Genomic DNA, 83,770 nt, shown 5'->3' on the forward strand with positions numbered 1-83,770 from the left:
GCTTTTTCCATTGCCATACCCACTTGCCGGATACCCCAAAGCCTCCGCGGCTGGCAATCGCGTGGCCGTCGCCAGTGCCAATGAGTGCCAACACCCGTTTGGGTGGCTGCCAGGGGAGCAATGGTTCGCCGTGGCAGGCGCGGCGAAGATTATCCGCTAAGTGTGGCCCCATGCGCACCGCATAAACCCCTGCGTTGGGCAGCGCTGGGGTAAACGCTGCACAGTCGCCAGCGGCAAACATATTCGGCTGGTCGCTAACCTTCAGTGAATGGTCAACGCGGATAAAACCGTGTTGATCCAACGGCAGCCCAGTCCCTGCCAGCCATGGGTGGCCGACAGCCCCCGTTGCCCACAGGACGATGTCCGCATCGATGCGTTTACCGTTCTGGGTGGTTACTCCGCCTTCAATCAGCGTTTCGCCGCGTTGTTCAACGTGAACGGTAATCCCTGCCTGTGACAGCGCGCGTCGCATTAGCCAGCGTGGCACGTGCCCGGCATCGGGCAATAGAGCGTTAGAGGCGCTGAGCAAATGCCCCTGCCAATCAATATCCGGGCGCTGTTTGCGCAACTGAGCCAGTACGCTCATCAATGTTTCACAGCCCGCAGCGCCACCGCCAACGCCCACCACCCGTTGGGCGCCGCCGCTGGGTAAATGGCTAATATCATTTTGCAGTGCCTGCCAGCGCTGGTGCAGACTACTCAATGGGCGCATGGCGAGTAGCTTGGGGAGGTTCTCCCCAAGCTGGTGAGGAGACGTTAGAGTCGAACCAATGTTGACGGAGGCCACGTCAAAGTTAACGCGCTTGCCATTTGCCAGCGCTACGTAATGCTTCTGGGTGTTGATCGTGTTTGCTGGGGAAAGAATTAGCCGAGCATTGGCTCTTTGGCACAATGCTTCCACGTCGATCTGTGTCTTGCGCAGCGTACACTCCCCCGCTAGCCATGCGGGTACGCTGCCGGAGTAAGCTGCTAAAGGACTATCACTCACCACGGTAATCGCGATGCTTGGTTCAGGCTGTTTGGCAAAGGCTTCGAGTACAAAGGCGTGGGCATGGCCCGCACCCATGAGTAATAATTGCTGCATGGACATCGCCTATAGAAGAAGCAAGGTGCTGTTGGGGATTAACAGACAAAGACTTGGTTTTTACCCGCCAATTTAGCCAGATACATGCCTTGATCCGCCCGCTCAAATAGCTGGCGAGGCCGGTCGCCGGGCTGGGCGAGGGTCAGGCCGATACTGATTGTTAATTGGCCAGCGATGTCGAAGATGTGTTGCTCCACGTTGCGGCAGAGCCGGTTAGCCAGCTTTAGACTGGCGTCTTGGTCAAGCCCCTTGGATATAATGACGAACTCTTCACCTCCCCAACGCCCAAAGTGATCCTCATGTCTCAACGTTTCCTGCACTAACTGAGCCATATTACGCAAGATATCATCGCCGGTTGCATGCCCATAGGTATCGTTAATATTTTTAAAATCATCAATATCAAACATCAACATGGCAAAACTGACTGACGAATTGATCAAATCCTCAATCACCAGCTCTGTATAGTAGCGGTTCCAGCATTTTGTTAAGGGGTCGGTGTGGGCCAAGCCCTCAAGGCGTTGATTGGTTTTGGTTAACTGGCGGTTGAGATGAACGACCTCCTGGGCCGTTATGGCCACGGCTAAATCGTCGGCCAGCTCAATCATCATGGAGGCTTCCTGCGGCATCCAATAACTCAAGACGTCTTGAAGCGTCGTATCAGCAACCAGAGCGGGGAGTAGCGGCTGTTGGCGAAATAGTAGTAACCAACCCAAGGAAGCATTGGCGACGCTTAGCGGGGCCGCTAAACCTCCTTGGCAGCTGCCATTCAGCTCGGCGATTTCGTCATGGGGATTGTGTTGATTCAACTGCTGTAAATGATGAAATAACTGGTGCTTCGAGGGACACTCGCCAAAGCAGTGAAGATCGCCCTGATAAGCCAGCGCAATGCCTTCGGCCTGAAAAATATCGCACCAGCTAGCGCCATGATGCTGCAAAATATCATCAATGGAAGTCAGTTTTTTAATATCTCTGGACAGCAATCTGCGGCGAGACTTTAAACCTGATTGGCGAGTGACCATACGCTCTGCTTTTAACAAGCGTAAGCGTTGGGATGCAAGATCGACGAGTAGCTGGATCCACTTGCCAGGCCCAGCGTGAACCGCAGGTGGATGCCCAATATACCCCCACACTTCATGCTCGCCCTTTAGTTCATACAGTTGCAGCTCTGAGGCGGCTAGATCGTCGTAACAATGAATAGCGAGCAGCGCGTGGTGAGAGGCGAGGGTACTTTCCAACGGATAGTAGTACGCCAAACGAAGGTTTCCTGTGCTTAAGCGGCGATAAAGTGCCACTGGTTGACCCTGGGTAAGCGCATGCAGCGTTTTGGTCAGCAGTTCAAAAAGCTCGAGAGGGGTTGCCGAGCGGCATAGTAGCGCCAGCTTATGACACAGGTCGTCGAGATTTTGCACCGATGGAGATAGTGTGCCACTCATTCTGAATGACTCCTCAAGCGCCGCATTTCAGCGCTTAGCATAGCAACTCGCCTAATACTGCTAAGCGAAAACTCGAAATTGAATTAATGATTCAATCAAAAGGTGAACCGTTATTCAACTGTTATTGAACAATCGCTTCACATTGGCGGCATGAATGAAAAAATCATGTTCGCAGAGCGTCTAAAAGCGGCACTGGAAGCAGCGGGTTACGAAGCGCGGCCGTCAGTGCTTGAGCGGGAATTTAATCTGCGCTATTGGGGAAAGCCGATCACGTTTCAGGCCGTTAGGCGCTGGCTGCGTGGTGATTCGATCCCCAGTCAGGATAAGCTCCAGGTTTTGGCTCGCTGGCTGTTAGTCGACCCGCACCACTTGCGCTACGGCGCCAGCACCGCTTATACGGTCAGTGAACCTTCCGCAAGTTGGGACGTTTCATCCACCAGTGAAGAGCGCCAATTGCTGGCACTCTACCGGGAGCTTCCCGCTGCCCAGCGTAAAGTAGTGCGCGAAATTATTGAAACATTCGCTAAAGTGCACCCGCCTGCTAACGGGCGTAACGATTAGGTCGACTTATTTTTTCTAATTATCTTTCAATTCGATGTGCTAGGTGTCAATTTTCTTAGCTGAACTGTCACCGCGTCGCCAATTGAAGTAGTGCTTCAATAGTGCCAGCACTCGTTCGGGCTTGTGGGCGTTTTTCCACACCCCGGCAGTGGCCTTTGCCGCCTCGCCCAGCGTGGGGTAGGGGTGGATGGTACCCAGTAGTTTGTTGAGGCCCAGACCGTGCTTCATGGCGAGGGTAAATTCACCCAGCCATTCACCGGCGTTTTCCGCCACGATGGTTGCACCGAGAATCTTGTCTCTGCCGGGCACGGTAAGCACTTTGATAAAGCCTTGAGTGGCACCTTCGGCGATGGCGCGGTCGCTTTCGCCCATGGCGTAGCGGGTAACTTCAAAGGCAATGCTCTGTGCGTTAGCCTCTTTTTCGTTTAATCCCACCCTTGCCACTTCCGGCTGTACATAGGTGACGGCGGGCATATAGCGGTAATCCACCGCAAAGCTTTTCAGCTCGCCGAACAGCGCATTGACGGCCGCATGCCACGCCTGGTGAGCAGCAGCGTGGGTAAGCTGATAAGGCCCTGCCAAATCACCGCAGGCCCAGATATTGGGTAGGCGGGTTTGCAGGCGCTCGTTCAGTTCAAGGGGGCCCGCTTGGGTGGTCGTGATGCCCAGCGCTTCGAGCCCTAAGCCTTCCACATTGGCCTGGCGACCGGCACTCACCAAAAGGTAGTCCAACGGTAGTATTTTGCGGTCGCCATCATGCTCCACCACTAGCTGATAGCCTGTCTCCCCGTTGAGAACTTCCAACGCCCTGGCATCGGTCATCACCGACACGCCTTCGCCTTCCAGGGTGCTTTCGACTAGCTCACCGACCTCTGGATCTTCACGGCCCAGCAGTTGGGAAACGCCTTCCACCAGGGTGACCTGGCTACCCAGGCGAGCGAAGCTCTGACTTAGCTCACAACCAATGGCACCGCCGCCCAGCACCACTAAACGCTTGGGCAATTCAGTAAGCGACCAGAGGTTCTCGGAAGTTAAAACGGGGGCGCTCTTAATACCCGGTAGCGACGGCACCCGGGGACGTGCGCCGGTGGCCAGCACGATATGCCGGGCGGTGAGGATTTTATCGCCGACCTGTATTTCCCAGGGCGAGATCAGCCTGGCGTGCTCTTGGTACACCTCAACGCCCAAGCCGTTATAGCGCTCTATACTGTCGTGGGGTTCGATATCGCTAATCGACTGATGCACATGGCCCATCACCTTGGCAAAGTCGACCTGCGGCTCGCTGGCAGTCACTCCGAACCGGTGTGCGGTGCGAACCTCATGGGCGGCGCGGGCGGCACGAATTAACGCTTTAGACGGAACGCAGCCGGTATTCAGGCAATCGCCGCCCATCTTGTGTTTTTCCACCAACGCCACTTTGGCGTTCACGGCGCTGGCGATATAGCTGGTAACCAGCCCGGCTGAGCCGCCGCCGATCACCACAATGTCGTAGTCAAAGCCCGCTGGCCGGGTAAAACCTTTATAAGCTTTGCGCTTCTGCACCAGTTGTACAATGCGTCGAGCTATCCAGGGGAAGATGGCCAGCAGTAAAAACGAGGCGATAAGCGTCGGTGAAAGAATACCCCCCAGGCTCTCTAGCTCGCCCAACTGCCCACCCGCATTCACATAGATGGCGGTGCCGGGCAGCATCGCGAGCTGGCTTACCCCGTAAAAAGTGACGGTTTTTATGCGCGTTAGACCCATGACCAGGTTGATCATAAAGAACGGAAATACCGGCACTAAACGCAGGGTAAATAGATAAAGAGCGCCATCGCGCTCCACGCCGCGATTCACCGAGGCAAACTGGCGCGGAAAGCGCTTTTCGATAGGGCCACGGAAAAGAAACCGTGAAAGTAGAAAGGCCAGCGTGGCCCCCATGGTGCTAGCGAAGGAGACAATCAGTAGCCCCCAGCCGAGCCCAAATAGCGCACCGCCAAGTAAGGTCATCAGCGTGGCGCCCGGCAGTGAGAGCGCCGTTATCACCACATAAACAGCAAAAAAGATCCCCGCTACCTGCCAAGGATTTTGAGTAAATGCCGTTTGGAAGTCGCTTTGGTATGCTTTGATGGTTTCCAGGGTGAACCATTGATGGGCACCGCTAATGAAAAACACACCAATGGCTGTGATCAGTAGCGCTGCAATAATCAAACGTTGTCGGGTCACAATAAAAGCTCCAGCGCTAATAAGGGAAGTATCGGTTGTCACTGAGTGAGGAGAGCGCCCGTTTCCTTACACTGAAACGGCTAATTAGAGATTCTCTAGCTCCTTCCAGCGCTGCCAGTCTTCAGGGCGATCCACGTCCCAAATAATCGCGGGGTAGGCGACCTGGAGGCCTAATGCTTCAATGCGCTGCTGCGTGGTGGTCAGCACGCGTTGGGTACCCCAGGGGATATCTTTAAACAACGCAGGGTAGTCTTGTCGGGTACCCACAAAGCCGTAGCCGCCATCTTCGGCGGGTAACATCACCACCTCAAAGCTGGCTAGCTGCTGTGCGCAGGTGGTGATTAGCGCGCTGGTGATGCTTGGGCAATCACTGCCCATTAGCATGGCGGGCCCTGGAGTACTGTTCAGGGCATGGCGAACCCTTGCGCCTAAGTCACCCTCTGGCTGGGCGCTTAGCGTCACACCAAATGCCTCGCGAAGCTCGATAAACAGCGGGTGGGCGTGATCAAGCGCTGTCCATAGTGTGACATTGGCGGCAGGCAGCGCTTTGCAGGCATTTGCGACGCAGTGGCGTACCAGCTCCGCGTGGGCGTTGGCAGCACCTTCCAAACCGAGTAGGGGCGACAGGCGCGTTTTAGCTTGCCCCGCCAGCGGCGCTTTGGCTAGCAGGTGCAGGTGGGGCGTTTCAGCGGGCATCGCGATACTCCTTGGCGAGTTGGGTTGCGCTAACGCCGCGCCAGTAGCGGTAGCGCAGCCGCCACATCAGGCGGATCGTTTTCCAAGCGCCGACCTCATCCCAGCGCCTGCCCGAGCTTACCACTTTCGCCTGCAAACAGGCGGGCTGAGACACCCGTTTGAGTCGTTTAGAAAGCTCAATGTCTTCCATCAGTAGCTGTTCGGGAAAACCACCGGCTGCTTTGAAAGTGCTCGCGCGCATAAACATGCCCTGGTCGCCGGTGGCGATGCCGGTGAGCCGTGAGCGTTGGTTCATCATCCAGCTCACCACGGGCAGCCAGCCGCTGCGGCCTGCAAGCTCAATATCAAAGCGCCCCCAGGAGTGGCCGTTAAGCGCTTGGGTTATCTGCTCAACGGCGTTCTTGGGCAATTGAGTATCCGCGTGCAGGAACAGCAGTGCGGGCGCAGTGGCATGCTGAGCGCCCAGGTTCATTTGCAATGCTCGTCCGGCTGGGCTACTGAGCACTCGATCTGCTAGTGGTTTGGCAATGTGAGCGCTGGCATCACTGCTCCCGCCATCCACGACAATTATCTCAACGGGTATCGCAATGCGCTGGTCGCGGAGTGCTTGCAGCGGCGTCAGTGACGCCTCAATTCCCGTGGCCTCGTTAAGCACCGGTATCACGATGCTCAGCCGAGGTGGTTGGTCAGCCGAGCTCAATAACCGGCCCTCCTGCTGCATTGGCGTCCTCGTGGTCATGGGTGACCAGGAGCGTAGGCAGGCCTGCTTCGCGTAGTTGGCTAAACACCAGTGTGCGCATCTCCTGGCGCAGCGCCGTATCCAGCTTGGAAAACGGCTCGTCCAGCAGCACCGTTCGCGGCTTGGAGAGTAGCAGGCGCATCAACGCCACGCGTGATTGCTGGCCGCCGGAAAGGGTGGCGGGGTCGCGGGACTCAAAGCCTGCTAGCCCAACCTGTTCAAGTGCCTGAGTAACCTGCTGGCGCTTGTCTTTTAGATGGCGAGGCAGTCCGAAGCGCAAGTTGCCGCCCACGCTTAAGTGCGGAAATAGCAGCGGATCCTGAAACAGAAGCCCGATGTTGCGCTGTTCGGCGGGAAGGCTGAGCAAATTGCGCTCGCCCAGCCATACGCCGCCGCTAGCGGTGAATTCGCGATCAAGAAAGCCTGCAATATACGCCAATAAGGTGGATTTTCCCGACCCCGAAGGTCCCATGACCGTGAGTACTTCACCGGAGCTAATAGTGGCATCCACTACCAGTAACTCACGGCCTGCCAGGGCGATGCTAACTTGCTCAAGGCGTAGCGGCGCGCAAAAAGAAGCTGTCACATTGTCCCTCTTAAGTAGCTAAATCACGGCGGTGGGTACCCAATAAACGGGGCAGCCCTAGCGCAAGCATAAAGCCAATCAACGGTAACCCAGCCTGCACTAATGCCCAGACGCCGATTAAACGTCGATTACTGCCAGAGGCAAGCGCGACTGCCTCGGTCGTCACGGTGGTCACGCGGCCCGCACCGAGTAACTGGGTGGGTAAGTATTGGCCAATACTCACTGCCAAGCCTACGGCAAACGCTGTTAACAGCGGCGCGAGCAACAGCGGCAGGCGAACCCGCCAAAAAGCGGAGCTGCGTGACACCCCCAGTGAACGCGCTACCTTTAACCAGCGTGGATCCAATTGGCGATAGGTCTCGGCCAAGGAGAGGTATACATAAGGCAGTACAAACAGCAGGTGACCAGCGATAACCAGACCAAGTTGAGGGCGAATGCCCAGGCTTTCAGCGGCCACGATTAGCCCAAATAGAAACGCAATTTGCGGCACTAGTAGGGGTAAATAGAGTAACCATAACGCGCGCTTGGGTTGAATGTGCTGACGGTGTTCATTTTCCAGCGTTGCTAGCACTAGCGCCGTAGCCAAGGCGGTAGAAACAAGTCCAATCAATGCCGTATTAATGAGCGGTGTAGCCAGCATAGGGCCGCTGCGTTGCCAGTGATCCAGCGTTAGCATCTGTGGCAACACTTCTGGAAAGCGCCAAAAACCGGCCAGTGAAAATAGCCCCAACCCAACTAAGGCTGCCAGCGCTGTGATACTCGAAAACAGTAATGCCGAGCGGCCAACGAGGCGCAGGATGATTTCGCCACGCTGGCGGCTGCCATTGATCAGCCAGTACCGCGTCAGGCTGCGGATCAGCTGTTCTAACAACCACCAACACAGCAGTGCAGCGACAGTGACGCCCAGTTGCAGTACCGCCGCCGCCGAGGCCATAAAACGCTGGCTGATATCCGGGTCGTTGAACCAACCCAAGATAGATACGCTCAGTGTGGGGGGCAGCTTCGGGCCAAGAATCAGTGCCATATCGACGACCGAAGTGGCATAGGCGATCACTGCATAAACCGGCAGGCGAATCAGTGGGTAGAGCGAGGGAAGCACCGTTTTTAACCAGCCGATGGTAGGCGAGTAACCTAGCGACCTTGCCAGCATCAAGCGCTTCTCCGGCGCTAACTGCGGCAGTGCCGCCAGGCTCATCAGTAGCAAAAACGGTACCTCTTTTAGCACCAACCCCGCCATTAGGGAGAATCCCCAGGGATCGTTGATGATCAGCATGTCCAGGGGGCGCTCCCATCCTGTTAGCGACGGCGATATCAGCCGCGCCACCAAACCCGAAGGGGCAATCAAAAAGGCAAACCCAAAGGCGATAGCGGCGTGAGGGATGGCGAGCAGCGGTGATACCAACCGTCGTATGCCGCGATCTAACCAAGTGCCCCGACTGGCGGCCAAAAACAGCACCACAATTACCAGCGCTACGGCTGTGCTGACTAACCCGCTGGCAAAGCTAACCATCACTGAACGTCCTAGCCCCGGCTGGTCGAACAGCATTTGCCAGGGGGCTAAACTAGCGCCATGGCCGCCTAGCGTTGGTAAGTAGCCAAACGCAGGCAGCAGCACCATCATCAGACCCGCCCCAACGGGGAGTACTAGCAGGGCAATGATGAGTGCTGGGGCCAGTCGCAGCATCGTTAGTTAACGCCGTAACGCTCAAGCCAGGCATTTTGCAGGGCGGTCATCCAACTGGGGTGTGGTTCGGGTAGGGTGTTGGACAGCGCGTCCGCCGGTAGCTCGGAAGGATGGCGATCACCCTGCTCGAACAGCGCCTGATTCTCGGCGTCTAGCTGATCGATATCCAGTACGCTGCGGTCTCCCCACATCGCTAGCGACTGCTTTTGCGCCTGAGCTTCCGGTGAAAGCAGGAAATTGGCGAGCACCATGGCCCCGGCTTTATGCGGCGAGTTATAGGGGATCGCCACAAAGTGAACGTTACCCAAAGTGCCGCCTTCCAGCACGTAGCTGCGCACGCTTTCGGGCAGCTCATACTCCATGACTGCCACGGCGGCATCGGTGGGGTAGAACGAAAAAGCCAAACTTAGCTCGCCGTCGCTCATCAACGTGCGCAGGTTGGGGCCGGAGTCGGGAAAGGTACGACCACTGCGCCACAGGTGCGGGTGCAGCGCATCTAAATAGGCCCACAGAGGTTTGGTGACAGCCTCAAAATCGCTTTCTGAAACTGGCTGGTAAAGCGCCTCCTCCTGATCGGTGAGCTCGATCAGCGCCTGCTTTAAAAAGGTGCTGCCGGTGAAGTCGGGAATACGCGGATAGCTGAACTGGCCGGGATTGGCTTTGGCCCAGGCGAGTAGTGCCTGCATATTCTGGGGTGGTGTCTCGGTTTGAGCGCTATCGTAAAAAAAGGTGATCTGCGCTTTACCCCAGGGCGATTCATAGCCTTCTGTAGGTAACGTGAAGTCGGTCACCACCTCAGGGTTATCGGCGGCATTGGTGAGCGCAAAATGGGGCAGCGACTCAGCGAAGGGGCCAAACAGCAGGTCGCTTTCGCGCATCGCAGCGAAGTTCTCGCCGTTGATCCAAATCAGGTCGATACTGCCCTCGGTGTGGTTGCCCGCCTGCTTTTCTGCCAGTATCCGAGCTACCGCGCTGCCGGTATCGTCCAGCTTTACGTGTTCCACATCGACGCCGTACTGTGCCTGCATTTGCTCCGCCACCCAGTCGATGTAGCGATTGGTGCGCGTATCACCGCCCCAGGCATTCCAGTAAACGGTTTGGCCTTCGGCTTCTGCGACAACGCTTTGCCAATCGCTGGGATCAGGGGTTGCCATGACCGGTAAAGAGACAGCCAGCATCGCCATGGCAATCGTAGCACCCAGGGAGTTGCGTTTATTCGACATCGCACACCTCATATCAGTAGGAGAAAAACGTTATAGGGTGGCTTGCAAGCACTGAAGCTCGCTATGAACGTGATCAATCGTCGGCAGCGAGAGGTAGTGTTCAACGCGGTCACGTACGTGATCGATTACTGCCGGGTCGGTGAGTTCAGCGGACCAGTCTTCCCCGCGCTGCTGGGCATCTACGGCGTTTAAGTGCTGGGCGCGCCACTTGGCACACCAGGTTAACGACCAGAGCCAGGTAGCGCGGCGACAGGCAATGAGGGTGTCGATGTCCGGCGTTTCACCCATGGTGGCTTGCCAGCGGCGATAAAAGCTAATCACGTCACTTAGCGATAGCACCGCTTGGCTGCTGACGTCCCAGGTGGTCGAGGTGTAGAGGCTGGTGTGGGCGAGGTCGATACCCGGCAGGCCGTAGCGGCACTTCTCTAAATCCACCAACACCGCGCGGCCATCGTCGTGGATTAAGAAGTTGCCAGGGTGGGTGTCAAAGCTAATCAGTGTCGGCGCGGCATCGCTTAAGTGAGGTGGCAGTAAGTCCAGCTCCTGCTTAATGCGCTGGGTGACCTTGCTCGAAAGTTGCGCGTCGCTCAACCAGTTAGCCTGCTGACGCACTTCATCTATCATCGCTTGCCACGGGTCTTCGGGGGCAAGCAGTGGTGCCTGCTCTGCGACACTGGGCAGCGGTTGGCTATGCAAGCTGGCTAGAGCATCCGCGATGGCAGGCAGGTCTTCCGGCAACTTGGCCAAGCGGCCACGGATAGCCTCAACCAGTAACCCACCCCGGGGCAGTGCCTCGCTCGGCGGCAGAGTGCCGTAAAGTGCTGGCGTGTGTCCGCCAGGACTAGAGCGCTGGTAGCAGGCAGTCTGATAGGCAAGGTTCTCTTCAGGCGGCAGATTCATCTGACTCTGCTTCGGCAGTCGCGCCACCCAGTCATCGCCCACGCTGCGATGGATCCACACATGATCATGGGCCAGCCCGGTATCCGCCATCGTCGTAAGCTCATGGTATGCAATCCCGGCCCGCTTTAATTCGCTTGCCAGCGCCTGTAAACGCGCTTCGGTTGGTGTCGGCATAGAGCAGTCCGTGTCGTTGCTGAATCAGCGATGCCACTTAGTGGCCGTTCTTGTACCAACCTTACACGTTTCGTAAGAAAATGTGGTTAAAGTGAGTGGTAAGGGGACCAATATGTCATGCGCTAGCGCTGCATAGATATTATGAGTCATAACTAATAAGTTAATTATCTTCGGAGTATTTTCTGCTAGCGTTGTGGTTAAGTAGATTTTGTGGGATTAGAGCGGGCGTTGTCGGGATTGCTTACCGTTAACAGCCATCGCCATTTACGCGCGAGCAATAGCTGGTGCCTGGTTCATTATTATTGAGACGGCAGTTTTTGTATCGGGGGAATTATGATTCGCACCACCGAAGAGCTATACCAGCTATATCCTGAGCCAAAGGAGAGAGCGCTGAAGAAGCAGCTATCGCGACTTGACCGGCACTGCCAGCGATTTATCGAGCTTGCTCCCTTTGTGGTCATCGCCACTGGAAACGCATCGGGCTTTGATGCGTCGCCACGCGGGGGAGAGCCAGGTTTCATCAAGGTGGTTGATGATCTTACTTTGGTGATTCCAGATTCTCCAGGTAATAACCGATTGGATTCACTTAAAAATATTGTCGAGAGCGGTCGGGCTGGATTGCTGTTTTTAATCCCCGGGGTCGATGAGACGCTACGCATAAATGGCGCGGCGCATGTCTCGGTGGATGAGGAAAAGCGGCAGCTTTTTGCATCAGAGAAGCGAGCACCAAAGGTGGTTATTGAGGTGACGGTTGAGGAGGCTTACCTTCACTGCGCTAAAGCCTTTATGCGCTCCAAACTATGGGCAGATGAGAGCCGTCGCGAGCGTTCCGTATTGCCGACGATGGGGCAGATGATTCACGAGCAAATAGGTCGTAGCGGCTCCCCCGAGTCACAGGAAGAGATGCTTGCGCGTTACGCACAAGATATTTAGCACCTCAGGGGCCCTCATCATCATGCAGGAAGATCTCGATCATGAGTGACGTAAAGAGCAGAGTATTAACCCCGCAAGATTGGCAGCTTTATAAGTTGGCGCGGTTGAACTCTCTTGAGGATGCGCCTGACTCTTTTGGCTCAACTTACGAGCAGGAAGTAACGCTCTCAGACACTGAATGGCAGACACGCTTGGATCTGAAATGGCGAGGCCTGGACGCTCTGCCCTTAATTGCTGAGTTGGAGGGCCAAGCGGTTGGCCTAGCCTGGGGGGTAATACATGAGCCCGATACGAAAATGGCGCATATCTACCAAATGTGGGTTTCACCTGCGCTGCGAGGGAAGGGGATCGCCAAGTCTCTTCTATATGAAATTAGTACCTGGGCTGTAAATAAAGGGTGTGAGTGTATAAAGCTCGCAGTAACAACAAGCAACGAAGCTGCAGTTGGTTTTTATACCTCGTCTGGATATCTTCCAACGGGGCCGCTTGAAGCGCTGAGGGTTGGTTCCGCGCTTATGGTGCAGCCAATGGTTAAACGGTTGGGTAATACGCAATAACACTCAGTCTGAGTGAACCGACATAGTAGCCGACAGCTTCAAATTCAAAAATATCGAATTTAATTTAAAAGAGCATTTCTGTTAGCCCAATGCTCTCAGTACAGCCTTTGGTTCCTTGGCAACGATATGCAGTAATGCCAGCGCTGGACCATGGGAAGTGCGATCACCTCGTTCCCAATGTCGTAGTACGGTTATCAGCATTGCCACGTTAACTGTAACCGCCCATTTTTTGAAACCGCACTGCGCATTCATTCTTGTGTCGTCAGGGCTTCACGAAACAGGGTCTCGCGAAAGAGGGCCTCAATGCGTTCCTGGGTACGGGCATACCAAGTCTCGTCCTTGGTCACCGCACCCTGGGCGTTGATGGGGTGGGTGGGAATATGCAGGCGCATGTCCAGGCCACTGTCGCGGTGGGTGGTAACCTGCATAGCAGCAGAGCGTCGCGTTGGGCCATAGGGGATATGCCGGGCCAACTCCACTTGGCGCTCGCTGGTGGTGGCGAAGCGGATAAATGTTTGGGCCGCCTCGGGGTTCGGGGCACCGCGGGGGATCGCCCAGGTCTCATGTTCCTGGAGCTGGCCGTCCCAGAGGATCTCGATGGGCAGGTCGCGCTCCACCATGGCGGCGAAGAAGCGGCCATTGTAGCCGGAAGCCATGACCACCTGGCCCTCCTCCAGCAGGCGCACCGGGGTTTCACCGGCCTCCCACCAGTGGATATTGTCGATGCTTTGCAGCCGGGCGAAGGCCAAGTCCAGGCCGCGGCGGGTACTGAGCAGACGGTAGAGTTCTTCCCGGGGAACCCGGTAGGCGAGTAGCGCCCACTCCAGATTAGCCGCGGGGGTGCGCTGTAAGGCCCGGGGGCCAGGGAAACGCTGTTGATCGAAGAGATCGGCGATGCGAGTGGGGCGCTCCCCGGGGAAAGCATCACGGCGATAGGCCACGACGGTGGCAAAGATCGAATGGCTGATAAAACAGCGACCCAGGGCGCCAGGAAGGAAATCTTGGGATGCCGGAGTGCCGTCCGGCGCTGAGGCGGTTAGCTCGGGGGGGAGTGGCTCCAGTAGGCCCTCTTCGCAGGCTGCCATGGCCTCGCTGCGGGTCATATCGAGTACGTCCCAGGGGACATCGTTCTCCGCCACGGCCTGGCGCAGTTCCGTCAGGCCGCCGTTATAGCTGTCCACTGCCACCGGTACATCATGGGCCTCGGTGAAGGGTGTGAAGAGGGCACTGCGCTGGGCGTGCTCGTAGGCACCGCCCCAGCTCAATACCGTCAGAGAGTCGGCAGTGTCGGGCACTTCCGCCCTGATGGGGGTTGCCAGGACGAGCAGCCCGGCCAGAAGTCCTGGGATCAATCGTCTAGCCAGCACCGTGTTCCTCCCGTCGTAGGGCGTCGCTGTGATGCAAGAAGGCTCGAGCAATGCTCGACTCATAGGCCACCCCCAAGAAGCGCCGTTCGTCATCCACGACGGCGATGGCCTCGCCGGTGACCTTTTGTAGCTGCTGCATTGCCTCCCAAAGTGAGGCGTGCGGATCTAGCACTGGGCGGGGCGTTTCGGGACAGTCGGCCAGGGTTGTGGCCTCGCTGCCTTCGCGGAAGGTCTCCAGGCTCGCCAGGGTCACGCAGCCTTGGTAGCGCCCTCGGCCGTCCACCAGATAAGCTTCGCCATGGCCCGCTTGACAAAGGCGCGAGATGGCCGCTTTCAGTGGGGTCGCGGGGGCCAGGGTGACGGCATCATGACTAATCAACTCGGTCAACCGCGCCTCCTGGAGCACGGCGCGGCTGCGGCCAGCGGAGAGATCCAAACCACGGCGGGCTAATTGAATATCGAATAGCGAGCGGCCGAACAGTTGGGCGGCCAGAGGATTGGCTAGCGTGACGCTGGCCAGGGCGGCGGTGGTCAACGCATAGCTGCCGGTAAGTTCGAAGACGATCAGCAGGGTGGTAAGAGGCGCGCCGAGAACCGGTGCGGTGACCGCGACCATGCCGCACACCGCATAGAAGATAAACGTCTCCTGGCCACCGCCCAGCTCCGCTACCAGGGTGCCGGCTAGGGCGCCGAAGAGGGTGCCGATCACCAGCGCTGGGCTGAAGACACCACCAGCGAAACCCAGCCCCAGGCACAAAGCGGTCGCGGCCAGCTTTAGTAGCAGTACCATCAGCAGCTCGCCGCCGCCGTAGGCCCCGGGCAAGGTGGCGAAGCGCAGGGTTTCTTGGCCCATGCCGAGAATATCGGGTACCCAAAGAGCCGTTAGGCCGAGCAAAGCCCCGGCTAGTGCGGGATGAAGGCTGGTGGGTAGCGGTAGCCGCTTGGCCAGCTGGCCCATGGCAAGAATGGCATGCATATAGCCTCCAGCCACCAAGGCGCCTAGGCCACCCAAGGCTAGGAAAAGGGCGAATTCCCAAGGTTGAGGCACGCCAGGCTCAGTGATATGGAACAGCGTCCCCTGAGCAAGCAACTGAGTGGCCAGCACATAGCCGACGATGGCGGCGGCAGCCACTGGCGCGAAGGCGCGCAGGGCATAGTGGCGTAGCACGACTTCGTGGGCGAAGACAATGCCCGCCAGTGGCGCATTGAAGGCCGCAGCGATGGCTGCCGCTACCCCGCAAGCGATAGTGATATTGTCCTCTGAGCGCCCCAGGCGCAGCAAGCGTGTGATTAGGGAGCCGAGAGTCGCGCCGAGATGTACCAGGGGGCCGTACTGACCCACCGAGGCGCCTGCGCCTAACGACACCAAACCGCTTAACGCTGAGAGAGCACCAGCCTTGGCGGGTAGGCGACCTCGGCGGGTCTGGACGGCAGCGATGGCGTCGGCAGGGGTATGGGAGCGGCCCCCAGGCAGGCCGCGGTGCAGTTGACCAACGAGCAGCCCCCCAAGGGTTGGCACCAGCAGGGTAGCCAGTATCACCAGAGAGGTGTCTGCAGCCATCATCTGGCCTCGGGGGGAGATCAACAGCAGGTCGTTGAGCCATACCACCGCATTGACGAAGCCAACGGCTACAAGAGCCGCCACTCCGCCGACGACACTGCCCAAGAGTACCAAGCCAAGGAAACGCAAGACTGCCAGGGGGTGTCGGGGCGAAACGCTGTCTGTGCTGGGGGAGTCCATTTACCCGTTATAGGCGCTATCCGATCAGCGGGCAAGCGGCGCGCCGGCGCCATGCCGTCAGAGCTGCCTGGCGCCGGGGGAGGACTTACAGCGCTGAGATTTTAGCGCGCTGTTCTTCCAGCAACTGCTTGGTGGCTTGGAATTCGGCCAGCTTGCCGCGCTCTTTATCCACCACCGCTACCGGGGCTTTGGCGATAAAGCCGTCGTTGCTAAGCTTCTTCTCGATGCCGCCGATCAGCTTGTCCTGCTTCTCAATCTCTTTGCTTAAGCGGGCGATTTCGGCGTCTTTGTCGATCAGATCCGCCATCGGTACCAGCACTTCCATATCGCCCACCAATTGCGTGGCTGAGAGCGGGGCATCGTCTGGGTTTTCAAGCCAGGTAACGCTTTCCAGCTTGGCGAGTTTGGAAAGGAAGCGACGGTTGCTCTCCAGGCGCTCGGCGTCTTCGGGCTTGCCTTTGGTGAGCAGCACGTCAAGCGGTTTGCCGGGGGCGATGTTCATTTCGGCGCGGATGTTACGCACGGCGATGATGACGCCTTTCAACCACTCGATATCCAGGCTGGCCTGGTCGTCGATTTTGCTTTCGTCGGCTTCTGGCCAGGCTTGCAGCATGATCGACGCATCGTCACCCATATACACACCTGCCAGCGGCGACACGCGCTGCCAGATCTCTTCGGTAATATAAGGCATCATCGGGTGAGCAAGGCGCAGAATCGCTTCGAGTACGCGTACCAGCGTGCGGCGGGTACCGCGCTTGGCTTCTGCCGTGGCATTTTCATCCCACAAAACAGGCTTGGAAAGCTCCAGGTACCAGTCGCAGTACTCGTTCCAGACGAACTCATACAGCGCCTGGGAGGCGTGGTCGAAACGGTACTCGTCCATCGCCTTGGTGACCTGGGCTTCGGTTTTCTGCAGCTGCGAGATAATCCAGCGGTCGGCCAGTGAAAGCTCAACCTCTTCACCACCAGTGCCGCAATCTTCGCCTTCGGCGTTCATCAGCACGTAGCGCGAGGCGTTCCACAGCTTGTTGCAGAAGTTGCGGTAGCCGTCCAGGCGGCTCATATCAAACTTGATATCACGCCCGGTGGTGGCTTGGGAGAGGAACGTAAAGCGCAGCGCATCGGTGCCGTGGGCTTCAATACCATCTTTAAACTCGTCCTTGGTCGCTTTGGCAATCGCCTTGGCCTGTTTCGGCTGCATCATATTGCCGGTGCGCTTTTCGAGCAGCTCATCCAGCGTGATGCCGTCGATCAGGTCGATGGGGTCGAGTACGTTGCCCTTGGATTTGGACATCTTCTGCCCCTGGCCGTCGCGCACCAGACCATGCACGTAAACCGTTTTGAACGGTACCTGCTTGGTGAACTTCAGGGTCATCATGATCATCCGGGCAACCCAGAAGAAGATGATGTCAAAGCCGGTGACCAGCACGCTGCTGGGGTGGAAAGTCTCCAGCTCCGGCGTCTCTTCCGGCCAGCCGAGGGTGCCGAACGTCCACAGGCCCGAGCTGAACCAGGTATCGAGTACGTCTTCATCTTGCGTCAAGGTGACATCGGGGCCGAGTTTATGCTTCTCGCGAGCCTCGGCTTCGCTGCGGGCAACATAGACATTGCCTTCCTCGTCGTACCAGGCCGGGATGCGGTGGCCCCACCACAGCTGGCGGGAGATACACCAATCCTGCAGGTCGCGCATCCAGGCGAAGTACATGTTCTCGTAGTTTTTGGGCACGAACTGGATATCGCCATTTTCCACCGCTTCGATGGCGGGCTTGGCGAGGGACTCCACGGCCACAAACCATTGGTCGGTGAGCAGCGGCTCGATGACATCGCCCGAACGGTCACCATAAGGCAGGGTGTTGTTAACGGCTTCGACTTGCTCTAGCAGGCCCAGGGCATCCATGTCGGCAACGATCTGCTTGCGCGCTTCAAAGCGGTCGAGACCTGCGTACTTGGCAGGCAGAGTGGCGTCTACATCGGGCTGGGGTTGACCTTTCAGGTCGAAGATCTCGGCCTGCTCAAGGATTGCCGCGTCTTTGGAGAAGACGTTGATCAGCAGGTGGTTCTGGCGCTTGCCGACCTCGTAGTCGTTGAAGTCGTGGGCGGGGGTGATCTTGACGCAGCCCGAACCTTTCTCCATATCGGCGTGCTCGTCAGCAACCACCGGAATTCGGCGACCGACCAACGGCAGCTCGATAAATTTGCCGACCAGGGAGGCGTAGCGCTCATCGTCTGGATTCACTGCCACGCCGGTATCGCCCAGCAGGGTCTCCGGGCGGGTGGTGGCGACTACAAGGTAATCCTTGCCATCGTCGGTTTTGACGCCGTCCGCCAGCGGGTAGCGGAAATGCCAGAAGCTACCCTGCTGCTCTTTGTTCTCCACTTCCAGGTCAGAAATGGCGGTGTGTAGTGTCGGATCCCAGTTGACCAGGCGCTTGCCACGATAGATCAACTTCTCTTCGTGCAGGCGCACAAACACTTCTTGCACCGCCTTATAGAAGCCGTCGTCCATGGTGAAGCGTTCGCGAGACCAGTCGACGCTAGCGCCCATGCGGCGCAGCTGGCGGGTAATATGGCCGCCGGATTCGTGTTTCCACTCCCACACCTTGTCGATAAACGCATCGCGGCCAAGGTCGTGGCGGGTCTTGCCCTCTTCAGCTGCAATCTTGCGCTCCACCAGCATCTGCGTGGCGATACCGGCGTGGTCGGTGCCTACCTGCCACAGAGTGTTGTTCCCCTGCATCCGCTTCCAGCGCGTCAGGGTATCCATAATGGTGTCCTGGAACGCATGGCCCATGTGCAGGCTGCCAGTCACATTGGGCGGTGGAATCATGATCGAAAAAGGCGTGCCCTGGCCGGAGGGAGCAAAACGGTTGTCAGCTTCCCAGCGCTCGTACCAGCGGGTTTCGATCTGTTCGGGTTGGTAGGTCTTTTCCATGGAGAGTTGGCTCACGGCTGGCGAGAAATGTGTATAAGTGCATAGATGAATGGGCGTGAGTATACCGCGTAAGGGCCGTGGTCGTCAGGGGCTACTCACGCTCTATTGTGGGTGCACAGTACGTATGTGATGTGTTTATGAGAGCTGTTTATGGGCAGAAAATCCGCGCATGGCGATTAGCCCGAGGATGGGGCCCGGCAATAGCCACCAAATGACAGCCAGCGACTGGCTCGACCACAGCGCTGTGACCAGTGCAATGGAAGGAATGGTCAGCCCAAAGCCGATAGCGTTCATCATCGCCAGCGCTGCGCCTAGCCGCTCGGGTGGAGCCGTGGCGCTGGCCAGCGCAGAGAACTGCGCGGAGTCGGCAATAACGCTAACGCCCCATACGCCGAGTAGCATCAGCAGCAGCCAGGGCGAGGCGCCGCCCAACAGGGGATAAACTAAACAGAGCGTACCGGAGGTTGCCAATGCCACGCAGGCCACTCGATCACTGCCAATCTGGCGGCTCCATTTGCCTGCAAGCACGCAGCCCGGTAAGCCCAACGCGATCACAGCAAAACTTAGCCACGGTTGAGCGCTGTTTGAAGCGCCCCAGCGTTCCAGCTCCCGGGCGACCAGAAACGGCACCAGCGCCCAAAGGGCGTAAAGCTCCCAGCAGTGGCCGAAATAACCCAGTGCGGCGGCACGAAAGCGGGGCTGTTTGAAAGCGGCCAGGCCTGCCCAGGGGCGGCCGCTTTTGGCGGTGGCTGGCAGGTGGGGGCCAACGCCCAGCTTGAAAATCATAAGCGCAGCGGCCAGCGCCAGCAGTGACGCCAGCAGCAGCGGCCACTGCCAGGGTAAATGCAGCGTTAAACCGCGCAGCAGGTGCGGCGAGGCAATGCCCAGGGTCAGCATGCCCACCAGCCAACCCAGCGCGGCGCCGGCGTGGCTGGGTGTCCAGCTCACTACCAGCTTCATGCCTAGCGGATAAATCCCCGCCAGGCAAAGCCCGGTCGCAAAGCGCGCAACAGCGGCGAGCGTTACGCTCTCGGCCACGCCAATAAAGGCGGCGTTGATCAGTGCGCCGAGAACGGCAGAAATCGCAAACAGGTGGCTGGCGCGAATGCGGTCGGCAAGGCCGGTGGTGGCAATCAATAGCGTGCCGCTAATAAACCCGGCCTGAACGGCGATGGTGAGCAGACCCAAATCGCTTTCGCTAAGGCCTACCGCATCCTGAAGCGCCAAGCCAACGCCATTGACGCTAAACCACAGTGAGGTGCCAAACAGTTGGGCGATGACAATCGTAACAAGCGGGTAGCGCGTGAACACGTTTACGTCTCCATGAGGGCAAAGGGCGCAGCCAGAGCCCGCTAATGGTAATCAACAATTTACCGTTACGACGAATTTTTTAAAAACAGCAGTGTCGGACCACGAGGCCCGTCAGGATTCGTCGGGCAGGAAGTACAAATTTGTTCGCAATTGGAGTTTTTATGCACGTAGCCAAGCTTTTCCTTCCAGCAGTTGCAGCACTGGCATTCAGTGTTCCCGCCATGGCCCAGCAAATGGCTGGTGGCACCCCCAGTGTCGATGACCAAGTTGATCAACTTGACGAAATGGTCGATCTGGATGAAGGCCAGAAAGAAGAGATGAGCAACCTCTTGACCCAGATGCAAGATAAAATCAGTGGCAAGGAGCAGGAAGCCCGGCAGTTGCAACAGCAACTCGGCGAGCAGGTTCAGCCCGATTACGATGAAGCTGCCATTCGTGCGGACGCGGAGCGCCTTGGTGACCTAACGGCCGAGATGACCGCTGATAGCATCATCTTACAGTCTCAGATCGAAGGCGTATTCACTCAAGAACAGCGCGAACAACTTGACGAGGCCATGGCTCAACGGCAGGAGCAAATGCAACAACAGATGCAGGAGCAGATGCAGCAACAGGGTGGCTAAGGCAAAGACGCCTGGGACGCACTGACAACGATTGCCCAACTCTGTTGACGGCCCCGCCAAGTGCGGGGTCACGTGTTTAGGGTGTAGGGTCTCCTCGGCCATTTACCCCAATTTATGCGGCACGACCTCATGGCCCAGTTCTTTATAGCGCTGCCAGCAGGCGCGTTTGGCGATCAGCACTTGTTGGTGCTGATTGATGATCTCGGCAATTCGTGCGTAGCGCTCTACGCCTTCGGGTATTTCCGGGTGCAGATTAAGCAGCGCGGTTTCTTCTGTCGGAACCGGCAACTGCTGCCAGCCTAGCGTGATTGGTACGCTGGCGGCCATCTCGCTATCTTCCAGGGCATGGGGTAAATAGGCGTCTGGGCGGAAATTCCACAGCGCGCTATCGGCCTGCTCGGCGAGGGCCTTGTCTTCGCAGTGCAGGTGCAGGCGGTAGCCTTTACGCCAGATGGTCTCGGCCAGTTTGCAGGCAAACTGCAAGCGCGCCTCCAGGGTGGTATCGGGCAGGATATAGAAATCAATGCGCGCCATAGCGGTTCCAGGTAAGCGGTTTCAGTTACGTCGATGACAAACAGCACCGCCGCAAGAATGCGGCGGTGCTGGAAGGATAAGCGTTGGTTTTAAACCCGCTTAAACCAGCTGGGTGAGCCAGCCGTACTTATCTTCACTGCGGCCGTACTGCAGGTCGAGCAGCTTGGTACGCAGTCGCATGGCGATCTCGTTGTTGCCACCCGCTGTGAGCTTGATACGCTCGTTTTCAGTGACCAGTTCACCTACCGGAGTGATGACCGCGGCGGTGCCGCAGGCAAAGACTTCGGTGATCTCGCCAGACGCCGCACCTTCACGCCACTCATCGATGCTGATGGCGCGCTCTTCCGGCGTCAGGCCTTCGTCCTTGGCCAGCGTCAGTATGGAGTTGCGGGTCACGCCCTCCAGAATGGTGTCGGTCAGGCGTGGAGTAACGACGCGGCCATCTTTGAAAACAAAGAACAGGTTCATGCCGCCCAGCTCTTCAATCCACTTGTTTTCTGCAGCATCGAGGAAGGCGACCTGGCCACACTTGTGAGCCTCGGCCTCTTTCTGTGCAGCCAATGAAGCGGCGTAGTTGCCGCCACACTTGGCAAAGCCGGTGCCGCCTGCGGCCGCGCGCTTGTAATTCGAGGAGAGCCAGATCGAGACCGGTGAAACGCCGCCTTTAAAGTAGGCCGCTGCCGGGGAGGCGATCACATAGTAGTCGACTTCCTGTGATGGGCGTACGCCCAGGAAGGCTTCAGAGGCGATCATGAATGGACGCAGATAGAGGCTGCACTCGTCAGCGGCACTGGCAGGCGTAGGTACCCACGCTTGATCCTGAGCGAGCAGCGCTTTCAGCGAGCCGATAAAGTCTTCGTCGGACAGCTCCGGCAGCGCCAAACGACGGGCACTGCGGCGAAAACGTTCGGCGTTTTTCTCTGGGCGGAATGTCCAGATAGAGCCGTCGGCGTGGCGATAAGCTTTGATGCCCTCAAAAATCTCCTGGCCGTAATGCAGCACAGAGGCAGCGGGATCCAGCGTTAGCGGGCCGTAAGGGCGCACTTGGTGGCCGTGCCAGTCGGCGTCAACCGTCCAGCGCACATGGGCCATGTGATCGGTAAAGTGTTTGCCAAAGCCGGGGTTTTTGAGAATGTTGTCACGGATCTCATCGGCTATCGGCTGGTTGGATGGCAGAATCTCAAAGTTAGTGGGCACGGCATGTTCTCTCTACTTGATCCAAGCCCTGAAGGGCAAATATAGGCGTCATAATGGGTGTAGCGTGTGCCTTGAGATAAGGCACACGCTAATGGGTTTAGGTGTAACGGTTGCGTCAAATAAAGGCAACCGTTGATTGCCTGATTGTGTTGTTAGACGTCGCTATTTTCTACTTGGGCATCTGCTTCACGGTCAAGCAGGTACTGGGTTAACAGCCCAACGGGGCGACCGGTGGCGCCTTTTTGCTTGCCGGAGTGCCAGGCGGTGCCGGCGATATCCAGGTGCGCCCAGGGGAAGTGGTCGGCAAAGCGTGACAAGAAGCACGCAGCGGTAATCGTGCCCGCGGGGCGGCCACCAATATTGGCCAGGTCGGCAAAGTTGGACTCAAGCTGCTCTTGGTACTCATCCCAAAGCGGCAGGTGCCAAGCGCGATCCCAAGCCCCTTCACCTGCGTCTAATAGATCCAGCGCTAGGTCATCGTCGTTGGAGAGCAGCCCGGTGGCGTGGTGGCCCAGACCGACAATGACTGCGCCGGTCAAGGTGGCAATATCCACGACGCTGGCCGGGGTAAAGCGCTCGGCGTAGGTCAACGCATCGCACAGCACCAGACGGCCTTCCGCGTCGGTGTTAAGCACTTCGACGGTCAGGCCTTTAAGGGTTTTGATGATATCGCCGGGCTTGGTGGCGTGGCCGTCGGGCATGTTTTCCGCCGCGGCGATGATAAATACCAGGTTGAGCTTGGGCTTGATCGCCAATACCGCTTTGACGGTGCCGAACACGCTGGCGGCGCCGCACATGTCGAACTTCATTTCGTCCATGCCTTCGCCCGGCTTGAGCGAAATACCGCCGGTGTCAAAGGTAATGCCTTTGCCGATCAGCACGTGGGGTGCTTCTTCGCTTTCTTCGGCGCCCTGGTACTTCATAACGATCAGGCGTGTCGGCTCTTTGCTGCCGCGGCCTACGGATAGTAGCGAGCCTGCACCCAGGGCTTCCAGCGCTTCTTCATCGAGAATATCGACCTCGAGCGCGCCTTGTGAGTCGCGACCCAACTGCTCTGCCTGCTCGGCTAAATAGCTGGGCGTACAGACGTTACCGGGCAGGTTGCCCAGCGTGCGGGTGTAGTTGATGCCTTGGCCAATAGCGTTGCCCACTAACGCACCCTGCTTAACCTGCGGGACAGCGTCAGCATCGGTGATAATTAACGTCAGCTTGGCAAGGCTGGGGGCTGGCGCGGGCGAGGATTTGAACTGGTCAAAGCGATAGATAGCCCGCTCCGCAGCTTCCATTACCTTGCGCGCTTTCCAGGCCGCATCGCGGTCAGTCAACGGAACATCGCCAAATACTACGCTGGCTTCGTCAATAGGCAGTTTCACTAGCGCTGTCATGGCCGCATCCAGCGCCTTGATGAAGGCCGCTTCCTGGCATTTTTCGCGCTCTCCCAAGCCCACCAGCAAAATGCGTTCGGCCCCCAGGCCTGGCGCAAAGGGTATCAGTTGCACGTTGCCCAGTGCTGCGTCAAAGTCGCCGCGTTCGAGCAATTGGCCAATCAAGCGCTCGCTGGCGTCGTCCAGTTTGGCAACGGTGGGCAGGAAGTCGCCCCCTTTATAAACCGGCACCAAAAGGCAGGGTGTTTCAGCTTTGGCTGGGTTCGCGGTCTGAACGGAAAATTCCATGACGGCTCCAACAAGACAAGCATCGAGGGATTCGGGATAATGCCCCGTTGCTTTTGATTTTGAAAAGGGACTGAAAATAGTTTGATTAGTGTACCCAAGCCATACGCTTATTGCATGGCATCCTGCACGACTAGCCGGAGAGCGCGTTGATTTTATTTCGATATCTAACTCGCGAAGTGTTACTCACCATGTCGGCAGTCGCTGGCATTCTACTGCTGGTGATTATGGGCAGCCGCTTTATCCGCTATTTTTCGGACGCGGCGGAGGGCGATATTCCCGTCACCATGCTAGGCAGTCTGATGATGTTTCACCTGCCTGGCTTTATGGAACTGATTCTACCGCTGTCGTTTTTTCTAGGCATCCTGCTCGCCTACGGGCAGCTCTATATGAACAGCGAAATCACTGTAATGGTCGCCTGTGGGATGAGCCCCACGCGATTGTTGAAAGTGACTTTGCTGCCCGCCAGCGTCGTCGCGGTACTGGTCGGTGTCTGCAGCCTGTGGCTAACGCCTTTTGGGGCGCTGCAAACCGAGACCGCGCTGGAAGAACAGCGCAGTCGCCTGGATGTTTCCGTGTTGGCGCCGGGGCGCTTTCAAGAGTTCGGCGGTGGCCGTACCGCTTACATCGGCAGCTTCTCAAGCGACGGAACGGAAATGCAGGATGTGCTGGTGCACGAGCAGAACCAGCAGGGCGATGAAGGTACTCACGATTACGTTACCCGGGCGGCATCGGGCTATCAGGAAACCCGCCTCGAAACGGGTAGCCGTTTTCTGGTGTTGGATGACGGTGAGCGCTACGGGGTGACGCCGGGCGATAAGAGCGCCGAGCGGCTAACGTTTGAGCGTTATACATTGCGACTAGGGCTGAATCGCGACCGGCAGGAACTGGATTCACTGGAGTACGCCACTACGCCTGCGCTATGGAGTAATCCAAGCCCCCGTGCCCAAGCCCAGTGGCAGTGGCGGGCAGGGCTCCCGCTTATGGTGTTTGTGCTGGCCTTGATGGCGCAGCCGCTTTCCCGGGTTAATCCCCGCCAGGGTCGCTTTGGCAAACTGCTGCCCGCGGTATTTTTATACGTCGCCTATCTTAGTCTGCTGCTCGCGGTTGTCGATGCGATTGGCAGTGGCACTTGGTCCACCACGCTGGGCGTGTGGCCCGTGCATGGGCTGTTTTTAGGGCTGGGCCTATTATTGCTATGGCGCTCGCAACGCAAGGGGATGCGCTAATGGTGCTTGACCGTCTTGATCGTTATATCGCCCGCAACGTGCTGGCGGCCATTATCGTCGTTCAGTTCGTGCTGCTGGGGTTGGATATTACCATCGCTTATATCGATGATTTAGGCGATGTGCAGGCGGGCTATACCGCCTTCGATGCGCTGCTTTACCTGCTAATGCGCACGCCTTGGCGATTCTATCAGTACGCCCCGGTAGCCGTATTAATTGGCGCGCTGATTGGTTTAGGCAGCATGGCTTCCAGCAATGAGCTTACCGTTATGCGCGCCGCTGGGCGTTCTCTGGCGCGCATTGTGTGGGGGGTGATGAAACCCGTGCTGGTGGTCGTGGTCGTGGTGCTGTTAGTTGCCGAATACGTTAGCCCACGCACCGAGCAGTATGCCGAGGCGTGGCGGCTGGAAAAACTCCAGGGTGAAGGCGCCGTGTTGACCAGTCGCAGCGGCTGGCAGATAGAGGGCGACAGCGTCTACCGTTTTGGGGCAATTCGCGCGGATAACGTCGTGCTCGATTTAACCCGCTATCGCTTTGATGATCGCCAGCTGGTCGAAGCCACATATGCTCAGCGCGCACACTGGGAAAACGATGCCTGGCGTTTGGAAAACGTCGCTACCACGCGTATTTTTGACGATCACACTGAGTCTGAGCAGACGGCAAGCATGGGCTGGGACACCTCTTTCACCCCCACCCAGCTAGAGAGGCTGCTGCGCGATATTGAGAGTCAGGCGCCCAGCGAGCTTTGGGCCTATGCCCAGTTCCTTGAAGAGCAGAACCTGCAGAATGATCAGGCACTGCTGTATTTTTGGCAGAAGATGCTGATGCCGCTCACCATGGGGTCGCTGGTGCTGATTGCCGCCTCCTTTGTATTTGGCCCGCTGCGCACCGTGGCCGCTGGTACTCGGGTGTTTTATGGCGTTGTCACTGGGCTGAGCTTTAAGTACGTTCAGGATCTACTGGCGCCCGCCTCGACGATATTTGGCTTTTCTCCCGTCTGGGCCGTACTGGTGCCGACTCTGGCGTGCGCCGGGGTCGGGATCTATTTTCTACGTCGCAATGGTTAATGCCGCAATAGTTAGCCATCACAGCCTCGTATCGTCCAGAAACAGCCAGCAACCACGAAGAGAACTATGCAAACACGACGCTTTACTCAGTTGGACAGCGTATGGCCAGCCGGCCTTGGCCGACGACTGGGCGCCATGCTGTATGACGGCTTTTTGGTCACCGCGATTTGGATTGCGGTGACCGTCGTGCATATGCTGTTTTTCCGCTATGTGCTTGGTCAGCAGCCCGAGGAGATTGGCACCACGGCCAGCGATGTTTTGAGTTTGCAGCTCTTGCTGGTGTTTTTTGTCACACTGTTTTTTGTTTTCTCCTGGTCGCGCGGTGGTATGACCTTGGGTATGCAGGCATGGCGATTACGTGTGCAAACGGTAGACGGGTATTCACTGAACTTGAAGCAGTGCCTCATCCGCTGCGCGGTGGCGTGGTTCTCGCTGCTGGCGTTTGGTTTGGGCTACTTATGGGTGCTGTTCGATAAACAGCGGCGTAGCTGGCCGGATATTGCTTCCAACACGCAAACGGTGGTTTTGCCGAAAAAATAATTTCAGCTGGCATGGGGCAAAAAGTGCTTTTACGCCAGTATGTTATTTTGCGGCTCTTGCTTACTAAGACGAATGGCTAGCAAAGAGCAGTAATTTCTACTTGATAAGATGTATGCGAATCATTTACATTCATCTCATGATTTCTATGAGGTGTCGCCATGTACGTTTGCGTGTGCAAGGGAGTAACCGACCATCAGATTCGCCAGCACGTTAGCGACGGAGCGCGCAGCTGGCGAGAAGTACGCGAAGCAACCGGCTGCGCAACGCAGTGCGGTAAGTGCGCGTGCTACGCTAAATCAATTACCCGCGATGCCGTTCAGGAAGCACGTCAAGAAGCCGATATGGGCCTTGCCTACGCCGTGTGACGCGAATCACTATTGTTAGGGTTATCTTTAGCAAATAACTGATTTGCTTGAACTTTTAGTCATCTTATCTATACTCTCAGAAACGCTGGGGGTATAGCTATTTGCGCCTATACTCTTCTCCAAACGTAACTGCTTGATCGTATTGTCTAAACTAGATTAAACATCAGCATTACAGTAGAAAGGTGACGTCATGAAAGGTGATACGAAAGTTATTGAGCATCTCAATAAGGCGCTCGGCAACGAACTGGTTGCGATCAATCAGTACTTTTTGCACGCCAAAATGTATAAAGATTGGGGTCTGAAAGCCCTCGCCAAATGGGAATACGATGAGTCCATCGAAGAGATGCAGCACGCTGACAAGATCATCGAGCGTATCCTGTTCCTCGAAGGTATCCCCAACCTGCAAGACCTGGGCAAGCTGCACATCGGCGAAAACGTCAAAGAGATGCTCGAAAGCGATCTAAAAATTGAGCACGACGGCCGCAACGACTACATCGAAGCGATCACCTATTGCGAAAGCGTTAAAGATTACGTGACTCGCGATATGCTGCGTGACCTGCTCGCCGACGAAGAAGACCATATCGACCACATCGAAACGGAACTTGGTTTGATCGACAAGGTGGGTATTCAGAATTATATGCAGCGTCAAATGCAGATGGCAGGCGACGAGTAAAACGCTATCGCGCGTATGTCGCGTATGTATAGAAGTAAGCTAGCAACCAAAACTAGCTAAAAAGCAGCCAGTCAGGGCTAACTGACTGGCTGCTTTCGTTCTAAAGTCTCCTTTTATCTATCGATTTTCCTGCTTCCCTTTTCCCCTATGCGTTCCTTCACTACTTACCCATCTTCGCGGCAGCCTGGGTTTAGCGTTGAGGTGTGCCGATAGCCAACGGCGCTAACTTAGCCTGTGAGTGTCATAAGCCTGACATCGCCATGGTGTTGGATAGTTAATCGGGTATAGCAAGTTTAATAACTTAATCAGTCGTTTCTTAAGCTTAAGCAAGGGATTAACTCCATCATGATACTCAAACGCAGACCAATCCTGTTGGCGCTGGCTGCTGTGCTGGCCGCCACGCAAGCGGCAGGCGCGGCAGATAAGCATTTCAACCGCATCGCCAGCTTCGCGGTTCCCGATAACATGGCCGAGGGCGAGGATCGTACACGCGAGACCGCGCCTGAAATCATTGCTGCCTCCGGTGATGGCATGACGCTGGTGTATACCGATAGCCCGCTGGGCGTGATCGGGCGCATCAATATCAGCGACCCGGCTAATCCGCAACCGCTGGGTAATATCGTTATGGACGGTGAGCCTACGGCCGTATCGGTGCTCGGCAATATGGCCTATGTCGGAGTGAATACATCGGCTTCCTACAGCGAACCTTCCGGGGAACTGCGTACGGTCGATTTAGCCAGTGGCGAGATACTCGCCTCCTGCCCGCTGGACGGACAGCCCGATAGTGTGGCTTCCGCTGCGGCCCCCGATGGGCGCTTTGTCGCTGTCGCCATTGAGAACGAACGCGACGAAGAGGCGGGTGATGGACGTGTACCGCAGATGCCCGGCGGTTCCGTGGCACTGGTGGAGATCAATGCGGAAGGGCTGGTTAACTGCGACAGCCTGCTCTACGCCGACGTAACCGGGCTCGCCGAGATCGCCCCCGAGGATCCCGAGCCGGAGTTTGTCGATATCAATACCCTGGGTGAGACCGTCGTCACCGTGCAGGAGAACAACCACCTGGTGGTGCTCGACTACGCCGGAAAGGTGGTGGCGGATTTCAGTGCCGGGACTGTCGACCTGGACGGCATTGACGCCAGCGATGACGGTGCGCTGATTTTCAACGAGCAGCAAGCCGAGCGCCTGCGTGAGCCGGACGCTTTGCAGTGGATCGACAACGACCACTTCGCTATTGCCAACGAAGGCGATATGGATGGCGGCGCGCGCGGCTGGACGATCTTCAACAAGCGTGGCGAGGTGGTATACGAGTCAGGTACTTCATTCGAGCGCGCGGTGATTGAAGCGGGTCACTACCCCGATAAGCGTTCGGATGCCAAAGGCAGCGAGCCGGAGGGGATGGAGTTTGCGGTGTTCGAAGGTACGCCCTATGTCTTCCTGCTTTCCGAGCGCGGCTCGCTGGTGGGCGTTTATGACGTTAGCAACCTGGCCGAACCGCAGCTCACCCAGCTACTGCCCTCGGGCCTGTCTCCCGAAGGCGCCGTGGCGATTCCCAGCCGTGGCCTGTTAGCCACCGCCAATGAAGGGGATCTGGGCGAAGACGGCGGCCCCCGCGCCCATGTCATGATTTATCAATACCAGGATGCGCCAGCGGTCTATCCCACCCTGACCTCGGCGGGCGCTGATGAACTGATCGGCTGGGGCGCACTTTCCGGTTTGGTCGCCGCTGATGACATGCTCTACGCGGTCAACGACAGCTTCTACAGCGCCCAGCCGCGCATCTTTACCATCGACCCTTCTGCGTCCCCTGCGCGGATTACTGCAGCGCTTGATGTAACCCGCAACGGTGAGTCAGCCCTGGGGCTCGATATGGAGGGTATTACCACCGATGGTGAAGGCGGTTTCTGGATCGCTTCCGAAGGGAATGCTAAAGACCTTGCCAATACCCTCTATCATGTCGATGCAGATGGCGCGATTACCGATGAGATTGCGTTACCCGATGTGCTCGCCCAGCAGGCGCTGAAGTGGGGGCTGGAAGGCGTTACGCGGATTGATAATCAGCTCTGGCTGGCGGTACAGCGCCCCTGGCAGGATGACCCCAAAGGCATGGCCAAGCTGCTGCGTTTTGATATCGACAGTGGCGAGTGGGGCGCTGTTCATTACCCGCTGGATAACGTGGAACAGGGCTGGATTGGCCTCTCCGAAATCACCGCCCATGGCGATTGGCTGTATTTGATCGAGCGCGACAACCAGATCGGCGCCGAGGCGAAGGTCAAGCAAGTGACCCGCATTGCACTGGACGGCCTGGAACCCGTCCCGCTGGGCGGTGAGCTGCCGGTGGTCGAGAAACAGCTAGTACGCGACCTGATTCCCGACCTAGCCAGCTACAACGGCTTTGTGGTGGACAAGATTGAAGGAATGGCGGTCAACGATAATGGCAACGCCTGGCTGGTCAGCGACAACGACGGTGTGGACGATAGTTCCGGCGAGACCTACTTCTGGTCGATACCGCTGGAGTAGTTCCCTGCCTGTATTCGTCTATACCGCAGCAGCATGGAAGCGATAAACATGAGGAGTAGGGGAGAAAAGGTAGGATAAAAGAGATAGGAGAAAAAGCGAGGGCGCGCATCAAACACGGTTATGTGGCTGATGTGTGCCCTTTTTTGTGGCGTGGCTCTTGTGTGGAGAGTGTCTTGTGAAGAGCGTCCTGTGAAGAGAGTGTGGCGGTAACGTTATGGAGCGCCTAACTATTTAGCTGCAATTTTAGCTGCAATCGCCTCACCGCTGTCCACAAACTGGCTCGGTACCGCCGGTTCATCAACGGCAAAAGTTGCCCGGCTTAGGCGACGGACACGCTTCATAAACAGCGCAATGCAAAGGAGCGTACCTAACGCGGCCACCACATAGCTTAGCTGCAGCGGTAGACCAAAACCGATCGGCGCGTAGGCTAAGTAGGTAAACGTGGCCATGGTCATAAAGGTGGCTGGGATTGAGGTAATCCAGTGAGGCTTACGCGACAGCACCAGGTACATAGTACCCACCCACAGCGCGATCACGGCGGTGGTTTGGTTCGCCCAGGAGAAGTAGCGCCACAGCAGTGTGAAGTCCATGTGCGTTAACGCGTAAGACACCACAAATAGCGGTAGAGCGACCATGACGCGCTTCATAATCGGCTTTTGATCGATCTTAATGTAGTCGGCGATGATCATCCGCGCGCTGCGGAAAGCGGTATCGCCAGAGGTGATCGGCAGCACAATAACGCCGAGTACCGCCAGGGTGCCGCCTATAGCGCCGAGCATGGTGGTAGAAACTTCGCTTACCACCGCAGCAGGGCCACCGGCCGCCAGCACATCGGAAAGCGACTGGTCGCCGTAGAACAGGCTCATGGCGGCGGCCGCCCAGACCATCGCGATAATGCCTTCGGTGATCATCATGCCGTAGAAAATTTTGCGACCATTGGTTTCGTTTTGGGTGGTGCGCGAAATAATCGGCGTTTGGGTGGCATGAAAACCTGAAAGCGCGCCGCAGGAGATGGTTAAAAACAGCAGCGGGAAAATCGGTGCGGCGTCAGGGTGCATGTTCTGGAACGAGAGCTCAGGAATTGGAGCGCCCGTGATGATCAAGCCGATACCGATACCCGCCGCGCTGAACAGCAGCAGGGCGCCAAAATAGGGGTAGATACGGCCAATGACCTTATCAATCGGCAGCAGGGTGGCGATCAAGTAATAAATAAAGATAGCGACGATGATCAGCGTTAACGACAGCGAGGTCATATTGGCCAGCAGCGCCGCAGGCGAGGTGACGAATACCGTACCGACTAAAAGCAGCAGCAGAATCGCGAAACCATTGACCACATGCTTCATCGCTTTACCCAGGAACTTGCCGGCCAGTTGCGGCAGGTGAGCGCCGTGGTTGCGGATCGAGATCATGCCGGTCAGGTAATCGTGAACAGCACCGGCAAAGATACAGCCAATCACAATCCACACAAACGCCACTGGCCCATACAGAGCGCCGAGAATCGGGCCAAAAATAGGGCCGACACCGGCAATGTTTAATAACTGAATGAGTGAATTGCGCGTAGTGTTCATCGGGACATAGTCGATGTTGTCGCGCATGCTGAAAGCGGGCGTCTGACGCTTGCGGTCAGTTACAAACACACGCTCAACGAATTTCCCATAGGTAAAGTAGCCCGCTATCAGCAGCAGGATCGATACGATAAAGGTGATCATCTAAGGTACCTAGAGCAGTGAGGGGGGTGGGCGAGCATGCCGGAGAGCATGCAAGCAGGCACTTCTTTAGCAGAGCTGAATGTACAGATAACCACTATAAAATCACAGTTAGACTTTAGTGGGCCGTAAGCAAAAAAAATGGACAGCCGAGTGGCTGCCCATTTTGTCGATTAACAACAACGGTAAAGCTTAAGACTCAACGACGCCACAGGCCATCCGGGTGCCGCCGCCGCCCAGGTGGGGTTCATCTTTGTAGGTGTCGCCACCTTCATGAATCATCAGGCTGCGCCCCGGCATATCTTCCATGCTTAGGCGAGGGGCTAGAACGGGTAGACTGGCTTCTCCCTCTTCATTAACGGTTAGCACCGGCAGATCGCCTAAATGACCTTCGCCATAGGGGCCTTGGTGCGTGCCGGTTTCTTCGGGGTCATAGTGACCACCTGCTGACAGCGCAGCGGTCATTTCGCCGCTGTCATTCTCGGCAGGGTCGCAGCTGGCGTTCTGGTGGACGTGAAAACCGTAAACACCGGGCTCAAGATCCATCAGCGAAGGTGTCAGCAGTAAGCCGTGATCCGTATGCTCAAGGGATACGGTACCGATTGACTCTTCATTACCCTCGGTGCTGACTTTATGCATCTCGACATCAAGCGTTTCATTGGCTTGTGCCGCTGAGGTAGCGAGCAGCAGCGAGGCGGCAATAGCGGTAAGCGTTGTTGAGAAACGTATAGTTGAATAGCGCATGTTGATCTCCTTCCGAATCCATGGAAACGCTGTAGCAGCGTTGCTTACTCAAGGTAGTTGGCTAGCAGTTACATTGCCAATTTAACGTGCCGAAGCAAAGGATACATCTTGCAAATTCAATAACGTAGAAGCGAGTGCCTGAGTGCGCGGCACCAGTGTGTCCAGCAAACAGTACTCTTCGTCAGTGTGCATTTTTGCGCCGACAGGGCCAAGACCGCACAGAGTGGGAATGCCCAGGCTGGCCGTCCAGCCCGCATCAGAACAGCCGCCAGTGAATTCGCCGTCAACAGCAAACCCGATCGCCTTAGCCTGAACCTGATAAAGCTCAAACAGCGCGCTGCTCATACGCGCTTCGAGAGGATAAAATTCAGAGGTTTGTTCTATGGTCGCAAGAGTGCCGGGAATGTCGGGTTCCGCGATAATCGCCTCAATGGCTTTATACAGCTGATCACGCTGGGCGGTGGTAACAAAACGAGTGTCCAACTGTGCCGACGCGAAAGGCGCGACGGTATTGCGTGACACGCCTCCGGTGATGGTGCCCACATTGGTGGTGATGCCTGCCTCATAGTCGGTTATCGCATGCAGCTTGATGATTTTTCGAGCGAGTGTTTCTATCGCGCTGGCGCCATCGGCATGGCTAACCCCCGAGTGGGCGGCCTTGCCAGCGACTTCGATTAAGAAACCAGCGCCCCCTTTGCGGCCCGTCACCACATTGCCGCTGACCCGCCCTGGCTCGACATTTAAGGCGGCGCGTGCCCCCTGGGCAGCCGCTTCGATAAACGCCCGCCCATCCGGCGAGCCAATTTCCTCATCGGCAGTAAACAGGGCGCGAACGGGTAGGGGGCAGGTGGGCAGGCGGCTTAGCGCACGCATAACAAAGCAGTTCATCACCAGGCCGCTTTTCATATCGGCAACGCCTGGGCCAAAGCCGATATTGTCTTGCTGGGTATAGCCTCGGCCCGCCACCGTACCGGTGGGGAAAACCGTATCCCGGTGGCCCATGAGTAAGACATGGCCTTGACCCGTTCCCCCCAGATGAGCTTCCAAAATATCGCCTGAGTCAGGGCGCTGGTGGCGTATAACCATGATGCCATCCTGCTCAAGCCACTGAGTGATCAGGTCGGCAACCGCATCGGTACCCGCTTTGTCATAGCTGTTGGAGTCGATATTGACCAACGCCTCAAGGCAATCTTGCATCGCCTGCTGCTGGCCTTCCAGCCACGCGCAAACCTGTTGGGTTAGTTCGTCTTGCATAAGGCTTTCTCTCTCATGATGTCTGATCCTTGGTCACTCAAATCCCAGAATAGCCCCGCCATTAAGATCAGTGCCTCTGAAGCGATGCTCCCCAATAGGTGTTCGTCAGGCGCGTGCTGGGAGCAGGAGGGGTAGGAGTGTGGAACCCATAGCGTGGGTAAGCCCAGGGTTTCGGCAAACACATCGTTGGGTAACGAGCCGCCTAAATTAGGTAGCAGCGTCGGCGTTTTATGGGTGGAGCGTTGCATAGAGGCCAACGCCCAGCCCACCCAGGGGTCTTCAGGATCGAGTCGTGTCGCCGCCATTTGCGACATGCGCGCAGCGCTTACCTCAATATCGTGATAGCCGTGTTGATCCAGATGATGGCGTAAATGGACTAGAAAATTGTTCTGGTCGCTGCCCACCACATAACGCAGTTGGCAGTGGGCATAGGCCTTTGGCGGAATAGCATTGGCCGGGGCATCCGGGTTGCCCGCCTTCATGGCGAGTACTTCTAAGGTATTCCAGCCAAACAGTCGTTCAGCGGGCGATAGTCCTGGCTCACCCCAGTTAGTGTCGATAGTGGGGGCATTGTCGCCGACGCCGACTTCCAATGCGGCGAGCGCTTTACGCACGGCTTCGGGTATTGGGTCAGGCCGTAGGCCTTGGATTTGAATAACGCCGTTGGCATCCACCAGTGTGGCGAGTGCATTGGCCAGACGCACCGCAGGGTTTTTTAATACGCCACCCCAGTTGCCCGAGTGGTGAGCGCCTTCACGGGCCTGGAGTTTAAGGTCGAAATTGAAGGAACCCCGTGAACCTAAAAACAGCGTGGGAGCGTCGGCATTCAAACGCGGCCCATCTGAGCCAATAAACACATCGGCGGCGAGGCGGTCACGGTAGCGGTGGCAGATCTCTTTTAAGCCAGGGGAGCCCGTCTCCTCGCCCATTTCCAGCACCAGCTTAACGTTATAGCCCAGGCGCCCATTGCTTGCTTTCAGCACGCAGCCCAGCGCGGCTAAATTGATGGTGTGCTGGCCTTTGTTATCCGCCGTGCCACGTCCGTACCAGCGATCCCCTTGCTGGGTGATTTTCCAGGGCGAAAGACCTTCAGCCCATTGGTCGTCATAGCCGCGGATGACATCGCCATGACCGTAAGTTAATACGCTGAACGAGGCTTCTGGCTCAAGGCGTTCAGCAAGCAGAAACGGCCCAAACCCTTCAGCCGGGTTATCAACAATGTCCCAGCTAAAACCGAGCTGCTCAATATCCGGAATGATCTGTTCAGTAAGGTAGCGGTGAAGCTCTTCCTGTCTATTCGATTCCTGGCTTTCGCTGCGGATGGCAATGCGCGGGGCAAGCTGGTCATAAAAATCGCCGCTGTCAAAGTAAGCTTTGGCATGATCTAAGGCGTGTTGGCGCGTCATAGGCACTCCTTTTAACGTTAAATATTGATTAAATATGTTTAGGCAAGGTGGCAGGCGACACGCGCCTGGCTGCCCTTGCCAAAAGCTTGACCGGAAGCATGCGTAATAGCGCTCAGCTTGGGTGTCTGCTCTGAGCATTGCGGTTGAGCGATTGGGCAGCGGGGGTGAAAAGCGCAGCCTGAAGGTGGCTGAGTGGGGTCGGGCTGGCCTGCCCCCAGGCCTATGTCGGGCACGCCTAGACCTGGCTCCGGGGTCAACGCGGAAGCGAGTAGCGCTTGGGTATATGGGTGGCGTGGTGAGGTGAAGATTTGCTCACGGGTACCCTCTTCGACAATCTGGCCTAGATACATGACCGCGAGCCGGTCCGCGAGATGTTCGACCACGGCGAGGTCGTGGCTAATAAACAGGTAGGTAAGGCCAAACTCATCTTTAAGGTCGAGCAGTAGATTGAGGATCTGCGCCTGGATCGATACATCCAGCGCGGAAGTGGGTTCGTCACAAATCACCAGATCAGGGCGCATAATTAGCGCTCTGGCAATCGCCACCCGCTGGCGCTGCCCCCCTGACATTTGCCCGGGGCATTGCTGGGCGGCGCGTTTGGGTAGGCCGACCAGGTCAAGCATCTGATCGACCTTCGCTGCCTGTTCACGGGGCGTGCCTAGCGCGTGAATACGTAGCGGTAGACCAACGATCTGAGCAATCCGCTGGCGTGGGTTAAGCGACGAATAAGGGTCTTGGAAGATCGGCTGTATATGCCGGGCCAGTGCCTTTTGGTTAGCGTTAACAATCGCTTTGCCATTGATCAGCACATCGCCTGAACTAGGGGGTGTCAGCCCCAGCAGCATCTTGGCCAAGGTGCTCTTGCCACAGCCTGATTCGCCCACCAGCCCCATCACCTGGCCGCGCGGAACGCGTAGCGATACCTCATTGACTGCTTTTAAGGTTTGAGGCTTATGTAGCATGCCACCGCCCAGTTTGAACGTTTTAGACAGCGCGCAGAGTTCGAGGGCAAGAGGATCCATACTGTTTGCAGGAGAGGTGGTGTTTGTCATGACGTTACCTCCTGATCGTTTAGTGGCGCTGGGCTGGCTAGCTGATGGGCAAAGTGGCAGCGTGAAAAGTGCTCGCCTGCCACTGCCTGTAAGGGGGGCGTGGTTCGGCACCGCTCATCCGCTTGATCGCAGCGATTGCAAAAGGCGCAGCCCTCGATTTTGCCTACCAAGCTGGGCACTACGCCTGGGATCGCCTGCAAACGACTGCCTGGCAGTGTCTTGCCGGGCGTCGGTATGCAGCGCAACAAACCTTGGGTATAGGGATGGCTGGGGGCTTTAAAGAGGGCCTGTGCAGAGGCGGTTTCAATCACTTCGCCGGCATACATCACGGCGACCCGGTCGGCGATACGCGCAACGACACCCAAGTCGTGGGTGATGAAAATGATCGCCGTGCCAAACTCCTGCTGTAAGTCGCGTAGCAGGTGCAGGATTTGCGCCTGAATCGTCACATCTAATGCAGTGGTGGGTTCATCGGCGATGATCAAATCGGGTTCACACATTAGTGCCATGGCGATCATCACCCGCTGGCGCAACCCGCCCGAAAGCTGGTGGGGATATTGGCGCATTCGCTCTTCTGCAGCGCTAATGCCGACTCGTTTAAGCAAATAGAGGGCGCGATCGTGGGCCGCTTGACTCGATACCCGCTGGTGGCGGCGCAGGGCTTCGCAGAGCTGATTGCCCAGGGTGTAGGCGGGGTTGAGGGCGGTCATGGGCTCTTGAAAAATCATCGCCATGCGTGCACCGCGAAGATTGCTGCGCTCGCGTTCAGGCACCGTAAGGAGATCAACGCCGTCAAAGTTGAGGCAGTCGGCGTTTACCTGCGCCTTGCGCGGCAGTAGGCCCATTAATGCCAGCGAGGTCATGGATTTACCACAGCCTGATTCACCTACAAGACAGAGCATTTCTCCACGCTCAACGTGAAAGTCGATACCCCGTACCGCGTGAAGGGTGCCCTTTGCCACGGGCAAGTCGACGCGCAGCTGTTTAACCGTCAGTAGAGGCGAGCTTGTTGCCGCGGAATGCTCAGCGGTTGATAGATTACTCATTGCGGCCTCCCGGTGCGCTGAGATCGCGCAGTCCATCACCCAGCAAGTTAATCGCCAGCACTAGCATAAACAGCGCACCGCCGGGGATCGTAATCACCCAGGGCTGAAAGAACATATAGGTTTTGCCTTCGGCGATCATTAGCCCCCAGGAGGGCGAGGGTGGCTGCACACCCATGCCTAGAAATGACAGCGTTGCTTCGAGCAAAATGGCGTTGGCGACCTCAAGGGTGGCGACGACAATCAACGCGCCTGCAATGTTAGGAAGCACTTCGCGTAGCAGAATGTAGGGCAGAGGGCAGCCCAACGCCTGGGCGGCTTGCACATACTCGGCATCGCGCAGTTGCTGGGTGGCCGAGCGGGCGACGACCGCGAAACGATCCCATAGCAGCAGGCCTAGCAGTAGCGTAACGGTTAGCATTGATCCGCCGATCAGCGAGGCCATGGCCAGCGCCACTAACACCACGGGCATGGCCAGGCGGGTGGTCAGCAGGTAACTCACCACCGCATCAACGCGACCACCAAAGTAGCCCGCCAAGACCCCCAGAGTGGTACCAATCAGGCCGGAAATCAGCGCGACCACCAACCCAATAAACAGCGAAATTCGCGCGCCAAAGATAAGGCGGCTCAGGTAGTCGCGGCCAAGGCGGTCGGTACCTAAGGGGTGCGTCCAGCTACCGGTGTCGTGCCAAAAAGGCGGCACCATGCGATTAGCGGTGTCCTGTAAGTAGGGATCATGGGGAGCCAGCCACGGTGCTAGAAGCGCCACAATCCCCAACGAGGCAATGATTAAGAGGCCGATGGCCAAGCTGCGATTATTGAGCGTGCTGCGCCATAGACGCGTCTGCCAAGCAGGAGTTAATTGGCTTTGTAGCGCGGTAGCCGATGGGGTAAGAGAGTCTGTCATGGTGTTCTCCGTTAGCGCGCGCGCAGGCGTGGGTCGAGGGCTGCGTTGAGAATGTCGGCCAGCAGCGTCAACACGATATAGAACAGCGCAATGATCAGTACGATGGCCTGAACGACCGGATAGTCATTGCGTGAAATAGCGTTCCACGCCAACTGCCCCAGCCCGCGTAGTGAAAACACTGTTTCGATAACCACTGACCCGCCGAGCATAAACCCGAGCTCCACGGCGGCCAGCGCGACCACCGGGATCACCGCATTGCGCAAGGCGTGTTTGAAGATCACCGTGCCGGTGCGCAGACCCTTGGCCCGGGCGGTGCGAATGTAGTCTGCCTCCAGTACTTCCAGCATGCCGCTGCGGGTCAGGCGCATCATGGCGGGGGTGGCGTAATAGCCCAGTGCAACGGCCGGTAGCACAAAGCCTTGCCAGCTATCGCTACCTGCGGCTGGAAACCACTGCAGCTTGACGGCAAACACGATGATCAGCGTTAAGCCAAACCAGAAGTTGGGCATTGCCTGGCCGGTGACCGCAATCGCCATGGCCGCGCGGTCTATCCAGCTGCCACGCTTGAGCGCGGCCACAACGCCCAGTGGAATAGACACGCCTAACGCAATCGCCAACGCCAATATTCCTAGGGTCATCGTTACCGGTAGTCGCTCAACGACCAGATCCATGACCTCGCTCTGGTAGTAGTAAGAGCGTCCAAAGTCGAGCTGCACCGCTCCCCATAGCCACGTGGTAAATTGCTCTATCACCGGGCGATCCAGGCCGTACTCAATACGAATTTGCTCGACCTGTTCAGCGGTGGCCTCGGGGCCGCCAATGGAGAGTGCCAAGTCACCCGAGAGCTGCAGCAGACTAAAGCAGAGAACCGAAATAGTCAGAGCGACGCTAAGCGCTATTAGCGTGCGCTTGAAAACAAATGCCCACATAAAGCATCACTCCCTCGCTGTGGAAGGCTAGCCGTGGTGATTTACACGGCTGCCGTTAACTCGATCAGATGCCATCGGTAACGTTATTTCCAGCTCGCCTCGTAGAAACGGGGGAGTTCGTCAGGGTAGGCGGTGAAGTCGAGATCAGCGGTGTGAGCGTAGTAGGTAGAGTAGGAGAACAGCGGTGCCCAGTACGCTTGCTCGGAGATGCGGGCGAACGCTTTTTGGTAGTGCTCTAAGCGCACATCAGGATCTACCGAGGTATCGGCGACCTGCAGCCACTCCTGCACCTGGGTGTCCTGCCAGAGATCGTCAATGCCGCCTGTGAAATAAACGCTGACGAAAGCCGAGACATCGTTAATAGAGAAGGAGCCCCAGGCTTTGAACGACATATCGGTTTGGCCGTTACGCTGGAGCTCCAGCAACGCGGGGGAGGTCATAAAACGCAGGTTGGCATTAATACCTACGGCGCGTAGGTCGCCAATCATTGCTTCGGCGTAATCCCGTTCACGGTAGGCATGAAGGTCAATGTCGAAGCCATCGGCGTAACCGGCCTCGGCGAGTAGTTCGCGGGCTTTGTCAGGGTCGTACTCATACTCAATAACGTCTTGTGTTTCACAGCCAAACTGAGTCGGGAAGCAGGGGGCGTAGAGGGGCTGGCTGCCGCCGCGTACTAGGTCGTTAGCGAGCCCTTCCCGGTTCATCGCATGATTGATGGCTTGGCGTACGCGAAGGTCATTTAGCGGTGAATCTTCTCGGGCCGCGGCATCCAGGCCGATATAACCGACTCGCATGGTTTCGCCGCCTAGCACGCTAAGCTGTGGCATAGCGCTTAACGACTCAGCTTGATCCGACGGCACGCGCCAAATCCAGTCGACTTGACCAGACATTAATTGCGCCATACGTGAGTCCGCGTCGGCAATGGCCTTGAACTCGATATTGGCGATCTCCGGCTGACCAATGGGACTGTCGGCAAAGTAGTCATCAAAGCGTGTCAGGCTAACCCCATCCCCGGGGCGGACGTTGGTAATCCGGTAAGGGCCGGTACCTACGGGCTCACGACTAAAACCCTCGATACCCACTTCCTGGAAATACTCATCGGGGTAAATCGGCATCGGGCCGGAAAGGTACTCAAGGGCTGCCGGGAAAGGCTCTTTGAGGTGAATGCGCACTTGGTAGTCATCAAGCTTCTCAACGCTTTCGATCCAGTCAACATTTTGGCGTGTCACCACTCGCGATTCGGGGGATACCGCGTAGTTGAAGGTGAATGCCACATCATCAGCGTTGAAGGCTTCGCCGTTGTGAAAGGTCACGCCTTCGCGCAGCACAAGATCCAGGGTTTTATCATCGGCCCATTCCCATTCGGTGGCCAAGCGCGGCTCGTACTCGTTGGTTTGCGGGTTGCGGTAGATCAGCGTATCCCAGGCCAAATGGGCGAGGATAACCCCTTCGCGCAGGTTGTTGTGGTAGGGGCTGACGTTCTCGGGTTCGCTGTCAGAGGCATAGACCAGCGTATCGTTGGCCTTGCCAGCCAAGGTGGGTGTCGCGATGCTGAGTAAAGCAAGTGATGTAACGCAGTAGAGAGTTCTGGGTGTTTGCATGCCATACCTCGTTTTTTTAATAAAGGAAGGTTATGAGCGTTTGGCGTACCAGCGAGGCTATTATTTTGTTAGATGAGCCGCCGCCTTGGATTAAAACTAATCTATTGCTTAGGCGTGCCACAAGTGCAATGTTTAGAACTTATCATTGCCATTTTGGCAATTCTTATGGCGAGGGGGAGCCACTATGAATCCACGCGTGTTACAAGAAACGGCGTTACGTTACTTTCTCGAGGTGGTTCGCTGTGGCTCTATTAGTGAAGCCTCAGGGAAGCTAAATGTGGCGCCCTCCGCCATTAGCCGTCAGATTGCCCGGCTGGAAAGCGAGCTGGATACGCTACTGTTTGAGCGCCGTGCGCGCGGTATGGTGCCCAGCGCGGCAGGGGAGTTGCTGGCGATGCATGCCCGCCATATGCAGCTTGAGGCAGACCGTATTGGCAGCGAAATAATGGCCTTGCGTGGGTTACAGCGGGGCAAGGTACGTTTGGCTAGTTCGGAAGGCTTTGCCGTGGATTTTTTACCCGCGGCAATCGCGGCTTTTCGCAAGCGTTACAGCGGTATACATTTCCACCTGATGGTGGGGGCGCCCGCCCAAGCGACTCGGTATGTAAGGGAAGGCGATGCAGATATCGGCATTACTTTTAGCCTCAAGCCTGAGGCGGATATTACCGTTGCCCTTAGGCAGCCCGCGCCCATTATGGCGCTGGTTTCTCCGCACCATGAGCTTGCCGTTAAAAAACATATCTCGCTGGCGCAGCTTCAGCGCTATCCGCTGGCGTTACCCTCGCCAGACACGACCCTGCGCCAGTTGTTTGATATCTGCTGTAGCCGTCAAAACCTGGCGTTTGAATCCATTTTTAGTAGCGATTACACCGAGGCTTTGATTAACTTCGCCATGCTCGGGGGCGGTGTGGCGCTGGCAGGGGAAATATCGGTGCGCTACCGCATTCAGCAACAGCGCTTAGTGGCGATTCCTATTCGAGACCAGGGCATGGATTCCCGCTTTATTGAAGTCCAGACCCTTGCCAAGCGCACATTGCCGACGGCGACGCAGGCATTTTTAGCGTTTCTAAAAGAGCATATTCCGCCTGGGCAACTGCCGCTCTTTCCTACTCCACCAACAATTAACTGCTGATCACCTGCCTTCTTAGCAAGCGCTGGCGTGAATAGCGTATTGCGCGGATGACATCTCACGGCCAAGCCGCGACAATGGCGCCCTGTTTAGATTGTTAGCTTTAACCGGGGAGCGTTATGACGCCACTCAACATCCTCTATCAGGATGAGTATCTCGTCGCGGTGCATAAGCCGTCAGGGCTTTTGGTGCATCGCTCGGCGTTGGCGCGTGGTGAAACCGAATTTCTGCTTCAACGCTTACGCGACCAGCTTGGCAAGCGGGTTTACCCCGTTCACCGGCTGGATCGGCCGACCTCTGGGGTAATGGTATTTGCTCTCTCGTCGGCAGTGGCTGGCCTGCTCAGCGATGCGTTTAGCGAGCGCCAGGTGGAAAAGCGCTACCTGGCAGTGGTGCGCGGTAAAGCACCGGAAAATGAACGTTTGGATTACCCGCTAAGGGAAGAGGACGGTACGCGCCCCAAGGCGGAAATGCCCGCCATGCCCGCGATGACCGATATTCGCCGCCTGGATAGCGTCGAGCTGCCCGTGCAGGTCGACCGCTACCCGGTGGCGCGCTACTCCCTGGTAGAGGCGCGGCCGATGACCGGGCGCCGCCATCAAATTCGCCGCCATCTTTCCCGGCGTGGCTACCCGATTATTGGCGATGCCAAGCACGGTAAAAGTGTCCACAACCGCTTTTTTGCCGAGCAGATGAAGGCTCCGCGCTTACTGCTCGCCGCGACCTATTTGGCCTTTGACCATCCGCTGTTAGACAAGCGTGTACAATTGAGCTGTGCCTTGGATGACACCATGATCGCGCTGTTTAACCAGCTTGGCTGGGCGGGGCATTTACCGCTGGATAGCGTGCGCACGCCGCCCCACACCACGCCTTCCGCCCTTCAAGCGTTATGAGTGAGTTTGTGATGTCCTCAGCTACTCCATCGAGCATGCCGTCCGCCTCGCCTGTGCCTACGGCTAACGTGAAACCTCCTTCTGCAGATTATGATTTTCGCTTTGGCGGCATTCGCCGTCTTTATGGCCAGCGTGCAGCCGAGGCATTTCGTCATGCCCACGTGGTGGTGGTGGGTGTCGGCGGGGTAGGCAGTTGGACGGTAGAGGCGCTGGCACGCTCGGGCATTGGCAAGCTGACGTTGATCGACCTGGACGACGTCTGCGTTTCCAACGTCAACCGCCAGCTCCACGCACTGGATGGTACTATCGGTCAGCCCAAGGTTGATGTGCTGGCCGAGCGCTGCCGCTTGATTGCCCCGGAAATTGAGATTGTGGCGGATACTGCCTTCGTGACACCTACCAACCTGGCCGAGCGGATTCCCGACGATGCTGACCACGTGGTGGATGCCATCGACAGCGTGATTGCCAAGGCTGCCCTGATCGCCTGGTGCAAGCGACGCAAAATACCGATTACCGTGACCGGTGCTGCGGGCGGGCAAACCGACCCGACGCGTATTCAAGTGGCGGATCTCACCCGTACCGAGCACGACCCGCTGCTATCCAAAGTGCGCTCGCGGCTGCGTCGGGATTACGGCTTCTCCCGTAACCCTAAACGGCGCTTCTCAGTGGAGTGCGTCTACTCCGATGAGCAATTGGTGTACCCCGGCGCCGACGGTGAAGTCTGCCTGCAAAAGCCCGGCAGCGGCGACGCCACCCGGTTGGACTGCGCTTCGGGCTTTGGTGCCGCTACCTTTTTGACCGGCACTTTTGGCTTTGTGGCCGCCTCCAAAGTGCTGGAGCGCCTGGCCAAAAAAGCCAACCAGACAGCTGTCGCAAACGCCACCCAAGAGGAGAGCTCATGACCACCCCCGTTCCCGGTATTTACCGCCACTACAAAGGCAGCCTCTACGAAGTGCTTGGCACTGCCCAACACAGCGAAAGCGAAGAGCCGCTGGTGGTGTATCGTGCCCTCTACGGCGACTACGGCCTCTGGGTGCGCCCGCTTGAGATGTTTACGGAAAGCGTGACGAAAGAGGGCCACACAGAGCCTCGCTTTGCGCTGGAAAAGGCTTTTAATTAACATTCTTTTAGGGCTGTTTTGATATGTTCTACAATAATATTTTCAATATTATCATCAAGCCCTGCTATCTCATCATCAAAATAAATTCGGTGAATTTTAAAAGAAGCGGCGCTTGCTACAATAGGTGATATTGATGCTATATCTAAAATCTCTCCACCTATTTCCACATTTATTTGTTGAGGGTCGCCACCTAAAACGTACTCAGGCTTATAGATTGGTCTTCCATAGGTGTCGTAATAACAATTTTTTTCTTTGAAAATGGCTGTTTCTTTTAATTTTTCACAAGCCTCTTGGCAAATTTTATTTATTATTTCTATGCGTTTTATGGCATCTTCTTTTTTTATTGGATGGTTGCTTGGGATTATCCGTTCTGCAATTTTCCAAACATCATGAGCTCGATAGATTTTTCTTGAGGCAATGCGATTTGCTATTTTATTAATTGTTGGATCGTGAGCAGTTTTAAATAAATATAAAGAACCCCAGAAAAGTGAATCATCAAGTAATAAGGAATTATCAAGTTTATCTGGTTGGTGGAAGAAGGTAACTAGTGGATGCTGTTCATTAATACCCGCATTTTTTTCATTCCCTTCAGCTATGAGCTCAAAAACTCTACTGAGTAGAAGAGCAAACATGTACTCCAGGCCACGAGTTCTCTTATGTAAATAAAGAGTGGGGTATAGCTGGAATAGCGTAACTGTGAATTGCTCTAAAGAGATATAAGCTTTGCTTTTGGCATAAAGGAATTTATCATCCCCGTTTTCGCCAATCTCTAGGTTCCGAATTAACCAGTCTAGATCTACACCACCTGAAGAGACGCCTGCGAAATAAGGGTCACGTTTTGCGTAATCTAGTCTATCAGCATCAATTTGACTGGATACAATTGAAGTATAGATACAACTTCTATCAGTTTTATTAATTATACTAGCAACATGATTAGGTAAGTCGACTCCACCTAGATTTATTAGATGCTCTTTAACTGATGATTCTAATATGATTCGAGAACTAATTTTTTCATGCTTCACAGCATCTTGAAGTTTAAGATTGCTATTAATTAGGTTGGGATTCCTTTCAAAAAATAAGGCCATTGCTTTTTCAAATGCATGACTAAACATGCCATGCCCAACATCATGAAGAAGTGCTGCAGCTAGGCAGGCTTGTCCATCGTTAGACCATTTCCCTTGATGTGCATTCGGTTCCACTATCGAGAGCATTTTTTTCGCAACAGCATACACCCCAAGAGAGTGAGCAAATCTTGAATGAGTGGCTGAAGGAAAAATATTATCAGAGAAACCAAGCTGTTTAACTCGACGTAAACGCTGAACGAAGGGGTCAGATAGCATATCTTTTAAATTATTTTCTGAGTCGCCTTCAAACTCAATGAAGCCATGTATTGGGTCTTTTATCATCTTGATTGTCATTTTTTTATCTCATTTATTTTGAGTTGAGAATGGAAGATTGTTTTTTTCAGACGCTTCAATATCACGAGAAAAATCAGAGCGGCTATAGTTTCGTGGGTAGTATGAGAAGCTTTTTAGTGCGAAATAATCGTCAGCATTCATGTACCTGCGAGATAAGTTCAAACTGATTGACTCAGCTTCTGTTGAATCTATATCTTTGCTAAGGTGCATCATAGTAATACCTGTCTGATCAGCACTGTTGTTATCAATCGGTCTAGCTCCAAGTACAATCCAATCTTTAATAAGCACTTCTGCCGTTTTGGGAGGCCCGTAAGCAATAACTGGGCCTACAGAGACACCTGTTATGTTTGATGAATTATGATCTAGCCAATCTTGCGTTTCTTTTAAAGTAGATTCTGTTTCTCCCGCATATAGCAAAACATTTACCTTTGCCATAACTCCATTTTTTTTGCAGGCTTCTAATAGCTCTTCGGCTTTGCGGAGATATCGATCTGGTTTGTCCGTTTTGTCCATAGAAAGTATTTGTTTCGGTGATGCTGTTTCTAATCCTAAGTCCAGAATTTTTAAACCAGCTTCAGCTAAGCTTTCTACTGTTGAAGTTTGCATCACATCAACACGAGTCTCAGTCCTCCAGCTGATATCGAGATCTAATCTTCGGGTGTTCTCTGCTAAACTAGCAGCCCATTTTGAGGTAGGTAAAAACATTGATGACTGAAAATAGGGGTGGATTTTTTCACCACCGTATTGCTCTTGAATTTGTGATAGAGATTTAGCTATATTTAAAGGAGAAACTAGCTTTTCAATCGGTATGTTACGTTCTTCACAAAACATACACCCCATCCCACATCCCCTGGAGGCCTCAATGCTTGGCTGATAATGGGAATAGTTTTCGACTAGTTGATGGTTAAGCGTGAAATTCGGCGTAGGCGCTTCAATATGGTTGAGTATCTGATTACCATTTAGAAATCCCACAATATAGGGTTCGCTAAGCCCTGGCGCTAGTGTATCTACTTCTGGGAGCTTCGTTTGCAACCATGCTGGATCTGGGCCGACGACCCAACGCCCGCCAACAACCAGCTTGCAATCTGGATCTGCAGCTTTTGCTAACTGACAAAATTGTTGTGCCCACGATAGAGCGTAGAAGCTCGGAATTGAGAGCATTAGAGGGTATTTAGATGGGAACTTACCTGACGCTTTCATCTCCGCTAGTACCTGACCTGGAAGCATATGATCCCCGTGGATCAGCACTGTCTTATGGCCTAAGTAATGTAGCTTGGTGGCTAAAGATAAAGCCCCATAATTTAGGTAGAGCTGTCGACGAGCTAGTACGTGATCTCTTTTTTTCGGAGAAATTAGACCTGCAGAGACAAAAACGACGTAATTTGAGCGATTCATGAGGATTCACAAAAACAATGAGAAGCTAAGAATACATGGTTTTACCTTTTTGCTATTCAAGGAATAGACCAATTTTTGGGCGTTGTTTTAGAAGCAGTTTTGTGGTTACAAAGCTCTGTCGTCTCTACAAACACAGCAGGCTAATGCTTTTTTGATATGGACTTTCTCTTACTAAGCTGGAGAAAGTGCCTTGAACGCATTAGGTTATTGCTTTAACTCATGACCTAATCTTAGGAATATTCAATGCCCACGCTATCACCCCAGCAAACGCTGAAAGAAGTATTCGGTTTTGACGACTTTCGTGGCGGCCAGCAGGCGGTGGTGTCAAGAGTGCTGGATGGGCACTCCACGGCGGCGATTTTCGCTACCGGCGCGGGGAAGTCATTGTGCTACCAGCTTCCAGCGCTTCATCTACCGCATTTAACCCTGGTGGTGTCGCCGCTGCTGGCGTTGATGCAGGATCAGCTCGCGTTTCTGGCCCGCCGCGGCGTGGCAGCTGCAAGCATTGACTCCACCCAAGATCGAGACACCACCCGTGAGGTGATGGAGCGCGCCAAGAGCGGCGAGCTGAAAATATTGATGATCTCGGTTGAGCGGCTCAAGAACGAGCGCTTTCGGCACTTTCTACGCCAGGTTCAAATATCGCTTTTAGTGGTCGATGAAGCCCACTGCCTCTCTGAGTGGGGGCATAACTTCCGCCCTGACTACCTCAAACTGCCGGACTACCAGCGCGATTTTGCTATCCCTCAGGTGCTGCTGCTCACCGCCACGGCGACCCCAGCGGTGATAGCCGATATGGGTGAAAAGTTTGCCATTGCGCCGGAGAACGTGATTACTACCGGCTTTTACCGTTCCAATCTTGAACTGCTGGTATCTCCGGCCATGGAAGGTCGCCAGCAGCAGCTGATCAACTGGCTAAAACCGCAGATGCAGCCGGGTAGCGAAGCGCCGACGATTATTTACGTCACCCTGCAACAAACTGCCGAGCGAGTCGCTAAGGCGCTGGCGGCCCAGGGGATCGCTGCCCAGGCCTACCATGCAGGGCTAGATTCCCAGCGACGGGATGAGATTCAGCGGCAATTTATGAGCGGCGAGTCGCCCTGCATCGTGGCCACTATCGCCTTTGGCATGGGCATCGATAAGGGCGATATTCGCAACGTGGTGCATTATGACCTGCCTAAATCCATCGAGAACTATAGCCAGGAGATTGGCCGGGCGGGACGCGACGGCCTGCCTTCTACCTGCCTGACCCTGGCCGGGCGGGATGGCTTGCGGGTGCTGGAAAACTTCGTTTACGGCGATACCCCTGAATATGCTGGTATCTATCGCCTGCTGGAAGAGATCGCTGCGGCAGGCCAAGCGCCGGATCACCAGTGGGAGGTGCTGCTCAATACGCTTTCCCGCGATACCAATATCCGCCCGCTGCCGCTGAAAACGCTGCTGGTGCGGTTGGAAATGCACGGCATTATCGCCCCGCGCTTCGCATTTCTAGCCGAGTACCGGCTGCGCTATCACATTGAGCCTAGTGAATTAGTTAGCCGCTTTGAAGGCGAGCGGGCGGCCTTTGTTCGGCTTTTAGTCGATAATATTCCTATCGCCCGCACCTGGGGAACGGTGGATTTTGACCGCCTACATCAGGCGGGGCAGGCGCAGCAGATTGACGCTTCCCGTGCTCGCGTCATTACCGCCCTTGAGTATTTTCAAGATAAGGGCTGGCTGACCTTGGAAGGCAAGCGGATGACTGACGTCTACGAGATCTGCCAGCCGAACTTTACCATTGAGGCATTGGCGAGCCAGCTGTTTGAGGATTGCCTGAATCGGGAGCGAATCGAGATTGAGCGGCTGCAGGCTATGTTGGCGCTGTTTGAGTCGGAGAGCTGTCTGACGCGGCGGCTGGCCGAGCACTTTGGCGATAGCACTTTTGATGCGCCATCAGACACCGAGCAGGGCCGCTGTGGCCACTGTTCGGTGTGTTATGGCCATCCTGTTAGGCTGTCTGATGTGCGGCCTGAGCCTGAACTGACCGCTGCTGATTTTCAGCGCTACGCCACACCGCTGATTGAGCGCCACACCGAACAGTTCGGACAGCCGCCCAATGCCCAGCGGCTGGCGCACTTTCTGTGTGGCTTGACCATGCCGGTGTTTACCCCGCTCAAAGCCCGCAGCCTGAACGGCTTCGCGGTTTTTGAGCAGCGCGCCTACCCAGAAGTGCGTGAGTGGGCGGAGGCGATGCTGGGACAATAAAGGCCGATCAAAGTCCGAACGGTAACCCCAGCCAGTACCAAATAAAGAACAGGCTGCTCCAGCCGGTTAACACGGCGAGGGAGTAGGGCATGGCGATGGTCAGTAGATGGCCAAGAGTAAACGACTTGTTGTAAAGGTGAATGACCGCCAGCACTAACGGTAGATAGGGGTTGATGGGTGAAATCACGTTCGTCGATGAGTCGGCTACCCTGTACGCTGCTTGGATGGCTTCTGGCTCAAGGCCCAACAGCATCAGCATGGGTAGAAAAATCGGCGCCATCAGCGCCCACTGCGCAGAGCCACTGTAAAGAAATAGGTTCACGACGGCGGCCAGTAAAATAAAGCACACTAAAGCCAGCGCCGTAGGCATATTAATTTGCAGCAGTAGATCCGCGCCATTCACTGCGCTGACAATCGCCAAGTTTGACCAGTTAAAGATGGCAATAAACTGCGCCACCATAAAGACGATGACAATAAACCCACACATATCGCGCATCGCCGCTTCCATTAAGCGCGGCACATCGCTGGATTGTTTGATCTTACCTACCGAAACGCCGTACACAATGCCGCACAGGCTAAAGAACAGCACGATGATGGGCACCAAACCACTCATAAAGGGCGAAGGTAACAGACCCCCTTCAGCGCTGCGTAAGCCGGAACCCGCTGGCAGAATCAGCAGCAGGATAACCGCGATATAGGCCAGTGCCGCTATACCGGTGTAGCGCAGCGCACGCCGTTCTGTGTCGGTTAACTGTACGCCGTGGCTTTTGTTCTCATCATCACTCTGATCCTGAAAGCGCGCCAGCATGGGCTCGACATACTTGTCGTTCATGACGGTGATAATCAGGGTAATTAACGGCACCGAGACACACATAAAGAACCAGTTGGACACCACGCTGACTTCGTAGCCGGGGCGAACGCTCTGAACGACTTCCGTCGAGATGCCGGATAGCAGCAGATCTGTGCCCGCAATAAAGAAATTGGCGCTAAAACCGGCAAAAACGGCGATAAAGGCCACCATAATGCCGGCAATCGGGTTCCGGCCAACAGTTTTAAACATGATGGCGGCCAAAGGGGGAATCAGGAAAACCGCCGCATCCGAAACCAGATTGCCGATGATCGAAGTGATGACCACCGCCGGGGTAATAAAGCGCGGCGCCACATTACTCAACATGCGTCGGATGGTGGCATCGGCGAGGCCAGTTTTCTGAATCAGCCCCAGCGCTAATACCATCACCAGTACCAGCCCTAGCGGGCGGAAACTAGTGAAGTTAGTGACTGCCCCGGTCACCATAAATCTTATCCCATCCCAGCTAAGCAGCGAACGAACCTGAACGAGCTCGTCGGTGGCAGGGTGGCGCGCAGGCTCGACCCACACGCTCATCACAACCGACAGGCCTAGCGTGACGACAAAAAGTATAAAAAACATAATAAAAGGATGGGGCAGGGCATCGGCTATTCGCGCAATCCGGTGCATTAATCCGGTGTTGCCACCGGACGTTGAGAGTTTGTTCGCTTCCATGTTGTTCTCCGCTTTATATCTGGAAGTGCTGCTTCTTGAAGTGTGCTTTCTTGAACTGCGCTTTCTTGAAATGCTTAGCGAGAGGGGAGTTCACGCTGTATTAGCTGAACAAAATAAGAGGCGCCCACCGGGATAATGTTGTCGTTAAAGTCATAGCTGGGGTTGTGAACACTTACACCACCGGTTTCGCCTTCAACACCATTGCCCAGAAACACATAGCAACCCGGAACGGCTTGCAGCATGAAGGAGAAGTCTTCGCTGCCAGAAATCGGTAAGCAGTCAGGGTTGACCTTTGCATCGCCGACTACTGCGTGGGCAACATCGGTGGCGAGTTGGGTGGCTTGCGGGTCGTTGACCGTGGCCGGGTAGCTACCGGGGTGAATGGTGAGCGTTGCGGTGGCGCCGTAGGCTTTAGCAGTACTGGCAACCAGTTGTTCCAGTCGTTGAATTGCATGCTCCCGTACTGCGTCGTTAAAAGAGCGAATGCAGCCCTGCATGGTGGCGGTATCGGGAATGACGTTGAAGGTGCCCGAGCCGGCATGCAGGTCGGTAAAGGACAGCACGGCGGAATCGAGCGGGGCAGTATTGCGGCTAACGATAGACTGCGCGCCGCTGATAATCGCGCTCACGATCAGCATCGGATCAACGGTGTGCTGCGGCATTGCCGCATGGCCGCCTTTACCGTGAACGTCAATGGTGAAGCGGTCTGAGCTGGCCAGCAGGGGGCCTTCGCGAAGCCAGAATTCGCCTTGAGGAATTCCCGGCATATTGTGGATACCGTAAACGCGGTCACAGGGGAAGCGCTCAAACAAACCATCATCCATCATCGCCTTAGCGCCGGCTAAGCCCTCTTCAGCGGGCTGGAAAATAAAGTGTACGGTGCCGGAAAAGTCGCGATGTTTAGCCAGATACCATGCGGCGGCCAATAGCATGGTGGTGTGGCCGTCGTGGCCGCAGCCGTGCATTTTTCCCTGGTTAAGAGACGCATGAGCGAACTGATTGTTTTCCGTCATGGCGAGGGCATCCATATCGGCACGCAGTCCGATGGTACGAGCGGCGAGCGTTTTGCCGCGCAGTACGCCGACGACCCCGGTTTTAGCGATGCCGGTATGAACCTCGTCAAATCCCCACTCTGTGAGCTTGTCCGCCACTAACTTGGCGGTGCGCTGCTCCTCAAAGCCCAGCTCCGGGTGCTGATGAATATTCTGTCGCCAAGCAGTGAACTGTGCGTTGTTACCCGCAATTTCATCGATCATAGGTAGCCCTTTAGGTTTATTGAAACGATAGCACTTAAGCTATAGCTAAATATTATGCTTTGAGTTTTGGGACGAAGTCTTTTAGCTACCTTTAACTGTATACTGGCTTTTTTAGTCAGATATATTGATTTTTGCTTATTGAAGGATGACGAAATGTTATGGCTTATCGAGGATTTACGGACAGCCAGATAGAAGCCTTCATGTGGATTATGAAAACCAGTAGCGCTACGGAAGCCGCCAGTAAGATGCTGATTTCACAACCGGCGATTAGCCGTTTGATAAAACAGTTGGAGGCGCGGCTTGGGTTTGATCTGTTCGAACGCCACAATAATCGCCTGCTCCCGACCCGGCGTGGCACGCTGTTTTATGACGAGGTGGAGCGGGTTTATATTGGTTTACACCATTTGCGACAGTTTGCCGAACGACTGAAAGAGAGAGTGGCAGGCCAGTTAAGAGTGGTCAGCATGCCTTCTTTTGCGGTGAGTCTGGTGCCAGATGCCGCTACGCTGCTTGCCGAGCAGTTCCCTGACCTTGAAATTAGTCTCTACTCCTACCGATCCAGCCAGATAGCGGAGGAAGTGGTGGCCCAGCGCTTCGATTTTGGCATTACCACCGATCCTCGAATCGATCCGCGCTACCAGAGCTTTCAGTACTCTCTACCTGGCATGTGCCTTATTCCGCCAGGGCATCCGCTGGAAGCTAAAGCGCTTATCGACATTGAAGATTTCGCCAATGAAACGCTGATTTGTGGTGAGCCCAATGAGCAAAGCCGTAATCGGATTACTCAGCGACTGAGGAAACATGCCGTTTCGCCCAAAAAAATATGGACAGTCTCGCTGGGGGAGATGGCGATCCGACTAGTAGCGAACGGTGCCGGTCTTGCGGTGTTAAACGCCGTATCGGCCTGTTATGCAAAGCGAGCGGGCGTGGTGGTTCGCCCGCTCGCGTTTGATATTCGTTATGACTTTCAAATTATTTTGCCGCTGGAAAAAGATCTTGAACCCGCTATCAACAACATCAATGCTGAGCTGATCGCGTTAGTCGAGCAGAAAATTTTCGAAAGCCTCAAAATGTTTGGCTAAAAATCGCCTGGCTGTAGGATAAAGGCAACGGGATTGACCTATTACTCCCTTTACTCCCAGGCAGGGAAGGGATCGGGCAGCTGTTTCCACGCCTCTATGCCTTCCACAAGCTCGTCTTCGCTCAAAAGGCAGGCGTCCAACGCTGCGCGCATCCGCGGTTGATCCAGGTTCTGGCCGATAAAGACCAGTTCCTGGCGCATATCCCCGAACGGCTCCTGCCACTTCTCCATAATAAACTGACGCGTTTCAGGATCCGTTGGCCAGTGTTCTTCGGGAATTGCCTTCCAGAACACGCCTGCCGGGCCGTGGTGGGCGATGCCGCCTGCCTGACTCCACTGACCGGCGGCTTGAGGGCGAGTGGCGAGCCAGAAAAAGCCTTTTGAGCGCAGCAGACCCTTACCAAACCACTCCTGGTTCAGCAGATCGTGGAATTTCTGCGGATGGAAGGGGCGACGGGCATGATAAGCAAAGCTGGCAATCCCGTACTCTTCGGTTTCTGGTACATGCTCGCCGCGCATCTCTTTGAGCCAGCCCGGTGACAACTGGGCGCGCTCGAAATTGAACTTACCGGTATCCAGCACTTTATCGAGCGGCACGCCGCCTTGAGTGATCGGCACCAGTTCCGCGTCGGGGTTCAGCGAGAGCAGGATAGCCTTCAGCGCTTCTAACTCTTTCTCACTGATCAGGTCAGTCTTGCTGATCAGCAGCACATCACAAAACTCGATTTGATCAACCAGCAGGTCGGCGACGTTGCGCTCGTCGTCTTCGCCTAAACTTTCGCCCGCTTCAGCGAGGCTTTGCGCTTCGCGGTACTGTTCAAGAAAGTTGGCGCCATCCACTACGGTCACTAGCGTATCCAACCGAGCGACGTGGGAGAGACTCTGGCCGCGTTCATCTTCAAAGGTGAAGGTTTCTGCCACGGGCAGCGGCTCGGAAATCCCGGTGGACTCAATGACCAGGTAATCGAACTTGCCCTCTTGAGCCAACTGGCTGACTTCTACTAGCAAGTCTTCGCGCAGGGTGCAGCAGATGCAGCCATTGCTCATCTCTACCAAGCGCTCTTCTGATCGGTTCAATGCAACATCGCCATCCAGCGTCGACTCACCAGGGCCACCCCGCACCAGCGCACCGTCGATATTCACCTCGCTCATATCGTTAACGATGACCGCCACCCGGCGGCCCTCACGGTTGGCGAGAATATGATTAAGGACGGTGGTTTTACCGGCACCTAAAAAGCCCGACAGTACGGTGACGGGCAGGGGAGAAAACGCAGTCATTGCTAGCACACCTCTAAATGGTTTTATGTTATGTGATAATATAACAATATAAGTGCTTAGAGGAAGGTTTGTTTCAGAGGAGGTCGGGTCAGATTCGTATCTGCTAGTGGATCTCAGCGCTTATATTGCGTTGGGCAATATCCACGTAGAACATCCGGCTCGCTCATGCCAAACAGCGTTTCGATCGCTTCAAACGGTGTGCGGCCTTCCCAGGCCATTTCGATAACACGTGACTGTTCGTCATCAGGTAAGCGGCGAAAGCGCTTAATGGGGGCTTTTGGCATCGCCCACCTCATTGGTGGGCATCAAGGCTGCGGGCAGTGTAGTGCTTTTTAATAGACCAGCGCAGCGCATCGATCACGATGAAACATGCCAAGCTTACACCCAGTACGGGCAGTGCTACGCCAAGCGTGATAGCGACGAACAGCACGCCGAGTTGGGTCGTAAGCGGAAGCATTAGCCAGGGTTCAGTCACCGTTGGGAAGCGCTGACCACTCGCCGTGCGTAGCCGCCGCCACGCCATTACGTAACCCCACACCATCAGCGTCACAAGCCCCGCGGCGATCAACGCCAGCACTATTTGATTAGCGATACCAAACAGTACGCCCATATGCAGATCAATCCCCCAGCGGGTGAGCTTGGCGGCTAGTGGGAAGGTGGTAAAGTCGGTTTGATCGGTCACAGCCATGCTTTGCGGATGCAGCGCCACCTGGTCTACCTGCGTAGGCCACTGGCGATCAATTTCCGCTACCCGCCATGCCTCCTGGGAACTGCTCGGAGGCGTTAGTTGGATGCGCGCTGCGCTAAGCCCCGCCTTACGAGCAGCGCTCAGCGCCCGGTCAAAGTCCTCTAACGTGATAGACGTGGCCACCATTGCCATATGGCCGTGATGCTCAGCATGTTCATCGGCTACCTGGCTATCGGTATCGATCAGTGCCGTTGAGGCACTTGGCGTGCCCCAGCCCCAGGCATGACGAAGTTCCGCAATATTGCTCCCTGCCCACTGTGACCAAGTGAGCCCCGTTGCCGAAAAGAACAGCAGCCCGAAGGAAAGCACTACGCCAAGTGTTGCGTGGCGTTGGCGTGTGGTGTGGGAGCCTGATAGCGCTTTCAGTGCGCGGCGTTGGCGAATCCACAGCGTTATGCCACCCAGCGCGGCAAGCCAAAGCCATGAGGCAGCCAGCTCACTATAGAGACGCCCCATCTCGCCCATTAACAGCTGGCGGTGAAAATGATCGATCGCGGTGCGCAGCGGTAAAATACCGCTGGTACCATAAACCGTCGTATCACCGGTGACTTTCAGGGTAATGGGGTCGACAAACAGCGCCCGATGTTCAGAAGGCCCCAGCCCTGGCTCGCTAAACATGAGTCGGGTGGTGTCGCCTAACGCCGGTGCAGGGCGCACCGCGCTGGGCAGGGTTGGTTCGCCCAGGTATTGCTGGGCCGTAGTGATCTGTTCGGCAAGTGAATGAGGCTCGCCCTGAGTAGCGCCATATAGGGTGTCATGGTAGAGCCACTCTTCAAGTGGTGGGCTAAGCAAGTAAGCGATACCAGACAGTGCCGCGATAAGAATAAAAGGGCCGACGAAGAGGCCAATATATAGGTGTAAGCGGCTAAGCAGAGCAAAAAGCAGCTTGCCGGTGCGGTTAGAGGAGTGGACTGTCATTGGCTTGAATCCGAGTGGTATCGGTAAATTAGCCAGACAGCTTAGATAGTTTAATTAGCAATCGCTAGCCTGTGCATAGCGGTAAAAAGTCACACGCTTAGCGGCTAGACGGAGCGGGCTTGACGGCCAGGAGTGCACGGAATAGACCATTCATTAGCACCGGTTCGTCGTGGTGAATCTGAAACCCAGCTTCGCTGAGCAGTGGCTGTGCTTGGCGTGTAATGTCGGTGGCAAGTGCCGATGTGACTCCATTCAGAAGACGTCGGCCCGCACCCACAGATTGACCGTCTGGCTGGAACTTATCCATTACGCACAGCTGCCCACCGGGTTTTAACACGCGGTACGCTTCGGCAAGCCCTCGCTGTGGATCAGGCATTACCGCAATAATCAGATGCATGATGACGGCCTCAAAGTGCTCATCGGGGTAGTTGAGCGCCTCGGCATCCATCACACTACACTCCACATCGTGGCGAAGCTCCTCGGCTCTTTTTGCCGTGCGCTTCACCATGGCCGGAGCGATATCGGTGGCGTGCAATTCGATGTCATGAGGCAGAAAAGGCAGGTCTAACCCTGTGCCAGCCCCTACCAGCAGCACCCGCATACCAGGCTCCCAATCTACTTGTCCAAGCGCAATACGCCGTGGCCTACGAAACGCACGGGCGGCGACCGCATCGTAGAAAGGTGCGTAAACGGTGTAGCGAAGGCGATTCCACGCGGTGGTGTTGAACATAACGCCCCTTTGCAGCTCAACGCTGCGATTGCTGAATGCCGGGTGTCGACTATTTACATCAGACTACCTATAGCATGAAAGCAATCATTCAACCAATAAAGCGTGCTTATGTTGGATGATTTATTTTATATGGCTAATATTATCACCCTATCAAATTTATTGTGTGGGATTTATGAAATAGCAAACGTTATAGTGATCCTTTGGTTGATTGTTTGTAGTAATTTTTGATTGGTCTTAAAGTTGTAGAGATAAGATTTTATCATTGTGTTTGATTACCCTTTTTGTAGGCGTGTAGTTAAGCTTTCAACAATATCGATAACTAGCTGTCGATCATTTTGATTTAAAGGCTCTAAAAGCTGTTTCATTCTGCTTGACTGATCATCGATATGAAAACTGGCTTGCCCAAATAACTCAGCTGCCTCGCAGTTGAAAATTTCAGCAAGCTCTATTAAGCGCACAATGTTGGGGATCACCCGTCCGCGCTCGATGCGCGAAACGGCTTCGTTACCAACACCTAGGCGCTCAGCAACTTCCTCTTGGGTCAATTGACTGCGAACCCGCTGTTTGGCAATTGCCCGGCCGATACTGCCTGCAAGCCGTTTCTGTTCTGTTTTATTCACAATGTCCTCCATTAGACCTAGATGGTTGAGGAACGACCTATTGACATGAAGGACTGTTTAGGTTGAATATCATCTTCTAAGGTTGATTTGGATGCCTGTAGTTACTTTTTGTTTCGTTTGGTTACGCCATGAAATGTGTAATTAAGGGGTAATTATTTAATTGGGTAGCCAAAAAAAATAAAAAGCATAGGTGTGATAGGTGGAAATGCCCGAAGCTATAAAGCATATAACTGAGGGCAGCTTTAGTAGTGTAAGTTATCAATATGTTTTCAGTGTTAATGTTCAAGTTGCTTTGGTTGGTTGTTTGAAGGTTGTTTAAAAGCTTATGAAAGAAGATTGTGAGGTGTTGAATGTTGGGTGGTTTTTCTTTTGTAAGCTTTAGGCGTTTATAAACTTTAGTCGTTGATCGGTTACCGAGTGGCGTTTATGCGGCGGATCGGTGCGTTTTTTTAAATACTGTTCAGCAAGAGCGGGAGAGAAGCTTGATGTGTAAATCCGAAGGCGCTTAATAACATGCTCCCTACTTCTGCACCAGAGATTTTTCGACAGTTGGCGGATAAGTTGACCTGCGTCAGTGAAGAGGGCTTTTTTCAACACCTTGTGCGATCCCTGACGGGTATCCTTGGCGTTGATCATGCCGTTGTTGAATATGTCGATAGCCGCCAGGGCACTGTGAGCACATTGGCAGCGTGGTCTCAGGGTGAGTTCATTGAGACAGCTCCGTATTCACTACAAAGCACGCCATGCCAACAGGTCGCGGAACACTCACGGCTGTTTATATCTTCTCATACTCGTCAGCAGTTTCCAGAGGATCAGCGGCTGGCTGCCCTGAGAGTTGAGGGGTATTTGGGTATCTCCATCGCAGCGCCTGGTGGCGGCTTTTTGGGGGCTATTGCGCTAATGCACTCATCCGTCCTGGAGCTTCCTTCTTATGCCGATGAAGTGTTACGTATCTCTGCGGCGTTGGCTGGCGCAGAGTTGGCGCGTCAGTTAGCAGAAAGCCAAACGCGCGAACGTCTGTTATATAAACAGCAGGCGTTGCAGCGCATTGGTCGACACAACACCGCCCTGATCAACACCATTAATGAGCAGCAACGCTTTCAACACGCCGTTGTTAGCTTGGCAACTGCGGTCTCAGCTGAGAATGGCGAAGCGTTTCTGCGCCGGCTAACCGCCCATATGGCCGAAGCGTTATCCGCTGAAGTTGGGTTTATAGCGCTACTGGACGAGCAGGATTCCGATATCGCGCATACCTTAACGCTGTATGTAAATGGTCAGTGCCAGGATAATTTTGCTTATTATCTTCCTGGCGTTCCTTGCCATAAGGTAATGGTGGAGCAAGAGTGTATCGTTCACGAGGGCGCCGCCATTAGGCTGCCTGCTGAAACCAACGGGGCGCTTTCGTGGGTAAACGGCTATGTTGGGCGCCGGCTGGATGATAGCCATGGTCAGCCGATGGGGCTTATTGGCGTCATGTTTAAGAAGCCGCTGGACGATGTGGATGTTGTGCGCAATGTCTTGCAGATATTTGCTGCGCGGGCCGCTTCAGAGCTTGAACGCCAACAAGACGAAGTACGCATTCGCCAATTGGCTTTTTCTGATTCGGGGACTCAATTGCCCAACCGTGCTGCCTTTATGCGCCACTTAGAGCGAGTGGTCGCCGATACGCAGACCACTGAATTGGCGCTATTGCTACTGGATCTTAATCATTTCAAAGAGATCAATGATACCGCTGGGCATGACCTGGGCGATTTAGTCCTAAAGGCCGTGGCCGAGCGCTTTGCAGCTTCGTTGACGGAGGGACAGTATTTAGCACGCTTAGCTGGTGATGAGTTTGTGGTGGTTTGCCCTGGTGTTGAGGCAAGCAGCGCGTTAGCCACAGCTCAGCAATTGTGCGACAGCATCGCGCAACCGTTTATTGTTGAGCAACACTCCTTTGAGCTTTCTGTGGGAATCGGTCTGGCGCTATATCCTCAGCATGCGGCAACGCCATTAGAGCTGTTGAAACACGCCGACATTGCCATGCATCAAGCCAAGCGGCAAAAGCTTCCCGTATGTGTATTTGAACCCTGGATGGGGCGCGTTGTGGCTGAACAGTTGCATATCGCCAAACGCCTGGCGTCCGCCATTGCCGAAAAACAGCTGAGCCTGCACTTTCAGCCCCAGGTAGATTTGCACACCGGCCAGTTAATTGGCGCTGAGGCGCTGTGTCGGTGGCACGATGAGGAGCTGGGTGACGTTTCACCGGGTAAATTTATTCCTATTGCCGAGGAGCGCGGCATGATCGTCGCGCTCGGCAGTTGGGTGATAGAGGAAGCCTGCAGGCAACTTGCCGCATGGCGAGAGCAGGGGCGCTCTATGCCTGGCCAGTTAGCGATTAATATTGCCGCCCAGCAGTTTGAAGAGGATGATTTGGTGACTGGCCTGCTCGGTTGCTGTGTTGACTTTGGCGTTGAGGCGTCACAACTTAGCCTGGAAATTACCGAAAGCGGTATCATGGAGAATCCTGAAAAAGCGATTGCTATGACCGAAGTGTTAAAGAGCAAAGGGTTAGGGCTTTCCATTGATGACTTTGGCACCGGGTATTCGTCGCTTGCCTACCTAAAGCGCTTCGCCGCCGATAAAATTAAAATCGATATCTCCTTCGTCCGCGATATGCTCACCAGCGACAACGACCGTGTCATTGTGGCAACGATCATTGCCATGGCAAACACGCTGGGCCTTGAAACCATTGCGGAAGGGATTGAGAACCAAAACCAGATTAACGCATTGCTTGCAATGGGCTGTGCCCAGGGCCAAGGCTACTACTTTGATCGGCCATTGGCAGCTAAAGAGTTTGCCCAGCGCTGGCTGCGCTAGGTGAGTAGGTCGTTTTTGCATTGAGCGTTTTTGAAGGGCGCCCACCAAACTGCTATCTATAATAGACAATAAGCTTAAGGTAGCGCCTGTTCTCCCGGTTCAACGAATCGAGCCCATTCTAATTTTAGCCTCAACCCTTTCAAAAAGCCCGGTTAGTCGGGGTGCCAAGTAGTCTAGACTCATGCTATACCTAAAACGTAACCTCATCTTCACATACGCTCGAGGTGCGCGCTTTAGGATGGTGAGAAAATCAAAAGGACGCATTTAGCTGATCGAATGGACTCTTTCGTATGTCGATTCGGCAAGTAAGCGAATTTGAATTTAGTCAAAGGATTGTACAGGAGCATGACGCTAAATGAGTGGATCGACCCGGTTAAGTAAATTTTCAAGCTGCAAAGGTTTTTTTTCAGTCGCCGTTCTGGGTGGCCTGCTGGTTGGAAGCATCCCTCTTGAGGCTTTTGCATTTGGCTTCGATGATGTCGCTAGAAAAGCAGAGGAACTAGCCCAGCAGGGCTACCGAGCCCCGGAAACATCTCTGCCTGATGAGCTGCGCGAACTCAGCTATATGGAGTATTCGCAAATACAGTTCAAGCGAGATCGCGATGTGTGGAGCGGTAAAGGCGCACCGTTCACCCTGAGCTTTATCCATGAGGGTATGCATTATGACAGTGCCATCCAATTAAACAGCGTTGATCAGGAGGGGGGGGTACATGGCTTTGCCTATAATCCGGATGATTTTACCTACGGTGATTTAGGCATCTCCGACGAAGTGAAGAATAGCGATGGCATTGGTATTGCCGGGGTCAGGATCAACCATGCACTCAATGAAGGTGATCGCAAAGATGAGGTGATGGTCTTTCTGGGGGCTAGCTATTTTCGCGCTATTGGCGAAGGGCAGGTTTATGGGCTTTCCGGGCGAGGACTTGCCGTTGATACAGGGCTACCTTCGGGCGAGGAGTTCCCTCGCTTCAAGGAAATATGGATCGTCGAACCTGGCCCGGAAAGCCAGTACTTGACTATTTTCGCACTGCTTGACTCACCTAGCGTGACCGGTGCATACCGCTTCGTGCTGCGTCCCGGAGAAGACACTATAGTCGACGTACAGTCGCGGCTATATTTGCGTCGGGCTGTCGAGAAACTAGGGATAGCTCCACTCACCAGCATGTATCTTTACGGCCCAGAGCAGCCCTCTTCGACACAACACTATATCCCGGCAATCCATGATTCTAATGGCCTTTTGATCAATGATGCGCAGAATGGCTGGCTGTGGCGCCCGCTAGCCAATCCGGCCAGATTGATGATGAATAGGCATGCAACACCTCAGTTACGCGGTTATGGCTTGATGCAGCGTGGCCACAATTTTAGCGATTATCAGGATATTGCCGCACGTTATGATCTGCGCCCAAGCGCCTGGGTCGAGCCACAAAACGAATGGGGAGCGGGTAGCGTTGAGCTGATTCAGATTCCGACTGACAACGAGACCAACGATAATATCGTCTCGATGTGGCTGTCTGATGAACCCCATGAGCCGGGAACACCGCTGGCATTCGATTACCGTATTACGTTCACAACCAATGAAAGCCGCCACCTTGATCCTCAGCTTGCCTGGGTTGAAGAAACACGTCGCTCACGAGGAGAGGTGATGCGCGATAACCTAGTGCGCGAGCCCGACGGGACACTCGCTTTTGTCCTCGATTTTATCGGGCCCTCGCTTTCCGGTATCGGCAGCGATGCAAATATGACCGTTGAGGCAAGCGTGGGCGATAATGGAGAATTGGCGACTAGCCGCGTTGTTCATAACCCAGCGACCAACGGTTGGCGTGTATTTGTCAATGTGAAGCGGAATAATGGCAGCCAGCCCTTGGATATCAGGGCCAAGCTAATGCTCGATGGCAAGCAAATGTCCGAAACCTGGTACTACAGGCTGCCTGCTAATGGCTGAAATGATGTCTTCATCGCAGGCAACGCCAACGGATATTTATTTAGAGCGCTTGGCGTTGGAGACCCAGAATCGTAAGGAGCGCTACAAGTTACTGGTCGGTGATCTTGATAAGCACGACATGGCGTCGCTACACGCTGCGTTGAGCGAGGATAGTGATGGGGATGGTAATTGGCAGAGAGGTGACAATAGTGATCCTGCAGCGCTGTCAGTAGGTCGGCGCCTGGCGCTTGCCTATGCAGAGCCGCCGCTAGCGCCGCCAGACGTGCTGTCTACGGACACCTCCGGTATTACCCGCCTGCAAACTGCGCCACCGATGAAGCGAACGCCGTTGGCGCCCCAGCAGTGGTCGACCAATCCTTTCGTGAATATTGGTCGCCGCTTCAAGCGCTGGGCAAATGGTGATTTTCGTCGGCGCAGAAGAGAGTCACCCTCCGCGTCCTGGAAGTGGGTCGCCACTAGGCGACGCTGGGTTTTGCTAGTGCTGATTTTCGGTCAAAGCATCATCGCTGCCAATCAGATGCGTACTGTCCTCCCCGGCCAGGGCCTGCAGTGGCTTGAGATAGCTATCCTGTCGTTATTTGTATTGCTATTCGCCTGGGTATCCGCCGGGTTTTGGACTGCCTTGATGGGGTTTTTCCAGCTATTACGAAGCCATGACCGCTACGCCATTGACAACGAGGTGGGCGACGAGCCGATTGATGATGAGGCACGCACAGCGCTATTGGTGCCAATCTGTAACGAGGATGTTGCCAGGGTCTTTGCCGGGGTGCGCGCCACCCTGGAATCCCTGCGCAGTACGGGTAATGACCGGCATTTCGACATCTTTGTTCTGAGCGATACGTCCGATCCCGATATTGCCATTCAAGAAACCTATGCCTGGCTGGTGTTGTGTCGTGATCTGGATGCTTTCGGTCAGGTTTTCTATCGCCGCCGACAGCGTCGAGTCAAACGCAAGAGCGGTAATCTTGACGATTTTTGCCGCCGCTGGGGAGCGCTCTATCGTTATATGGTGGTGCTGGATGCCGATAGTGTCATGAGCGGCAAATGCCTTACCCGGCTGGTGCAAATGATGGAGGTGCACTCCAGGGTCGGCATTATCCAAACAGCGCCACGCGCTTCGGGGCGCCTCAACCTGTACGCTCGGATGCAGCAGTTTGCGACACGGGTATACGGACCGCTGTTTACCGCTGGGCTTCATTTTTGGCAACTGGGCGAGTCGCACTACTGGGGCCATAACGCGATCATTCGGCTCGCTCCGTTTATGCAGCACTGCATCCTGGCGCCACTGCCCGGTAAAGGCTCGATGTCGGGGGAGATATTATCCCATGACTTTGTCGAGGCGGCGCTGATGCGGCGCGCCGGTTGGGGGGTATGGATTGCCTACAAATTGGAAGGCAGCTTTGAAGAAATGCCACCTAACCTGCTCGATGAACTCAATCGCGACAGACGCTGGTGCCACGGAAATTTGATGAACTTCCGGCTGTTTTTCTCACAAGGCATCCACCCCGTCCACCGTGCCGTTTTCCTGACCGGTTTAATGTCTTATCTTTCAGCGCCGCTATGGTGTCTTTTTTTAGTTCTTTCTACCGCACTTCTAGCAGTGCATACCTTTAGCACTCCCGACTACTTTCCTGAGCCGGGAATGTTGTTTCCTGTTTGGCCACAATGGAATCCAACCTTAGCGGTGGGGTTGTTCGGTGTTACAGCGTTACTCCTTTTCTTGCCTAAGCTGCTCAGCGTGTTGCTGGTGTGGATACAGGGGAGTCGGCAATTTGGCGGGCCTCTCAAGGTATTGGAAAGTATGATTCTCGAGTCGCTATTCTCGATGCTATTAGCGCCGGTAAGGATGCTGTTTCACACCCGCTTTGTACTGACGTCATTGATGGGGTGGGCGGTTCAATGGCGCTCACCATCACGTGAAAATAGCGACACGACGTGGGGGGATGCGTTCCGCGCACATTGGAGTCAAACCCTAATAGGGGCGGTTTGGGCAGCGGGTGTTTACGTTATGGAGCCTACATTTCTGTGGTGGCTCTCGCCCATCGTCGTCGCTTTGATGCTGTCTATCCCGGTATCGGCACTGTCGAGCCGTGTCTCGTTAGGGTGGTTCTGCTTTCAAAAGCGGCTTTTCCGGATCCCCGAAGAAACACAGCCGCCCCGTGTGCTGCGGCGCATGGTGAGGTTGCTTTCCCACATGAATACCGGAATGGCGGCGCCGTCTTTTGCCCAAATGGTGGTAGATCCTGTGCCGAATGCGTTGGCTACTGCTTTAGGCACATCACGGCATACCGATGCCGAGCCAATACGCCAACGTCGGGCCGAGCGGGTTGCACGCGGAGTCAGGATGGGGCCTGCGGCAATGAGTAAGCTGGAGCGTTTGGATTTTCTAGATGACCCGGTGATGATGTCGCAACTGCACTACCACGTTTGGGAAGACAGCAAGGCACATCACAGTTGGTTTGACTGTGGTCTGCCAGGCCGTGAATCCAAGCACCTCCCAACCTTCAACTAGAGCCCTAAGCTGACGGTCTTTTTTAGTTACTCTCGCATTTAATCAGGCCGGCTGAGAGACTGGCTTGTATTGCCGCTATCACTGACTCGCTTATAACGTTTTCGCACTGAGCGTTTGCGATGGGCTCTCTCCGAACTGCTGCTTGTAGTCGTGGGCGAACTGTCCCAAGTGCCAAAAACCCCAGTAGGTGGCTATTTCCGTGACCGATTGTTGCGGAGATGCTGCCCGCAGCGCCCGGCGCACGCGGTTCAGCCGGGTCAGGCGTAAGAACTGCAGCGGGCTGATACCCAGGATGGTGGTGAAGCTGTACTGCAGTGTGCGGCGGCTAACGTGGGTAAGCTGACAAAGCTCCTCCATCGTCACGGGGCCTTCCAGATGCTCATCCACGTAGCGCTTGACGCGATCAACCACTTCCTTGCGATGGGCATAGCTGGGTGGCAGCTCAGCACTGGGCTGCTTGACCTGCAATAACTCCAGTAGCGCCATCAGCAGAATGTCTTGATGGATATGGCTGGCGATGGACAGCGTCTGACTGGTGAGTAGACGTTCAATGAGGAACGACACGGCGCGCAGGGTGTCACCGGCCGCTTGGCGACGGGGCATGGCGTGCCAGTGTGTATCCAGGCTGACCCCCTGCCGCTTGGCTGCCGCCGTCAAGGCGGGCAACTGGATCACCAGCCCATAGATGTCGAATCCTTCCGGCGTCACCAGTTCAAAATCACGTCCACCCGGGCGGCACATTACCTCGCCCGCACTGAGCGCTTGTCCATTGATGCGCGAGCCTTGATGGGTAGTGGGAATACCGATCCACAGCGACTCAGGCCATACCCGGCAGTCCTGACGTAGCGCTTGCCCGGTATGCTCCTTGAAGACCTGCATGGTTTCCAGTGCCACCTCATCCAGCCGCCCGTAGAAACTCCCTGGGCTGAGCTGATCGTACTCCTGTTGCCATCGCGTCAGGTTCTGCGCGTGCTCATCGGCATCAAAGGCCTCTTGAATGCACCTTGTTGGTGCAAATGAGCTGTCGAGCGTGGTCATGAAGCGCTCCTCGCAGTGATAAGTTGGCTAATCATAATTTATGTAACGCCTTAACTTTTTGTATTTACTTGAGTAAAGCGAAAGTTAGTGAGTTTGCCAAAACTTGATACTCCCTCTCTATTGATAACGCTATGGTGGAAACAAGCAAGTTTTGTACTTCAGCGCGATGTCAACGCGATCAACAACAGCCATCGTAATAAAAAAGGATAGCCCCATGGCGCAGACCTATCACACGACGGTGGGGAGTCGCAGCTATCGCTTTGCATGCCTGGCAGAGCTGATGGCTAAAGCCACGCCGCCCCGTTCAGGCGACCGTTTGGCCGGAGTAATGGCGGAGAGTGCCGAAGAGAGGGTGGTCGCCCAGATGGTACTCGCCGAGCTCCCGCTTACCACTTTTTTGAATGAAGCCCTGATTCCATACGAAGAGGATGAAATCACTCGGCTGATTATCGATGACCATGACTCCGACGCTTTCGCCCCCATCCGTCACCTCACCGTCGGCGATTTTCGTAACTGGTTGCTCTCCGACCACGCTACCAGTGAGGTGTTAGCAGAAGTAAAAACGGGGATTACCCCCGAAATGGCCGCTGCCGTCAGCAAGCTGATGCGCAATCAGGATTTGATTCTGGTGGCCAAGAAGTGCCGGGTCACCACCGCTTTTCGCAACACAATTGGCCTGCCGGGGCGGCTTTCCACTCGGCTTCAGCCCAATCACCCCACCGATGATGTGACCGGCATTGCGGCCAGCATTCTGGACGGCCTGCTCTACGGCAGTGGCGACGCGGTGATTGGCATCAACCCAGCGACGGATAACGTTGCCCAGAGCGTCAAGCTGATGCGCTTGATGGATGAAGTGATCCAGAAGTATCAAATCCCCACCCAGTCCTGCGTGCTTACCCACGTAACGAATACGCTGGAAGCCATAGAGCAGGGTGCCCCGGTCGATCTGGTCTTCCAGTCGATCGGCGGCACTGAGGCCACCAACCGCAGCTTTGGCTTCGACTTGAGCACCCTGGCCGAAGCCGAAGCGGCGGCGCAGTCGCTCAATCGCGGTACGGTGGGGCGCAACGTGATGTATTTCGAAACCGGCCAGGGCAGCTCGCTTTCTGCCGACGCTCACCACGGGCTCGACCAGCAAACCTGTGAAGCCCGCGCCTACGCCGTTGCACGCAAGTTCAAGCCCTTGCTGGTGAATACCGTGGTGGGTTTTATTGGCCCAGAGTACCTGTTCGATGGCAAGGAGATCACCCGTGCAGGCCTTGAAGACCACTTCTGCGGCAAGCTATTGGGCGTACCCATGGGCTGCGATGTCTGCTACACCAATCACGCCGAAGCCGACCAGAATGATATGGATAACCTGCTCACGCTGCTCGGCGTGGCGGGCTGCAACTTCATTATGGGTATCCCAGGCTCTGACGACATCATGCTCAACTACCAGACGACTTCGTTTCACGACGCGCTCTATGCACGGCGGGTACTGGGGCTGAAGGCCGCGCCGGAGTTTGAGCGCTGGCTCGAAGAGATGCAGATTTTCCAGGATGTTAGCACCCACCGGCTCAATGACCAGCTGCCCGCCGCCTTTGCCAACAGCCTGCGCCACCTGCCCAAGGAGCCTCGCCATGGCACATGATCCATCATCACCCATCGTGGTGGAGAACCCCTGGGAGCGGCTGAATGCCTTTACCGATGCGCGAATTGGACTGGGGCGCGCTGGGGTCAGCCTGCCGACCAGCAAATTGCTGGCGTTTCAGTTGGCTCACGCCCAAGCACAGGATGCGGTTCATTGTCCGCTGGATGTGGAAGCGCTATCCACCGAGCTGACCCAAGCTTTGGATTTGTCTGAGGCACCGCTGCGCCTGCACAGCCATGCTCAGGATCGTGCCATGTACCTGCAGCGGCCCGACTATGGCCGTCGCCTTAACGACGAGACCCGTGAGCACCTGCAGAAAGCTGCCGCGTCCCAGCAGCGCTATGACCTTGCAATCGTCGTGGTCGATGGGCTTTCTGCGTTGGCTGTACAGCAGAACAGTGCTCCGTTTCTTGGCGCGCTTTATCAGATGCTGAGCAGCGATGCTGCTGATTGGCAGCTAGCACCACTGACGCTTGTCGAGCAGGGGCGGGTGGCGATTGGCGACGAAATTGGCGCACTGCTCAATGCCGACGCCGTGCTCGTCATGATCGGCGAACGACCGGGGCTGAGTTCGCCGGATAGCTTGGGGTTGTATATGACCTGGGCGCCCGAGCCGGGGCTCAAGGACGATCGACGCAACTGCATTTCCAATGTGCGTCCGGCAGGTTTGCAGGTGGAAGAGGCCGCCAGACGCTTCTTTCTGCTGTTAAAAGAGGCCCGTCAGCGCAAATTGTCGGGCGTTAAGTTGAAAGACCGCAGTGAAGACGATGTGCTGGAAGGTGACTCAGCATCAGGCTCGACGCGTAACTTCCTGGTGGCGGATTAACGTCACCCAAAAAGCGACAACCTATAACAACGATCACACAACAAAACGGAACAACGTTGGTAAACCACAGCACGCCGCTGACGACGATTTCGTTCCACACTGAAAGGGCAAAACGATGACACAACCAACGATAGATCAAGCGTACCTGGCAAAACGCCAACTGCGCAAAGGCACCGCTGGCTGGATGCTGCTGGCGGGCCTCGGGGTTTCCTACGTAATTTCCGGTGATTTCGCCGGGTGGAACTTTGGTATTGCTGAAGCTGGCTGGGGGGGCTTTGCGATAGCCGCGTGTCTGATGGCGTTAATGTATCTGGCGCTGGTGCTGTCACTTGCCGAAATGTCGGCGGCGATACCCGCGGCTGGAGGCGGCTACAGCTTTGCCCGCCAAGCAATGGGGCCTGCTGGCGGCTATCTGACCGGGTTGGCCGTATTGATCGAGTATGCCCTGGCGCCAGCGGCCATTGTGATCTTCATTGGCGCCGCCGTAGAGTCGTTGCTGGGTATCAACGGCCCGCTGGTCTACCTCATTTTCTACGCGCTGTTCATCGGCATTCACCTGGCGGGTGTGGGGGAAGCGCTAAAAGTCATGATGGTCATCAGTGGCTTGGCAGTGTTTGCCATCCTGGCCACCGCCGTCGCACTGATCGGTGATTTTGATGCCGCCAACCTGTTTGATATTGCTCCCACCGATGCGGCAGGTGCGAGCACCTTTATGCCGTTTGGTTGGTACGGCGTCTGGGCGGCACTACCCTTTGGTATGTGGCTGTTCCTGGCGGTAGAAGGCGTACCGCTTGCGGCCGAAGAGGCTAAAGATCCTGCTCGGGACATGCCCAGAGGTATCATCGGCGCGATGTTGTTCCTGCTCTTCACAGCGCTGTTAGTCGTGGTGCTGCTGGCCGGTGCCGCGGGCGCCGAGATGATCGGTCAAAGCGGCGTGCCGCTGGTGGATGCGCTGAATGCAGCGGGCAATCCGACCTTGGCAACCGTGGTGAACGTGCTGGGCCTGGCGGGGCTGATTGCTTCCTTCTTTTCGATCATCTACGGCTATAGCCGGTTGGTCTTTGCGCTTTCACGGGCGGGGTACCTCCCCAAGGCGCTGTCGCTGACCAGTGGCCGTAAAGTGCCTTATCTTGCCCTGATCGTGCCCGGCGTGTTTGGCTTTCTGGTGTCGTTGAGCGGTGAAGGCGACCTGATGCTGGGCATGGCCGTGGTCGGTGCGACGATCTCTTATGCGCTCATGGCACTCAGCCATATTCTACTGCGGGTAAAACAACCCGACCTGCCGCGTCCGTATAAAACGCCTGGCGGTGTCGTTACCTCGGGGATTGCACTGGTGCTTTCCCTGGTTGCGCTCACCGGGGTATACGCCTTCGACCCACGCGCCTTTAACTACACTATCGTGCTGTTCATTGTTGGCGCAGCCTACTTCTTCCTCTACAGCAAGAATCACCTCGTAGCGAAAACTGCCGAGGAGGAGTTTGCGTTGGTGGTCGCGTCACCTGAAGATCTGGATGATATTGACTCAGATCCTGTGGTCACGACAGCGAAGCTGTAATTCACAAGACTAATCGCCTAGGCTGAACAAGCCTCTTTGCCCAGCGGCAAAGAGGCTTTTTTGGCTAATGATAAGGAGTCGTCATGGCGTTGACATTTGATAGTCCCAGCGAGCAGCAGCGCTGGTACTCCGTTGATGATGGCGTGATGGGTGGCGTTTCAAAGAGTGGTTTTTGCGTTACCGATGGCGTAGGTCGCTTTCAGGGCGAGGTGTCGCTTGAAAACGGTGGTGGCTTTGCCTCCGTTCGCCGCGAGCCCAATGGGTTCGAGCCAACGCTAGCGGATGCCCAGGGCATAGAGCTGACCGTGCGGGGCGACGGACGTACCTATCAACTGCGCTTGAAAAGCACCTCCCTTGGCAATGCCTCAGCGTACCGAGTGAAATTTACGCCTTCTCAAGATGCCTGGGAGACGCTGTACTTCTCATGGGATGCTTTTGAAGCGGTGAGGCGGGGAACGCTATTGAGTGACGCCCCGGCAGTAACGCCAAGCGAGATTCACCAACTTGGCTTTTTAATCGCTGACCGCACCGCGGGGCCTTTTTGCTTACGGCTCAAACGTATTGCGGCAGTGCGCTAAACTGGGGCTACCCAACCAAGGTCGTCTCGCATGTAGTTTGCCGTTAGGCAACGCTAGCGCAAATCAACAGGAGCCCAGCCCGTGAAGCACTCGCCTGCGTACCGCTTAGCGACGACGATTTTGCATGGCTTTGATGAGTACCGTGCACGTTTTAAGGAGATTACCGCCGATGCCAGCCGTCGTTTCCGTGACGCGGCGTGGCGCGAAACGCAGCAGGCATCCGCCGAGCGTATCAATCTCTATAAGGAAAAGATTGATGACACTCTGGGGCGCTTAAAGCGTACCTTTGATCCCGAGGTGGTGTCTCACTGCGAGTGCTGGCGCGAGGCGCGCAACCACTACGCTGAGTTGATCAGCCACCGACTCGATTATGAGCTCGCTGAAACCTTCTTTAACTCGCTGTTCTGCGCTATTTTCCATCATCGCCATATCCGCAACGACTGGATGTTTGTGTATAGCTCCCGGGAAGATGCCGCCCACCGCTCGGGAATTGACCTATGCCGTCGCAAACAGGTTAATGGCGACTGGCAGGCTGCCCTCAAATGGGCACTTATCGATGCCCCCTTCGAAAATCGCTTTGCGGAAATAGATCAGGATACTCATCTCGGCGCCACCTTCTTACAGCAGCACTTACCCACGGCGATTTTGAACGCCGGTGATGCTGAAATCGAGTTGCTGAATAGCGTCTTTTATCGCAATAAAGGCGCCTATTTGGTGGGGCGAATCCTGGGCGGCGGCGAGCAGGTGCCGCTGGTGCTGCCGGTACTCCATGGCGAGGGTTTTGGAGAGCAGCAGGGGGGCGATCCCAGCCTACACCTGGATACGGTACTGATCGAAACCGACGAGGTGTCGATTATTTTCTCCTTCACCCGCGCCTACTTCCAGGTTGAGGTAGCGGTGCCCAGGGAGTTTGTCGATTACCTTCAGCAACTGATGCCGCACAAACCGGAAGGCGAGCTCTACGCTGCCATCGGCTTCTTCAAACATGGTAAAACCGAGTTTTTCCGGGCGTTGAATCGTCAGGTCGCCAGGCGTGAAGATCAGTTTATTATCGCCCCAGGCGTGCGTGGCATGGTGATGGCGGTGTTTGTACTGCCCAGCTTTCGCACCGTCTTTAAGATCATTAAAGATAAATTCGACCCGGCCAAAGACGTGACCCACGCCGTAGTGCGAGAAAAGTATCGGCTAGTGAAACGTCATGACCGGGTAGGGCGCATGGCCGATACTCAAGAATTCTCCAATTTTATTGTCCGCCAGGATCATTTTGCGCCGGAGTGCCTGGAGCACTTACTGGAAGTGGCTCCCTCAACCGTTGTGTTGAAAGACGATAAGGTGATTATCAAACACTGCTATACCGAGCGGATGATGACGCCGCTGAACATCTACCTGGAACAGTGCAGCGACCAAGAGAAGGAGACGGCGCTTAAGGATTACGGCAATGCCATTAAGCAAATGGCCGCGGCGAACATCTTTCCTGGCGATATGCTGCTGAAAAATTTTGGCGTGACACGCCATGGAAGGGTGATCTTCTACGACTACGATGAAGTTTGCTACCTCACCGAGTGCCGTTTTCGGCATATACCCAAATCCCAGGGCAATGACTTCCAGGGGGGTGATACGTTATCTATCGGCCCTAACGATATTTTTCCTGAGGAGTTTGGGCCTTTTATGTTCGCTAATAAGATCCTACGCGACATGTTCATGGCGCAGCACCCCGAGCTATTTGACCCGGATTACTGGCTGGAACTGCAGCAGGCGATCATCGATGGCCGTGTCATCGACGTTTATCCTTACCGCAATAAGCAGCGTTTTGCGGGCAGTATTGGCCAGCTAGTATATTAGTGTCTTACTTAAGAAACAGTGAAACATAAACAACGAGGTCATCATGGCAGCAAGCCCGCATTTGGTGGTGTTTACCGGCTCGGGGATTAGTGCTGAGAGTGGTATCAAGACCTTCCGTGCCAGCGACGGCCTATGGGAAAACCATCCTGTCGAGGATGTTGCCACTCCCGAGGCGTGGCAACGTGACCCGCAGCAAGTGCTGGATTTTTACAATCAACGACGTGATCAGATCCGTCGTGCCAAGCCCAACGCGGCGCACAAGGCGCTAGCTGCCCTGGAGCAAGAGGGGTTTAACGTCAGCATTATTACTCAGAATATTGATGACCTTCATGAGCGTGCAGGCTCCCGCCATGTATTACATCTACACGGCGAGATTTTAAAAGCACGTTCGTCAATCGATGAGCGCATGCGCTACCCGCTGCCGAAAGGCGGCATCGAACTAGGCAATGTGTGCGACAAGGGCAGCCAACTGCGACCCGACGTGGTCTGGTTTGGCGAGTCGGTGCCGCTGTTTGCGGAGGCCTGTGAACTTGTCAGTCAGGCTGACTTTCTACTGGTCGTCGGCACATCGCTGGCAGTTATGCCCGCCGCTTCGCTGCTCTCGTACATTGACTACGACACGCCCTGCGCACTGGTCGACCCGGAGGCGGATATGCTCAGCCCGCCAGGCGTATTGGCAATTAACACCACCGCTGGAGAAGGCGTTCCAGCGTTGGTAAACCGCTGGAAGCAGCAGGGTAATCTACTGTTGTCTTGAAAATTCGAGACTGGATCGGCACAGCCTTCTGCGGGGGCGCTGTAAACCCGTCCATGGGCGCTACTTTTGTCATCTGACCGCCATGGATGGCGGAAATGCCGGAATTGTTGGGAACATTTTCCGGTCATGACAAAAGACCCCCGCTACAGGCTGATCCCGATCTCGTGTTTAGTAATCATTGTGGCTTTATTGAGGCCTTAAGAACCACGCCTTCATTACATCGGTAATCTGGCTAATTTCCGCTTCAGAAGTAATGTAGGCGGGCATGGTATACAGCCAGCGGCCAATGGGGCGCAGCCACACGCCGCGCTCGCGGGCGAAGTCTCCTACGCCTTTTAGCACCTCGGCGGAGTGCGCTTCGATCACCGCGGTGGCGCCAAGGACTCGAACGTCGGCCACTGCCGGATGTGTATTCAGCGCTTGGTCTTCAAGTAGCTCACGCTGCAGCTGCTGGCTGAGCTTCGCAATCTTACCTAGATAATTCTCTTCCTCGAAGACGCGCAGGCTTTCCAGCGCCACCCTGCAGGCCAACGGGTTGCCCATAAAGGTAGGCCCGTGCATAAAGGCGTGCTGGGGTGTATCGCCGATAAAGGCGTCGTGGACACGATCCGTGGCGAGCGTTGCGGCGTGACCCAAATAGCCGCCGGTCAAGCCTTTGGAGAGCACCATAATATCCGGCGTGACGCCTGCGTGGTCAGCGGCAAACAGCTTACCGGTGCGGCCAAAGCCGGTGGCGACTTCGTCAAAAATCAACAGCACCCCAAACTCATCGCACAGTTCCCTGGCGCCAGTAACATAGTCTGGCGAGGTCATGTTGAGCCCGCCTGCCGCTTGTAACAGGGGCTCCATCAGCAGTGCAGCGATCTCTTCATGGTGGCGCTCAAGTACGCTGCGCAGGGCGCTAAGGTCGTGCTCGACCTGTTCAGCGGTGGCATCAAAAGGGGCCGTGGGCGCCGGGGCGAAATGGTGCTGGGGTAGTAGACTGGCGAACAGGCTATGCATGCCTTCTTCAGGGTCGCATACTGCCATGCAGCCGGTGGTGTCACCGTGGTAGGCCTTCATCAACGAGAGCATCTTTCGCTTGCCGGGGTGGCCGGTGAGTACCTGGTATTGAAGGGCCATTTTCATCGCCACTTCCATGCCCACCGAACCACTGTCTGAATAGAAAACGTGGTTCAGCCCGGCGGGGGTAATGCGCACCAGTTCACGAGCTAATTGATCGGCGGGCTCATGCGTCAAGCCGCCAAGCATCACGTGGCACAGCTCGCCTGCCTGTTCGCGAATGGCCGCCACCAAACGGGGGTGGCCATAGCCGTGAATCATGCACCACCAGGAGCAGGTGGCATCCAGCAGGCGTTCACCGCTCTCAAGCATAAAGTGAGCGCCCTCACCGCCAACCACCTTAGGTGCGGGTGTCTGGGTTTTTAGGTGAGCATAAGGGTGCCAAACTGGCGTTTTCATAACGGCTCCAGGGAAAGACAGGGGGCGGCATTCGCGGCGTTGGGGGCATCTAGATGGGGAATAATGCCTAAACAGGGAGCCGCCAGCTTGGCGTTTAGATGGGCAATATTGGCCTCAAAGCGGGCTGTGTCAGCCGCAAAAGCGGGGTCTACCACGCTGCCTGCCCAGCCGGCTAATACCAAGCCGTCGGCGCGAATGGCTTCTGCGGTTAAGCGGGCATGATTCAAGCAGCCCAGCTTTAGGCCAACCACCAGAATCACCGGTAGCTCAAGCGCCATCGCCAGGTCGGCAAAATCTTCCTGTTCGTTTAACGGTACGCGCCAGCCGCCGGCGCCTTCAATCAGAGTGATGTCTCTGGGTGTTTGGCTAAGCGTTTCGCGCAGCAAGCTAACGATGGTGCTAATCTCAAGCGGCTGACCCGCCTCTAACGCAGCGAGGTGAGGCGCAATGGCGGGGGCAAAGGCGATGGGATTCACCGTGGCGTAGTCGACCGGCGGCACGCTTTGATGCTGAAGGGCGAGAGCATCACTATTTTGCAGGCCTTCAGGCGTCGCTTGGCTGCCGGAGGCGATAGGTTTCAAGCCCAGCGTGCTCAACTGCTGTTGGCGGGCGGTATATAGCAATCCGCTGGTCACCAATGTTTTACCCGCATCGGTATCGGTGCCAGTCACAAACCAGACGTTCATAGCGATTTTTCCAATTGCAGCGTTAAGCAGTGGTAACTCACGGGTAGGCCTTCCGGTTGGCGGAGTTGTTCAAAGCGCGCTTGTGCGGCGGCGATGTCATTTCGACTAAGGCTGGCTTGTGGCCGGGCAATCTGGGCGCCGACACCTTTGATGGACGCCATTACCGCCTTCAAGTCAGGGTAATAGAAGCGCTCAACGGTGGCCGTCTGCCGGGTGATGGTTAAGCCGCTTTCGCCGATGGCTCTCTCGACGCTGGCGCGATCAGGCGTTTGCAGCAGCGCTTCGGGTCTCTGCCAGGCATGGCCAACTTCTTTTAACGTTCCTGGCAGCAGCGTCGTAATATGCGCCAATCCCCCGGGCGTGAGGACCCGGTAAAGCTGCTCCATCACCGCGCCAATGTCGGGGCACCACTGCACCGCCAGGTTGGAAAACACCAGATCAAATGCATGCTTACCAAACGGCAGTGCCGCGGCGTCTCCCGGTTGCCAATGAATGCTTTCACCGTGGTGCTGGCGGGCCTGTTCCAGCATGCCGGGGGCTAAATCTAACCCCGTTATACGAGCATTCGGGTAACGTTCAGCCAACCGCTGTGTCCAGTAGCCGGTACCACACCCCATATCCAACACGTTAAAAGCGTGTGGAGGTAACGAACCCCAAAGCTTCTCGCCTATGTGGCGCTGGGCAGTGGCGAGCACATCATAGCGGGGAGCAGCCCGGGAAAAGGCGTGGGCGACCCGTGCCTGCCAGTTAACCTCAGCCTTCAGCGTTAGATCGTTCATAAAACCGCCGTACTGACGTCAGTCATCTGTCTGGCATGATGGCCAATCGTTGCTGCGAGTGCCTGGGGCTGCGAGAGCATCGGGCAGTGGCCGACATCGCTTAGGGGCTTGCTTACGCGGCGCTGGGCGGGGCTGATGAATGGATCATGGTCGCCGATGAGACGTACCACTGGGCAAGGGGGCGCCGCTAGGCGTGGGCGATTATCAATGGTTGCCAGCCAGTGTAGGCCGGTAGCCAAGGTGGGGCTGTCGGCAGGCGGTGTATCGCCCAATAAATCACGCAGTTGCCGGTGAACTTGCCGGGGGCCGGGCTCACCTTGTGTCTGCCAGCGCAAAAAGTGTTGCCAGGTCGCGGTGGGGTCGCGCTGAAAGGCGCGTTGGAAGGCACTCAGCTCGGCGCTAGTGACGCCACCTTTGGCGCTGACCTCGCCTTTGACACAGAACGTCTCCCCCGCACCGAGCAGAATCAGGCCCCGAGGTGGGGGAAGATATGCCAGTAGCGCCGTAGCAAGTAGCCCACCCAATGACCAGCCGACCCAGACCGCATCGCTGGCTAACGGCTCGGCCATAGTGTCGGCCAGCTCTTGCAGCGCCGCGTTAGCCTCAAGCGGCGGCGTATCGCCATAGCCAGGCCAATCCACCGCCTGGGCAGCTAGGCAGGCGGGCCAGTGCGCCTCAAGCGGCTGCCAAATACGCTGGCCGATTCCCCAGCCGGAGAGCAGGATTAAGCGCAGGGGCTGCATAACGCCTCTTGGTGCTGGCAGTGGTGGAGCGCGGCTAACAGTTGATCAATATCGTCGTGCTGATGGCGCGCGCTTAAAGTTACACGCAGACGGGATTCCCCCTTGGGCACCGTTGGCGGTCTAATCGCCCCCACCTGTATACCCTTTTGCTGGAGCTGCAGCGCCCAGCTTAGGGTGCGCGCTTCCTCCCCCAGGATCAGCGGCTGAATGGGGGTGGCCGAATCGCTGAGAGGTAGCCCCAAGTGCAGCGCCTCATGGCGAAAGTAAGCGATATTGGCGTTTAGCTGAGCGAGATGTTCCGGCTCACTCTGGACAATCTCCAGCGCTTTTAAAGTCGCGGCGGCAATCGCCGGGGGCTGGGCGGTGGTATAGATATAGCTGCGTGAAAACTGAATCAGGTGCTCAATTAGCTCGGCATCCCCGGCTACAAAAGCCCCGGCGGTACCTAATGCTTTACCCAGGGTTCCGACCAAAATCGGCACCTCGGTGCTGTTCCAAGTGCTGCCCACGCAGCCGCTGCCATTTTCACCCAGTACGCCCACGCCGTGGGCATCATCGATCATCAGCCAGGCGCTGTGCTGCTGACTGACTTCGACCAGCGTGGCGATGTCGGCGATATTGCCATCCATACTGAAAACACCATCGCTGACCACGAGCTTATGCGCGCACTCACTGCGCGCCAGCAGGCTTTCCAGATCAATGGCATCGCGGTGATGAAAGCGCCGCGAGCGGGCACCGCTTAACGCAGCGCCATCAATTAGTGATGCGTGGTTGAGGCGATCCTGGAAAATAGCGGTATGGCGATCTGCCAGCGCTTGCAGCACGCCGAGATTGGCCATATAACCGGTAGAAAACAGCAGCGCACGTTCGCGGCCTGTCCAGCGCGCTAACGCTTCTTCCAGGGCGTCGTGAATCTCTAGATGACCGCTGACCAAGTGCGAAGCACCTGCACCCGCGCCAAACCGGCGCGCGCCTTCCGCCTGGGCTTCACACACGCGAGGGTCTAGGGTGAGGCCCAGGTAGTCGTTACCTGCAAAGTCGAGGGTATTGTTTTTGGCTACCTGACGAGTTCGCCAGCGCTCCGTCTGTTGACGATGAGCGCGGGCGTCGGCCAGACGCTGTTGCCACGCTTCAGACACTGGCGTCTACCGCCAGCTCGGCAACCCTTTCGGCGTGCACCTGCTGCTGTGCCTGTTGGGCAAGGCGTGCTGCTTGAGTATCTTCGCTTTCGCAGGTCTCGCGCTTCTCAGGGTGCAGGCCCAGCTTGGCAAACAGGGCACGGTCACGATCCACTTGGGGGTTGCCGGTGGTCAGCAGTTTATCGCCGTAGAAGATCGAGTTGGCGCCTGCCAAGAACGCCAGCGCCTGGGTCGATTCGTTCATCTGCTCGCGGCCAGCGGAGAGCCGCACATGGCTTTGCGGCATCATAATGCGGGCGACCGCAATGGCGCGTATGAACTCGATGGGGTCTAAATCTTCAACATTTTCCAGCGGCGTGCCGGGCACTTTCACCAGCATATTGATCGGCACGGATTCAGGGTGCGGTGAGAGCTTGGCCAGCTGTTGCAACAGGGCGCTACGGTCTTTGGCATCTTCACCCATGCCGAGAATCCCGCCAGAGCAGACCTTCATGCCCGCATCGCGCACGTTGGAGAGCGTTTCCAGCCGGTCGCTGTAGGTGCGGGTGGTAATGATCTCACCGTAGAACTCCGGCGAGGTATCCAGGTTGTGGTTGTAGTAATCGAGCCCTGCCGTGGCCAATCGACTGGCCTGTTCGCCGTCGACCATCCCCAGCGTCATGCAGGTTTCAAGGCCCACGGCTTTCACCTGACGAACCATCTCTTCGACCAGCAGTAGATCTTTATCCCGCGGGCTTCGCCAGGCGGCGCCCATGCAAAAACGGCTGGCACCTGCCTCTTTCGCTGCCTTGGCTTGTTCGACGACCTTTTCAATTTCCAGCAGCTTCTCTTTTTCCAGCTGAGTGTTGTAGTGGCCGGATTGGGGACAGTATTTGCAGTCTTCGGGGCAGGCGCCGGTCTTGATCGACAGCAGGGTAGAGACCTGCACCGCGTTAGCATCGAAGTGGGCACGGTGAACCTGCTGGGCTTGAAACAGCAGGTCATTGAACGGCAGCGCGAAAAGCGCGTTGATCTCATCCAGCGTCCAGTCGTGGCGCTGCGCATGAAGAAGCTGTTCGTGATGCACGGTCATGGTGTAAACCTTTTTACCTTTAATAGTTGACGAGACTTTAGCGGCGTTGCGCTTTGGGTGTCAACGTTGAATTTTTTTTAGGTTTACGGTGGTGGCGAGGAAATATGCTAGCCTTTGCATAACCCCACCCTAGGTGAGCTACTATGCGTTTGAGCGACTATCAGCGCCAAATGATCGTCCAGTCAGTAAAAAGCTGTTTCGGCCCCAAGGCGCGGGTGAAGCTATTTGGCTCGCGTACGGATGACCGCCGTCGAGGCGGTGATATCGACCTACTGATCACCACGGACATGCAGGATGTTAATGATATCGGCCGGGCCGAAATGCGTTGTCAGGTGCAACTTCAGCAGGCGCTGGGCGAACAAAAGATCGATATGTTGATCGACTATCCCAATAGAGGTCATTACCCAGCCATTTTCCGCATAGCTGAACAATCAGGTATTGCGTTATGACTCAAGATATTTCGCAACAGCGTTTACTTGATGCTTGGCGCGAGTGTCAGCGTCATAGGCATTTCATTGACTATGCGTTGTCGTCTTTGCAAACGTCGCTACCCATTACCGGCGAGCGCTTTGCTCGACTAAGTGATGCAGAGATCCAAAGTCTGGATCAATTCGTGCTTCGGTTTGGCAAATTGCAGGATGCTATTGGCGCGCGACTGTTCCCTTCTGTGCTGCTGTATTTACAGGAGCCTTATGAGGATCGCCCCATGCTGGATAAGCTTCACCGCCTGGAAAAGCTGGGTTACATCGAAGACAGTGAGCAATGGCAAGCGCTTAGAATGCTGCGCAATCGCTTCGCCCATGAATATCCAGATGACCCCGATAAAAATGCGGCGATCCTGATGTTGGCGATTGAGTCAGTAGCCAGTTTGAGTTCTATCCTGGAGCGCATTGACCAAAAGCTTGCACTTTCTTCTATCGCATAATCATTTCCTCATAGCCCCGTTCTCATGGCTCTGTTCTTATGACAGAGTGCCTAGCTGATAAGCGCTGCCCTGCTTTATACTCTGCGCCCTTTACCATTCTCGGTAGTTCTCGTTTTAACTTTTTCACTCTTGGCTTTCCCACCCTATGGAGCGCGGATGTCTGCTTTTGCTAGCACTGATGATAAGAGCTCTGTTGATAAGAGCTCCGTGAATGATTGCTCTGCTGTTGGTTCGGGAGACAGCCTAACCAGTGAGTATCCGTGTCCGCCGCGGCGCGAGTTCAAGGCGCGGGGCAGTTTTGTTACCCGCTGCGATAACTGTCAGCTACCCGTACTGAATTGCCTGTGCCCCTATCAGGTGAAGGCCGAGAGTCATGCTCAGGTCTGGCTAATAACGCATCCGATAGAGCACTTCAAGCCGACCAATACCGGGCGCTTGATTCGCGATGTGATCACGACGACCCAGGTGTTTACCTGGTACCGCACGGCGCCGGATGCACAGCTGGCAGCGCTGTTGAAAGACCCTCGCTATGTCCCCTTTGTGATTTTCCCCGATGACCAGCCCGACTACGCGGATCGGGTGGTGGGTATCGAAGCGGTTCACTCGGCGAAAGAGCAGGAGCGCATTCCGGTGTTTATTATTTTGGATGGCACCTGGCGTCAGGCACGGCGCATGTTCCGTAAAAGCGCTTATCTAGATGCTTTGCCCGTGCTGCCATTGAGAACCGAGCGCGAGACGCGCTACCGGCTGCGCAAGCCAGCGTCAAAAGCGCACTTGTGCACTGCCGAGGTGGCTATCGAGCTGCTGCGCCAGGGCGGGGATACGGTTGCAGCGGACGTGCTGGATGACTACTTTGAGGTGTTTAACGATAGCTACGCGGCGAGCCGATTGCATCACAAAATCGACCCGCCTACTGCGGCGATGCGGCGCCTAGCCGCCAAACAGAGCACCGGCGATTCTGAATCCGGCCACCCAGGTGCCCACCGCGGAGCCTAGCGTGGCGAGAATAAACACCAGCAGGGTGCGCGATACACGGTTTTTCCACCAGCCTTTCAACTGCGTTACATCGTGGCGTAGCGATGAAAAATCGCGCACTTTGGGTTTGCGCATAAAGAGCTCAACCCCGGCGGCCACAAAGCCAGCGCCGATGGTGGGGTTCAGCGAGGTGAGCGGCGCGGCAAAGAAGGTGGCAATCACGGTCACCGGGTGCGCCATGGCGATAATCGTCGCACCGCCAGAGAGAATACCGTTAATCAAGAACCACTCAAGCACCAGTTGCCAGCCAAGGTCGGTGTTGCGTGAAAAGCCAATCGCAAAGCCGGTAAGCACCAACGCGGTAATCAGCCACGGCAGCGCTTTCCAAAGCTTGGACGGTGGCGGGGTGGCTTCCAGTGTTTCGCGCTCTACCTTTGGCTCGGCGGGCAGCGGTGTTTCCAGATGTTCGCCAGTACCTTTGAGGTGGCCTGCGCCGAGCACTACTAACACGTGCTGGTAGCGCCCCGGCGGCGCGTCTTCGGCTAAGCGTAACGCCATATAGCGGTCGCGCTCGCGAATCAACGGTGTATAGAGCGCTTCGGATTCGGCGGCGAACTCGCTGAAGGTGGCCTCCAGCATATCGCCCTCTTTGAGCTTTTCGATGTCCTCTTTGGAGACATCCTGACGCGATAACACGCTGCCAAGCAGGCCTGAAAACAGCGAGAAGCGCTGCCACCAGGGCACATTGCTGTAAATGCGTTTCAGCGTTACGCCGACATCGCGGTCAACCAGCAACAGCGGCAGTTTCAGTCGGTTAGCTTCCTCAACTGCCGCACGCATTTCGGCCCCCGGCTGAATGCCGGATTGGTCGGCAATCCGTTGCTGAAAGGCGCCCAGCGCCAGGCTTGCGGCGACCATACCCGCCTTACCTTGCCTAAATACTTGGAATAGATCCTGCTCGCCCATGGCATCCGGGTTGGACATGCTGTGGTGGCGGGCGTCACATAACTCAATAGCCACTGCATCAAAGGCGCCGCTTGCCAATAGCGCATGCACGTCGTCGGCACTTTCCGCCGACACATGGGCCGTGCCCAGCAGCGTGTAGCGGGTTTCACCGACAGTGATTGTTTTTAACGGCCCGCTGGTGGCTGGCAGCGAAGTCGGTGTTTCAGCCAGCGACTCCGCTTCTGCGTTGGGCGTTTCGTCGTGAGATGTATCTTCGTGGTTCATTAACAGCTCTCAAATCGATCAATAAGGGGGGTAGGCGTGAAGCGCTTAACGCCGCCAGAAAGCGGGGGTAAACAGCACCAGTACCGTAAAAATTTCCAGGCGACCGAGCAGCATAGCCATGACCAGTATCCATTTCGCCAAGCTGGGCATGTCGCCATAGTGAGTGTGGGATTCACCCAGTGCAGGGCCGAGATTATTGAGGGCCGAGCCCACCGTCGACCAGGCTGTGACCTGATCAACCCCGGTTGCCATGACGCCCACTAGCATTAAAAAGAACAGCATCACGTAGACTGAAAAGAACCCCCATACCGCTTGAGCAATGCTGTCGGGGACACTGACTTTACCTACTTTGACCGCAATCACCGCATTGGGGTGGATCAATCGCATGATTTCACGCATGCCCTGCTTGAGGATCAGAATGATCCTTATCACCTTCATGCCGCCACCGGTAGAGCCGGAGCAGCCGCCAACAAAGGCTGCCACAAACAGTAAAAAGGGCAGGGCGCCGGGCCACATGGAAAAGTCGGCAACGCTGAAGCCTGCTGTGGTGGCCACCGACACGACTTGGAAAACCCCATGTCTCAGACCGCGCGCGGTGTCGTAGGTGTCGGTTAACCACAGAGAGAGCACGGTGACCACGGACAGCGCGAGTAGAAATAGCATCAAAAAGCGCGCTTCGGGGTCGTGAAAGTAGTGCATCAGGCTTTTTTCACGCCAAGCGATAAAGTGTAGGCTAAAGCTGAACGCCGAAATCAACATAAAACCCACGCATATCATCTCGATGGTAGCGCTATCGAAATAGCCGATGCTGGCGTCGTGAGTGGAGAAGCCACCAATGGCGACGGTGGAAAAGCTATGGCTCAAGGCATCGAACCAGCTCATGCCCGCTAACATATAGGCGATCATGCAGGCCAGGGTGAGCGTGGCGTAGATATACCACAGCGCCTTGGCGGTTTCGGTGATGCGTGGTGTGAGCTTGGAGTCTTTCAACGGCCCAGGAATCTCGGTGCGATACAGCGCCATACCGCCCACGCCTAGAGTGGGCAAAATGGCGACGGCCAAAACGACGATCCCCATGCCGCCCAGCCACTGGAGCTGCTGGCGATAGTAGAGAATCGACTCGGGTAGAAAATCGATGCCGGTAATCACCGTGGCGCCGGTAGTGGTTAAACCGGAGAACGACTCAAATACCGCATCGGTGACGCCGAGAGAGCCTTCGCCGAATAGCATCAGCGGCAGTGAGCCGAACAGCGCCAGCACCGTCCAGAACATCGCGGCGATAATAAAGCCGTCGCGGATACGCAGCTCTTTTTGCGAGCGTCGATTGGGAAGGTAAAGCAGTAATCCCGTCGCCACCGAAATCGCAATACCGCTAATAAAGGCACTCCACACGCCGTCACGAAACCAGAGTGAAATCAGCGTTGGGGGGAGCATGGTAAGGCTGAAGAGCATCAGCAGCAGCCCCAAAATGCGCAAAATAACCCGCAGACTCATGGTTGTCGCATGCTCCTGTTATTAGCAGCCAGTGGCCGTGGTTCGAGGGTTATCAAAAGAACGTTAAGCCGACTTGGAACAGGCGCTCCACATCGCGAATGCGGCGCTTGTCGATCACAAATAGAATCACGTGGTCACCGCTCTCAACCATCACGTCGCCGTGGGCGATAATGACTTCCTTGCCGCGCACAATCGCACCGA

At 55.8% G+C, this 83,770-nt stretch carries 71 protein-coding genes and 1 pseudogene (1 of these 72 running past the window's edge); 28 read left to right on the forward strand and 44 right to left on the reverse strand.

The window, feature by feature from the left end; all coding sequences use genetic code 11:
* Both ACW17M_RS17650 and ACW17M_RS17655 read right to left on the reverse strand, forming a co-directional pair.
* Positions 1 to 1,090, reverse strand: partial view of an FAD-dependent oxidoreductase gene (locus tag ACW17M_RS17650; RefSeq protein WP_161463230.1) — the 5' portion only. Its footprint begins 50 nt before the window's first position; 1,090 of the gene's 1,140 nt are visible here — the first part of the coding sequence; the start codon lies at positions 1,088 to 1,090; its stop codon lies off the left edge, out of view.
* Between the two features lie 32 nt (positions 1,091 to 1,122).
* Positions 1,123 to 2,517 carry a GGDEF domain-containing protein gene (locus ACW17M_RS17655; protein WP_141440054.1) on the reverse strand — a complete coding sequence of 465 codons (1,395 nt, stop codon included), beginning with the start codon at positions 2,515 to 2,517 and terminating at the stop codon, positions 1,123 to 1,125.
* 165 nt (positions 2,518 to 2,682) lie between these two features.
* Between ACW17M_RS17655 and ACW17M_RS17660 the strand changes: the two genes are divergently transcribed.
* Positions 2,683 to 3,078, forward strand: a complete 396-nt coding sequence (locus ACW17M_RS17660; protein WP_276316028.1) for a transcriptional regulator — start codon at positions 2,683 to 2,685, stop codon at positions 3,076 to 3,078.
* Positions 3,079 to 3,117: 39 nt separating this feature from the next.
* Here ACW17M_RS17660 and ACW17M_RS17665 read toward each other — a convergent pair whose 3' ends face one another.
* The 7 genes from ACW17M_RS17665 to ACW17M_RS17695 all read right to left on the reverse strand — a co-directional run bounded on the left by ACW17M_RS17665 (position 3,118) and on the right by ACW17M_RS17695 (position 11,282).
* The gene (locus ACW17M_RS17665) at positions 3,118 to 5,280 is read right to left on the reverse strand and encodes an FAD-dependent oxidoreductase (protein WP_457547858.1); all 2,163 of its coding nucleotides are present in this window, start codon (positions 5,278 to 5,280) and stop codon (positions 3,118 to 3,120) included.
* Positions 5,281 to 5,364: 84 nt separating this feature from the next.
* The gene (locus ACW17M_RS17670) at positions 5,365 to 5,976 is read right to left on the reverse strand and encodes a TIGR04282 family arsenosugar biosynthesis glycosyltransferase (RefSeq protein ID WP_041157527.1); all 612 of its coding nucleotides are present in this window, start codon (positions 5,974 to 5,976) and stop codon (positions 5,365 to 5,367) included.
* The gene (locus tag ACW17M_RS17675; RefSeq protein ID WP_457547859.1) at positions 5,966 to 6,676 is read right to left on the reverse strand and encodes a TIGR04283 family arsenosugar biosynthesis glycosyltransferase; all 711 of its coding nucleotides are present in this window, start codon (positions 6,674 to 6,676) and stop codon (positions 5,966 to 5,968) included. The genes ACW17M_RS17670 and ACW17M_RS17675 overlap by 11 nt, the downstream gene beginning before the upstream one ends.
* Complete coding sequence (locus ACW17M_RS17680) at positions 6,663 to 7,301, reverse strand: ATP-binding cassette domain-containing protein (protein WP_041157528.1); 639 nt, start codon at positions 7,299 to 7,301, stop codon at positions 6,663 to 6,665. The genes ACW17M_RS17675 and ACW17M_RS17680 overlap by 14 nt, the downstream gene beginning before the upstream one ends.
* A 10-nt stretch (positions 7,302 to 7,311) precedes the next feature.
* Positions 7,312 to 8,985 carry an ABC transporter permease gene (locus ACW17M_RS17685; protein WP_027957786.1) on the reverse strand — a complete coding sequence of 558 codons (1,674 nt, stop codon included), beginning with the start codon at positions 8,983 to 8,985 and terminating at the stop codon, positions 7,312 to 7,314.
* A gap of 2 nt (positions 8,986 to 8,987) precedes the next feature.
* On the reverse strand, positions 8,988 to 10,208 hold the full coding sequence (locus ACW17M_RS17690; RefSeq protein ID WP_457547860.1) for an ABC transporter substrate-binding protein: 1,221 nt from the start codon (positions 10,206 to 10,208) through the stop codon (positions 8,988 to 8,990).
* A 30-nt stretch (positions 10,209 to 10,238) separates the two neighbouring features.
* Positions 10,239 to 11,282 (reverse strand): aminoglycoside phosphotransferase family protein, encoded by a 1,044-nt coding sequence (locus tag ACW17M_RS17695; RefSeq protein ID WP_457547861.1) that lies wholly within the window; start codon positions 11,280 to 11,282, stop codon positions 10,239 to 10,241.
* Between the two features lie 333 nt (positions 11,283 to 11,615).
* On the opposite strand from ACW17M_RS17695, the gene ACW17M_RS17700 reads away from it, so the two are divergent.
* Positions 11,616 to 12,215 (forward strand): pyridoxamine 5'-phosphate oxidase family protein, encoded by a 600-nt coding sequence (locus ACW17M_RS17700; protein WP_457547862.1) that lies wholly within the window; start codon positions 11,616 to 11,618, stop codon positions 12,213 to 12,215.
* A 41-nt stretch (positions 12,216 to 12,256) separates the two neighbouring features.
* Positions 12,257 to 12,772 carry a GNAT family N-acetyltransferase gene (locus ACW17M_RS17705; protein ID WP_009288510.1) on the forward strand — a complete coding sequence of 172 codons (516 nt, stop codon included), beginning with the start codon at positions 12,257 to 12,259 and terminating at the stop codon, positions 12,770 to 12,772.
* Between the two features lie 248 nt (positions 12,773 to 13,020).
* Here the strand turns inward: ACW17M_RS17705 and ACW17M_RS17710 are convergent, their stop codons facing one another.
* From ACW17M_RS17710 to ACW17M_RS17725, 4 genes are all read right to left on the reverse strand, one after another.
* Positions 13,021 to 14,139: an ABC transporter substrate-binding protein gene (locus ACW17M_RS17710; RefSeq protein ID WP_457547863.1), complete on the reverse strand. Its 1,119-nt coding sequence runs from the start codon at positions 14,137 to 14,139 to the stop codon at positions 13,021 to 13,023.
* A complete protein-coding gene (locus ACW17M_RS17715; protein WP_457547864.1) occupies positions 14,129 to 15,880 on the reverse strand; it encodes a chloride channel protein in 1,752 nt (583 codons plus the stop codon). Before ACW17M_RS17715 ends, ACW17M_RS17710 begins: the two co-directional genes overlap by 11 nt.
* 85 nt (positions 15,881 to 15,965) lie before the next feature.
* On the reverse strand, positions 15,966 to 18,812 hold the full coding sequence (locus tag ACW17M_RS17720; RefSeq protein WP_027957792.1) for a valine--tRNA ligase: 2,847 nt from the start codon (positions 18,810 to 18,812) through the stop codon (positions 15,966 to 15,968).
* A 135-nt stretch (positions 18,813 to 18,947) separates the two neighbouring features.
* The gene (locus tag ACW17M_RS17725; protein WP_457547865.1) at positions 18,948 to 20,123 is read right to left on the reverse strand and encodes an MFS transporter; all 1,176 of its coding nucleotides are present in this window, start codon (positions 20,121 to 20,123) and stop codon (positions 18,948 to 18,950) included.
* Between the two features lie 161 nt (positions 20,124 to 20,284).
* Here ACW17M_RS17725 and ACW17M_RS17730 point away from each other — a divergent pair, with 161 nt between their 5' ends.
* Positions 20,285 to 20,743, forward strand: coding sequence for a Spy/CpxP family protein refolding chaperone (locus ACW17M_RS17730; protein WP_027957794.1), 459 nt, complete (start codon positions 20,285 to 20,287; stop codon positions 20,741 to 20,743).
* A 102-nt stretch (positions 20,744 to 20,845) separates the two neighbouring features.
* On the opposite strand, the gene ACW17M_RS17735 is transcribed toward ACW17M_RS17730, so the two are convergent.
* The 3 genes from ACW17M_RS17735 to ACW17M_RS17745 all read right to left on the reverse strand — a co-directional run bounded on the left by ACW17M_RS17735 (position 20,846) and on the right by ACW17M_RS17745 (position 24,147).
* Positions 20,846 to 21,277: a DNA polymerase III subunit chi gene (locus tag ACW17M_RS17735; RefSeq protein WP_041157534.1), complete on the reverse strand. Its 432-nt coding sequence runs from the start codon at positions 21,275 to 21,277 to the stop codon at positions 20,846 to 20,848.
* Positions 21,278 to 21,376: 99 nt separating this feature from the next.
* Complete coding sequence (locus tag ACW17M_RS17740) at positions 21,377 to 22,474, reverse strand: branched-chain amino acid aminotransferase (RefSeq protein ID WP_400674166.1); 1,098 nt, start codon at positions 22,472 to 22,474, stop codon at positions 21,377 to 21,379.
* A 152-nt stretch (positions 22,475 to 22,626) separates the two neighbouring features.
* Complete coding sequence (locus ACW17M_RS17745; protein WP_457547866.1) at positions 22,627 to 24,147, reverse strand: leucyl aminopeptidase; 1,521 nt, start codon at positions 24,145 to 24,147, stop codon at positions 22,627 to 22,629.
* Positions 24,148 to 24,293: 146 nt separating this feature from the next.
* On the opposite strand from ACW17M_RS17745, the gene lptF reads away from it, so the two are divergent.
* From lptF to ACW17M_RS17775, 6 genes are all read left to right on the forward strand, one after another.
* Positions 24,294 to 25,373, forward strand: a complete 1,080-nt coding sequence (gene lptF, locus ACW17M_RS17750; RefSeq protein WP_027957799.1) for an LPS export ABC transporter permease LptF — start codon at positions 24,294 to 24,296, stop codon at positions 25,371 to 25,373.
* Positions 25,373 to 26,437 carry an LPS export ABC transporter permease LptG gene (lptG, locus tag ACW17M_RS17755; protein WP_027957800.1) on the forward strand — a complete coding sequence of 355 codons (1,065 nt, stop codon included), beginning with the start codon at positions 25,373 to 25,375 and terminating at the stop codon, positions 26,435 to 26,437. Before lptF ends, lptG begins: the two co-directional genes overlap by 1 nt.
* Before the next feature lie 66 nt (positions 26,438 to 26,503).
* Positions 26,504 to 26,977: an RDD family protein gene (locus ACW17M_RS17760; RefSeq protein WP_041157538.1), complete on the forward strand. Its 474-nt coding sequence runs from the start codon at positions 26,504 to 26,506 to the stop codon at positions 26,975 to 26,977.
* A gap of 158 nt (positions 26,978 to 27,135) precedes the next feature.
* A complete protein-coding gene (locus ACW17M_RS17765; protein WP_008959830.1) occupies positions 27,136 to 27,342 on the forward strand; it encodes a (2Fe-2S)-binding protein in 207 nt (68 codons plus the stop codon).
* A 190-nt stretch (positions 27,343 to 27,532) separates the two neighbouring features.
* Positions 27,533 to 28,015, forward strand: coding sequence for a bacterioferritin (gene bfr / locus ACW17M_RS17770; protein WP_009288515.1), 483 nt, complete (start codon positions 27,533 to 27,535; stop codon positions 28,013 to 28,015).
* A 345-nt stretch (positions 28,016 to 28,360) separates the two neighbouring features.
* Positions 28,361 to 30,532 carry an esterase-like activity of phytase family protein gene (locus ACW17M_RS17775; RefSeq protein WP_457547867.1) on the forward strand — a complete coding sequence of 724 codons (2,172 nt, stop codon included), beginning with the start codon at positions 28,361 to 28,363 and terminating at the stop codon, positions 30,530 to 30,532.
* 227 nt (positions 30,533 to 30,759) lie between these two features.
* Here the strand turns inward: ACW17M_RS17775 and ACW17M_RS17780 are convergent, their stop codons facing one another.
* The 9 genes from ACW17M_RS17780 to ACW17M_RS17820 all read right to left on the reverse strand — a co-directional run bounded on the left by ACW17M_RS17780 (position 30,760) and on the right by ACW17M_RS17820 (position 41,174).
* Positions 30,760 to 32,241: a carbon starvation CstA family protein gene (locus tag ACW17M_RS17780; protein ID WP_457547868.1), complete on the reverse strand. Its 1,482-nt coding sequence runs from the start codon at positions 32,239 to 32,241 to the stop codon at positions 30,760 to 30,762.
* Between the two features lie 189 nt (positions 32,242 to 32,430).
* Positions 32,431 to 32,982 (reverse strand): superoxide dismutase [Cu-Zn] SodC, encoded by a 552-nt coding sequence (gene sodC, locus ACW17M_RS17785; protein ID WP_457547869.1) that lies wholly within the window; start codon positions 32,980 to 32,982, stop codon positions 32,431 to 32,433.
* Between the two features lie 81 nt (positions 32,983 to 33,063).
* Positions 33,064 to 34,236 (reverse strand): M20 family metallopeptidase, encoded by a 1,173-nt coding sequence (locus tag ACW17M_RS17790; RefSeq protein ID WP_457547870.1) that lies wholly within the window; start codon positions 34,234 to 34,236, stop codon positions 33,064 to 33,066.
* Positions 34,221 to 35,642, reverse strand: coding sequence for a M20 family metallopeptidase (locus ACW17M_RS17795; RefSeq protein ID WP_457547871.1), 1,422 nt, complete (start codon positions 35,640 to 35,642; stop codon positions 34,221 to 34,223). Before ACW17M_RS17795 ends, ACW17M_RS17790 begins: the two co-directional genes overlap by 16 nt.
* Positions 35,643 to 35,680: 38 nt before the next feature.
* Positions 35,681 to 36,694 carry an ABC transporter ATP-binding protein gene (locus ACW17M_RS17800; RefSeq protein WP_457547872.1) on the reverse strand — a complete coding sequence of 338 codons (1,014 nt, stop codon included), beginning with the start codon at positions 36,692 to 36,694 and terminating at the stop codon, positions 35,681 to 35,683.
* Entirely contained in the window at positions 36,691 to 37,740 is a 1,050-nt protein-coding gene (locus tag ACW17M_RS17805) for an ABC transporter ATP-binding protein (RefSeq protein WP_457547873.1), read from the reverse strand. The genes ACW17M_RS17800 and ACW17M_RS17805 overlap by 4 nt, the downstream gene beginning before the upstream one ends.
* Positions 37,733 to 38,644: an ABC transporter permease gene (locus ACW17M_RS17810; protein ID WP_039860523.1), complete on the reverse strand. Its 912-nt coding sequence runs from the start codon at positions 38,642 to 38,644 to the stop codon at positions 37,733 to 37,735. Before ACW17M_RS17810 ends, ACW17M_RS17805 begins: the two co-directional genes overlap by 8 nt.
* An 11-nt stretch (positions 38,645 to 38,655) precedes the next feature.
* Positions 38,656 to 39,573, reverse strand: coding sequence for an ABC transporter permease (locus tag ACW17M_RS17815; RefSeq protein WP_457547874.1), 918 nt, complete (start codon positions 39,571 to 39,573; stop codon positions 38,656 to 38,658).
* Positions 39,574 to 39,656: 83 nt separating this feature from the next.
* Positions 39,657 to 41,174: an ABC transporter substrate-binding protein gene (locus ACW17M_RS17820; protein WP_457547875.1), complete on the reverse strand. Its 1,518-nt coding sequence runs from the start codon at positions 41,172 to 41,174 to the stop codon at positions 39,657 to 39,659.
* A 184-nt stretch (positions 41,175 to 41,358) separates the two neighbouring features.
* On the opposite strand from ACW17M_RS17820, the gene ACW17M_RS17825 reads away from it, so the two are divergent.
* From ACW17M_RS17825 to ACW17M_RS17840, 4 genes are all read left to right on the forward strand, one after another.
* A complete protein-coding gene (locus ACW17M_RS17825) occupies positions 41,359 to 42,306 on the forward strand; it encodes a LysR family transcriptional regulator (RefSeq protein WP_457547876.1) in 948 nt (315 codons plus the stop codon).
* 116 nt (positions 42,307 to 42,422) lie between these two features.
* Entirely contained in the window at positions 42,423 to 43,196 is a 774-nt protein-coding gene (locus ACW17M_RS17830) for a pseudouridine synthase (RefSeq protein WP_009288368.1), read from the forward strand.
* A gap of 35 nt (positions 43,197 to 43,231) precedes the next feature.
* Positions 43,232 to 44,098, forward strand: a complete 867-nt coding sequence (gene tcdA, locus ACW17M_RS17835) for a tRNA cyclic N6-threonylcarbamoyladenosine(37) synthase TcdA (protein ID WP_457547891.1) — start codon at positions 43,232 to 43,234, stop codon at positions 44,096 to 44,098.
* The gene (locus ACW17M_RS17840; protein WP_457547877.1) at positions 44,095 to 44,316 is read left to right on the forward strand and encodes a DUF1653 domain-containing protein; all 222 of its coding nucleotides are present in this window, start codon (positions 44,095 to 44,097) and stop codon (positions 44,314 to 44,316) included. The genes tcdA and ACW17M_RS17840 overlap by 4 nt, the downstream gene beginning before the upstream one ends.
* On the opposite strand, the gene ACW17M_RS17845 is transcribed toward ACW17M_RS17840, so the two are convergent.
* Together ACW17M_RS17845 and ACW17M_RS17850 are read right to left on the reverse strand one after the other, a co-directional pair.
* The gene (locus tag ACW17M_RS17845) at positions 44,313 to 45,734 is read right to left on the reverse strand and encodes an HD domain-containing protein (RefSeq protein ID WP_457547878.1); all 1,422 of its coding nucleotides are present in this window, start codon (positions 45,732 to 45,734) and stop codon (positions 44,313 to 44,315) included. The two genes, ACW17M_RS17840 and ACW17M_RS17845, sit on opposite strands and share 4 nt — an antisense overlap.
* A gap of 9 nt (positions 45,735 to 45,743) precedes the next feature.
* On the reverse strand, positions 45,744 to 47,129 hold the full coding sequence (locus ACW17M_RS17850; protein WP_457547879.1) for a B12-binding domain-containing radical SAM protein: 1,386 nt from the start codon (positions 47,127 to 47,129) through the stop codon (positions 45,744 to 45,746).
* A gap of 243 nt (positions 47,130 to 47,372) precedes the next feature.
* On the opposite strand from ACW17M_RS17850, the gene ACW17M_RS17855 reads away from it, so the two are divergent.
* Entirely contained in the window at positions 47,373 to 49,373 is a 2,001-nt protein-coding gene (locus ACW17M_RS17855; protein WP_457547880.1) for a RecQ family ATP-dependent DNA helicase, read from the forward strand.
* A 7-nt stretch (positions 49,374 to 49,380) separates the two neighbouring features.
* Here ACW17M_RS17855 and ACW17M_RS17860 read toward each other — a convergent pair whose 3' ends face one another.
* Positions 49,381 to 50,895: an AbgT family transporter gene (locus ACW17M_RS17860; RefSeq protein WP_457547881.1), complete on the reverse strand. Its 1,515-nt coding sequence runs from the start codon at positions 50,893 to 50,895 to the stop codon at positions 49,381 to 49,383.
* 74 nt (positions 50,896 to 50,969) lie between these two features.
* On the reverse strand, positions 50,970 to 52,151 hold the full coding sequence (locus ACW17M_RS17865; RefSeq protein WP_457547882.1) for a M20 aminoacylase family protein: 1,182 nt from the start codon (positions 52,149 to 52,151) through the stop codon (positions 50,970 to 50,972).
* A 158-nt stretch (positions 52,152 to 52,309) separates the two neighbouring features.
* On the opposite strand from ACW17M_RS17865, the gene ACW17M_RS17870 reads away from it, so the two are divergent.
* Positions 52,310 to 53,233, forward strand: a complete 924-nt coding sequence (locus tag ACW17M_RS17870; protein ID WP_009288373.1) for a LysR substrate-binding domain-containing protein — start codon at positions 52,310 to 52,312, stop codon at positions 53,231 to 53,233.
* Between the two features lie 50 nt (positions 53,234 to 53,283).
* On the opposite strand, the gene zigA is transcribed toward ACW17M_RS17870, so the two are convergent.
* The 5 genes from zigA to ACW17M_RS17895 form a co-directional block, all read right to left on the reverse strand.
* On the reverse strand, positions 53,284 to 54,510 hold the full coding sequence (gene zigA / locus ACW17M_RS17875) for a zinc metallochaperone GTPase ZigA (RefSeq protein WP_457547883.1): 1,227 nt from the start codon (positions 54,508 to 54,510) through the stop codon (positions 53,284 to 53,286).
* Between the two features lie 113 nt (positions 54,511 to 54,623).
* Entirely contained in the window at positions 54,624 to 54,794 is a 171-nt protein-coding gene (locus tag ACW17M_RS17880; protein WP_022520117.1) for a DUF2805 domain-containing protein, read from the reverse strand.
* 8 nt (positions 54,795 to 54,802) lie between these two features.
* Positions 54,803 to 56,176, reverse strand: a complete 1,374-nt coding sequence (locus ACW17M_RS17885; RefSeq protein ID WP_457547884.1) for a PepSY-associated TM helix domain-containing protein — start codon at positions 56,174 to 56,176, stop codon at positions 54,803 to 54,805.
* Between the two features lie 97 nt (positions 56,177 to 56,273).
* Positions 56,274 to 56,906, reverse strand: a complete 633-nt coding sequence (locus tag ACW17M_RS17890) for a class I SAM-dependent methyltransferase (protein ID WP_009288375.1) — start codon at positions 56,904 to 56,906, stop codon at positions 56,274 to 56,276.
* A gap of 272 nt (positions 56,907 to 57,178) precedes the next feature.
* The gene (locus ACW17M_RS17895; protein WP_022520115.1) at positions 57,179 to 57,526 is read right to left on the reverse strand and encodes a helix-turn-helix domain-containing protein; all 348 of its coding nucleotides are present in this window, start codon (positions 57,524 to 57,526) and stop codon (positions 57,179 to 57,181) included.
* A gap of 513 nt (positions 57,527 to 58,039) precedes the next feature.
* Here ACW17M_RS17895 and ACW17M_RS17900 point away from each other — a divergent pair.
* From ACW17M_RS17900 to mdoH, 3 genes are all read left to right on the forward strand, one after another.
* The gene (locus ACW17M_RS17900; protein WP_342584320.1) at positions 58,040 to 60,385 is read left to right on the forward strand and encodes a putative bifunctional diguanylate cyclase/phosphodiesterase; all 2,346 of its coding nucleotides are present in this window, start codon (positions 58,040 to 58,042) and stop codon (positions 60,383 to 60,385) included.
* Between the two features lie 355 nt (positions 60,386 to 60,740).
* Complete coding sequence (locus ACW17M_RS17905; protein ID WP_051052184.1) at positions 60,741 to 62,327, forward strand: glucan biosynthesis protein G; 1,587 nt, start codon at positions 60,741 to 60,743, stop codon at positions 62,325 to 62,327.
* Complete coding sequence (mdoH, locus tag ACW17M_RS17910) at positions 62,320 to 64,839, forward strand: glucans biosynthesis glucosyltransferase MdoH (protein ID WP_027957817.1); 2,520 nt, start codon at positions 62,320 to 62,322, stop codon at positions 64,837 to 64,839. The genes ACW17M_RS17905 and mdoH overlap by 8 nt, the downstream gene beginning before the upstream one ends.
* 90 nt (positions 64,840 to 64,929) lie before the next feature.
* On the opposite strand, the gene ACW17M_RS17915 is transcribed toward mdoH, so the two are convergent.
* Complete coding sequence (locus ACW17M_RS17915) at positions 64,930 to 65,877, reverse strand: helix-turn-helix domain-containing protein (protein ID WP_009288377.1); 948 nt, start codon at positions 65,875 to 65,877, stop codon at positions 64,930 to 64,932.
* A 214-nt stretch (positions 65,878 to 66,091) separates the two neighbouring features.
* Here ACW17M_RS17915 and ACW17M_RS17920 point away from each other — a divergent pair, with 214 nt between their 5' ends.
* From ACW17M_RS17920 to ACW17M_RS17945, 6 genes are all read left to right on the forward strand, one after another.
* A complete protein-coding gene (locus ACW17M_RS17920; RefSeq protein WP_027957818.1) occupies positions 66,092 to 67,507 on the forward strand; it encodes an ethanolamine ammonia-lyase subunit EutB in 1,416 nt (471 codons plus the stop codon).
* Positions 67,497 to 68,333: an ethanolamine ammonia-lyase subunit EutC gene (eutC, locus tag ACW17M_RS17925; protein ID WP_022520109.1), complete on the forward strand. Its 837-nt coding sequence runs from the start codon at positions 67,497 to 67,499 to the stop codon at positions 68,331 to 68,333. The genes ACW17M_RS17920 and eutC overlap by 11 nt, the downstream gene beginning before the upstream one ends.
* Before the next feature lie 115 nt (positions 68,334 to 68,448).
* Positions 68,449 to 69,888, forward strand: a complete 1,440-nt coding sequence (eat, locus tag ACW17M_RS17930; protein ID WP_009288378.1) for an ethanolamine permease — start codon at positions 68,449 to 68,451, stop codon at positions 69,886 to 69,888.
* Positions 69,889 to 69,971: 83 nt separating this feature from the next.
* Positions 69,972 to 70,466 (forward strand): CIA30 family protein, encoded by a 495-nt coding sequence (locus ACW17M_RS17935; protein WP_022520108.1) that lies wholly within the window; start codon positions 69,972 to 69,974, stop codon positions 70,464 to 70,466.
* 81 nt (positions 70,467 to 70,547) lie between these two features.
* A complete protein-coding gene (gene aceK / locus ACW17M_RS17940; RefSeq protein WP_457547885.1) occupies positions 70,548 to 72,308 on the forward strand; it encodes a bifunctional isocitrate dehydrogenase kinase/phosphatase in 1,761 nt (586 codons plus the stop codon).
* A 43-nt stretch (positions 72,309 to 72,351) separates the two neighbouring features.
* Positions 72,352 to 73,065 carry an SIR2 family NAD-dependent protein deacylase gene (locus ACW17M_RS17945; RefSeq protein WP_027957821.1) on the forward strand — a complete coding sequence of 238 codons (714 nt, stop codon included), beginning with the start codon at positions 72,352 to 72,354 and terminating at the stop codon, positions 73,063 to 73,065.
* 186 nt (positions 73,066 to 73,251) lie between these two features.
* On the opposite strand, the gene bioA is transcribed toward ACW17M_RS17945, so the two are convergent.
* The 6 genes from bioA to bioB are packed head-to-tail and all read right to left on the reverse strand — an operon-like array spanning position 73,252 to position 78,945.
* On the reverse strand, positions 73,252 to 74,526 hold the full coding sequence (gene bioA, locus ACW17M_RS17950; RefSeq protein WP_457547886.1) for an adenosylmethionine--8-amino-7-oxononanoate transaminase: 1,275 nt from the start codon (positions 74,524 to 74,526) through the stop codon (positions 73,252 to 73,254).
* Entirely contained in the window at positions 74,523 to 75,212 is a 690-nt protein-coding gene (gene bioD, locus ACW17M_RS17955) for a dethiobiotin synthase (RefSeq protein ID WP_027957823.1), read from the reverse strand. The genes bioA and bioD overlap by 4 nt, the downstream gene beginning before the upstream one ends.
* Entirely contained in the window at positions 75,209 to 75,991 is a 783-nt protein-coding gene (bioC, locus tag ACW17M_RS17960) for a malonyl-ACP O-methyltransferase BioC (protein WP_161463236.1), read from the reverse strand. Before bioC ends, bioD begins: the two co-directional genes overlap by 4 nt.
* A complete protein-coding gene (locus ACW17M_RS17965) occupies positions 75,988 to 76,734 on the reverse strand; it encodes an alpha/beta fold hydrolase (RefSeq protein WP_027957825.1) in 747 nt (248 codons plus the stop codon). Before ACW17M_RS17965 ends, bioC begins: the two co-directional genes overlap by 4 nt.
* Positions 76,716 to 77,873: an 8-amino-7-oxononanoate synthase gene (gene bioF / locus ACW17M_RS17970; RefSeq protein ID WP_161463237.1), complete on the reverse strand. Its 1,158-nt coding sequence runs from the start codon at positions 77,871 to 77,873 to the stop codon at positions 76,716 to 76,718. The genes ACW17M_RS17965 and bioF overlap by 19 nt, the downstream gene beginning before the upstream one ends.
* Positions 77,866 to 78,945 carry a biotin synthase BioB gene (gene bioB / locus ACW17M_RS17975; RefSeq protein WP_027957827.1) on the reverse strand — a complete coding sequence of 360 codons (1,080 nt, stop codon included), beginning with the start codon at positions 78,943 to 78,945 and terminating at the stop codon, positions 77,866 to 77,868. The genes bioF and bioB overlap by 8 nt, the downstream gene beginning before the upstream one ends.
* Before the next feature lie 143 nt (positions 78,946 to 79,088).
* Between bioB and ACW17M_RS17980 the strand changes: the two genes are divergently transcribed.
* The 3 genes from ACW17M_RS17980 (at position 79,089) to ACW17M_RS17990 (ending at position 80,866) form a co-directional block, all read left to right on the forward strand.
* Positions 79,089 to 79,394 (forward strand): nucleotidyltransferase domain-containing protein, encoded by a 306-nt coding sequence (locus ACW17M_RS17980; protein ID WP_457547887.1) that lies wholly within the window; start codon positions 79,089 to 79,091, stop codon positions 79,392 to 79,394.
* Positions 79,391 to 79,870 (forward strand): hypothetical protein, encoded by a 480-nt coding sequence (locus tag ACW17M_RS17985; RefSeq protein ID WP_457547888.1) that lies wholly within the window; start codon positions 79,391 to 79,393, stop codon positions 79,868 to 79,870. The genes ACW17M_RS17980 and ACW17M_RS17985 overlap by 4 nt, the downstream gene beginning before the upstream one ends.
* 156 nt (positions 79,871 to 80,026) lie before the next feature.
* Complete coding sequence (locus tag ACW17M_RS17990; RefSeq protein WP_457547889.1) at positions 80,027 to 80,866, forward strand: tRNA-uridine aminocarboxypropyltransferase; 840 nt, start codon at positions 80,027 to 80,029, stop codon at positions 80,864 to 80,866.
* Here the strand turns inward: ACW17M_RS17990 and ACW17M_RS17995 are convergent.
* The 3 genes and pseudogenes from ACW17M_RS17995 to trkA all read right to left on the reverse strand — a co-directional run.
* Positions 80,801 to 82,075, reverse strand: coding sequence for a TraB/GumN family protein (locus ACW17M_RS17995; protein WP_457547890.1), 1,275 nt, complete (start codon positions 82,073 to 82,075; stop codon positions 80,801 to 80,803). The genes ACW17M_RS17990 and ACW17M_RS17995 overlap by 66 nt on opposite strands.
* Before the next feature lie 45 nt (positions 82,076 to 82,120).
* A complete protein-coding gene (locus ACW17M_RS18000; protein WP_022520099.1) occupies positions 82,121 to 83,569 on the reverse strand; it encodes a TrkH family potassium uptake protein in 1,449 nt (482 codons plus the stop codon).
* Positions 83,570 to 83,621: 52 nt separating this feature from the next.
* Positions 83,622 to 83,770 (reverse strand): annotated as a pseudogene (gene trkA, locus ACW17M_RS18005) (Trk system potassium transporter TrkA); the annotation flags it as partial.

The sequence above is a fragment of the Vreelandella sp. 2A-K22 genome, from assembly GCF_054065485.1.

Coding starts and splice junctions, on each gene's coding strand:
- ACW17M_RS17655 (WP_141440054.1), bottom strand. CDS start 2,517: ATGAGTGGCACACTATCTCCATCGGTGCAAAATCTCGACGACCTGTGT.
- ACW17M_RS17660 (WP_276316028.1), top strand. CDS start 2,683: ATGTTCGCAGAGCGTCTAAAAGCGGCACTGGAAGCAGCGGGTTACGAA.
- ACW17M_RS17670 (WP_041157527.1), bottom strand. CDS start 5,976: ATGCCCGCTGAAACGCCCCACCTGCACCTGCTAGCCAAAGCGCCGCTG.
- ACW17M_RS17685 (WP_027957786.1), bottom strand. CDS start 8,985: ATGCTGCGACTGGCCCCAGCACTCATCATTGCCCTGCTAGTACTCCCC.
- ACW17M_RS17690 (WP_457547860.1), bottom strand. CDS start 10,208: ATGTCGAATAAACGCAACTCCCTGGGTGCTACGATTGCCATGGCGATG.
- ACW17M_RS17695 (WP_457547861.1), bottom strand. CDS start 11,282: ATGCCGACACCAACCGAAGCGCGTTTACAGGCGCTGGCAAGCGAATTA.
- ACW17M_RS17700 (WP_457547862.1), top strand. CDS start 11,616: ATGATTCGCACCACCGAAGAGCTATACCAGCTATATCCTGAGCCAAAG.
- ACW17M_RS17705 (WP_009288510.1), top strand. CDS start 12,257: ATGAGTGACGTAAAGAGCAGAGTATTAACCCCGCAAGATTGGCAGCTT.
- ACW17M_RS17715 (WP_457547864.1), bottom strand. CDS start 15,880: ATGGACTCCCCCAGCACAGACAGCGTTTCGCCCCGACACCCCCTGGCA.
- ACW17M_RS17720 (WP_027957792.1), bottom strand. CDS start 18,812: ATGGAAAAGACCTACCAACCCGAACAGATCGAAACCCGCTGGTACGAG.
- ACW17M_RS17730 (WP_027957794.1), top strand. CDS start 20,285: ATGCACGTAGCCAAGCTTTTCCTTCCAGCAGTTGCAGCACTGGCATTC.
- ACW17M_RS17735 (WP_041157534.1), bottom strand. CDS start 21,277: ATGGCGCGCATTGATTTCTATATCCTGCCCGATACCACCCTGGAGGCG.
- ACW17M_RS17745 (WP_457547866.1), bottom strand. CDS start 24,147: ATGGAATTTTCCGTTCAGACCGCGAACCCAGCCAAAGCTGAAACACCC.
- lptG (WP_027957800.1), top strand. CDS start 25,373: ATGGTGCTTGACCGTCTTGATCGTTATATCGCCCGCAACGTGCTGGCG.
- ACW17M_RS17760 (WP_041157538.1), top strand. CDS start 26,504: ATGCAAACACGACGCTTTACTCAGTTGGACAGCGTATGGCCAGCCGGC.
- ACW17M_RS17765 (WP_008959830.1), top strand. CDS start 27,136: ATGTACGTTTGCGTGTGCAAGGGAGTAACCGACCATCAGATTCGCCAG.
- bfr (WP_009288515.1), top strand. CDS start 27,533: ATGAAAGGTGATACGAAAGTTATTGAGCATCTCAATAAGGCGCTCGGC.
- ACW17M_RS17775 (WP_457547867.1), top strand. CDS start 28,361: ATGATACTCAAACGCAGACCAATCCTGTTGGCGCTGGCTGCTGTGCTG.
- ACW17M_RS17780 (WP_457547868.1), bottom strand. CDS start 32,241: ATGATCACCTTTATCGTATCGATCCTGCTGCTGATAGCGGGCTACTTT.
- sodC (WP_457547869.1), bottom strand. CDS start 32,982: ATGCGCTATTCAACTATACGTTTCTCAACAACGCTTACCGCTATTGCC.
- ACW17M_RS17790 (WP_457547870.1), bottom strand. CDS start 34,236: ATGCAAGACGAACTAACCCAACAGGTTTGCGCGTGGCTGGAAGGCCAG.
- ACW17M_RS17795 (WP_457547871.1), bottom strand. CDS start 35,642: ATGACGCGCCAACACGCCTTAGATCATGCCAAAGCTTACTTTGACAGC.
- ACW17M_RS17800 (WP_457547872.1), bottom strand. CDS start 36,694: ATGACAAACACCACCTCTCCTGCAAACAGTATGGATCCTCTTGCCCTC.
- ACW17M_RS17805 (WP_457547873.1), bottom strand. CDS start 37,740: ATGAGTAATCTATCAACCGCTGAGCATTCCGCGGCAACAAGCTCGCCT.
- ACW17M_RS17810 (WP_039860523.1), bottom strand. CDS start 38,644: ATGACAGACTCTCTTACCCCATCGGCTACCGCGCTACAAAGCCAATTA.
- ACW17M_RS17815 (WP_457547874.1), bottom strand. CDS start 39,573: ATGTGGGCATTTGTTTTCAAGCGCACGCTAATAGCGCTTAGCGTCGCT.
- ACW17M_RS17820 (WP_457547875.1), bottom strand. CDS start 41,174: ATGCAAACACCCAGAACTCTCTACTGCGTTACATCACTTGCTTTACTC.
- ACW17M_RS17825 (WP_457547876.1), top strand. CDS start 41,359: ATGAATCCACGCGTGTTACAAGAAACGGCGTTACGTTACTTTCTCGAG.
- ACW17M_RS17830 (WP_009288368.1), top strand. CDS start 42,423: ATGACGCCACTCAACATCCTCTATCAGGATGAGTATCTCGTCGCGGTG.
- tcdA (WP_457547891.1), top strand. CDS start 43,232: ATGCCGTCCGCCTCGCCTGTGCCTACGGCTAACGTGAAACCTCCTTCT.
- ACW17M_RS17840 (WP_457547877.1), top strand. CDS start 44,095: ATGACCACCCCCGTTCCCGGTATTTACCGCCACTACAAAGGCAGCCTC.
- ACW17M_RS17845 (WP_457547878.1), bottom strand. CDS start 45,734: ATGACAATCAAGATGATAAAAGACCCAATACATGGCTTCATTGAGTTT.
- ACW17M_RS17850 (WP_457547879.1), bottom strand. CDS start 47,129: ATGAATCGCTCAAATTACGTCGTTTTTGTCTCTGCAGGTCTAATTTCT.
- ACW17M_RS17855 (WP_457547880.1), top strand. CDS start 47,373: ATGCCCACGCTATCACCCCAGCAAACGCTGAAAGAAGTATTCGGTTTT.
- ACW17M_RS17860 (WP_457547881.1), bottom strand. CDS start 50,895: ATGGAAGCGAACAAACTCTCAACGTCCGGTGGCAACACCGGATTAATG.
- ACW17M_RS17865 (WP_457547882.1), bottom strand. CDS start 52,151: ATGATCGATGAAATTGCGGGTAACAACGCACAGTTCACTGCTTGGCGA.
- ACW17M_RS17870 (WP_009288373.1), top strand. CDS start 52,310: ATGGCTTATCGAGGATTTACGGACAGCCAGATAGAAGCCTTCATGTGG.
- zigA (WP_457547883.1), bottom strand. CDS start 54,510: ATGACTGCGTTTTCTCCCCTGCCCGTCACCGTACTGTCGGGCTTTTTA.
- ACW17M_RS17880 (WP_022520117.1), bottom strand. CDS start 54,794: ATGCCAAAAGCCCCCATTAAGCGCTTTCGCCGCTTACCTGATGACGAA.
- ACW17M_RS17885 (WP_457547884.1), bottom strand. CDS start 56,176: ATGACAGTCCACTCCTCTAACCGCACCGGCAAGCTGCTTTTTGCTCTG.
- ACW17M_RS17890 (WP_009288375.1), bottom strand. CDS start 56,906: ATGTTCAACACCACCGCGTGGAATCGCCTTCGCTACACCGTTTACGCA.
- ACW17M_RS17900 (WP_342584320.1), top strand. CDS start 58,040: ATGCTCCCTACTTCTGCACCAGAGATTTTTCGACAGTTGGCGGATAAG.
- ACW17M_RS17905 (WP_051052184.1), top strand. CDS start 60,741: ATGAGTGGATCGACCCGGTTAAGTAAATTTTCAAGCTGCAAAGGTTTT.
- mdoH (WP_027957817.1), top strand. CDS start 62,320: ATGGCTGAAATGATGTCTTCATCGCAGGCAACGCCAACGGATATTTAT.
- ACW17M_RS17915 (WP_009288377.1), bottom strand. CDS start 65,877: ATGACCACGCTCGACAGCTCATTTGCACCAACAAGGTGCATTCAAGAG.
- ACW17M_RS17920 (WP_027957818.1), top strand. CDS start 66,092: ATGGCGCAGACCTATCACACGACGGTGGGGAGTCGCAGCTATCGCTTT.
- eutC (WP_022520109.1), top strand. CDS start 67,497: ATGGCACATGATCCATCATCACCCATCGTGGTGGAGAACCCCTGGGAG.
- eat (WP_009288378.1), top strand. CDS start 68,449: ATGACACAACCAACGATAGATCAAGCGTACCTGGCAAAACGCCAACTG.
- ACW17M_RS17935 (WP_022520108.1), top strand. CDS start 69,972: ATGGCGTTGACATTTGATAGTCCCAGCGAGCAGCAGCGCTGGTACTCC.
- ACW17M_RS17945 (WP_027957821.1), top strand. CDS start 72,352: ATGGCAGCAAGCCCGCATTTGGTGGTGTTTACCGGCTCGGGGATTAGT.
- bioA (WP_457547886.1), bottom strand. CDS start 74,526: ATGAAAACGCCAGTTTGGCACCCTTATGCTCACCTAAAAACCCAGACA.
- bioD (WP_027957823.1), bottom strand. CDS start 75,212: ATGAACGTCTGGTTTGTGACTGGCACCGATACCGATGCGGGTAAAACA.
- bioC (WP_161463236.1), bottom strand. CDS start 75,991: ATGAACGATCTAACGCTGAAGGCTGAGGTTAACTGGCAGGCACGGGTC.
- ACW17M_RS17965 (WP_027957825.1), bottom strand. CDS start 76,734: ATGCAGCCCCTGCGCTTAATCCTGCTCTCCGGCTGGGGAATCGGCCAG.
- bioB (WP_027957827.1), bottom strand. CDS start 78,945: ATGACCGTGCATCACGAACAGCTTCTTCATGCGCAGCGCCACGACTGG.
- ACW17M_RS17980 (WP_457547887.1), top strand. CDS start 79,089: ATGCGTTTGAGCGACTATCAGCGCCAAATGATCGTCCAGTCAGTAAAA.
- ACW17M_RS17985 (WP_457547888.1), top strand. CDS start 79,391: ATGACTCAAGATATTTCGCAACAGCGTTTACTTGATGCTTGGCGCGAG.
- ACW17M_RS17990 (WP_457547889.1), top strand. CDS start 80,027: ATGTCTGCTTTTGCTAGCACTGATGATAAGAGCTCTGTTGATAAGAGC.
- ACW17M_RS17995 (WP_457547890.1), bottom strand. CDS start 82,075: ATGAACCACGAAGATACATCTCACGACGAAACGCCCAACGCAGAAGCG.
- ACW17M_RS18000 (WP_022520099.1), bottom strand. CDS start 83,569: ATGAGTCTGCGGGTTATTTTGCGCATTTTGGGGCTGCTGCTGATGCTC.